Source organism: Bacillus cereus group sp. MG1 (assembly GCF_040460035.1).
In the GTDB taxonomy this organism is placed as follows: Bacteria; Bacillota; Bacilli; order Bacillales; family Bacillaceae_G; genus Bacillus_A; species Bacillus_A cereus.
In genome coordinates this window covers 112,288-227,630 of the sequence record NZ_JARVGY010000003.1, presented here as the reverse complement: position 1 = coordinate 227,630, position 115,343 = coordinate 112,288, and the positions used below count along the sequence as shown (strand labels likewise).

Genomic DNA, 115,343 nt, shown 5'->3' with positions numbered 1-115,343 from the left:
ATTGTTGATGTTTCATGGCCATTATCAATTGCTACAATAACGTACTTATTTTCATCCCACTTTGTAACAACATCGCCCTTCCGAATTGTTTTTACAATGGTACTCTCTAATTTTTGTACTAACACTCCCAACTTTTTTTCTTGCAACGTGTCTTTTAATCCTTCCCATTCTTTTACAGAAAGAATGTACACTGTAATATTACGAGAATCTCTTTCAGATAAAGCAGCTACTTTCCCAAAAAAATCAACAACAAAATCATTGCTTGCCATTCCTCCTACTTCCATACCCATACGCTCGTTCGCTCTTTTATCGTACCAATGTCCAAAATAATAACTTAGTATCATTTGCAATATATAAATAATAAAGACGGTATAAAATGATCGTGAATCCAGTTTTGCAATTACATCCTGAAGTGCAATCCATTCTGTAACTGCCACAGTATTGCCAAGCAATAATCCACTAATTTTCCCTTTATGTTTCATACTTTTCCCCCTTTTATACCAATATATGTTTCTATATCAATAATGTTTTTCTACAAAATAAAAAATGTACATATGCAATGTACATTTCTGCTTAAGCTTGTATACCTTTTCTACTCTATTTCATATATATAATATATAACTTTTATAGAAAGGAGTAATCTATATGCTACAAAAAGAGAATCTATCAGATGCTATGCGTTTACTAGCTGGTTTTCTATTATCATTAAAATTATTATTTACCTCTTTCGGGATACACTTTATTACAAACGATCAAATCGACGCTATTGTTAATGTTGTTTCATTTTTATTTATTCTATACTTTGGCTACAAAAATAACTATGTAGGAAAAAAAGGAATGGAGCAAAAGAAAATACTCAAAAAACACAACCTTCACTAAAAAAGGAACCTTTTGTACAGGTTCCTTTTTATCATTGACGCACAACAACTTCATTTGTTTGCAGTGGGCCATATGATATCTCTTTATCTTGAAATGTATATGTAGCCTGAAAGAATGTTTGTTTAAGAGCTTTATCTTTATTAGCTTTTATTTTACAACGTAGTTCCACCTTCTCATTCGGTAACAAATCATCAATTCGCCATCTAACAAGCTGGAATAAAAACTCACTTATCCCCTTATCAACTTTTAAAGAATTAGGAATATAAGCAAAGTAATCTCGAATCATATGACTTACAACAACTCTCGAAATCATTTCTACCCCTTTATTTTCCACTTCAATTCGCATAATAAGTATGTCGTTTACATCGTAGGTCAATTCATACGAAAACTGTTCTGTATACATACTACCAATTTGTAATGTAACGGCTACTTGAGGAAATTCGTTTTCCTTTTTCGATCCGTCAATCCACAATACTGGTTGTAGCGGTATTGAATACTTTCCTGTATCCGAAATTCGTCCCCATATTTTCATAATATATATTCACCTCATTTCAGATGTAACATACACACAATGAATTCCCCAAATCACTAAAGCTTGCTACAAGCAATGTTTAATATTTCTCTTCCTTTTATCCTATTCGACAATATGAAGAAAAAACCATTTTTCATCTATTAACAGAAGGTGTTCTTTATGAAATTTTTTTACAATTTACTTCATTTCCTTTATAGCAATATTCAGTATGGCTCACTCGTTCTCTACTCATACGAAAGAATATTTTGACGGAAGAAAAAGTTTGCCTTATAGTCAAATTTGACTATAATATTCTTTATGGCATATCAGTGCACTTATGGAAAAGGAATTAAAATCAACTATACATTTAAAATTTTTTATCCACTGCACTCAAAACTTAATATAGTTTACTTATTTCTAAAGGAGGGTTATATTTGGAAACTCAACCATTAAAAAAAGACGCCAACAAAACAAAATTTGTTGTTGCTGGTTTACTGCTTGGTATATTAATGGCCGCAATGGATAATACAATCGTTGCAACCGCAATGGCAACAATCGTTGGAGACCTAGGAGGATTTGATAAGTTTGTTTGGGTCACATCAGCTTATATGGTAGCAACAATGGCAGGGATGCCTATCTTCGGGAAACTTTCTGATATGTACGGACGGAAACGTTTTTATATAGGTGGCCTCATTCTTTTCTTATTCGGTTCTGCGCTCTGCGGAACAGCTTCAAGTATTGAGCAATTAAGTATTTATAGAGCTATTCAAGGTATCGGTGGTGGTGCCCTTATGCCTATCGCCTTCACAATTATGTACGATATCTTCCCACCAGAAAAACGCGGAAAGATGACAGGACTATTCGGTGCTGTTTTCGGGACATCTAGTGTATTCGGTCCTTTATTAGGTGCTTATATTACAGACTATATAAGTTGGCATTGGGTCTTCTATATTAATATTCCATTAGGACTTATCTCCTTTTTCTTCATTACTAAATACTACAGTGAGTCTCTAGAATTTAGAAAACAAAAAATTGATTGGGCTGGTGCTATTACACTTGTCATAAGTATCGTTTGCTTAATGTTCGCATTAGAACTTGGTGGTAAAGAATATGCCTGGAATTCTACTGTAATTATTGGCTTATTTACAACAGTAGTTATTACGCTTATTATTTTCTTCTTTGTAGAACGAAAAGCAACCGAGCCTATTATTTCGTTCCATCTATTTAAAAAACCTTTATTCGCAGCTAGTCAAGGAGTTGCCTTTTTCTATGGTGCCGCTTTTATTATCTGTACAGTTTATATTCCAATCTTCATTCAAGGCGTTCTTGGAGGTTCCGCCTCTAATGCTGGATTAATTTTAACACCAATGATGGTTGGTTCTGTAATTGGAAGTCAAACCGGAGGACAATTAGCGTCTCGAACAAGCTATCGTAACATTATGATGGTATCTGGTTTCTTCTTCGTTCTTGGTATTTATTTATTAAGTACTTTAACAATGGACACACCTCGTTTACTCGTAACACTATTTATGATTCTCGCTGGGCTTGGTGTTGGTTTCTCATTCTCAGTATTAAGTATGTCTTCTATTCACAAGTTGGAAATGCGGGACCGTGGTTCGGCGACATCAACAAACTCATTCTTCCGATCACTCGGTATGACTCTTGGTGTAACGATTTTCGGTACAATTCAAAATCATATTTTTACAGATAAACTAAACTCTGTATTTCCCCCTGAACTAGCAAAATTAGCTCCAAAAGGCGGAGACACAAGTTTCTTATTATCACCAGGCGCTACCGCAAAAATTCCTACTGAAATATTAGCGGGTATTAAAGAAGCTCTCGCTACATCTATTGCGAATACATTCTTCTGGGCACTCATCCCGGCTGTACTAAGTATTATTTGTATTTTACTTATGGGAAATGAACGCCTCTTTACAGGCCCTAAAAAGAAAGAAAAACAAAAGCAAGTTAGTTAATATAAAAAAGAAGCGGCATATTCCTTTATGAAAAAGGATATGCCGTTTATAATATGTATAAAGTGAAACTTTAATCAGTGGGGGGGGTGTTCATCCCCCACTGATTATTAGCCCTCACCAATCGGGCTTTTACGGGCAGTTAATCCCCACCTAACTTCTTTGCTTCCGCTGAATTTTTGGGTGGGGATCTTACTGGATAAAGTTTTTATATACAGGAGTTGAGACAGCATGAGCATGAAATTAGTCATTCTCGGCTTGCTACTCGAAGGAGATAAACATCCATATGAAGTGCAGCATATTATGAAAGAACGACAAATGGATTGTTATATTAAATATGCTAAAGGATCACTTTATTACGCCTTCGAGCAATTAGAAAAGCAAGGCGCAATTCATATTACAAATGTAATTAGAGACACAAATCGACCTGACAAAACGATTTTTCATATAACAGAAGAAGGCAAAAAACTATTCCACACTTTACTATTAAAACAATTCGAAGCCAAAAACCAAATATATAAACCTATTTATTCGGCCTTATCTTTCGCTCACTTTAGCAATGATCACGAATTAGTTCCTATTTTAGAAAAAAAGAAAAACGATACTCTTCAATATTTACATACTATGCAAACGATATATGATTGTAATAAAGGAAAGGTTCCACGTGCACAACTATATATTTTGCAAAGTGTAATTGAGCATATTACAGTTGAATTACAATGGCTAAACACCCTCCTTAAAGATGCTATAGCAGGCCGACTTTCAGAAGTTGCTATAGATGAAAATTGAGCTATGAAAGAAGGCATCCCTACTTCTTTCATAGCTCAATTTCTCTTTTTATACTGTAATATTATTAGTTAATCCAGGATGAAAAGTCATAATAATAAGAAATAAAAACTTTTGAATTTTCTTATTTCAAAACAGTAGACAAAATTCCAAAAATTGTGTTAGAATTTGTTTCAATATCATATCGCTTGTTAAATTCCTTTCAAAAGGAAAATAGGTACACGAAAGTTTCGTTTCGTGTTTAAAAGGGAAGCTTGGTGAAACTCCAACACGGTCCCGCCACTGTAAATGCTGAGATTTCTTTTTGGTGCCACTGTGAAAACGGGAAGGTGAAAGAAATTATATGAAGCATAAGTCAGGAGACCTGCCTGTTTTAACAACACTGATAGATTCACGGATGATGATGAGGTGTTAAAACAAAAAGGAAGGCTTATTTTCTATGTCTTTGTACTTTTTGTTATAGGTATTTCCTAGTAAACGGAAATGCTTACTTTCAATTAGGGAGGAATTTAAAATGGCAATTCAAACAAGTAACTTAGGTTATCCACGTATCGGACTACAACGAGAGTGGAAAAAAACATTGGAAGCTTTTTGGTCCAATAAAATCGATGAAGAACAATTTTTAACAACAATGAAAGAAATTCGCCTTCAACACGTAAAAGTACAGCAAGAAAAAGGGATTGAACTCATTCCAATTGGCGACTTTACATATTATGATCACGTTTTGGATACTGCCTATATGCTAGGATTTATTCCATCACGTTTTTCTGAGTTTACATCTTACCTTGATGTATATTTCGCAATGGCGCGTGGCTCTAAAGATCACGTAGCTTCCGAAATGACAAAATGGTTTAACACAAACTATCACTATATCGTTCCTGAATATGAAGAGGGATTACAAATCTCTTTAAAAGATAATCGCCCACTTCGCTTATACGAAGAGGCAAAACAAGAATTAGGAGTAGATGGAAAGCCTGTTATTTTAGGACCATATACTTTCTTAAAATTAGCTAAAGGCTATACACAAGAACAATTTCCTAACATTTTAAAACAGTTAGTTGCACCTTATGTACAACTGCTTTCAGAACTACATGCAGCTGGGGCACAAGCCATTCAAGTTGATGAACCGATTTTCGCTTCTTTAACTAAAAAAGAAGTTCAACAAGCAAAAGAAATTTATGAAGCTATTCGTAAAGAAGTTCCAAATGCGACTCTTCTTTTACAAACATATTTTGATAGCGTAGAAGAAAACTATGAAGAAATTATTACATTCCCGGTATCCGGTATTGGATTAGATTTCATTCATGGTAAAGAAGGTAATCTAAATGCTATTTCAAAATATGGATTCCCAGCTGATAAAACTTTAGCTGTCGGTTGTATAGATGGCCGTAACATTTGGAGAGCTGACCTTGATGAAGTTCTTGAGTTATTTACAACGTTACAAAAACAAGTCCAAACGAAAGATATCATCGTTCAGCCTTCTTGTAGCTTATTGCATACACCAATCGATAAAACAGAAGAAACTCACTTATCGACTGAGCTGTTTGATGCGTTAGCATTTGCAAATCAAAAATTAGAAGAGTTAGTTCTTATTCATTCCGCTCTCACTCAAGGTACAGAAAGCATTAGTAATGAGCTGGAAACATATCGAAACGTACATCATACAATTCGTTCATCTGCTGCACGTAACCGAGAAGATGTCAAAGCAGCACGAACAGCACTAAAAGAAGAAGATTTTTCACGTTCTCTTCCATTTGAAAAACGATACGAATTACAACAAGTTGCTCTAGAGTTACCGCTATTACCAACAACGACTATTGGTAGCTTCCCGCAAACAACTGAAGTTCGTCAAACGCGAAAAGAATGGCGTAACGGTGTTATTTCAAATGACCAATATGAACAATTTATTGAAAAAGAGACAGAAAAATGGATTCGTTACCAAGAAGAAATTGGGCTTGATGTACTTGTACATGGTGAATTTGAAAGAACTGACATGGTCGAATATTTTGGTGAGCGCCTTGCTGGTTTCTCATTCACTAAAAACGGTTGGGTACAATCATACGGTTCCCGCTGCGTAAAACCACCTGTTATTTATGGTGATGTAGCCTTTATTAACGGCATGACTATTAAGGAAACAGTTTATGCACAAAGCTTAACAGAGAAAGTTGTAAAAGGAATGTTAACCGGACCTGTTACAATTTTAAATTGGTCTTTCGTTCGAAATGATATTCCAAGAAAAGAAGTTTCGTATCAAATTGCACTAGCTCTTCGTCACGAAATTGAACTACTTGAATCTTCTGGAATTAGAGTAATCCAAGTCGATGAGCCCGCACTTCGTGAAGGAATGCCACTAAAAGAAAAAGATTGGGATGCTTATATTACATGGGCAGTACAATCCTTCCTTTTAGCAACTTCTTCTGTAGCAAATGAAACACAAATTCATACTCATATGTGTTACAGTAACTTCGAAGATATTGTTGACGCGATTCGCGCATTAGATGCAGATGTAATTTCTATCGAAACATCAAGAAGTCACGGAGAATTTATTGATACATTAAAACATACAACATATGAAAAAGGCATTGGCCTAGGTGTATATGATATTCATAGCCCACGTGTACCGAGTAAAGATGAAATGTATAAAATCGTAGAACAATCTTTAGAAGTATGTGATCCTAAATATTTCTGGATTAATCCCGATTGTGGTTTAAAAACGAGAAGAACAGAAGAAGTTATTCCAGCTTTAGAACATATGGTGCAAGCAGCGAAAGATGCTCGTTCCCTTTTAAAAACAAACGCATAACAAAAATGGGTTATCCTTTTCTCAGGATAACCCATTTTTTATTCTTTACTTTCAAAAAAGAATTCATATTGTATTTTATATAATTCATCATCCGTTGGCTCTTCAAGAGGAATTGCTTGTAATACAACTGTATACTCACCATTTGGAATAGGTATTTGAAATTTATTAGAAAGAATACTCGTTATAACGATACTTTCATTTTCAACTGTAAAAGGAACCGTAATCGTTCTAACTACTTCTTCTTTTTCAATATGTTTCCCTGGGGTCACTTTCACTTCACAAGTATAATCAGAAAGTGCTTCAAAAATAACAGTTCCATCTGCCTTAGCATAACCTCTTTCAAAATCTTCATCAGTCCAATCTACATAAGGCTGCTCACCGTCATAGTTCATCAACATTAATTGCGAATAAGAAATCGTTAACTCCATAGTTCCCCTTCTCCTTCATTATGAAATATACAACTACTACTTCACTTCAAATTTTACTCGCGTACCATCTGGGTATTTATCTAACTTATTCCCTACCCAAGAGCCTGCTCCACGGTTATCCGCCGGACTTATATATTCAATATGTGCTCCTTTTCCGCCTTCCTTGCACATCGCCATTGGCCATTCATCACGATCATACCCTTTTTTTGATGGATATGGTGCTAACGACAATTTCCTTCTATCTGCAGCACCACCACGATCGATTGTACAAACTTCTGAATGCCCTTCTTTTATAGCATCCGTAATATGTTTTCCTGTCTCTGGATAACGTTCTTTCGGAAATTCTAACACTTGATCATACGTATTCGTTTTCTTTACACTTGTTTCCTCTGGCACAAGTACTTCATAAACTGCTACTAAAATAGACAGAATTGCGATAATTGAAATGATAATACCTTTTAATTGCTTCATGTATACCTCCATGTTTCTACCAGTTTCTTTTCCTCCGTTATTATAACAAACTTCTCCTGTATATGTTTTCAGACATTATTTTAGTTATTCCTTGCCATTCCGCCAAAAATTTTCATTTTTTCACTAATGCTGTAGAAAACTAATAGCCTTCCGACATTCTTTTTCAAAGGAAGTCCTCATAAAAGATTGAAATGATATATACGATACTTTTTGGGGAGGAAATATGATGGAAGCTACCTATAAAACGAAAGATGTCACGAATAAAACAGGCATCCCAAAACATATAGTTCGCAAATATAGTCAACTGTTAGAGGAACATGGTTATATGATTTCCAAAACAGCTGATGCTCGTATTTATAAACTTGATGATTTAAAATTATTGAAATCTATACACGAAAGAGCTGCTACATTACAAGAAGATATTTCAGAAACGATACCGATTATTTTAAAAGAAAAAGAGGCCCCACCTGTACCAGTTATACAAGATAAGCAAGAGATACAAACGAAAGAAAAAGAAGATGGGCGTAACTTTGAGGAGTTCATGTTAAAACTTGAAATGCTAGCTCAATTAAATGAGGCAATTATTCATCAAAATTCTACTCTAATTACACAAAATCGTTTAAAGGATGAGAAACTAGACGAATTGATGCAACAAGTTTATGTAAAAGAAGGCTCTCAAGAAAAAATGCTTCAAGAGTTAGTCGATCACGCCGTTCAAACAGATGCATTGCAAAAAGAAAAGATGGACTTATTAATGAATCATATGTATAAACGAGAATCCAAACAGGAAGAAAAAATGAATAAACTTGTTAGTCAAATTTATAACAAAGACAGTAACCGTGATGCACAGCTTATGCAAGTTATTCGAGAAATTCAAGAAACAAAAAGAATGGTTGCTGCCTCAAAAGAGCAAAGCTTCTTTCAATCATTTAAAAGTTTATTTAGCCGAGAAAAACAAGAAAAAACAAATGAATAAACAATATAAAATAAAAAGTTACCTTCCATCGGTAACTTTTATTCCTTATTTTGTACAGCTGGTAATATAATAATTGCTTCAGTTCCTTTTCCACTTTCACTCTTATATTCCAATGTACCATTATGCGCTTGTAAAATACTAAATGTTACCATAAGTCCTAATCCTGTCCCTTTTTCTTTTAAAGAATAATATGGTTGCCCAAGCCTTGCTAACTGTTCTTTCGTCATACCAACACCACTATCTTTAACTCTTATTATAATTGTTTCATCTTTTTGAATAGCTGTTACTTTTAAATATCCTTTATTTCCTTGAATTGCTTCAATACCATTTTTAACAACATTCATAATAGCTTGCTTCAATTTTGTCTTATCACCAATCGTATAAAGACTTTCTGAAATTTCAACTTGTAAATATACACCTTGCATCGCTGCAAATGACGACATAAGAGTGGTCATTTCTATTAATTGGGCTGATAAACAAATGTGTTCTTTTTTCTCAATTTGCGGCCTTGCTAAATTTAAGTAATCTGAAATAATTTGTTCCGCCCGATCCAATTCAGCTAATACAAGACGCATATAATCCTTATTCTTCACATCTTCCGTACTTTCTAGCAATTGGATAAATCCACGAACAACAGTTAGTGGATTTCGAACTTCATGTGCCACACTTGCTGCTAACTCACTTACAATATTAAGCTTTTCTGATTTTTGCATCTCTGTACGTAGCAATGCATTTTCATTTAAATATTCAGTTAAATACACCTGAAATACCATTGTCATGACCATGATAAGCGAGGCAAATATAAATCCGCTATATATTTGCGAAATATACGGTGTAAATCCTGTTTCCAAAAGAACATTAATCATGCCTAATACTAAAGAAACAAGCACATAAAATGATGAAATCATAAATGCTAAAATTAATTTCTTATCCCTTGAAAAAAGAGACCATTTCTTTGATAAAAATAGCGGAACTATCAATAGAAATATTACTTCTAAAACTGGAAGAAAGCTCATTCCCTTTAGTAACCATTCATATGCAACAAAAATAACCGCTGGGATTAAACCAACAATCCCACCATATAAAAAACCACTGACAATTGGAATGGGGTGAAAGTTATACCCACACACATTGCCAAAACAAATAGAGTATGTCATGGAGAGAACGAGCGTAACGCTAGATAAAAACATAATAAAGTAACGATTTGGCTTCGGAGGCATTTCTTGATAGCGATTTAAACGAATCGCTTCATATAAAAATAGTGGCAAAATTATGATGGCAATTTGAATCAATAAATCACGGATAAGCTCCATAACCTCTCATCCCCTATATGTATTTTGATATGATTATATCATTTTATAGGTGTATTTGTTTTAAAATTTTGATTTTTCTTAACATATTTGTTAATTCTTTGTTAACAACTCATAATAATTGTTACAGATTTTCGAAATGATTGTAAACCCTGTACCAAATTTCCTTCGTGCAGTATACAATGAATACGGATTACAAAGAAAATATAAAAATACTTTTTTAGACGGACAATTATAGCAAAATACAGCATATAATCCATACTATCTATGTTTACAAATAAGTGATCATTACTTTAGTAGGAGGAAGATAAATATGGCGGGTACTACGCTTGTTTTAAAAGAAGAAAATTTGGTTGTTCTAGAAAATGTTGAAAAATCAGTATATGAAGAGTTACAGCATAAAGCGGGAGATGAAAACTGCACATGTGCTGTAAACGAATCAGTCGTTCACCTTGGCAAGGTATCCTCTGTACTCTGGAATGAAGATGAAATAGATTGGGAATACGGATATTAAAAAGTCGCTTATAGCGGCTTTTTTTCTCTTTTCTCTCTCTTTCTAAATAACATATACAAAGCGTAATCATAGAAAATATGATAAAATGAACTTAATTTTCAAACGGAAGAAAGGGAGATACAATGGAACAATTCATTAACCCTAGAGTGAAGGACATCCAAATTTCTGGAATCCGTCAGTTCTCTAACATGATTCAAAACTATGATAATTTGATTTCTTTAACAATTGGACAACCCGATTTCCCTACACCTTCTCTCGTGAAAGAAGCGGCTAAACGGGCTATTACAGAAAACTATACAAGCTATACACATAACGCTGGTTTACTAGAATTACGTAAGGCAGCTTGTAACTTCGTAAAAGATAACTACGATTTACATTATTCACCTGAAAACGAAACCATCGTTACAATCGGTGCTAGCGAAGCAATTGATGTTGCATTCCGAACGATTTTAGAGCCAGGAACAGAAGTAATTTTACCTGCTCCTATTTATCCAGGCTACGAACCTATTATTCGATTATGCGGTGCAACGCCTATTTTTGTAGATGTTCGTGAAACTGGATTTCGTTTAACAGCTGAAGCGCTTAAAAATGCTATTACAGAAAAAACAAGATGTATCGTACTACCGTATCCTTCTAACCCAACCGGTGTAACTTTATCAACAGAAGAGCTAAAAGATATTGTAGATGTTTTAAAAGATAAAAATATTTTCGTCCTTTCAGATGAAATTTATAGCGAGCTTGTATATGAACAAAAGCATACATCTATCGCTCATTTCCCAGAAATGCGTGAAAAAACAATTGTCATTAACGGTTTATCTAAATCACATTCTATGACTGGCTGGCGTGTTGGACTTTTATTTGCACCAAGTTATTTAGCAGGACACATATTAAAAGTTCATCAATACAATGTAACGTGTGCTACTTCAATCGCTCAATACGCTGCAATTGAAGCATTAACAGCAGCTAAAGACGCACCAAAAATGATGCGCCACCAATATAAAAAACGCCGTGATTACGTATATAATAGACTCACTCAAATGGGATTAACAGTTGAAAAGCCAACAGGTGCATTTTACTTATTCCCATATGTTGGTCATTTGACATCTTCATCATTTGATTTTGCACTTGATCTTGTCAAAGAAGCGGGACTAGCTGTAGTTCCTGGAACAGCATTCTCTGAATACGGTGAAGGCTACCTTCGCTTGTCCTATGCGTATAGTATCGAAACTTTAAAAGAAGGCTGCGACCGATTAGAAGCCTTTCTAATGAAAAAAGCTAAGAGTTAAACTCTTAGCTTTTTTATGCATAATGATCACAAGTTTGACGTTTTAGTAATTTATGAGGAATAATGATACACTTTGCAGTGGATTCTGCATTCTCTACTTTATCAACTAAAGCTTTTGCTGCCTCATATCCTAGCTGATAAATATTCACATCAACTGTCGAAAGTGGAGGGCTCGCAATTTCTGATAATAAAGCATTATTAAAGCTTACAATAGAAACATCTTTCGGTACAACGAATCCTTTTTTAGAAAGAGCACTTAACACACCAAGTCCAATTAAGTCATCCGTTGCCATAATTGCCGTTGGCGGTTGCTGCAGTCCCATTAATTCCTCAACAGCTTGTTGACCACTTTCCCTCGAAAAATCAAAATGTAAAATATATTCTTTTGGTAATACAATGTCTGCTAATTTCAAGGCATCACTCATACCAGCTAAACGATCTCTCGTTACAAGTAAATCTGATCCACCACCAATGAACGCGATTTGCTTATGCCCTAATGAAATTAAATATTCTGCCACTTCTCTTGCAGCTGTATAATTGTCATTATCTACATATGTAATTTCATCTTTTCGATCATATGGTTTTCCTATTAAAACAAACGGGAAATTTTGTTCATGTAAATATTGAATAATCCGATCATTCTCCCTTGAATATAAAAGAATAATGCCACCAATTTGGCGTCCCTGTACCATCTTTACGACACCATTAAAAATTTCTTCTTCCGTTTCACCTGTCGACATGTAAAGCGCATAACCTTCTACGTGTGCAAATGAACTAATCCCTCTTATAACTTCTGGGAAAAATGGATTTTGAAAAGCTTTACTTGCAGAACTTGGCATAACAAGACCAAGTGTTTTCGTCGTTTGGTTCGCAAGATTTCTCGCATTTAAATTGGGATGATACCCTAATTCACTCATCACTTTCCTAACACGGCGCTTTGTCTTTTCACTTATACTTGGATTATCAGCAATTACACGAGAAACTGTTGATGGTGCAACATTCGCTTGCTTCGCCACATCTTTAATTGTAACTGTCATAAAAATCCCCCTCCTCTCATTTCTCTGCCATTTTTCATATATTTTATCTCGCACTCATTGCAAGTCATAAACTTTCATTTCTTATATCTTGCAAAACTAATCCTATTCTCCCTCTTCATGTATTGTAAGGGATATAGCTATTTTTTCCTATACTATAATATACTATTTATTTCACTTCTTTTCACATGTGATGTCAAATCTCTTTTCATCTCCCTATAAACTTATTTATAGGGAGATGAAAAGAAAAATGGGACGTAATGTCCCATTTTTCATCCTTTTGTACCTCCAGCTGTTAAACCAGAAATAAAGTATTTTTGTAGTGATAGGAATAAAATTGAAATTGGGATCGCAATTAACACAGAACCCGCTGCAAACGTTGTAAATTCATTACCGAATTTCTTCGCAACCATTTCATATAATCCAACTGCTAAAGTATAATTTTCTGGTGTTCGCAAAATAATACTCGCTAAAATGAAATCTGTAAATGGACCAATGAAAGTAAATAACGCTACAACCGCTACGATTGGCTTTGCAAGTGGCATAATGATTTGCCAAAAAATACGAAAATGTCCTGCTCCATCCATTCGAGCTGATTCATCCAGTTCTTTCGGAATCGTATCAAAATACCCTTTCATAAGCCATGTATTCATCGGAATAGCCCCGCCTACATAAATTAAAATTAATGCAAGGTGTGTATCAATTAATCCTGTTAATTGAGCTAATACGTATAAAGCAATTAACGCTGCAAAGTTTGGAATCATTTGCAGAATTAAAAATGTTAATAAACCATTTTTTCTTCCAACAAAACGATATCTCGAAAATGCATAAGCGGTAAAACTAATTGCTAACACTGAGAAAATCATCGTTAAAACACTTACTTTTAATGTGTTTTTATACCATAGTAAGTAATTACTATTCTCTAGATCTAATAACTTACGATAATGATCTAACGTTGCATTTTGTGGAATAATACTTGATCCAGATAAACTATCACCTGGATTAAACGATGAGCCAATAATCCATAATAACGGATAGAAAATGATGGCACACATTACGAAAATAACTAAATAACTTAATGAGAGACGTAACATCTTCTGTCTTTTAATATTCATTTACATCATATCCTCTTCTTGGAATGATTTTGTTCTCTTAAATTGCCATAACGCAACTGTAATAACAATTAACGATAATATCATTGTAAGAGCTGCTGCTTTTCCGTACTGCGCTGAAGTCATCGTTAACTTATAAATCCATGAAATTAAAATATCCGTTCCACCTGCGTCTTGTCCAGCTACAGCAGGACCTCCACCATTAAATAGATAGATGATACTAAAGTTATTAAAGTTAAACGTATATTGCGTAATTAATATTGGTGCTGTTGCATATAACACAAGTGGCAATGTAATTTTACGAAACTGTTGCCAAGCTGTCGCTCCATCTACTGTAGCCGCTTCATATAATTCTCCCGGAATCGATTGCAGTATACCTGTTGTCATCGCAAAGATAAACGGGAACCCAAGCCACGTTTGAATCATAATTAAAGCAATCTTCGCCCAAAATGGATCTGTCATCCAAGCAATCTTTTCAATTCCGAATAAAGCTAATACTTGATTGTTAATCGCTCCGAATGTTTCATTAAACATACCAGAGAAAACAAGAATAGATACGAATGCTGGAACCGCCCACGGTAAAATGAAGATTGTTCGAATAATCGCCTTTCCTTTAATACCAGGCTGATTTACGATAATCGCTAAGAAAATACCAAGTGCAACTTGTAATGTTGTTGCAACGAATGTCCAAATGATAGTCCAAGAGAATACACTTACAAATGTCTCTCTCCACATCGGTAAAGTGAAAATATCAATAAAGTTTTTAAAGCCCACCCAATCTACTAATTTAGCTGGAGGAGAATGATATAAATCATAGTTTGTAAATCCAATTAAAATTACGAAGATGATTGGAAATACGACAACAAAGATAAGTAGTAGAAAACCTGGTGAAACCATTAAATAAGGAAAACCTTGATCTAACAAATTACGATATTGCTCTTTTACAGAATTTAACGGTGTTCCGCTATCACGTTTCTTTCCATTTTGGTATGCATCATATAAGTTAAATGCATATATGCCTAGCCCAAAAGCGATAACGATAAGGGCCAAGATTCCTTCTACTAATAGAAAGACAGAATGGTCACGTGGAACTTCTGTACCAAGCGTTACAATACCCCATAATCCCATATTTAATAAATCAGCAAAGGCTACAATAAAAGAACCTGTTAATACTAGAAAAATAAGACCTTTTACAAATTGTTTATTATACATTTGGCCCACGCCTGGAATGATTGATAACATGGTTGCCATTTTCCTATGCTTTGAATGGTTTAACCCATTTGCTGGTTCCATAGATGTTTGCATGTTCCTTCCCCCTTTTTTCTTCCTACATGGAAGGGAGAGAATTCGTGCCTCTCATATTAGAGGCACGAATTTCACCTTATTTTTTCTTGTTATGATTTGCCTCAATATTACCTTTAATTTGTTTCACTGCACTATCAAGCGCCGCTTTTGGTGCCTCTTTATCTGTAACAACTAATTGAAGCGCATCTCCAGCTGGTTTCCAAACTTCTTGCATTTCTGGAATGTTTGGCATTGGAATTCCATTTTCAGATTGCGTTGCAACTGCTTTTGCAGCTTCGTTATCTTTAATAATTGGATCTTCCATTACTGATTTTACTGGAGGAATTTCTTTTGTTTTCTCAAATCGAATTTTTGCGTTTTCTTCATTTGTTACCCACTCAGTGAATTTTGTAGCTAAATCATTTTGTTTAGAGAAACTTGTTACATGCCATCCTTTAACCCCAACAAACGTTTTCATTGGTTGACCATTTGGTAATTTCGGCATTGGAGCAACGCCATAATCAATCCCGTTCTTTTCCATTGCTTGGAACGCCCATGGGCCATTCATGATAGAAGCTGCTTTTCCTTCATTGAATAGTCCATCAGCAGCAGGCCCACCTGATTCACCGATAATACCTTTTGGGAATAATTTTTCCTTGTACCATTTTTGAAGATATTCAGCACCTTGTACTGCTCCACTATTATTTAATCCAACATCACTTGCATTTGGTTTTCCATCTTTTTCACCAAATACATAACCGCCCATACCTGCCATGAATGCATTAGCAAAGTAGAAGTTATCTCCTAATGCTAAAAATCCGTACTTGCCATCTTTCGTAAATTCTTTTGAGAAGTTAAACAGCTCGTCCATCGTTTCTGGCGCTTTTGGCATTAGTTTTTTATTGTAAATAAAGACTGGTGTCTCAATTGCTTTTGGTAAACCATATAATTTTCCGTTATATGTCTGTGCTTCTATTGATGAATTAGTAAATTTACTCTTTACAGCATCATCTGCTTTCACTTCAGAAAGTAAACCTTCTGTTACTGCATTTCCGATTTGATCGTGTGGCAATGTTACAACATCTGGTCCAGTCCCCGCTGGCCCATCAAGGCGTAACTTCTTCACTTGATCTGTCATTTGCATTTCAACAACTTTTACTTTTACTTTATATTTTTCCTCAAAGCTTTTCACTGCTGGTTCTAAACCAACACCTTTTTTATCATCTTCCCAAACAAGAAGATCATAGTCTTTTTTCGCTTTACTTTCCTCTTTTTTCCCTGAATCTTTCGGTCCACATGCAGATAACATACCAATAGATAATGCTGAAACCGTTAATAATGATAATGCTTTCTTCATCCCAAAAACCTCCCTAAATTGTCTATGTACCTCAGTAACTGAAAACGTTTGCATTTAATAGTTTAATTGAAGCGCAAACAATATCTCAATCTATGAAAACGTTTGCGCTATTTGTCTATCATTATACATTCTTTTATTCATTTTGCAAATATTAATTTAAAAATTATGTCATTATACTCTTTATACATTGACTTTATATAAAATGAATACTACTCTTATAAGCAATATTAAAGCTACGAGAAAGGCAATCGTTTGCAATACAGGCTTTATTATTACACTTAAGGGAATACTATGTATAGAGATATTGAAGGGGGATTTTCTATATGTTTAAAGAAGCCATTTATCATAGGCCGAAAGATAATTATGCATACGCTTATGATGAACAAACAATTCACATCCGAGTACGTACTAAGAGAGATGATATTCAAAGCGCCGATCTTATTTACGGTGATCCTTACGAATGGAAAGACGGGAAATGGATATCAGCAAGTACACCCATGAAAAAAACGGGTTCTACTGCATTATTTGATTATTGGTCCATTGCAATCGAACCAAAATTTAAGCGCTTACGTTATGGGTTTGAATTAAAATCTGAAACAGACACTCTTATTTATGCAGAGCGAGGATTCTTTTCTAGCATTCCAAATGATGATGTTGGTAACTTTTTCTGCTTTCCATTTATTCATGCAGATGATGTATTCAAAGCACCATCTTGGATTAAAGACACCATTTGGTATCAGATTTTCCCTGAGCGATTCGCTAATGGCGATAGTACGCTGAATCCAGAAAATACCCTTCCTTGGGGAAGTGCGAATCCAACTCCAACTAATTTTTTCGGCGGAGATTTTTCTGGTGTTATTCAAAACCTTGATTACCTTGTTAAGCTTGGCATTTCCGGAATATATTTCACACCTATTTTCAAAGCTCATTCAAACCATAAATATGACACAATTGACTATATGGAAATTGACCCACAATTTGGGACGAAAGAAACTTTTAAAGAGCTCGTTGAAGAATGTCATAAGCACGGTATAAAAGTAATGCTCGATGCTGTGTTTAATCATAGTGGATACTTTTTCGAGAAATTTCAAGACGTACTAGAGAATGGTGAGAAGTCCGCATATAAAGAGTGGTTCCACATTCATGAATTTCCGATTATAACCGAACCACTTCCAAATTATGATACTTTCGCCTTTACACCGTATATGCCTAAATTAAATACAGCTCATCCAGATGTAAAAGAATACTTACTTGAAGTAGGACGTTATTGGGTACGAGAATTCAATATAGATGGCTGGCGCCTTGATGTCGCCAATGAAGTCGATCACAACTTTTGGAGAGAATTCCGAACTGAAATAAAGACACTAAATCCTGAAGTATATATTTTGGGAGAAATTTGGCACGATGCCCTTCCGTGGCTACAAGGCGATCAATTTGATGCTGTCATGAGCTATCCTGTTACAAATGCTCTACTTTCTTACTTTGCTAACGATTCCATTAAAGCAAGTGAATTCATGAAGCAAATTACAGAATCTCTACATTCCTACTCTATGAATGTAAATGAAGCAGCATTTCATTTATTAGACAGCCATGATACTCCAAGAATTTTAACAACATGCAACGGAGATAAAAATAAGTTGAAATTGCTCTATGTATTCCATCTTTCTTTCATCGGCTCTCCTTGTATTTATTACGGGGATGAAATTGGTATGGATGGCGGCATGGACCCTGATTGCCGTAAATGTATGATTTGGGATACTAAAGAACAAGATCATGCATTATTTACCCATATACAAACATTGATTTTATTACGTAAACAACATAAAGCATTTGGAGGACATGGTACTTTTCAATTCATCGAAGCAAATGATGAACATAATTATATTTCTTATACGAAAACATATGAGGATGAAACTATCTTTTTCGTTTTAAACCCTACTAATAGTGAAGTTACAGTTTCACTCCCTCTTCATGTTACTGGTAAGAAAATAATTAACATTTATACAAACGAAGAATTTTCAGCGGAAGCAAGTGTATTACAAGTTACACTTCCTCCATATGGATTCTCCATATTAAAATGGTAATCCAAAAAAGCCTTATGCCAAGTTCGAAATGGCATAAGGCTTTTTCTTATTTCAATTTGAACACTATCGCTTCATACGGACGTAATGGAATGTTATCTATTGATCCGATTTCTACATCGTAATTGTGTATAAATAACTCTGATTCACTATAACTAATATCCTTAGGCATTTCAAATACACTTTCATCCGCAGTAAAGTTTGCAATGACAAGTAGTTTTTCATCTCCATATGTTCTTACATAAGCAAAAATAGAAGGGTCATTATCTAATATTAAATCATATGATCCATACACAACTATTTCATTATTTTTGCGTAGTTCAATTAATTTCTTATAGTAATAAAAAATTGAACCTTCATCTTGGATTGCTTGTTTCACATTAATCTCTTTATAGTTAGGATTTACAGTAATCCAAGGTTCACCTTTTGTAAATCCAGCGTGATTCTGATCATTCCACTGCATCGGAGTTCTAGCATTATCACGACCCTTTATATAAATAGATTCCATTACTTTTTCTATATCTTCACCATGGTCTATCACTTTTTCTTTATACATATTTAACGTTTCAATATCTCGATATTCATCAATTGATTGGAATCGAACGTTCGTCATTCCAATTTCCTCTCCTTGATAAATATATGGCGTTCCTTTCATCATATGAAGAACTGTCGCTAACATTTTTGCTGATTCAATGCGATACATTCCATCATTACCAAAACGAGATACAACGCGAGGCTGATCATGATTATTCCAATAAAGGCTATTCCATCCGGTATGCTCTAATGCTTTTTGCCACTTTGTTAAATTCTCTTTTAAAGTAAGAAGTGAGCATGGTTTTACATCCCACTTTCCACCTTCTCCTGAATCTAAATCCATATGTTCAAATTGGAATACCATTTGCAACTCTTTTCGTTCTTCTCCAGTATACAATTTCGCTTCTTCTGTCGTTACACCAGGCATTTCACCAACCGTCATAATATCATAATGCGATAATACTTCCTCATTCATTTCATGTAAATATTTATGAATGTTTGGACCGTTCATAAAATGCTTATGACCTGAAACATACCCCTCTTCTTCTGTTTCAACAGCTGGTAATCCCTCTTCTTTAGAAATAAAATTAATAACATCCATACGGAAGCCATCAATTCCTTTTTCTAACCAAAACTTCATCATTTCATAAACATCTTGTCTTACCTTTTCATTATCCCAATTTAAATCTGGCTGTTTTTTAGAAAACAGATGTAAATAATATTCATCCGTCATTTCATCATACTGCCATGCAGATCCACTAAAAGCAGCTCCCCAGTTGTTCGGTTCTTTCCCTTCTTTTCCAGGGCGCCATATATAGTAATCTCTATATTTATTATCTTTTGATTTACGTGATTCAATAAACCAATTATGTTCATCCGAAGTATGATTAACAACTAAGTCCATCATAAGTTTCATATTACGTTCATGCATTTCATGTAATAGCTCATCCCAATCTTCCATTGTTCCGAACTCGTTCATAATTTTACAATAATCGCTTATATCATAACCATTATCATCATTTGGAGATTCATAGACTGGTGATAACCAAATCACATCAATCCCTAACTCTTTTAAGTAATCTAGCTTTGAAATAATCCCTTGAAGATCTCCTATACCATCACCATTACTATCCATAAAGCTACGAGGATAAATTTGATATACTACACTTTCTTTCCACCATTGTTTTTCCATTATGCTACCCCATTTCATTCATCATTCATTTTTCTCTTTTTTAAGGCGCAAACGTTTTCATTAATGAATGATAACAGATTCTATCTCAATTTAAAATAGCGCTTACAATTTTTATTGTTCTTTTTCTAAGAAAACATATGAAAACCACTAATAAATCTCCAATAAATGAAAACGTTTTATTTTTTTATTTATTTTTTGAATCTATTCGTTTATAATGAACTCAAAGAAAACGTTTGCATAATTATTTCTAGGGGGAAATACCATGGCAGAACTTAAATTAGAAAACATTTATAAAATATATGATAATAACGTAACAGCTGTAACTGATTTTAATTTACACATTCAAGATAAAGAATTTATTGTATTTGTCGGTCCTTCTGGATGCGGAAAATCTACAACATTACGAATGGTAGCTGGACTTGAAGATATTTCAAAAGGCGAGTTTTCAATTGATGGTAAACTAATGAATGATGTTCCTCCAAAAGATCGAGATATCGCTATGGTATTCCAAAACTACGCTCTTTATCCACATATGAGTGTATATGATAATATGGCATTTGGATTAAAACTTCGAAAAATACCAAAAGATGAAATCGATCGTCGTGTGAAAGATGCAGCAAAAATTTTAGGACTTGAACAATATTTAGATAGAAAACCGAAAGCATTATCAGGTGGACAGCGCCAACGTGTTGCGTTAGGTAGAGCAATCGTTCGAGATGCAAAAGTTTTCTTAATGGATGAACCATTATCAAACTTAGATGCTAAACTCCGTGTTGCAATGCGCTCAGAAATTTCTAAGCTACATCATCGCCTTGGAACAACAACAATTTATGTAACACATGACCAAACAGAAGCAATGACTATGGCTTCGCGTCTTGTCGTTATGAAGGATGGAAAAATCCAACAAATTGGAACTCCAAAAGAAGTATACGAAACGCCAGAAAACATTTTCGTGGGTGGATTTATCGGCTCACCAGCTATGAATTTCTTCCGTGGTAAATTGACTGAAACCGATTTCGTTATAGACAATACTATAAAAATTAAAGTATCTGAAGGAAAAATGAAGATGCTACGTGAACAAGGCTATGTAAATAAGGAAATTGTTTTAGGTATTCGCCCAGAGGACATTCATGATGAACTACTATTTTTAGAAGCTTCGCAATCTACTGCCTTCACAACAAAAATTGAAGTCGCTGAATTATTAGGTGCTGAATCCATTTTATATATGAAACTTGGAAATCAAGATTTTGCAGCACGTGTAGATGCAAGACATACATTTTCACCTGGTGATCAAATTAAATTAGCATTTGATATGAATAAAGCACATTTCTTTGATAACCAAACTGAACAACGTATTCGCTAAAAAATTTATCTTTACTATACACATACAAAAAAACCGTCCACATATATTGAGGGCGGTTTTTATTATTATACTAGGGCTTCTACTGTATGAAATGATTGTCCTTTTGTGCTAATAATACCGAAAATCGGTAAATCACTAAGCACCACTTCTTCTTGCTGTTTCATAAAAGATGACGTTAATTGTTTTATCTCTATCCAAACGTCATTAATACAAAGTACATTGGAATCGTTCTCTTGTTGGCGAGAAAAAATAGAATCTATTTTATATAAACCTGCATTTTGAAAAAGCATATCAATGCGACTGAATGCATTCAAAGTAATGCTAATAACGCGTTGCCAATCTCCTTGCTTTCCCATATCATAGGATACAAAAAGTGCCTCTCCGCCTAGATTCATAATTTCCTCCACTGTTGCTTGTCCACTCTCTTGATCAATGTCCGTCACAATAACTTTTGCGCCTTGTTTAGCCAACAAAAGAGCTGTATTACGTCCAATACCGATGCCACCGCCAGTTACGATAGCAACTTTTCCTGCAAGCTTCATTTTCATTACCCCTTCTATAAGTCTTACCGTCATTCAGTATACTCCTTTATAAGATTAATCTGCAAGCAAGAAAAATTGCTATTTTACTTGTAAACGTTTACTTTTTATCCTTCTTTTTTCTTATTATTACGCTAATCGAAAACTAAACCGATGAAAATTAAAATCCCCCAAAAGATTACACTACCTCCAGTCATTTTAATCTCCCCCTTATTATATAAAGTGAAATTTTAATCAGCCCCAATATGGCGGAATAAAGATATTATTTTTAATCATTATATCATTTTCTTATTTTTCAATCTATTATAAATAGAATTAACACATTTTAGCTTTTCCTTACTGTAAACATTCCCCATATACTTATAAAATCAAAAAGACCCTTTTATATATAAAAAGGTCTTTTTTTCATTATACAAGACTTATTACTTTCGTTTTTGTAATTAAATCCTGAAAACCACAATTATCTTTGCGGAACAACATCATATATATATTACATATTAATGGAATTCCTAATAGCAATACGTTCGGTAATAACACTACAAAAAATCTTATAATTAATGTTTGCAACGTTAGCTTTTCACTCTTCAATGAAATTAATTTTATTCTCGTTACCTTTTTTCCAAGTGTAACACCGTTCCAAATAAAGGGTAACACAATAAAATATATCGCCATTAATATAAAAACTACTGCGAAATCATATCTAAAATCACCTAAGCTTATATTAAAGCGCTTAAACATAGCACTATAGTTTCCGGTCATAATAGCTACTACTACACCATACATAACCGAGATTAAAAACATGTCAATTAGGGAAGCACCTATGCGATTCATTACAAGCGCTGGACGATGCATCTTTAACTTCATTTTATGTCGACTCCTTCATATCCTTCTTTACCCGTCTCATCGTACCACTTCTAAAAAACATTGTAAACTAGCCTTTCTCTTACTTTTCTTGTACAATTTGTTACAATAGCATTATAAAGGAGGTTCCCATATTGAAAAAATGGATAATCCTATTCGTCGCCTTCCTATTAACTGGTTGTGCAGGAAACACAGGTCACTTAACTTATACGGTTAACGATGAATACGAACTCATACGTACTTCTGGAAATGCATTTGAACTTTTCCCCTCGCAAGATGCTGTATATGCCACACAATACATCCCTGCAAAAATTACAGACATTGCTTGGGATGATAAATACATTATTGCAAAACAAACCGAGGAAAAATCAGATCCGAATAACCCTGACGCAGCAATTGCAAATAAAAAAAGTGAACATTATTGGATTATTGACGTAAAGCACAATAAACGTTTCGGTCCCTACAATGAAAAGCAATTTAATGAACAAAAAGATGCGTTTAAAATTAAGGTGCCTTTTCAAAATGTAGATTCATACATAAAAGAAATAAAAAAACAGTCAGCATAATATTTGAATGCTGACTGTTTTGCCTTACATTATTTTAGTGAGATGTTAAACGTTTGTGGCTCTTTTACAACATCTTGTGTTTCTGAATCTCCTGCAAGTAAATCATCAGTTGTAAACTGAATATCCTTTACCTTGTCTTTTCCATCGTCAAGTATTAAACCAATAATACCATCTCTTGTTTCACCAGGCTTATAGTCTTCTCTTGATACATTTTTTGTACCAACTAACGTATCTTCGTCATATAAAAAGTTTTGAGTGGCTACTTTAAAATGTTGCTTACCATTAATCATAACATCATTCATAGAGAAAAATTGCATATTTTTATTTCCGGTATTCTCCACTTTATATGTAATCTCAACGTAACGAATTGTATTACTAATCTCTGTTCCACTTAGCGATGCATATAATTCTGCATCTTCTTGGCTTACTTTATCCCCTAATCTCCGTTTTACTTCTTCAGGGGTTAGTGCCGTGTATACTTTCAATGTTTTTTTTGCCTTTTCACTCATCTGTGATAAAGAAATTACTTTCACATCTTGTACGTGAATTTTCATTGGCGCTACTTCAAATGTTTGATTCACAGAATGCATCTGCTCTAACTTAAAAGTACCCCATCCTGTTTCTTTCACTTTTTGTCCTACTTTTTTCAGCTCACGCCCACCATATTCTTTTGTTTCAGGAATAGATTCTTTCTTCTTCGGTTCAGCTTTCTTTTCTTCTTGATGGAAGCAACCACTTAACATAAGAAGAAAACTACATAAAACAAAAATACTTTTCCATGCTTTCATCATTTCATTTCTCCTAACGCTATCATTCATGAATATAAAATTAGTCCCTGGCTTTGTAAACTATAGAAACAATGACAAGTCCACAAAATGAACTTGTCAGTCCAGATACTATTATACCTCCAATTTGGAAAATATGAAAATAGGGATCTAGGAACGCGTGCACGATAAATATAATAGTTGCTACAACAATTACTGAAACCCAATACTTTCTTTTTTCCGAAGCTAAAATAAGATCTTTACCCATTTCATTTCTATACTTCCATAAAACGTATACTAATAGTAGAACACCAATACATGTACTTCCATGTTGCATATATTTATAAACAGAGATACCGTACCATTCTCTTTGTAATAATGGTATTTTCATAACGAAATAGCCTGTCTTATGAGTGAATGCATCCCAAACAACATGCGTGAGCATACCGAATAATGCAGAACAGCAAAATACAAAAAGATGCTTCCATGTATGAAGCCCCCACCGCTTGTCTACTGCATATGTATAGTAGCCAGCAAACGGTTTAGGTAAATGTGTTATGAAAGGCTTTTTTAAAATGTAATGATATATGTATGCTAACAAGAAGACAAGTGGTAAATTGAAATATAAGAATCCAAGCCACGTATGCCCAATTATACCATACGGTCTAAAGTGTAAAAAATATTCAAAGTCAGGCGCCATACTACCTAATATAAGAGCCGTTACTGAAATATGTTTAGAATGCTTTTTCGCAAAAGGAAGAACTGCTGCTGGATGTGCAAATGTAAACGGCATACTTTAACTCCTTCTCACATTTTCAATAGAATACCATATATCATAACGAGAGAATGGATCTTCATGCAATATTTATTTTCACATTGGAATATGATAGTTTAAATGATATAATCCACATAAAATATTCAGAAAATAAGGAAGGAATTCAGGTGTCATTAACACTTGTATTTGCCGCCTTTTTAGAATCAAAATCCGTTATGAATTGAGGTTTATATATTGATTGACGTACCCTTTTTACAAAATGTTACATTAAAAAAAGAAAATATCCCTAGTTTTTCCGCATATCCTTACTGCTTACCTGCTATCCGAACATTACAATCACTAGTTTTTCATCCAAATGTAACATTCATTATTGGAGAAAATGGAACGGGTAAATCAACATTACTTGAAGGAATTGCAATTGCGTTAGGCTTTAATGCAGAAGGTGGAACGAAGAATTTCCGCTTTAGCACTAACGATTCACATTCATCTTTACATGAATACCTTCGAATTTCCAAAAGTTTCAATACACCAAACGACGGTTTCTTTCTTCGCGCTGAATCATTTTATAACGTTGCTTCTTATATTGATGAAATAGATGCTATAAAATCTTACGGCGGCGTTTCACTACACGAACAATCTCACGGCGAATCATTCTTTTCCTTATTTATGAACCGTTTTTCAGGACAAGGTTTATACATTTTAGATGAGCCTGAGGCAGCTTTATCACCAATGAGACAACTTTCCATGCTTATTCGAATGCATGAGCTAGTGGAACAAGGTTCACAATTTGTTATTGCGACGCATTCTCCTATTTTAATGGCCTACCCTGAATCCACTATATATTCTTTAACACAAGAAGGGATTCACGAATCCACATTAGAAGAAACTGAGCATTACCAAACGACGAAACTTCTCTTTGAAAATCGTGATCGATTATTTCATCATCTATTTGAGTCGTAAAAAAAGAAGCAGCAATAGCTGCTTCTTTTTTATAGTGCTTCTATAAATAAGGCAACCCCGATACCGCCACCGACGCATAAAGAGGCAATTCCTTTTTCTAACCCACGTCTTTTTAATTCGTGAATTAAACTTACTGTAATACGAGCCCCTGTACAACCAATTGGATGCCCAAGTCCTACGCCACTACCGTTTACGTTCACTTTTTCACGGTCTAAGCCTAACTCTTTCTCTACAGCTAAATATTGAGCCGCGAAAGCTTCATTAATTTCAAGTAAATCTGCATCTTCCAATGACCAATCTACTTTTTCTAAACCTTTACGAATTGCTGGTGCTGGTCCAATACCCATAATTTTCGGGTCTACTCCAGCTACTGAATATCCAACAATTCTAGCTAACGGTTGTAAGCCTTTTTCTTTCGCTTTTTCTTCGCTCATTAATACTAGAACTGCACTTCCGTCATTCAGGCCAGATGCATTACCTGCAGTTACAGACCCATCTTTACGGAATGCTGGTTTTAATCCTGCTAATTTTTCCGCTGTAATATCTGCACGTGGATGCTCATCCTTCGAAAATACTACTTCTTTTCTACGTTCTTTTATTGTAATAGGAACAATTTGATCGTCAAAGTGTCCAGACTCGATTGCCTTCAGTGCCAATGTATGACTGCGAAGAGCAACTTCATCTTGTTCCTCTCTTGTAATTTCGTATTGTTCAACTAAATTTTCCGCTGTTTCACCCATCATAATATGGTGAATCGGATCTTCTAACACTTCCCACACCGTATCACGAATTTCTCCGTGCTGTAGACGTTGTCCCCAGCGGTGCTGTTTCAATGCATAAGGGCTCGAACTCATCGCTTCTACTCCACCTGCAACAACAACATCACTTACACCTAATTGGATTTGCATTGCAGCTGACATAATTGCTTGCATACCTGAAGAACATTGACGTTGGATTGTATATCCCGTAACTGTGTCAGGAAATCCTGCCGCTAATGCAGCTGTTCTCGCTGTATTTGCTTCATCAGTTCTTTGAATACAATGACCTAAAATTACTTCATCAACTTCATGTGGTTCTACCCCGCCTCGTTTTACAGCTTCCTGAAGTACAGGAACAGCTAATTCTACTGGCGTTACATTTTTTAGCGCTCCTCCAAAAGTTCCAATTGGCGAACGAACTGCAGCTGTAATAACAACATTATGCATTTTGTACTTGCCCCTCTCTTATGTACCCTAGTAAGTTTTTAGGTGAAATTCCATAAGATGTATATCTATAACTATCATACTATAAACATACTAAAAAATCAAAATATTTAATATAATAAAAATAGAAGGAATTAACCTTCTATTCTGTCAGTGCATATAAAAACTTTTGCAAAATTTTCTCTGTCGTTTCATTCAATTTTGGCAACTTATCTACTGGAAAATATTGAAGTTTCAACCCTTCATGATCGAGCTTTAATTCCCCGCTCACATGATGTGCCTGATACAGATGAATGACATTGAAAATTTCATCGCCATTCGGATAACGGAAATATACTTCTTTTCCTGATAGAACACCAAGAAATTGCATTATTTTTGCAGTTAACCCCGTTTCCTCAAATAACTCTCTACGTGCCGTTTCTTCTGTCGTTTCACCCAGTTCCATCGCCCCGCCAGGTACACCCCAATCATATGTATCTGAACGATATTGAAGCAATACTTCTTGTTTATCATTTAATATAATGATTGCTGATCCTACGAGAATAAGCGGTCTTGTACCAACGACTTTTCGTAACTCTTCAATATACCCCATATGTAAATTCCCCTTTCCCTAACCTCCCTTATCATAACAAAATTTCTCTCTTTTTGTTCATGTAATTTTAAAGAAAAAAAGGAAGCTTTCGCCTCCGTTTTTTCATCTTTATTTCTTAAAACTTTCATATTTTACAGCTTCAAAAGCTTCCTCAATTTCATCATTACGATAATGGACATATGTAAAACGACCCAATTCTACTAATCTTGCTATTTCCTGTAACGCTTTATGCTGCTCATATGTTTCTTTCAGCTTAATATGTACATAAAACTTCATTAAAGGATGTTCATATAAAGGTTCTCCCACCTCTACATATACATCTTCAACCCCTTGTACAACTCTTACATAACTCGCAAATTGATAAAGTGCTTCTCTGTCTGAAACGATTTTTAATGTATACATATATTCTCCCCCTTTCCTTTACTATATCAAAAAGACGACCACACCATGTTATAGAACTATGAAATTTTTTCGACTTGTCATCTATATATTCAATAAAGAAGGCGTTTATCCATACATGACATCTTTTTCCCACATATATTATAGGAAGAACTTTTTTTCATTTGAGGTGTTCCTTATGGATCCATACGTCAATATATGTATTTGCATTACTCCCGGCGCCGATATTTCTGATGACCGCATCGCAAAAGATTTAGCTGTTGCAGAATCAATTTGGCACCCCATTACATTTCAAATTCAAGAAGTAATTGTATTAAATGAACTTTTCCGTTTTTTTGACCGTGAAATCAGTTATAAAAATTCCATTCAAAGTCAAGAAAAGTTGGCATCCTTTTTCCAAACATGTGTAAATGAAGCTCCTGAATGCGACCTTTATATTTGTTATATTGGCAGTGATTATTTCAAAGAAACAGCAGTAATTGCCTGCGCTTATTCTTTAGCAAAACAACAGCAACTTACTGGCTATATCGTTTTAACAAATTCGGCTGCCCCTACGAAAAATATATATACGCTCGCTCACGAAATCGGTCATATTTTATTTACAAGACGTATTCATGGAAAACTTACTCATGCAGATCCTCATTCTCCAACCGGCTCGGAGCACCACCCTTCTCCAACAAATCTTATGTATCCGATAGTCCCTCGTCCAGAAAACGTTCATATTCATTCCTTATTAACAACAGAACAAAAAGCGCTCTCTTTACAAAGCTCTTTACTACAAAGAAAAAAACAGTAACCCTCATGTTACTGTTTAAAACAACTTGTTCCAATCAACAAACAAAATCCCGGCTGCTAGAAATAAAAATAGACAACTAAATGTAAATGTAATCCCTCTAAAAATCCCTATATAATATTTCTTTGGAAATAATTTTTGGTATATCCAGAGCAGCCGCTTTTTATTGAATTTCTAGTTCATACTTTTTCTTTCTTCAATTTTTAAAGACCATTTCATTAATCCATATATACTTCCATACATAAGTAAGACCTTTGCAATTCCCCAAAATACATTACTTTCTTCTAAATCTTTAAATAAGAACATAATCATAAGAGGAACAATTAGTACAAAAACACCCATCCAGCCAAGAGCATATACTTCACCAATAAGAAGTAATAAAAAGATAATTGCTGCTAATATATATGTTTGCATTGTCGACAATTGCAATACAGGTGTCCCATACCATTTATTCATAAACATCAATAACACCAATAATAAAATAGGAACCATTACTATTACATAAATCATTCCAAATTCTACTAATTCACTTTTAAAAGAAGACATTCTAAATGCAACAATCATTCCAATAATCGTAATGATTAAAACGATAGGATAACCAATTAACTGTACATTTGTTAACGTAAATTGTTGATCGGGGCTTCCAAATAAAATATTTGTCAGTAACCAATATCCACCAATACCAATAATCATCCCTAAAATACTTTTTATGCTCCCGCTTTTATCCTTCTCCATCTCTTTCGCTAATTCTTCCGCATACTCTTTTGGTGAGTCACCAAATATGTCACTTACTGTCTTTCCCTTTTTTTCACCTTCTATTAAATGAAGCTCTGCATCTTCTAGAAAAGCGTCCACATCTTCTTCTTTAATCCCTTTTGTTATTAAATATACTTTCGTATCGATTAAAAACTTTTCACCTTCTTTAGAAATCTTCATTATAACTCCTCCCTTATTTAATCATTTCTCTTCTATTCGTCTTCATCATAATTTCAAGGAAGATTAAAATAAACAAACTTCCGTATAAACATATAATTTGAAATAACATTGGCACGAGATCTTCTGATGTAAATGTTTTAAATAGTAACATAATCGAAAGTGGAATAATTAAATATAAATTTTTAAACCATCCATCAAAATACATATTTACCGCTACTGTAATGATAAAAATACCACCAGCCAATAAATAACTTTGCATTTGATTGAATATAAACATTTTTGTAGGATATATCACATCTAGTACCATAATAACTCCCATTAAAAACATTGGCGCTATCATTACTAAAAACCACATAGAAAACCACGTTTTTGAAAAACTTGTTACAAAAGTCATTTTGCGAAGTAGAAAATTAGGACCTATAACAACTAAAATAAATGAAAAACTATAACCGATACACTGAATAAGTGAAATCTGTAACATTCCATGGTTCACTATTAAGATAGAAGCAATAATCCAAAACGATACGATATTCATTACTGTAAAACCAATTTGCTTCCACGTTTCCTGTCTATCCCTTTCCATCACTTTTACAAGTTCATCTGCATATTCTTTCGGTGAGCTTCCGAAAATATCTTCTACACTCTTCCCCTCACTCTCAGCTTCTATTAAATGCAACTCTGCATCTTCTAAAAAGTTTTCAATATCACTTTCTTTTACACTCTTTGCCGTCAAAAATAATCTCATATCTAACAAAAACTTTCGCGCTTCACTTGATAGCATTATTTTTTTCTCCCCTTCCCTTCAAGTAGACGCTCTACACTACTTTGCATCGCTTCCCAGCGATCCATAAATTCACCAAGTGCTTCCTCGCCTTTTTCTGTTAATGTATAATATTTTCTCTTTGGACCAGATGGAGATTCCTTCATTACGCTTGTTATTAGTCCTTCTTTTTGCATTCGTATTAATAACGGATAAATACTTCCCTCACTCGCCATTGTAAAACCATACTTCGCTAGCTTTTCACTCATTTCATAACCGTATATTTCGCCTTCAGAAATAATAGCAAGTAAGCATCCTTCTAAAATCCCTTTCAGCATTTGACTTGTCGACATAATTTAAATCCTCCTAACGATATTTTTTTCCAAATGTTTGCAGGAATTTCATTATAGCTTCTCTAAATAGAGCACTATGAAAACTTTATTATGAAGGGATGTTTTTCATCATGGTTACAAATCGAGTTGTCTTTTTAACAGGTGCTGCAAGTGGTATTGGTTATGAAATGGGAAAGGCTTTTGCAAAAGAAGGTGCAAAAGTTGTGATTACCGATCGACTTGAAGAACGTGCAAAAGAAGCTGCTGAACAATTACAAAATGAAGGTTTTCAAGCTATCGGTTTAAAATGTGACGTTACATCTGAAGAGGAAATTACAGCAGCAATTTCTCAAACAGTTGATCATTTCGGTTCATTACATATATTAATTAACAACGCAGGAATGCAACACGTTTCACCCATTGAAGACTTTCCAACTGAAAAGTTCGAGCTACTAATTCAAATTATGCAAATTGCTCCGTTTATCGCAATTAAGCATGCCTTTCCGATTATGAAACAACAAAAATATGGTCGTATTATTAATGTCGCTTCTATTAACGGCCTTGTCGGATTTGCTGGAAAAGCTGCCTACAATAGTGCAAAACATGGCGTAATTGGATTAACAAAAGTTGCTGCTTTAGAAGGTGCTACGCATGGTATTACTGTTAATGCCCTTTGCCCTGGTTATGTCGATACCCCTCTTGTACGTAATCAACTACAAGACTTAGCTACTACACGAAATGTACCACTTGAAAATGTTTTAGAAGATGTTATTTATCCACTCGTCCCACAAAAGCGCTTATTACAAGTACAAGAAATCGCTGATTATGCGATGTTTTTAGCGAGTGAAAAAGCTAAAGGTATAACGGGACAAGCTGTTGTTGTAGATGGTGGTTATACCGCTCAATAAAAATAAAGTTTGCTCAAGAAGAGCAAACTTTATTTTTATTCCCGAGGATCTTCGTACTTTAGTAATTGCCGCGGGAGCTTCTCAATTGCAACAATTACCCCCTCTAGTTTACTTTCAATACGGTGGAGTAAATATAATGTTACAACAATCGGAAACCCTACATTACCTATCATCTTGATCCACTCTTCCATCCTCTTCCCCTCCTTTCATTATATAAGTAAGAGAAAACACTGCATTTAGGCATAAAAAAACAAGCTATTATGTATTAGCTTGTTTTTCAAATAATGATGCAATTTCTCGTTTATAGTCCCCGCGTATAATACCTTTCTCAGTAATAATTCCTGTAATTAATTCATTCGGCGTTATGTCAAATGCTGGATTATAAACATCCGTTCCAATTGGTGCTACTTGTTTTCCAAAGATTTTCGTAACTTCTGTTTCATCTCTTTCTTCAATAATAATTTCAGCTCCAGTTTCTTTCGTAACATCAAATGTTGACAGTGGAGCAGCAACGTAAAATGGGATATTAAAGTGCTTTGCTAAAATAGCTAAATTCATTGTCCCTATTTTATTTGCCGTATCTCCATTTGCGACAATTCGATCCGCCCCTACAATAATTGCATTTATTTCTTTCGTTTGAATAGCATGAGCTGCAGTATTATCTGTAATAAGGGTCACATCAATATTTGCTTGCTTCAATTCCCAGGTCGTTAAGCGACCACCTTGTAAAACTGGTCTCGTTTCACACGCATATGCATGTAAACGCACACCTTTCTCTTTTCCAATATAAAAGGGAGCTAATGCAGTTCCATATCTGGCAGTTGCGATACTTCCAGCGTTACAGATTGTTAAAATATTATCGCCATCTTTAAAACATGTTAACGCATATTCCCCAATATTTCGGCACACCTCTTCATCTTCCTGCTGAATGCGAAGCGCTTCTTCTTCTAATGTTTTTTGTGCTTCTTTTATTGTAGTAATCTCTCGAATAGATTCTCTCATACGATCAATTGCCCAAAATAAATTTACTGCTGTCGGGCGTGACGTTCCTAAATAATTACAATCTCTATTAAACTTCTTTTGAAATTCTTCAATATGTACAGTGTTATATTTTTTTGATGCAAGCGCCAAGCCAAATGCAGCTACAATTCCAATTGCAGGCGCTCCTCGTACTTCTAACATTACGATGCTTTTCCAAACCTCTTCAATAGTCGTCAATGTTTTGTATTCTGTGCTATGCGGCAATTTCGTTTGATTTAATACCGCAATTGCATCACCTTTCCAGCTTACAGATCTCGGAACAGTAACAATTGTACTCACGCTTTTACGCCCCCTGAAACTGTCTGTTGAAATAATATTCGAAACAGTTGAATATCAGCACTTTTAGATTCATATTTTATTAGTTCTTTACCTAAGGATAGCGCTTGTTTCTTAGCTTGAATTCTTGTTTCTTTATTTTCTATTTCATCTAAATCTGCTACATGAGCTAAACCAATTGTTCTACGAATCAGTTCACATCCGGCAAATCCAACTGCATCAGTAAAGATATTTTGCAAAATAATTGGTAACCATTGTTTTTCTTTCGTATATGCTTCTACACCTTCTCCAATCCATAACTTTGTAAAAGTTTCTACAAAATAACTCCACGTCTTTTCTATATGGAAAAATAGTACACTTCTTTTTTCTTCTTCTCTAGATAAAGCATTTAATAATAGATTTGCAATAAATTGACCTATGTCAAATCCAAATGGGCCATATGTCGCAAATTCTGGATCAATCACTTTCGTTTCAGAAGGTGACGAAAAAATACTACCAGTATGTAAATCACCATGAATAAGAGTTTCTTTTCTTGTTAAGAACTTATATTTATATTGTGCTACTTTTAGTTTTAAAGTTTTATCACTCCAAAGTTCATCAACCACGAGCTGTAAATCTGGCTCATAATCATTTGTATCATAATGTCCAAACGGATCTGTAAACACTAAATCCTCTGTAATTTTACAAAGGTCCGGATTTACAAAGGTACCTTCTAGTACCCTCTTCTCTTCTGACTGTAAACCAAAATCTGAAGTATAAAATAAAACATGTGCTAGAAAACGGCCGATATGCTGGGATAAAAGCGGATATTCTTCTCCGTCTATTAATCCTTTTCTTGTAATTGTTAGTCTTGATAAGTCTTCTATTACCGTTATCGCTAACTCTTCATCATGACTGTACACTACTGGAACATAATCCGGTACATACTGCGCAAAAATTTGTAATGCCTTGCTTTCAATCGTTGCTCTTTTTATAGACAATGGCCAGCTTTCACCAACTACTTTCGCATAAGGCAGTGCTTGTTTTATTATAATTGATTTCTCTCCATCATCTAATTTGAACACGTAATTTAAGTTTCCGTCTCCAATTTCATGACAAACGACATTTGCCTTCGCTTCAAAATAGCCATGATCTTTCGCATATTGTACAGCTGTTATTTCTGTTAATGAATAATATCCCATCGTCTTCTCCCCCTTTTTAAATTCAGAGGTTTTTCTAACATAGAAAAACCTCTTTCCACTAAGAAAGAGGTTTGAAGTTTATCTTCTCCCCTCTTATCTGCCAGAAAGTTTTACTTTCTGCTGGAATTAGCACCGTGCCTTTTGGCGTAATAAACGCCCCATTTCACAATGGTATTACGGTCGGTTGCTGGGCTTCATCGGGCCAAATCCCTCCACCTGCTCTTGATAAGAGTTGTATAATTTTTTGAATTTTTAACTTTATGTTGAAGACTATACCAAGAATAAAAATCACTTGTCAACATTTTATTTGTATAATTCTGGACGGCGATCCGCAAAAACCGGAATTCCTTTACGTACTTCTTTAATTTTCTCGAATTCAAGCTCTCCAAATAAAATTGATTCCTCTTCATTCGCCTCTACTACAACTTCACCCCAAGGGTCCACAATTAAAGAATGACCCGCAAATACATTATTTGGATCCTTTCCTGCTCTATTACACGCAACAACATAACACTGATTTTCAACTGCTCTTGCTTGCAATAGCAAACGCCAATGTGCTAAACGAACTAATGGCCATTCTGCTACAACAAATAATACTTTTGCCCCTTTAGCAGTATGGACACGCATCCACTCTGGAAAACGAATATCATAACAAATTGTTCCAGCGCATTCGACATCATCTAGCTTAAATTCGCCCGTACCATTACCGGCTATTAAATATTTATGTTCATCCATAAGCTGAAATAAATGTACTTTACTATATTCGTTGACTAGCTGTCCTTCATTATTTACAACATACATCGTATTTGTAACGCCTTGCTCTGTTTGCTTTGCTATAGAACCACCAACAATATGTATATCATATTGCTTCGCCCATTCTATTAACTTTTCTTTCGTTTCCACTCCATCCCTATCTGCAATTTCAGAAAGTCTCGTTAAATCATATCCTGTTGTCCATAGTTCTGGTAAGACGATAACATCTGGCCTTTCCTTCATAGCTTCGCTTATTTTATTTTTAGCATTCTCAATATTTTTTTCTACATCTCCAAAAACAATATCCATTTGAATACATGCGACTTTCATTTTTTCAGCCCCATTCTTATTTTTTTCTTTACAAAATACTGGAAAGATTATATCATTTGTCACTAGAATTGTAACAACTTTCAAAAGAGGTGGAAAGTATGAAATTATTTCAACCTTCTGAGATAGTAACATCATTGCCAACACAATTTTTCGCTTCACTTGTTGCAAAAGTTAACAAAGTCGTTGCAGCTGGTCACGATGTTATTAATCTAGGTCAAGGTAATCCAGATCAACCAACACCGCAGCATATCGTAAAAGCTTTACAAGATGCTGCCGAAAAGACCATTCATCATAAATATCCGCCATTTCGCGGACATGAAAGCTTAAAGGAAGCCGTGGCTACATTCTATAAACGTGAATACGGCGTCGAATTAAACCCAAAAACTGAAGTTGCTATTTTGTTTGGCGGGAAGGCTGGACTAGTAGAATTACCGATTTGTTTTACAAATCCTGGTGATACGATTCTCGTTCCGGATCCAGGTTATCCAGATTATTTATCCGGGGTTGCTTTAGCAAAAGCACACTTTGAAACAATGCCGCTTATTGCAGAAAATAACTTTTTACCAGATTATACAAACATTGATGACTCTATTGCAGAGCGTGCAAAATTAATGTTTTTAAACTATCCAAATAATCCTACCGGTGCTACTGCATCAAAAGATTTTTTTGATGCAACCATTCACTTTGCTAATAAACATAATATATTAGTTGTTCACGATTTTGCTTATGGCGCTATCGGATTTGATGGTCAAAAACCTGTTAGTTTCTTGCAAGCAGATGGTGCGAAAGATATAGGAATTGAAATTTACACATTATCAAAAACTTTCAATATGGCTGGCTGGCGCATCGCTTTTGCTGTAGGGAATGAAAGTGTGATTGAAACAATTAACCTATTACAAGATCATATGTATGTTAGTATATTCGGTGCAGTTCAAGATGCTGCTCGAGAAGCGCTATTAAGTTCACAGTCTTGCGTAATAGACCTTGTAAATAGTTACGAATCTCGAAGAAACGCTCTTATTTCAGCCTGTCACTCAATTGGTTGGAATGTAGACATTCCAAAAGGATCATTCTTTGCATGGCTTCCCGTTCCAAAAGGATATACCTCTGAGCAATTTTCTGATATTTTACTAGAAAAAGCACATGTCGCAGTTGCTCCTGGTGTTGGATTTGGTAAGCATGGGGAAGGGTATGTCCGTGTTGGTCTCTTGCATGCAGAAGATAGATTACGGGAAGCCATTAATCGAATTGATAAATTAAATTTTTTCAAAAAGTAATTGACAACACGAAAAATATCTGACAAAATTCAGTTATCTTAAAAATTTAAACATTTCTAAATACTTCTTATCAAGAGCAGGTGGAGGGACGAGCCCGACGAAACCCGGCAACCGATCTACAATTGTAGACACGGTGCTAATTCTCGCAGCATTACGCTGACAGATAAGGAGCTGGTTGTAAAAAAACCTCTCCTTAGCTGAGAGGTTTTTTTATTTAACTAGGAGGTTATAACAATGAGCGGAATTATAGCGACGTATTTAATCCATGATGATTCACATAACTTAGAAAAAAAAGCTGAGCAAATTGCACTCGGTTTAACAATTGGCTCTTGGACTCATTTGCCACACTTATTGCAAGAACAATTAAAGCAGCATAAAGGCAACGTCATTCATGTTGAGGAATTAGCTGAACATGAATATACCAATTCGTATTTACGTAAAAAAGTAAAACGCGGAATTATTAAAATCGAATATCCGCTATTAAACTTCAGTCCAGATTTACCAGCGATTTTAACGACTACATTTGGAAAGCTATCACTTGATGGCGAAGTAAAACTAATTGACTTAACTTTTTCAGACGAGTTAAAAAAACATTTTCCTGGTCCAAAATTCGGGATAGATGGTATTCGAAATCTTTTACAAGTGCATGATCGTCCCCTTTTAATGAGTATTTTTAAAGGAATGATTGGACGAAACATTGGGTATTTAAAAACACAATTACGCGATCAAGCAATTGGTGGTGTAGATATAGTAAAAGATGATGAAATATTATTTGAAAATGCATTAACACCACTTACGAAACGCATTGTATCTGGAAAAGAAGTTTTACAATCTGTCTACGAAACATACGGTCATAAAACGTTATATGCCTTAAATTTAACAGGACGAACTTTTGATTTAAAAGAAAATGCTAAACGTGCAGTGCAAGCTGGAGCTGATATTCTATTATTTAACGTATTTGCTTACGGACTAGATGTACTACAATCACTTGCAGAAGATGATGAAATCCCAGTTCCTATTATGGCACATCCTGCTGTAAGTGGTGCTTATTCAGCATCCAAGTTATATGGAGTTTCATCACCATTATTACTTGGAAAGCTACTACGTTATGCTGGGGCTGACTTTTCATTATTCCCATCTCCATACGGAAGTGTTGCGCTAGAAAAAGAGGAGGCTCTTGCTATCTCAAAATATTTAACTGAAGACGATGCATTTTTCAAGAAGAGCTTTTCTGTTCCGTCTGCTGGTATTCATCCTGGTTTCGTTCCCTTTATTGTACGAGATTTCGGTAAAGATGTTGTTATTAATGCTGGCGGCGGGATACACGGACATCCAAATGGAGCGCAAGGCGGCGGTAAAGCTTTCCGTACTGCAATTGATGCTACTTTGCAAAATAAACCACTCCATGAAGTAGACGACATAAATTTGCATAGTGCACTACAAATATGGGGAAATCCCTCTTATGAGGTGAAATTATGAGTATTCAAGTATTTTGTGATTTCGATGGCACGATTACAAATAATGATAACATTATGTCCATTATGGAAAAATTCGCACCACCAGAAGCCGAAGAAGTAAAGAATAAAATTTTATCACAAGAACTATCCATTCAAGAAGGTGTTTCTCGATTATTTCAATTAATACCTACTAATCTGCACGATGATATTATTCAATTTTTAATAGAAACTGCTGAAATCCGTAGTGGTTTTCATGAGTTTATACAATTCGTAAAGGAAAATAACATTTCTTTTTACGTGATATCAGGTGGAATGGATTTCTTCGTCTATCCACTCTTACAAGGAATCATTCCAAAAGAGCAAATTTATTGTAATGAAACAGACTTTTCAGCAGAGTTTATTACAGTTAAATGGCCTCATTCTTGTGATGATCATTGTCAAAATCATTGCGGATTATGTAAATCATCATTAATCCGTAAATTAAGTGATACAAATGACTTTCATATTGTAATTGGAGATTCTATTACTGATTTACAAGCCGCGAAACAAGCTGATAAAGTATTCGCTCGCGATTTTCTTATTACAAAGTGTGAAGAAAATCATATTGCTTATACACCGTTTGAAACATTTCAAGATGTGCAAGCTGAATTAAAACTTTTGTTGGAGGTGAAGGCATGAAACAACTTTTTCGTCAATGGTATGACTTAAGCGAGTTAAAAAAAAAGTTAACAACACGAAATTGGTTTCCAGCAACAAGTGGTAATATTTCTATAAAGGTTAGCCATGAACCACTTACTTTTCTTATTACAGCAAGCGGTAAAGATAAAACAAAAACCACTCCAGATGATTTTCTATTAGTAGATCATGTAGGAGTTCCCGTTTTAGAGACTGAATTACGCCCTTCAGCAGAAACAATATTGCATACACACATTTATAACAATACGAATGCCGGGTGCGTACTTCATGTTCATACAACTGATAATAATGTCATCACAAATTTATATAGTGATGCAGTCACCCTTCAAAATCAAGAAATTATTAAAGCACTCGATATTTGGGAAGAAGGTGCAACAATTCAAATTCCTATTATTGAAAACCATGCCCATATCCCAACGCTTGGAGAAAACTTCCGAAAGCATATACAAGGAGATTCGGGTGCAGTATTAATCCGTAACCACGGTATTACTGTATGGGGCCGAGATAGCTTTGATGCAAAGAAGAGATTAGAAGCTTATGAGTTTTTATTCCAATTTCATATAAAACTATTATCAATTCAAGGAGGCGTTTCTAATGGCGCAAATTCGTATTCATGAAGTAAATACTCGTATTGAAAATGAAGTGGAAGTATCTAAATTTCTACAAGAGGAAGGCGTTTTATATGAGAAATGGAATATTTCTAAACTTCCTACTCATTTAAATGAAAATTATTCGTTAACAGATGAAAACAAAGCTGAAATATTAGCTGTGTTTTCAAAAGAAATCGCTGATGTTTCAGCACGCCGTGGTTATAAAGCACATGATGTAATTTCACTTTCAAATAGCACCCCTAACCTTGACGAATTATTAATTAATTTCCAAAAGGAACACCATCATACAGATGACGAAGTTCGCTTTATCGTCAGTGGTCATGGCATTTTCGCTATTGAAGGTAAAGATGGGAAATTCTTTGATGTTGAACTTGAGCCAGGCGATTTAATATCTGTTCCTGAAAATGCAAGACATTATTTTACCTTGCAAGATGATCGCCAAGTTGTAGCTATTCGTATTTTTGTGACAACTGAAGGCTGGGTTCCAATCTATTAAGGTAGTTAGTTGAATAAAAGGACTTGGACCCCCTTTTCCAAACTTTTATTCACTCTACATATATACATCCTCCTATGGAACAGGCTTATTTCATTTTGAAATAAGCCTGATTTTTTATTTACTTGAAAGTACTATTTCATCACAAATTTAACATCTTGATTTTTCAAGTGCATTTTTCGAACATTTTTTGAACATTTATTAAATTTTTTCTGAAAATTCTGTTTTATATGTGATATACTACAATTAACTAAGAAGGAAAATAATATCGCAAACAGAGGGGGATAATCATGAGCTTACTTATCGCACTTATACTTGGAGTTACATGTGGAGCATTTCCTGTTATTTTAGGAGCTATTATGGAAGAGTTAGAAATTGGTGTTTTAGGATTTGTCGCATCTTGTGTAAGCGCTTTATTATTTGGTTTATTCGGCGCTATTCCTGTTTCAATTCTGTGTGCTTTTTATATAATACGCCATGCTCGTACAAAACAATTTGGCCCTAATCACATCGCACAAATTATCCCGTTCCCGGTTGAACGATGCCGCCGGGCTTCTAACTTATAATTATAAAAATTAAAGATGACTAAATAAATAAAAGTCCTCATTTGAGGACTTTTATTTATTTTCTTCTAGAAATTGAAACAATTCTTGTAGATGTAGGGCATCTTCACCATAGCTAATAGATACATAAAATATGCCGTCAATCTCAGCTTGCATATAAAGATCCACTCCATCACGATCATATTTCAATGCTAAATAAAACTCCATTTCTTCTAACATCTTTTTTGAGGTTCGAATTACATAATGCCCCTTCTCATCTCTTCCATATTCAAATTCTGGTTCAAAATCATATTTTTGTTTAAAAGCTTCTTTTTGTCTTTCATTAATTTGCATACAAGTAGCTCGCTGTACAGTATCAATCATCTCATCAAACTTTTGAAGGTCCACCTCGTTTACCCCCTTATATATTTTTTATATAATACTTGTGTTCCACTATTTTCTTCGCCATCCTTAATTAACTCTTCATACAATTCTTTCGCCAAACTTAAGCCTGGGACTGTTAATTGTAATTTTTCTGCTTCCTCTAAAGCAATTTTCATATCTTTCATAAAATGCTTTACATAAAATCCTGGCTCAAAGTCTCCTTTTAACATTCGAGGAGCTAAATTACTTAATGACCAGCTACCTGCTGCCCCTGTTGAAATACTCTCTAACACTTTATCTGGATTCAGTCCAGCCTTCTTCGCGTAAGCAACAGCTTCACATACTCCAATCATATTGGAAGCAATGGCAATTTGATTGCACATTTTTGTATGTTGTCCACTCCCAGCTGGTCCTTGTAATTGAATGTTTGTTCCTAACTTTTCAAGTAAAGGTAAGCATCTATCATATATTTCTTTCTCTCCACCTACCATAATTGCGAGTTTTGCTTCTTTCGCGCCAACATCTCCTCCTGAGACAGGTGCATCTAAAGTATATATATTTTTGCTTTTTGCAACTTCATTAATCCGTTTTGCTAAAGTAGGTGTAGATGTCGTAAAGTCAATTGCTATCGTACCTTCTTTTGCATGTTCTATAATTCCTTCTATACCAAAATACACTTCTTCTACATCATGTGGATATCCAACCATTGTCATTACAATATCAACTTGCTTCACTAACTCTTTTGGCGTATTACACCAATTTGCACCATCTTGCACTAAAGAATCTGTTTTTGCTTTCGTTCTATTATATACATATACTTTATGACCATCTTGCATTAAGTGATAAACCATACTTTTTCCCATTACGCCAATACCAATGAAACCTATTGATAAAGTTTTATGTTCCATTTTCTCATCCCCTTTGTTCTAATAAATCATTTACCATCTTTCGGAACTCTTTATTAAAGTCATCATCCATACTATTTTTCACATTTGAAAATAACATAACAAAAGTTCCTTTTTCTTTATTAAAATTATTGAAAGTGTTCCAACCAGATAATACACCATGATTATGAAAATAATCTGGATATATATAAAAACTAAATGCATATTTCCGTTCTGCTGAAGGTGAAAACATTGCTTGTATACTTTGTTCAGAAAGAAGTTTTCCATTTATAATTGCTTCGTCTAATTTCTTCATATCTCCAACTGTCGTATACATCTCACCACAACCATATAGCCAATCCATGCCTAACTTCTGCGCTGGTACAAGCTCTTTATCTTTTTTCACATAACCCTTTGCAAAATTTTTATCTCCAGGTACCATATTTCCCATACCGGATTCATGCATATCTGCTTTTATAAATATGTTTTCTTTTATGTAATCTCCTAAAGGTTTTTTGGAGATATGTTCTATTATATAAGCAAGAACCATATAATTATAATCTGTATATCTCCAACCTGTTCCTGCAGGAAATTCTAAATTTTGACGTCCAATCCAATTAATTAACTGTAAACGGGAAGCAGCATTCACATTTCCTTTCGCATGTTCAGGTAAACCAGAGGTATGCGTTAATAAATGATATAGCGTAATATTTTTATTCTCCGGAAATGAAGGAATATATTTATTTACATTATCTTGAATATTCAATTTACCTTGTTCTTGCAACTGTAAAATAGATGTGGCAACAACTGTTTTCGTAATAGAACCGATACGATATTTTGTTTGGGGCGTATTTTCTATTTTATTTTGAACATCAGCATACCCATATCCTTTATTCAATATAACATGCTCTTTATCTGTTACCAAAACTGTTCCATTAAATTGCTTTCCGACTAAATATTGATCTAATTTTTGAGATATGCTAGCATAATCAATTTGTTGCTCTTCTTTTTCTTCTATATTCCCTTGTACTTCCGATTCAATAGTAGGATTCACTTTAGTTGTTAATACAGTGTTTTCCTTTATATTGGGGCTAACAAGAAAATAGTATACTCCGCCGCCAACTATAGCAGACAGTGAAGCCATCACCATTACTTTTTTTATCATATTGATCCTCCATAATTCCTTCGCTAAAAATTATCCCCCCTATTCTATTATCAAACAATAAAAAAAAATCGCAACAATTTGTTGCGAAAAATTACATTTTTTCTTTTCTATACACACATACTTGATTCTTTCCATTTTTTTTCGCTTCATATAATGCAATGTCCGCTCGTTGCATTAATTCTTCTCTTGTAGTTCCTTGTTCATATAACGCAACTCCAAAGCTAGCTGTTAACTTCGAAATTCCAGTAAATTGCTTTGTTTCAATAAAGAATCGTAATGACTCCGCAACTTGAAATGCTTCCTTTTCTACTGTATTTGTCACTAATATAATGAATTCTTCTCCTCCCCATCTTGCAAATACATGTTGCTGCTCCACTTTAGATTTCATAAGCTCTGCAAGTTGTATTAATGCTAAATCGCCAAAATCATGACCATATGTGTCATTAACTGTTTTAAAATTATCTATATCAAATAAAATGATTGCTATTTTCTCATCACTACGTATTACCTTTTCCCATTCTACCTCTAGTATTTGTTGAAACTTTAAACGATTATAAATCTCTGTCAATGAATCTATCATAGCAAGTCTTTCTTGTTCTTGATAGATTTCATCTAATTCTGTAATTTCCGTGCACTTTACAATAAATCTTGATAAATCTTCTGGCAATGGTGTCGCACGTAATAGAAAAGTAGATACTGCCCCTTCATAATTTAACATCTTAATTCTTCTACCACTAGATAAAGTATCGTCTAGCCATGTTATATCATGCGTCGTCGAGTAGTATCCATTTTCTCTAATAAAATGTTCAGCAAATACCAAATGTTGCTCACGATAGGCAAACAAATTTTCATATCCGAAAAAAGCTAAAAAATTTGTATTACAATCAACTATTTCATCATCTTCTACTATAAATAATAGATCATTTTGAAAATCAAACATCGTTTGAAGCAATTCCTGCTGCAAACTAACTTGCCTTACTAAAGAAAGTTGATACAAACTCTTATTCACTTCCTCTAACACTGCTTGCGGAGTTACAGGAGCTATTACAATATTACGTATTCCTAATGCAAGTACATCTGTAAATTCTTTTGTTATTTGTTGATCCCAAATGACAATGAATGTACTGTGCGGAGTATACATATTCTTTATATATTTTATTTGAGAATAATCTGTTACATACGTAATGATAATGTGTGGTTTCGTTCTTTGAAATAATAGTTCGCCCTCTTCAAAACTATTTGCTATAAACATACATTTTGGATGGATATTTTCTACCGTTTGTTGATGCTTACATCCATTTTCTATATAAAGGACATTTAACTGCAGATCTTGTAACACATTTTGGAAAACCGTATTCTCTAATAAAAAATGTAGTATGTTCATCACTAGTCTTCACTCACTTCATATATCTTGTTCTACTGAATTCCTCACAAACTTTTTTAAAAGACTGGTCTCCAATAAACTTTAATTTGTGAGAGATACATATTAACAAGCTAATTGAGAATGTTATCTTCGCTTTTCACTCTATAAATTCCTTTTTTAGTGTATGATTGTAGGAATTGTATCGTTTGTATGAATGCCCTAGCTAATTTTTAAAACTTGACAATTAAAATAAAGATATTATATTCTTAAATTCGATAACTTACAAAATGTAAGTAGTGTATATTATTTTTTTGAAAATAATTCGATATACAATTTGGAGGATATACAATGACAAACGACAACTTTTTTGATGTTCTATATGAACGCACATCTACACGTGCATTTAACCCAAATAAAGAAATCTCATCTACAGAATTACATGAGATTTTAAAAGCCGCAGCACAAGCACCTTCCGCTTGGAACTTACAACACTGGAAATTCCTTGTTTTTCAAGGTGAAGATGTACAAAAACGATTACACCCAATAGCTTATAACCAACAACAAATTCTTGATGCTTCTGCAGTAGTCGCTATTTTAGGTGATTTAGAAGCTTATAAAAATGTTGAGCCAGTATATGGTCCAATTGTAGAACAAGGATTTATGAAAGAAGAAGCAAAAGAACGCTTAGCTAAAAATATTGAATCTGCATATGCTCGTGAACAATTCCCAAGAGATGCTGCCTTTTCAAATGCATCTTTAGCAGCAATGCAACTTATGCTTGCAGCTAAAGCAACTGGTTGGGATACTTGTGCTATTGGTGGCTTCAACCCACAAGCACTGACAGACGAATTTAACGTTTCATCTCGTTACGTTCCAATTATGCTTATTACAATTGGTGAATCAACTTTAAAAGGCCACCCTGCACCTCGCATGAGCGTAGAGCAAGTGAGCGAGTGGGCAAAATAATAAAAAACGAAGGCAACTACATTGCCTTCGTTTTTTTATTCCCTGTCATACTTTTGTAATATTACTACAAATCATTCGACATTTATACTTATGGAAAAGTATATTCTATTCCCTTATCATAAATAAACGTGACGTTTCGTGTCGAATTTTGTTAAGGCATTGAAATATACCCGTGTATTTTTGTTACAATTGTGATACAATGATAACAAATAGATAACAAGAGAGGGATTTTCATTGAGTTCATACGGAAGCTTTATCGCACTTTTATGTTACATAGTAACTGTACTGCTTCTATATTTTATTGGTGATGCCGCAAACATCTCCATTTTACAATTTCCAAAAGAAGAAGCATTCCAATTAGAATCAGAAAAACACACTGCACGATCCATTGTACCATTACTCCTAGCTCTTCCCGTATATATCATCGTTTTATATAAAAGTAAAAAAGTGTAAAGGCTACCCATTTCATTTATTTCGGTGGTTTTTACATTTTTTGTTATATCTCCCCTATTTTAAACATCATTCCATACTAAACACCCAGCTAGTCATTTAAAATGAGAAAATCCCCTAGAAAAAATTCCACTCTCTGTCCAGTCACTAACTACCGAACTTACATAGATTATAAGTGTGAAGGGGGTGATGAGGATTATGTTTGGATCATTTGGATGCTGTGATAACTTTAGAGACTGTCATCATCGTGAAAGAGAGTGTGACCATCGCGACCATCGTGAGAAAGAGAGAGAAGTAGTTAGACCACAACAACCAGCTGTATGTAACGTACTTGCTAGCATTTCAGTTGGAACAGAGCTTTCTCTTTTAAGCATTAGAGGTAATGGTACTTTCAACAATGTAATTTTTGAAGGTTTCTGTAACGGTGTTGCTCTTTTCTCTGCTTTAGCTCGTAATGGCAAAGATAACAAAGATAACAATAAAGACGATAAGAACAATCAAAATCGAAATACTTTTACTGGTATTTTACGCGTATGCCCAACTGATATCGTTGCAATCGCTATCTAATTCTGTCTCTTATCCTCAATAGTAAGCAAATAAGATTTACTTTTCTCATAGAAAAAACCTGAGACCGATTTCAAATCGGCTCAGGTTTTTTTATTAATTATATGCTTTTAACTAGTTCAACAACTTCTTCAGCAGTTGACATCTTTAATGCTTTTTCTGCTAATGTTTCCATTTCTGCTTTTGACAACTTGCTTAGCTGTGTTCTTGCAGGAAGAATAGATGTTGCACTCATACTGAACTCATCTAAACCTAATCCTAATAATAATGGGATAGCAAGTGAATCGCCCGCCATCTCACCACACATACCAGCCCATTTGCCTTCTTTATGAGCAGCATCGACAACCATTTTTACAAGACGTAAAATAGATGGGTTGTATGGTTGGTATAAGTAAGATACTTGTTCGTTCATACGGTCTGCAGCCATTGTGTATTGGATTAAATCATTTGTTCCGATAGAGAAGAAGTCAACTTCTTTCGCGAATTGGTCTGCTAATACTGCTGAAGCTGGGATTTCAACCATCATACCAACTTCAATAGAATCAGAAACAGTTGTACCCGCTTCTACAAGTTTCGCTTTCTCTTCTAATAAAATCGCTTTCGCTTGACGGAACTCATCAAGAGTTGCAATCATTGGGAACATAATTTTTAAGTTACCGTATACGCTAGCACGAAGTAATGCACGAAGTTGTGTACGGAACACATCTTGTTCATCAAGACATAAGCGAATTGCACGGTATCCTAAGAATGGATTCATTTCTTTTGGTAAATGTAAGTATGGAAGCTCTTTATCTCCACCGATGTCAAGTGTACGAACAACGACTGGTTGACCTTCTTTTACACCTTCAAGAACTGCTTTATACGCTTCGAACTGCTCTTCTTCTGTTGGAAGATTGTCACGGCCCATGTATAAGAATTCTGTACGGTATAAGCCAACGCCTTCTCCGCCATTATCGATAATACCTTGTACATCATTTGGTGTTCCGATATTTGCAACAAGCTCAACGTGATGTCCGTCACTTGTTACAGTAGCTTGGTCTTTTAATTTTGCCCATTCAGCTTTTTGCTCTTCAAATTTCGCTTTCTTTTCTTCAAACGAACGAAGAGTTTCTTCTGATGGGTTTACAATTACTTCTCCATCTAAACCGTCAATGATAACGATATCGCCGTTTTGGATTTTCTCCATAACAACTTTCGTACCAACAACAGCTGGAATTTCCATAGAACGAGCCATAATTGCAGAGTGAGATGTACGTCCACCGATATCAGTAGTGAAACCTTTTGCATACTTACGGTTTAACTGAGCTGTATCAGATGGTGTTAAATCTTCAGCAATGATGATTACCTCTTCAGAAATTGTACCAGGATTTGAGAAGTTAATTCCTAGTAAATGTGCAAGAACGCGTTTTGTTACGTCACGAATGTCCGCAGCACGTTCTTTCATATATTCGTTATCCATGTTTTCAAACATAGAAATAAACATTGATGCAACTTCATCCATTGCAAATTCAGCATTTACTTTTTCGCTATTTACTTTATCTTTTACTGGGTTTACTAGTTCTGGATCATTTAATACTAATAAATGTGCTTCAAAGATCGCAGCTTTGTCAGCACCTAGCTCAGCAAATGCGTGGTCCTTAATAGCTTCTAATTCAGTTTTTGCTTTTTCAAGCGCAGCGTCTAAGCGTGCAATTTCTGCAGCTTCGTTTGTAATTGATTTCTTTTCGATGTTAAATTCAGGATTTTCAAGTCTGAAAGCCTTTGCAATAGCAATCCCACTTGATGCAGCGATCCCTTGAATGTTAAGAGTCATTATTCTCCTAATCCTTCGTTTTTCATAGTTTCTTCGATAGCTGCTAGTGCTTGAGCTGCATCATCACCATTTGCAGTGATTTTAATTTCTGCGTTTTGTTGAATGCCTAAAGACATAACGCCCATGATTGATTTTAAGTTAACGTTCTTTCCGTTATACTCTAAGTTAATGTCAGAACCGAATTTGCTTGCAGTGTTTACAAGTAGAGTTGCTGGACGAGCATGAATTCCTGAGTCGCTAGTTACTTTAAAGATTTTTTCCATGATAATTTATCTCCTTTAAATTACAGTATTTTTTAGTTGTATAGATGTGAGTACTACATCATCTATTGTATATAATAGGCGATGTTCGGTCAACCACATCGCCTATTATAATTATAAACATTTTGCGTCAAATTCCTACTGAATGTCAATAATAGCGGTTTCGCCCTTCTTAACATTTCCATCTTTTTTCAATTCGACTTGTTGCCCTTGTTGTAAGTTTGTAAAGACAATTGGTGTAATGATAGATGGTGCATTTTCTTTTACAAATGCAAGATCTACTTTTAATAATGGTTGGCCTTGTTTCACCTCGTCGCCTTGTGCTACAAGCGCTTCAAAACCTTCACCATTTAATTTTACAGTATCAATACCGAAGTGGATTAAAATTTCTTTTCCGCCTTCAGATTGAATACCAATCGCATGTTTTGTAGGGAATACATTGACAATCTCACCGTTAACTGGAGAAACTACTGTTCCTTCAGTTGGCTCAATTGCAAATCCGTCTCCCATCATTTTTCCTGAGAATACTTGGTCAGGTACTTCTGTAATTGGTAAGATTTTTCCTTCGATTGGTGATACAATTGTTTCATTTTCATCAACTTTTTGAGGAGTTTCTTCCACTTTTACAGGTTCTTCTTTTTCAACATGAGGTGTACGACCTGACATAATATCATGAATTTGTGATTTTAATGTGTCAGATTTCGGCCCGAAAATTGCTTGAATGTTATTTCCAACTTCAAGTACACCAGCTGCTCCAAGTTCTTTTAAGCGGTCTTTGTTTACATTCTTTTGTTCGTTAACTTGAACACGTAAACGAGTAATACAAGCATCTAAAGAAGCAATGTTTTCTTTACCACCAAGTGCTACTAATACTTCACGAGGAAGTTCGCCTGCTTCTGCTTTTCCTGCGCCGTCATTTGCATTTGCCACTTCACGACCAGGTGTTTTTAGATTCCATTTGCGAATTGCAAAGCGGAATCCGAAGTAGTAAATAACTGCTAGTACAAGACCAACAATAATTACCCACCACCATGCTGTACGGCCTGGTAGTACACCGAATAATAGGAAGTCAATTAAACCACCAGAGAATGTCATACCAATTTTAACACCTAAAATTTGCATTGTCATAAATGATAGACCAGCAAATACAGCGTGAATTCCGAATAATACTGGCGCTACGAATAAGAATGAAAATTCAAGTGGCTCTGTAATACCTGTTAAGAAAGATGTTAATGCTGCAGAACCTAAAATACCTGCTGCTAATTTTTTATTTTCTGGACGTGCTTCATGGTACATTGCTAAAGCTGCTGCTGGAAGACCGAACATCATGAACGGATACTTACCAGTTGTAAATGTACCTGCTGTTAATTCTACACCGTCTTTTAACTGTGCCATAAAGATTTTTTGGTCACCACGGATTAATTCGCCAGCTGCATTCGTATACTGACCGAATTCGAACCAGAACGGTGAATAGAAAATGTGATGTAATCCAAATGGAATTAATGAACGTTCAATTAAACCGAATATAAATGCTGCAATTGTTCTATTTGCATCAATCATTTGATGTGAGAACGTGTTTAAGCCACCTTGAATGTATGGCCAAACGAAGCACATGATAATACCTACTATTAAAGAGAATGTTGCAGTTGCGATCGGTACGAAACGCTTACCTGCAAAGAAACCTAAGTATGATGGTAATTCAATGTTGAAGTATTTATTATAGCAATATGCCGCTACTATACCGACGATAATACCACCAAATACCCCTGTTTGTAGCGTTGGAATACCTAATACGTTTGCATACGCTGGATCTGCAAATCCAATTTTTACTGGGTCTGCTCCAGAACTTGTTACTTTCACTAGCTTATCTACTTCTAAGAACACACTCATCGTTTTGTTCATAATTAAGTAGCCGACGAATGCTGCTAAACCAGCTACTCCGTCTCCACCAGCTAAACCAATTGCTACCCCAACTGCGAATAATAATGCAAGGTTAGCGAAAATAATATCACCAGATTGTTCCATAATTTTTGCAACCATTACGAACCAATCTGCTTTTAAAGCAGGAATAATATTTGTTAACTGTGGATTTTGAAATGCATTACCAAATCCAAGTAAAATACCTGCCGCCGGTAAAATCGCTACTGGAAGCATTAACGCTTTTCCGACTTTTTGAAGAACACCAAAGATCTTCTTAAACATGGAAACCCTTCCTCTCTTATCTATATTGATACCTTCCGACAAACGCCAAAAAGACATGAGGAAAAAAAGATAGAACGATAGCTATACAAAGGGTAGTATATCCCTTTCTCTAGCTTACATTCCTTACTTTTCTCCACTCATGCCTGATCGAATCAGTAACACGTGTCAAAAATAGGTTTACGTATAAGTTCACTATAATTAAGGCAAACGTTTTCGTTACTCACCTTAATGTGTTTGTCGAAATTTGTATAACTTTGCAATAGTTATTATACATAACTATTGTAAGCGATTCAATCATTTTTTTTAACGTTTTCATTTTAGACAAAAATATATGACTTTTTACACATGCTCTGCCTTCACTAAGCGTTGCAAGTGCATTGTTAAATAAATACTTTCAGCTTCATATACAGGTAGTTGCAACTCATTTTGCATGACCTTAACTAGCTTCCAAGCCAAGTTATAGCAAACTGGATACTCCGCCTTTAATAAATCAGCAAAACTTTGCGATTCTTCTACTTTTTCTCCTTTTTTCACCCTCTCAATAGCATATTGAAGATGACGAATAAGGCGTAAATAATGAATGCTCTCTTGGTCTAATGTAATTTGTAAGTTTGTCTCAATTAAAGATACAAGTTGTGCAATGAGACGGGAGTTTTGATTAACTGAAGATAAATCAGAATTTGTAAGCGAACTGTAAATGTGAAGTGCAATAAAACCAATTTCTCCTTCTGGCAATGTAATTTGCAAACGAGAATTTAAAAGTTGTACAACACCTTCCGCAATTTCATATTCCTCTGGATAGAGCATTTTTGTTTCAACTAAAAAAGGGTTATCAATTGTAAGTCCTTGTTTTAACCTTTTAATCGCAAATGAAATATGATCCGTTAACGCAATATGAATATGTTCATTTAGTGGAGATTTCGCTTTTTCTTGAATGTACAGCATAATATCGTTCATCAATTCAATTAATTTTTCACTAATATGCGGCACTAATAATTTGTATTGTTCACGATCACGTTCATTTTTTAAGACAAACATTTTTTCGATTTGTTCTTGCTCCAATACATCTTTCGCTTTTTTCCCAAATCCAATTCCTTTGCCAATCACTACTACTTCCTCGTGTTCCGGATGGCTAGCAATGATGACATTATTATTTAAAACTTTTTTAATTTCTAGATAATTACTCATATAACACCACCCTCGTACTTAAATAGCCTACTTTTATGTTACAGAATATTCTTCTTTGTCGTCAATGTAAAACATCTGCCATTTAATAAAAATTCATTTTTTAGACATGTTTATATATGATGCGTATAATGTAAGAGCAACTGTACATAGAAAGGAGATAACAGCATGATTAAAATGTTTGTAAGTGATATCGATGGTACAATGATGCAACACGGAGGTCTTATTGATGAACAAGATGTTGCGGCACTACGCAGCCTTGCCGAACAAAATGTTATTCTTTGCTTCGCTTCCGGAAGACTTGATAATGAAATTGCAGACTTAATGAAAGCTGTAAATACAAATTTTCATCGCATTAGTGTAAATGGTGTTTTTGTATATACACATGAAAATAAACAACTATTATCTGCAACTTTTGATTCCAGCATACTTCCCGATTTGTTAGCTATGACGAATGAAGATCCTTATTTCCGTTATGTAAGTGATGAGCATAATTATTACATTGAAGAGAAAACACCTTTTATTCAAGAACTTGAACAACAAGTAACTATGACTTCTGTTGAAGAACCAAACTTACTACAGAAGATTGATGATACGATTTTCCCAAATAAAATTTCTGTCGGTGGAACAAAGGAGAGCTTACAACTCCTTCAGAAAAAAATTGATGAAAAATTCCACGGGAAAGTTAGTACTTTCATCTCAGCAGAACAATGTTTAGATGTAATGCCACCGAATGTTAGTAAAGGCTCTGCCATTTCTGTTTTATTAAATGAGTTTCAAATAAAACCTGAGGAAATTGCTTGTATAGGGGATTCTTACAATGATATTCCTATGTTTTCTTTAACTCCTCACAGTTTTGCTATGTCACAAGCAGATGATGCAGTAAAAAATCACGCTCACTATGTAGTAAATCACGTCAAAGATGCTGTTAACCACGTAATTGCTCATAATAAAAATACGACTCATTCCTTATAAGGATGAGTCGTATTTTTATTTCTTTACATGTTAACCATTTTCAATTCCACTGTACTTCACAAACTGAAATATACTATTTGTTACGTGCGATATTCGTAATAAATTTATAACGATCTCCACGATAAATACATTTCACGTACTCTAGCGGTACCTCACCTTCTGAATATGACCATTGACGCATTACAAGTACAGGCGCCTTTTTAGGAATATGCAGATGTTCAGCTTCATTTTCCGTCGCAACGGAAGCTTCAATTGACTGAGTAGCGCTAACAAGTTTAAAGCCCAGTTTTTTCTCTAAATGTTCATATAAAGATTGTTGCAATATCTCTTCGTTAATATCTTTTACAAGAGCTGGCGACAAATATGTCGTCTCAAAAGCAATCGGTTCATCATCAGCTAAGCGAATACGCCTCACTTCATAAACCGATTCCCCCTCCTGTATTCTCAACCGGTCTGCTATTTTAGCAGTAGCTGGAACTAGGCGGAAACTAAGTAATTGACTACTTGGGTTCATCCCACGAGAAATCATGTCTTCTGTGAATCCCGTCATTCCTTGCAATTTTTGTTCCACTTTCGGAAGTTGGACAAATGTTCCAATTCCACGCTTCCGATATAAATAGCCTTGTTCCACTAAATTATTAATCGCCTGTCTGATTGTCATTCGACTCACTTCGAACTTATCACAAAGTTCATTCTCAGATGGGATTTTATCTCCCGGCTTCCATTCGCCGTCCTCAATTAGCTGTTTCACCCACTCTTGAATCTGATAATAGATCGGAAATGGTGAATACTTGTCGATGTTCATCAGCAATCGCCTCACTGCATAAAGATAGAGCTTCTTGATCAGCGATTACGGTTACATTCGGATGACGTTGTAAAACTGTAGCCGGACACTCTTCACTATATTCACCTTGCAATAATTCTTTAACAGCTTCTGCCTTTTTAGAACCCATAGCAACTAGTAGAATTTGTTTCGCTTTCATAATGCTTCCAATTCCCATTGTAATCGCATGAGTTGGCACATCTTCTTCTTTCTCGAAGAAGCGAAGGTTTGCTTGGCGTGTAGATTCTGTTAATTCAACAATGTTTGTTGGAGAATTAAACGGTGTTCCTGGCTCATTAAATCCGATGTGACCGTTTTCACCGATTCCAAGAATCTGTAGGTCAACTGGGTTAGCAGCTAGAATGCCCTCGTAACGTTTGCACTCTTTCTCTAAATCACTTGCCATCCCGTTTGGTACATAAGTTTGTTTAAATGGAAGATGATCAAACAACTGTTCTTGCATGAAATAGTGATAGCTGTTTTTATCTTCATGTGGTAAATTTACGTACTCATCTAAGTTTACAGTGGTTACACGGCTTGTATCAAGTTTATTTTTTCGCATTTCTGCATAAATACCTAATGGAGAGCTTCCTGTAGCCATTCCTAATGTTGGATTTTCTTTTGTTTTTACAACTTCTTCAATTAATTTATAACCTGCTTCTGCTAGTTCTTCTGGAGTTTTTACAACAAGAATATTCATTTAATTACTTCCCTTCCTTCATATGAATTCCTAAACGAACCGTATCATATACATGTAAATCTTCATTCATCACAACAAAGTCTGCATCTTTTCCTACCGCTAATGCACCTTTATTATTTAATCCAAACTCTTCTGCTTGGTTAACTGATGTCATCAGTACTGCATCTTCGATTGAACAACCTGTAAATTCAATTACATTTCGGAAAGCTTGATCCATTTTTAAAATACTACCAGCTAACGTTCCATCTTCTAATCGAGCACTACCATCTTTTACATGTACTGGCTGTCCGCCAAGCTCATATAATCCATCTTCAAGACCTTTTGCACGCATTGCGTCAGTAATAACACTTACTTTTTTTGGTCCTTTTAACTTATATGCTAATTTCACCATATCAGGGTGAATATGAATGCCATCTGTAATTACTTCAACCATTACATCTGGATTTAATAACACATGACCAACAACTCCTGGTTCACGGTGATGTAATCCACGCATTTGATTGTATAAATGTGTCGCATGTGTAATCTTTCTATTTTTTAGTTGCGCATCAATTGCATCTGTATGCCCCATTGTGCCAACTACACCAGTTTCAGCAAGATATTGTTCAAACTCTAATGCTCCCTCTTCTTCTGGTGCATATGTTACTAATTTAATTAAATTCCCACTTGCTTCTTGCCATTGTTTAAATTGCTCAATATTTGCAGGAACGATATGTTCAAGTGGTTGTGCACCTGCACGTTTCTTTGAAACATAAGGTCCTTCTAAGTGAATATATTCAAAATGCGCTCCTTTTTCTTTTGCTTCTTTTGCAGCAGTTAACGCTGCTTCAATTGCCTCTGGAGCTTGTGTCATTGTTGTTGGGAAGTAAGTTGTAACCCCTTCTTTTAACATTTCTTTACCTAGAGTTACTAACCCATCGCTATTTGCATCCATCGCATCAATATCGTATCCACCATGAATATGAACATCGATCATACCTGGAATTACAATCTTCCCTGTAGCATCAAAAACAGTTTCATTTTCTTGTGGTACATATTGAGCCATCAAACCAATTTCTTTAATGGTTTCTGCGTAACGAATAAATCCGTTTTCCACTATTTCTTGACCTGTGTAAATTTTGGCATTGATGACAATTTGCGTTTTCATTTTCATCGATCCTTTCCCATGAATTACCTACTTGTTATTATTACCTTATTCGCCTAGTTCCATCTTAATATACACACGAGTAGTTGTCTATACATTCTAATAAAATTTCCTTTTTATTCAACAGAAAAGGAAATTTCTTACGTCTCTTATAATTATAATATATATTATTCATTTTTCCAAAAAGGGACAGTATCGCCCCCTAATATAGAAATCACTTCAATAATGGCATTAACCCGCTAGACTCTAACATAATATGTTCACCATCTGTTTCCATTTCTACTGTACGTTTATTCGTTCTATATACCATTATACCGTGCCTTTTTAAGCGTTTCACTACACTTTGGTGAGGATGTCCATACGGATTACTACTCCCGTACGACAAAATAGCAAACTGCGGTTCCACTTTTTTTATAAACGTTTCACTTGTTGAAGTATATGAGCCGTGATGCCCCACTTTTAACACATCTGCATGGACATCAAATTGTTTTAATATTTCATGTTCTGTTCGTACATCCGCGTCACCCATTAATAAAAAATCCGCTTTTCCATATCGCACCTTTAAAACAATTGAGGATTCATTATTTTCATCTTTTGATTTCCCGTTGTTTAATACTTGTATAGAAACATGTGGATCCAGCGGTATATATTGTCCTTCCTTTACTGAAACGAAAGGTATCCCTCTTTTTTTAATATTATTCCGATACGTATGATAAGTAAGAGAACTATATGTTTTTCCGCTATCTAATATAAGCGATACCGGTATTTGCTCTACAATTGGAATTAACCCTCCTATATGATCCATATCGGGATGCGTACTGACAATTACATCTAGATGATTAATCCCTTTCTCAATTAATTTCTGAATAATAACCTCTCCTGCTTCATAAGGTCCTCCATCAATTAACATTGTTTGTCCATTTGGCATTATAATAAGTGTTGCGTCACCTTGCCCCACTTTTAAAAAGCTCACTTTCATTTTACTAAGATGTTGCCGATGCATATGTAAAGGAGACGTAGTATGAATGGACATCATATACCTTTTAGCTGATGCGCTATTTAAAGAAAAACATAATAAAACAGAAACTAATAATAAAATAATCCGCATACTTCTCATAACTCGTCTCCTTTTTTCATTTAGTATGGCACTGTAAATAATTGATATACAAAAAAAGCTTAGCAAAATGCTAAGCTTTTATTTCGATATCTCTTGTAAGGAACCGAAGAATAAATCCGCTTCATTCATTTGTTCATTCTCTTCAGAAAGCGGTGGTAAATCATCTAATGTTTTCAATCCAAATGTGTCCAAAAATTCTTTTGTTGTTCCGTATAAAATAGGACGCCCTGGTCCTTCTGCTCTTCCCATTTCTTTTATAAGTAAATGTGAAACCAACGTTTGTAACGCCTTATCGGTTTTAACTCCTCTAATCTCTTCCATTTCAGTCCTTGTGATTGGTTGGCGATATGCAACAATCGCTAAAGTTTCGAGGGCAGCTTGTGAGAGTGAAGCAGCTGTTGGTGTATCTATTAATTTTTGATAATATGAAGCATGTTCTTTCTTTGTAGCAAAACGATATACTTTTGCATACTGTACAATTTGCAAACCACGGTTTGCACCTTCACATTCTTGTTGCATTTCTTCTAAAATATTAATTACTTCATTCATTTCAATTTCAAGAACTTTCGCTATTTGTTCTGGATAAATCCCTTCATCACCAGAAACAAATAAAAGGCCTTCAATAATTGACTTTTGTTCTTTCCTATCCATTTCACGAGCTCCTTCCTTCTATTTTCCCATAAAAATACACATCAAAAAACCGAATCACAATTAATGCGTTCGGTTCAATATTTTTTCTCTTGTTCCAAACGATACATTAAAACATAGCATGAGATAAAATGTTTCTATCCCATTTTCACATACTTGCTCTATGCAGATTTATTAGAGCTTGATACGAAAATTTCATCAAAATTATGTTCTTGCTCAATTATGATTTGTTGATTTTTCATAAGTTCCAGAACTGCTAAAAATGTTACAACCATTATTTCACGTTCATCATCAACAAACAAATCGTAAAAACTTTGGCGACCACCCTTTATTTTTAACTGCTTTAAAATATCAGTCATTCGCTGTTCAATTGGTATTTCTTGACGAGTAATACGTGTTGTTACAGGTTTTTTTGCCTTTTTACGGCGCATTAATTTTTGAAATGCTGCTAGCATATCATATAACGTAACATCAAGAGGTAAGCTTGTCTCCTCTTCTTGTTGCAACGATGTAAAGTCAATTGGTGGACGTGTATATAGCTGTGCTCTTTCTTGTTCTCTTTCTTTTAACTCAGTAGCAACTTGCTTATATTTCTTATATTCAATTAACCTCTCCATCAATTCTTGACGAGGATCATCTATAAAATCATCACCGTTATCAAGTACATCTTCTTCATGTTTCGGCAACAACATCTTACTTTTAATTTGTAATAACGTTGCAGCCATTACTAAATACTCACTTGCAACATCTAATTGAAGTTCTTTCATCGTATGCACATAAGATAAATATTGCTCTGTAATATCTGCTACAGGAATATTATATATATCAATTTCATAACGATGTATTAAATGTAACAATAGATCTAACGGCCCTTCAAAAGCCTCTACTTTAAAATTATATTGCACAAAGCATCCCACCACATTTTTTCTATAACAACATAAGTATAGAGCATACTCATGTTCTATCCAACCTTTTTAAGAAATTTAATTAAAAATAGACCGATGCCTATGTCATCATGCCCACCACTTCATATGATAACAGTGTAGTAAGAACAATGTAGGAGGTCAAAAAACTATGGGTCACGTTGATTGTGGTTTTAGCGGTGGGTTCGCATTACTTGTTGTACTGTTTATTTTACTAATTATTGTAGGAGCAGCTTGCTTCTGCTAATATGAACAATAACGGCTAGGGGGAAACCTCCTAGTCGTTTATTGTTCATATTTCTATGATACACTTATATGTATAACCGTTAGATAGGAGCGAGAAAACATGTATCCTACCGAATACATACAATTTTTAATTCATTTCCATGGAGATTATGACTATTTTGAATGCCACGAAATACTAGAAGAGTATTGGAAAACAAAACCAAGAGGTAATCGTGATCATTACTTAGTTGGTCTCATTCAAATCGCAGTTTCTTTATACCACCAAAGACGTGCTAATTGGAATGGTTCCACAAAAATGATGAAAAGCGCAATCACAATTTTAGAAAAAAGCGGTGTGCCTTTACAACGTTTAGGAATTAATCAAGTACAACTTCTTTCCTTGCTCAATGAAAGATTGCAATCTATCCATAAAAAAGAACGTTTTGTACCTTTATTTTTACCCTTATCAGATTCATCGTTAGAGAAGCAGTGCATAGAGTTATGTCAAAAACAAAACCTCTCTTGGAAAGACTTGAATGCTATCCCAGGTGAATATATTATAAACAAGCACACTTTGCGTGATCGCACAGAGGTCATTACTGAACGAAACGAACAATTACAAAAAAGAAAGCAGAGATAATAAACTACTTATCTCTGCTTTCACGAATGTATATTTTGTTCTAGCCCTTTACATTTTTCGCAAAAACTTGCCGTTTGCTCATTTCCGCAAATTGTAAACTCAAGAAATTTACTCTTTAACTCTTGAACCATCTTCGTTCCAATCCCCAAATGACGGTGAGACGGGTTCACACTCAAATGCTGAATTTCTAATACTTGATTCTCTTTTTTTACAATCCCCATTATTCCAACAAAATCTTCATTTTCTTTCCACAAATACAATTGCCAATCATCTTTTGCTTCATATTCTTTCATTGTCAATTGTAATGTTTTCACATCTTTTTCAGTTGGCATAAACGAAAGAAGCCCCATTGCAATTTTTTCATAACTTTTTTTAAAACGAATTAACATAACCCTTATCCCTTCTTACAAAAGTTACAAACTAGTAATCCCCTCAATCACTCTTTTCATATCACATTCATTTTACAATATTTTCAACAGAGTGAGAAGAGTCTAAAACAACTTGATAATCATACAAAGCGAAAAGAAGAAAGTCAAATCTATGTTTCAGCACTATTCCTTTAATAAATAGAGTTAAAAAAAGAAAATTTTATATGGAATGGAAAGAAACATATCATTCAACAGCACTTCATTCATAGTTACCCTAAAGCAGCACAATTCTAGCAAAATTAATATAACAAAAAATATTTATTGAAACATATAATGTAATGTATTCTATGTAATTGGTTAAAGGTTTGTTCTCACAAGCAATATATTTTAGCAACAATACTACTTGTATGATGAGCTGTAGAAGAAGTACTCAATCTCATTAAAAATAAAAAAGAGAGCAAAAGCTCTCTTTTTCCTTACCTTATTCTTCCCAAACTTTAACTTCTTTCATTACATCGCCTTGACGCATTTTTAATACTGTTTCAATACCGCTTGTTGCTTTACCAAATACAGTATGAACACCATCTAAATGCGGCTGTGGCTCATGAACGATAAAGAATTGGCTACCGCCTGTGTTACGGCCAGCGTGAGCCATAGAAAGTGATCCTACAAGGTGTCTATGAGGGTTTCCATCAGTTTCACATGGAATAGAGTAACCTGGGCCACCTGCACCTGTACCTGTTGGGTCTCCACCTTGGCTTACGAAGCCAGGAATAACACGGTGGAATGTCACACCATCATAAAATCCTTGCTCTGCTAATTTTTTAAAGTTTTCTACTGTTTTCGGTGCTTCTTCTGGGAAAAATTCCAAGTCGATTTTTTCACCGTTTTCCATTAATATGTATCCTAAAGTTTTCATGCGTATATGTCTCCTTTCAATTATCTCAGCACTATATTACCACATTCATGACTAGAAACAAAAAGAATCCGACAATCTAGATACTTCTTTTTTGAAATGTGGAAAAAGCTAGGTGACAAATAAGAAATATATACTATAATAACTTTGTTGCCCGAAAATTTTAGAAAGAGAAAGGGAGCGATTTTTCGTGAAAACGAAATTATTAGCTCTGCTATTAGCTGTAACGGTATTTATGATGCCAACAGCTTCATTTGCAGACATCATCGAGGGAGAATCAATTGTTACATTAGGAGAGAACTTATCCGAACAACAAAAACAAGATCTGTTAAAAGAAATGAAAACACCAAAAGATGCTACAATTATCACTGTATCTAATGCGGAAGAACATAAATTTCTAGAAGGCATTGTTCCAAAAGCACAAATTGGTACGAGAGCAATTTCTTCTTCTATGATTACATACACAAAACCAGGATCTGGTCTTATTGTACGATCAAAGAACATTAACTGGGTAACAGATGCAATGTACACTAACGCTTTGATTACAGCAGGTGTAAAAGATGCAGAAATTCAAATTACTGCACCTTTTAAAGTTTCAGGAACTGCAGCTTTAACTGGATTAATGAAAGCATACGAAACTGCGTCCAATAAACAAATTCCTGAAGAAGTTAAAAAAGTAGCGAATGAAGAAATGGTACAAACAGCCCAGCTTGGTGATAAAATTGGTGAAGAAAAAGCAGTTCAACTTGTTGCAAAAATTAAAGAAGAAATTGCAAAAGAACAGCCAAAAACAACAGAAGATTTACGTTCATTAATTAAAAAAATTGCTGACCAACTCGGCATTACATTAACAGATGAACAGTTAGATAACTTAGTATCGTTATTTGATAAAATGAAGAATCTTAATATCGATTGGAATCAAGTTGGTAGTCAATTAAACAAAGCAAAAGAACATGTTTCTGCCTTTTTAGGATCTGAAGAAGGGCAAAGTTTTCTAGATAAAGTGAAAGATTTCTTCTCAAGTATCATTGATTTTGTTAAATCTTTATTCAAGTAAAAAAGAAGCCCGCCAATGACGGGCTTCTTTTTTATACAAGTAACGGTAATTTCATAACAGCCTCTTCAACCGAACGCACTATGTGATTTGCTTTCTCCTTTACATATGGATGGGCATGATGAAGAGTAAATGAATGTGGGGTTACTTCAAACATAGAAATATCATTGAAAGAATCTCCAATACAAGCAACTTCATTTGCTTCAATTTGCAAATGATCCATTAGTCGCTTTAGAGCACTCCCCTTACTCACGCCTCTTGGCATAATATCAACATAGCGTTTACCTGATATAAAAACTTCCGCTTCGCCTTGAAACGTATCTCGTAGCTCTTGATCTAACGTCACAATTTTCTCTTCTTCTCCAAAAACAAACAATTTTGCAGGGTGTACAGTCTTACCAAACTCTTCTTCTAACGCTTCAATTTCAGCGATATGCACGCCCATATATGCTTCAAAATTATGGTGATGTTCATTCTTCCTTTTTGTATATCGCTGCTCATTTGCACAAACAATATCCGCTAGTCCTTTTTTATGTATATACCGATATATTTCCTGAGCAACCGTATTTTCAAAACTCGATTCATGAAATAAATTCCCATCCGGAAGTAACATTGTCGCTCCATTTAAGCCAGTTGTGTAATATGGGAATGAAAACCTTTTTACAACTTCATCAATTCTGTGTGTAAAGCGGCCAGAGGCAAAACAAATATTTGTCCCTTTCTCAGCTAACCAACACAGCGCACGTTCATCTTCTTTTTGCATATGATTCACATCGTAAACGAGCGTGTCATCTAAATCACTTACAAATAATTTAATCATGTCCTCTTCCCCTTCCATACACAATATCTACTCTAAGTGTACACAAAAAATGTTTGATTTTTGTTAAAAAATAATAAATTTTTGCTAAAAAAAATAAACGGGTGTATAATCCCGTTTATTTTTGTCTTTTTACATTTTGAGGTCTTACAATACTTGGTCGTACTTTTAAACTAGACATTGTTGGACGGAGTAAAATTTTTGTTAACGCGCCCCAATCAAATGGTAAAAACGGCCATAAATAAGGTGTTTGTAAACTTTTTATAGACGTTAAAAATAAAATTAATATCGTCATACCAATTACAAATCCCATCTCATGGAAGAGACCTGTTAAAATAATAACAAACAATTTCCCAACCTTATTCCCTAATCCTAATTCATAACTCGGTGTTGCATATGCACCAACCATCGAAACTGCTACATACAAAATTACTTCTGGCACAAACAAACCTACATCAATTGCAATTTGACCAATTAATATAGCGGAAATCAACCCTGCTGCAGACGATAACGGCGTTGGAGTATGAATGGCTGCCATCCTTAAAAACTCAAGTCCGACCTCTGCCATTAACACTTGTAATAAAATTGGTAAATGCGTCATCTTAGTCGGTCCAATAAAAGCCAGATTTGCTGGCAAAAGAGTTGGATCAAATACAAACACTAACCAAAATGGTAATAAAAATAACGAAAATATAACACCTAAAAAGCGCACCCAGCGTAAAAATGTACCGACAGCTGGATTTTGTCTAAACTCTTCCGCATGCTGTAAATGATGAAAATATGTTGTCGGTGTAATCATAGCACTTGGTGATGTGTCGACGAGTACTAACACATGCCCTTCTAGTAGGTGATTTGCTGCTACATCTGGTCTTTCTGTATATCGAATAAGCGGGAATGGGTTATAGCTTTGCTTTACAACAAATTCTTCCACTGTTTTATCCGCCATCGTAATTCCATCTACATCAATGTTATTTAATTCTTGTTTTATAATCTTTACTAAATCCGCATTTGCAACATCTTGTACGTATGTAATACAAATATCCGTTTGCGATCTATCTCCTACTCGAACCATTTCATTTCGAAGGCGTGGATCTCGAATTCTTCTACGAATTAATGCTGTATTTACAACGATATTTTCAACAAATCCATCCCTCGCACCACGTACTACCTTTTCGGTATCTGGTTCTGTCGGTGTTCGCCCTGGATAACTACGAACATCGATCGCGAACGCTTCCGTTTCACCTTCTACAAATATCACAATGAGTCCTGATAATACTTGGAGCATTACCTCATCCATCGTTTTCACTTTGCTTACTTGTTGATGGATTAAGCGATTCTCTAAAAGCTTAACTGTATCTTCTTCTACATCCCTTATCTCATTTGTATCCACGGCTTCTTCTAAAATATGGATAATATAATTTGTATCACAAAGTCCGTTTACAAATAACACACCAATTTCTTTATTCAAAATTTGAAATTTACGAATGCCAACATCGTATGTAACGCCTAGTCCAACTGTCTGTTTTAAATAATTTTCATTGTCACTTATGAAAGTTGATATAGGGATATCCACTTTTTTAGGCTTCGTCATAAAATCCACTCCTTTCTAAAATTAATTGAATTGCTTTCTTTGTAATAGGTGACCCTCTCTCCCATTCATCATTTCCGCACATTTTACCAATATCACCAACTCCAACAATGACAGGAACATTTAAATCGTCTAAACAATATATTGTATCTCCGCTAATCCTGCCAATTTCACCATCTGGAAGTCCAAATTTATCAACACCGTATTCGGTTAAATTCCCGTTCCGATCTACACTTACATCTACACGTGCCCATTCCCAATGATGCGTATTAGACGCTACTGCTAAAATACCGAGCACATCAATTTGTTTATGGGTAGCCACATATTTTAAAGCCTTTTCACCAGATCCTTCTCCAATAAATCCACTGTCATCAAACATGACAAATACAGGGTCATATGGCGTTTGCATAATAAGCTCAACAACTTTTTTCCCTGTCAATTTGGTTGGATTACTTTGTGATGCTGAAATACACCTTCCCCCAAATTCCTTCGTTAAAAGCTCAATTGTCCGCTTTGCATATTCATCTCCATCTGTGACCAAAACAACCCTTCGTCTCATTTGATTTATCCTTTCGGTTTACATATAAGTGCTATAAAAAATGAAAACAATATCGCTGCGGAAATACCCGCAGACGTTAAACTAAACATGCCAATACCAATTCCTAAATATCCATGTTTTTCTGCTGCATGCATTGCTCCGTGCAATAGTGAATGTCCAAAACTTGTAATAGGGACTGTCGCTCCAGCACCTGCAAACTTTATTAGTTTATCGTATAATCCAAATCCATCTAAAATTGCTCCGATGACTACAAAAGTTGCCATTAAATGAGCTGGTGTTAACTTTACGAAATCTAACAATAGTTGCCCAATTAAACAAATAGCTCCACCTACAAGAAATGCATATATAAAATCCACAATTCACTCTCCTTTAACTCTCTCAAATACGACACCATGTGCAATTGTTGGAATCGTTTCCTTCTGTTGCATCATCATTGGGCTTAATAATGCACCAGTCGCAACGACAAAAATTCGTTGTAAATTCCCTTTTTGCATCTCGTGTAATAAATGACCATACGTAACAACTGCTGAACAAGCGCAACCACTACCACCTGCAAACACTTCTTCTTGACTTGCTTCATAAATCATCAATCCACAATCATTGTATATATGCCCAAGATCATAACCTTCCTCAAGTAAAAGTTGTTTCGCAATCGGCGTCCCAACAGCTGATAAATCACCCGTAACAATCAAATCATAATCATCGGCACTTCTTCTTAAATCTTCAAAATGTTGTTGAATTGTATGAGCTGCTGCTGGAGCCATCGCTGCCCCCATATCCAAAGGATTTGTGATTCCTAAATCTTGCACTTTTCCGATTGTAGCTGACGTAATTTTAATTGCACTTTTTTCATCGCTAATTAATATAGATCCTGCACCAGTCACAGTTGAATTTGCTGTCCCTGGTTTTTGTCCACCATACTCTGTTGGATAGCGAAATTGTCTTTCAGCCGTTGCATTATGACTGCTTACTGTAGCTAAGACACGATTTGCAAATCCACCGTCTATAAAAGCTGAGCCAACTGCTAAAGTCTCCATAGACGTCGCACAAGCGCTAAACATTCCTAAAAAAGGAATGCCCCACTTACGCGCAACATAATTTGCTGTCACTGTTTGATTTAATAAATCTCCCGCTAAAAAGAAATCAATTTGCGATGTTTTTATATTCCCTTTTTGCACCGCTTGTTGAATTGAGTCTGACATTAATCTTCGTTCGGCGAGCTCCCAATTTTCTTCTCCACAATGCAAGTCATCATATGAAATATCAAATTTTTTCCCAAGAGGGCCCTCAGCTTCTTTCGGACCGACAGCAGTGCCCGTTGCATTTACATATATATCATTTTGAAATACCCACGTTTGTTTTCCGGTCAACCTCATACTAGCCCCTCCTTTAAGACATAAAAATTTTAAAGGTATACCTTATTAACCCAATGATATATGCACCAACAACCCCAAATACAATCACACTTCCTGCCAGTTTAAACATATTTGTAGCAATCCCTAGAACAACCCCTTCGCTCTTATGTTCTAAGGCAGCGCTCGCCATAGAATTTGCAAATCCTGTTACCGGTACCGCTGATCCTGCTCCAGCAAATTGACCAATTTTATCATATACACCACACCCTGTTAAAATCGCGGATAATAAAACAAGAGTTGCAACAGTTGGGTTTCCTGCCTCTTGTTCACTAAAGTGAAAATAATGTATATAAAATTTCATCAATGCTTCTCCAACTGTGCAAATGAGTCCACCTACAAGAAATGCTTTGATACAATTTAGTAAATAGTTTGGCTTTGGATGATACTCCTTCACTTTATTTATGTAATCATCCTTCAATTTCTGACTTGTCATTTATATACTGCCTCCTACTTTACGAAATAAATCCAGTGAAACAACGATCCTATTACTTTCCCAAGTACAATAGCAACGAGTAAAACAATAATCTTGCCCTCTACCCCTACTCGTTTCGCTAAAATAGGTAGAACATTTAACACCTCTGTTAATGCCGCAGCAAGCATTCCAATGAACGTGCCACAAAATATCCCTAATATAACGAGCCAATATTGCGACGTTTGAAATGTAATGTTTTTCAAACTGCACCAAGCCCCTGTTAAAGTACCTGCAATAACTGCCCACTCAAAATATTGAATATGCTTTCCACTTCTCGTTAATTGGGCTAAACGGGGGATTATACCAAGTACAGCTAAAAATGCGACATATCCGCTACCTACCGCAATCCCTCCAGCTAAACCAATTAAAATAACAAATCCATACTCAATCATCGGTAAGTTGTTTCATATTATCCTTGTTTTCATTAACGATTACATACTGATCAAGTGACTGTTGGTATTGAAACATCTCAACTTCTAGCGGACTTGGCTCTTCATTAATTCGCTTTTGAAATACATGATTAAAGAATAAAACCATCCCTAAACCAAGACCTAAAGAATAAGGAATTTGAAATAAAAGTGGTTGCGCATTAAATTCTCCAGTAATCATGTAATATAACCGTTGATGTACTTGTTGCATACTTACATCTTCATGGAAATAAATGATCGCAAGGGCCGCTCCAATGAAAAGTAATAGCCATACAAGCCCGAAAAAAATTGGGTGTGCCTTCTTTTTTTCGTATATAATTTCAACAAGAGTTTGTCCAGAACCGAGTAAATTAATTTGTAGATGAGATGCTTTCTGTTGAATAATCTCAATTACTTTCATAACATCAATTACAACATGCGTCTTATCATGCGCTGTTATTTTGTAAACTATCTCATTTTGTAACAACTCAACTACGGAAGAATCTCCGGCAAGTTGAGCAACATCGCCCAGCTTTACTTCATAAGTAGGAGAAACTTTTAAACGATTGCGCATTTTAATATAAATCGTTTGTTCCAACTTTCATTCACCCCTTCACTCTTCCTCGTAGTTGTAGTATGGTTATTGAATTTTTTTCTAATACAATTTTTTCATAAAAAAACATCTGCACCATTTCGGTACAGATGTTTTTTACTTATGCCTTTTTCTTAAATAAGTTTGCAATACTTAATGCAAGCCCTCCCCAAATGACTACTATTCCAATAACCATCATCATAATTGCTGATCCACTCATTATGAAACACCTCGATCTTTCCACTCTTTTTCAAGCTTGGCAGAATCCGAATGTATTTGTGCATTCCATTTCTTTAGACTAATAATTAGCGCAACGATAAGGAAGGCTGCTGCTATCGACCAACCATACGTTACAACAAACTCAGTCGGATAATCTCCATAATTCTTTTTAATGTTTTGGATTGTACCATCAATTAGCATATACCCTAACATAAGCGGAGTAATAACGAGTAAACTTACTCTCCAAAACGTTCCTAATTTAATATCAGATACAAAGTTTGCATGATTTTGATAAACTGGTAAACGACGTAAAATGAGCCCTATCGTCACTACTTCCGCAAGTGCAATTGTAATTAATCCGAAATTATTAGCGAAATAGTCGACAACATCTAAGAACATAAGCCCACCACGTGTTGCAAATACAAGAGAAACTAACACGAGAAGGGTTCCCATAATTCCAATGGTTTTTTCCCGACTTAAACTGAATTTTTCAGACACAGCAGCAAAACATACTTCCGCGAGTGAAATAAGTGATGTGATTCCAGCAACCGTTAACGATAAGAAAAATAATACACCAAACAACGGTGACATCGGCAATTCATTAATAATTTGCGGAAATACTACGAACGCAAGCCCAACGCCAGCACTTGCTACTTTATCAACCGGTACTCCCATATTATTCGCCATAAATCCAAGAGCTGCAAAGACCCCAATACCTGCTAATAATTCAAATCCTGAGTTGGCAAATCCAGTAATAAAGGCATTATTTGTTGTATCCGAGTTTTTCGGTAAATAACTAGAATACGTAATCATAATTCCAAATGCTAAAGATAAACTAAAGAATATTTGACCATAAGCAGCAAGCCATACTTTCCCATCAAAAATACGACTCCAATCTGGTTTAAAGAATGCATCTAGTCCTTGCATAGCACCTTCCATCGTCACTGCACGAACGACGATAATAAGGAACATAACAACTAATAAAGGAATAAATATACGGTTAACAACTTCGATTCCTTTTTTAACTCCTTTAAATGCAACGCCAAGCACAATAATCCAAACGAGAACTAATGGAATTAATACTTCCGGTACAAGTCCTCCAAATTGCCCTGGCTTATCTGCAACATGTAAGTACTCTTTAAATAAAAATGATTGCGTGTCTTTTCCCCATGCTCCAGTAATTGCAAAGTATGTATACGATATAGACCAAGCAATAATCACTGCATAATATGTTGAAACGATAAATGTTACGCACATTTGCCATCATCCAATAAATTCGGCACGCGGGCTAATACGGAAAAATGTAAGTGGTGCTGAACCACGATGACGATGACCAAGGGCAAACTCAAACGCTAACAATGAAATACCAGTCGTTAATAATGCAAATAAGTACGGTAAAAAGAATGCTCCTCCTCCATTTTCATACGCTGTATAAGGAAAACGCCATATGTTTCCTAATCCAACGGCAGATCCGACCGCTGCAAAAATAAATCCAGCTCTCGTTCCCCATTGTTGCCTCGTTTCCATGTTTCCTTCCCCCTTTATGACAAGTTCATACTTGGATTATATTTTAAATTGACTAAATTATCAATAAATTCTGTTAATTTTTGCAAAAATTAACATCTCTCTCCTATTAACGGCATAAAAAAATCGAATAGACAATTATTCGTCTATTCGATCTTTCATCTGTTTTAATATTTTCTTTTCAAGTCTTGAAACTTGTACTTGCGAAATGCCTATGCGCTCTGCTACTTCTGACTGTGTTTGATCTTTATAGTAACGCAAGTATACAATTAAGCGCTCTCGTTCATCTAGTTCTCTAATCGCTTCTTTTAAAGCAATTTTATCGAACCATTTCGTTTCAGATTGATCTGCAATTTGATCTAAAATAGTGATTGGATCTCCATCGTTTTCATATACAGTTTCATGTATAGACGAAGGGGCCCGGCTCGCTTCTTGTGCTAGAACAACTTCCTCTGGCGTTAGTTCTAGTGCCTCTGCCACTTCATTAATCGTTGGAGCCCTTCCGAATTCTTTCGAAAGCTCATCTCTCATCTTTCGAATTTTGTTTCCTGTTTCTTTTAAAGACCTACTAACTTTCACTGATCCATCATCACGTAAGAAACGTTGTATTTCACCAATAATCATTGGAACTGCATATGTTGAAAATTTCACGTCGAAAGATAAATCAAATTTATCTACCGATTTCAAGAGCCCAATACATCCAATTTGAAATAGGTCGTCTGGTTCGTATCCTCGATTAAGAAACCGCTGTACAACCGACCAAACGAGGCGCATATTACTTTGAACGATTGCATCTCTCGCTTGTTGATCTCCATCTTGACTTTTTTGAATTAACGCTTTTAGCTCGTGGTCCTTTAACTGAGGTTTCTTCTTCTCATTTTTGACCTCTATGTCCATAGGCTATTCTCCTTAATTGCATAGAGCGTTACTATTTGATAAGTATTTTGTCAAATGGATTGTTGTCCCGAAAGATTCGTTTGAAATAACTTCTACTTCATCCATAAAATTTTCCATGATAGTAAATCCCATTCCGGAACGCTCTAATTCAGGTTTAGTTGTAAAAAGGGGTTGTCTCGCTTCATCTAAGTTAAAGATTCCAATCCCTTCATCTCGAATCGTGAGTTTCACCATTGCTTCTTCCAAAATTACAGAAATATAAACAATACCTTCTGCATTTCCTTCGTATCCATGAATAATTGCATTTGTAACCGCTTCTGACACAACTGTTTTAATCTCCGTTAATTCTTCCATCGTTGGATCTAGTTGTGCAATGAAAGCCGCTACTGTAACGCGAGCGAACGATTCATTTTGACTTAATGCTGAAAATTGAAGGTTCATTTCATTTCTCATCTATGCCACCCCCAACGTCGCGAGCGCGTGCGCTTCACTTTCTTCTAAGCGAACGATTTTGAATAAGCCCGACATTTCAAATAAACGCTTAACAGGCGGTGAAATTGCACAAACAACCATTTCTCCACCTAATCCCTTTACGTGTTTATATCGGCCTAATATAACACCTAGACCAGAACTATCCATAAAAGATAAGTTCTCTAGGCTCAAAACAATATGATGAACACCATGTGTCTCAATCATATCTGTTACTTTCGTTCGCAACTCTTCAGCCGTATGATGATCTAATTCACCCTCTAGTCTCACACATAGGACGTCACGTTTTACTTCTAATTGCATGGAAAGACTCACACGATTTCCTCCTTATGCTCAAACTTTACTTATTCACATACATAAAGATTTTCGTGATACAAAATAAGAATCCTTCCTGCTGACAAAAGAAGAACTATTTCGTCATAAAGTGAAACCTTTCAGCATTATTCACTTACATACGAATAGAAAAGCGGCAAAATATTTGCCGCTATTTTGATGTTGAAAACATCCCAAAACTTCTTTTAAATAACTCCCACCAGCTCGCTGCAGCAACATCTTCTTTTGCTACAATTGTTTGTTTTAATAAAACATCTTTATCTTTTTTAATAACAAGTGTACCAAGCGCGTCACCTTTTTTAATCGGTGCTTTTACTTTCTTTTCAGCAATTACTTCTTGTTTTACCTTGTCCATATTCTCGCCCTTCTTCATAAGAAGAGAAACATTATCTGATGCAACTAAATCTACTTTTTCTTTTTTCCCTTTCCCTACTTGAACTGTCTTAATTTTTTCGCCGCGCGTATACAATTTCTTTGTCATATATTGACCAAATGCGTAGTCAAGAAGCTTCGTCACTTGGTTGTTCCGTTCTTTTGATGTTGGTGCTCCCATGACAACTGAAATGATACGCATGCCATTTTTTTCAGCCGATGCTGTTAAACAATATTTCGCTTCTGTCGTAAAACCTGTTTTTACTCCATCTACGCCAGGATAAAAACGTACTAGCTTATTCGTATTAACGAGCCAAAACTTTTTATCCGTATCTTCACGTAAATAATCTTCGTACTTACCTGTGTATTTACGAATAAGTGGATACTTCATCAATTCTCTCGCCATTATAGCCATATCATTTGCTGTCGAATAATGGTCTTTGGCCGGAAGACCTGTTGGGTTTTGAAAATGTGTATTTTTCAGCCCTAGATCTTTCGCCTTTTTGTTCATCATATTTACAAATCCTTCTTCTGAACCTGCGATATGCTCGGCTACTGCAACAGATGCGTCATTTCCAGATGCAATTGCAATACCCTTTAACATCTCATTTACAGTCATCTCTTCCCCAGGTTCTAAAAAGATTTGCGATCCACCCATTGAAGCTGCATGTTCGCTCGCTCTAACTTTATCGGTCAGTTTTAGTTTTCCTTTTTCAACTTGTTCCATAATTAAAAGCATTGTCATAATCTTTGTCATACTAGCAGGTGGTAATTTTTCATTTGGGTTTTTATCAAATAAAACTTTACCTGTATCTTGCTCAATTACGATTGCTGACGACGCTTGTTCCGCTAACTTCGGTGTTGTTTCTTCTGTTTTCTCCTGCTTCGTTTTCTCAGATTGTGCGAAACTCACTGAAGTTCCAGAAAGCAATAACATGAAACAAACAAGTATTCCAAAAACTCGCTTCATGACTAACCCTCCATTCTATATCAGACCTATTTTTTCCAATTTACCTTTTTTAATACCAAATTTTTCTAACATTTTCAGTTGACAAATACATTCGTCCCCTATATTGTATTAAGTGTATTACTCACAGTAGTACACTTAATACATATGAGGAAGGAGACATTGCTCTTGCATATTCAACTTGACCCAAGAAGCAACACTCCGATATGGGAACAAATTGTTCAAAATATAAAAGAACTCGTATTGAAAAACATGTTGGCTCCAAGTGATAAACTTCCTTCTGTACGCGAACTCGCTTCTTTACTCGTTATAAATCCAAATACAGTGAGTAAAGCGTATCAAGAGTTAGAGCGACAAGGAATTATTGAAACGTTACGAGGAAAAGGAACATTTGTATCCCAATCGATTACCCCAACATTAGACGAAAGGAAAATCGCTATGGTTGAAAAGCAATTTCATCAATTACTATTAGAAGCCTCTTATCTTGGTATTACGAAAGATAAAATTCATGATTGGATAGATTCATACTATAAAGAGATTGGAGGGAATACGGATGTTGAAAGTGACAAACTTGAAGAAAACAATTGATAGTCAAACAATTTTAGACAATGTTTCTTTCACATTGCAAAGAGGGAGTATCATCGGATTACTCGGAAGAAACGGTGCGGGGAAAACAACTTTATTGCGAACGATGGTCGGTATTTTAGACCCAGACGAGGGAACTGTTACATATGAAGATACAAACATTCATCAGTTTCCTGAAATAAAGCAAAAAATTGTATATGTTCCTGATTCTACTAATATACTGAACGGCTATACGATAAAAGAAATCGTAAAGTTTTATAAAGAAGTTTATACCGCATTTGATGAAACACATTTCTATGAACTGTTAGAACGTTTTAACTTACCAAACAAACGAATTCGTAGCTATTCAAAAGGCATGAAAGCACTGCTCGCCATCATTTTAGCTGTTTCTACAAAGGCAGAATATATCATTTTAGATGAACCGACAAATGGACTTGATCCTATCGTGAAAAGGAAAATTTTACAGTTTCTCGTTGGAGAAGTTGCAGAAAAAGAGATTACCATTTTCATCTCCACTCACCATTTAGATGAAGTAGAACAAATTGCAGATACAATTATTATATTAAAAGGCCATACTATCTCGTCTATTACATCACTAGACGATGCAAAATCACGATTTGCAAAAATACAAGTAGCTTACGAACGTTCATTACCTCAAAAGCTAGAAAACTTAAGCAATATTAAAATATTAAACCAAACAGGAAAAGTATATACAATCTTAATTGAGGGAAATGTGGCTACAACACTCGAGAAGTTTTACAAAGAGCAACCTATACTTATTGAAGAATTAACAATGTCACTTGAAGATATTTTTATCACTACATTTGAGGAGGATTCACATGTTTCATAAAGCTTTATGGATGAGGCAATGGAAGCAAGGAAAATATATAATTCTATTATTTTGGTTAACTAGTTTATATCAACTACCTTATAAATATTATCAAGAAGCGCAAATGCAACTAAAACTATCAAAAATGAAGTTTGGTGACTATGCATATTACTACTCCTACTATTTTCAGACATCTGATGGTGCCGTCTTCTTTCAAGGAGCTACTCTAATTGCACTCGCTTGTCTTTTAATTGGATGGGAACGTAATAATCAATCAACTGATTTTCTATTCTCGATGCCTTTTAAACGAAAGGATATTTTTTTAACAAAATGGTGGCTTGGTGTTTTGAATATTATTACAGTACAAATTGTTTGCTGGATTAGCATGTACGGAATAAAGAACATGTCGTTTCACAATGAGTATCAAACCTTTGCTCCGTTCTATAGTTACTTTCTATATGCTACGGTTGTACTTATCGCTATTTATACATTCGCCTTATTTATCGGGACTCTTACTGGACATATATTTTCTCAAAGTATTTTAACTATCATTCTATTATTTTTACCATACGGTTTTGGATTGTTAATTTCCGGATTCATTTATTCACACACACAATGGTCTGTAGATGCAATGGGAGAAATAGAGCACCATACTCATGAGTACTTACAACATATAGGTATCATTTCACCATTAGAATATTTTTCTATTACTTATGATTACCACCCGATAGAAACATTTGATGACTATGGCAATAAACTTTCTAGTGTACCACAGGACAATCCTACGGAGCGTATTTCTGTACCTTCTCCTTGGACACTATTAACACCATTTGCTTACATCATTACCTTTTTATCAATAGCAACCTTTCTATACACACGTACACCAAACGAACAAAGTGGAAAAATACTATTGTTTCCTAACTTGCAAAAATGGTTCATAATTTGCACTGTTCTATGCTTCGGACTACTTGGTGGTAGAATATTAGGCGGACGAGATGCACTTCTGTCTTATTATGTTGGATTTTTCCTATTCGCTACCATAAGTTACTTCATTTTTACACGTCTATTAAAATTGAAGTTTGCTTTTGTAGGGAAATAAATATGCATTAAGGTGGTGGATACATGTTTCCAAAAGCATCATAGATGTGAAACTATAAACACGGAACAATGACATTAAATAGAAGCTGACAAAAAAGGTATATAATGACAAAAGAAATATGTTATGAATTATTTAACTCTTATATGAACCAAATAAAAAAGGCATTGCACAAGAGCAATGCTTTTTTATTATATATCCCGATCTAAATAAAGAGGTTATTTCACATTCTCTCTCCTATCCCCATACACCATCTCTTCTTTCATCCCAAATCCATCACCATTTTGCACAATTTGCTCTGTCGGTGCAACTACACTTTCAGCAATTTTCCATTCCCCACGCTCTTTCACAAATACTTGTAGAAAATAGTTCATGCCATCTAATTGATATGCATTTTCTTTTTTCACATTATAGTGAATCGCAATGTAGTACACTTGAATATTTTCTTTTCCTATTTTTGATACGTATTGCGATAGTCTCGGTATATAGAGTGCTGCTTTCTGAAAAAATAGTTGTTTCGCTTTAACAAGCGATGAACTTGTTACATTACGTAATGTGTCCTGATTACGAATATTATCGCTATGGTGGAATAATACTGCGTTTTGCATAGAACGAACCCATAATTTCGAATATAAGACTGTATTATCGGTTTCAATGTACTTCACTTCTTTTCGTACCACTTGGATAGGCGTATCTGCGTACGTAAATGTTTGAAAATAGAAAAAACCACCAAATAAAATGGTAAGTGCAGCAATATATTTCATAATCTTTCCTCCGATCTTTTAATTAAAGTATCGGAGTTTCAAAATATTTTTATTCAAAAGAAAAAGGATAGGAATGCTTTCGCTTCCTATCCTCATTTATTATAATACGCGGCCAAATAGTTCTAAGACCATTTCTATTTCTTGGTCGCTCCAACCTTTAAATCTCTCTTTATAATATTCTTTACGCACAGCTTCAAGTTTTTCAGTTACTTCTCTTCCGTGCTCTGTAATTTCTAAATACACGATTCGACGATCTGAATTAGAACGTTTTCTTTCTACTAATCCTTTTCGTACGAGACGATCTGTAACAGCTGTAATATGACTGGAGGTTACGTTTACTTCACTCGCAATTTGCGAAGCCATCTGTGGACTCTTTAAAAATAACGCACGTAATACAGAAAATTCATTATATGGCATATGTTCTGCAAAACGTGTATTAATATCATTTTGTAATAAACGTATCATTTTTCGAAATGATGCAGATAAATCTAAAATCAGCGTTTCTCTTTTTTCGTTCAATAGCCTCGTCCCTTTTTTATCATATTTACACATATTATAATCTATAAATACCTATGTTGTACATGCTTTCTTTCCTCAACATTCTCATTTATGTAACTTTTTTCATATAAATTTCTTTTTTGTTCACACATATACATATAAAAAGGATGGTGATGGAAAATGCAGGGTGGAATGAATCCTTATTTACACAACGTACGCACAGCTAATACTGGTAAAGAAGCTACTATTACTGTACAAGGCGAAGGCGTTGTCAAAGCAAAACCGAATGTTGTTATATTAACGCTTGGCATTCGAACAGATGATAAAAATGTAAAACAGGCTCAAGAAGAAAATGCAGTGCAATCCAAACAATTGCTGGATGCACTTAAACAGCTTGGTATTGCCGATAAAGATATAGAAACGATTTCTTATACAATTACTCCTCAATACGAATATGTAAATGATAAAGCATTGCTACAAGGATACCGCGTGGAGCATTTGTATGAAATTACCGTTTTAAATGTACAAAAAGCTGGGGAAGTATATGATATAGCCGTTTCAAATGGCGCAAATGTAGCAAAAGGTTTACGTTTCCGAGTATCTCATCCAAATAAATATTATGAGCAAGCTCTCATTCAAGCTCTGCACCAAGCAGTAGAAAAAGCTCGTGCTATTGCGAGTACATATAATTTAAATATTAATCCTGTTCCCCTCTCATTCGTTGAAGAATCTGCCCAATTACCACGGGAGGTTACGTCTTATGCTACTTTACATGCGCAAGCAGCCCCTCCCATTCAATCGGGTGAATTAGAAATCATTTCATCCATACGGGCTATTTTTACGTATTTATAACGAATTCTCTTTACAAGTAAACGTTATCATTTTACTTGTTGTAAAAACATGATGTTCTGATATAATAAAGAACGGTGAGCTCTTACATAAGAGATATCACGGGTGGGAGAGGGATATGAAAAAGAAGGTTTAACATGAAAGGAATACTTGAAAGAACATTTAAATTAGGTTTACACGAAACATCACCAAAACAAGAAGTATTAGCTGGAGTTACGTCATTTTTCACAATCGTATATATTATGATTGTAAATGCGTCAATCTTATCAGATGCTGGCATTCCTCTTGAAGCTGGAATTTTAGCAACTGTTTTTAGTTCATTTGTCGGATGTCTACTCATGGCATTTTGGGCAAATGCACCTGCTATTCTTGTCCCGGGTATGGGTGTAAATGCATTCTTCACGTACACAGCTGTGCATACGCTTGGACTAACTTGGCAAGAAGCATTGGCTGCTGTCTTTATCTCTGGTATTATTTTTGCAATTGCCGCTTTTACACCAATCGCTCGCGTGCTATCAGTATCAATTCCAAAGTCATTAAAGGAAGCGATTACTGTCGGCATCGGATTATTTTTAGCGTTTATCGGATTGCAAAAAGGTGGTTTAGTCGTTTCGAACCCAAATACTGCTGTGGCAATGGGGAAATTAAGTAATCCTGTCGTTCTTGCGACATTACTTACTCTTATCATTGCACTTGTATTATTTATTCGTAACGTACGTGGAAACTTTTTATGGACGATTGCAATAGGAACTGGTATCGCCTGGCTATTTGGTCTTGTGGATACGAGTCAAGTGGGAAGTAGTTCATTCTCATTCGCTAATTACGGTGATGTGTTTGGAGCTATGTCATTTGGGAAACTTTCTTCCTTACCATTTTGGATTGCAACATTCTCTTTAAGCATGGTGCTTATCTTTGAGAACATGGGACTTCTGCACGGTTTATTAGAAGATGATCGTAAATTCCCACGTGCTTACCAAGCCAATGCAATTTCAGCAATAACATGTGGTCTATTTGGCACAAGTCCTACCGTTTCAACAGTAGAAAGTGCCGCAGGTATTACTGCAGGTGGTAAGACAGGTCTGACGTCTATCGTTACTGGGTTGCTATTCTTTGCATCACTGTTTGCTCTTCCATTTGTCAAATTAATTCCTGATAGTGCCATTGCACCAATCTTAATTATTATTGGCGGTCTGATGATTACAAGCATTCAACAAATTCCTCTGAATGACTTTTCAGAAGGATTTCCAGCATTCTTAATTATCGTTATGATCCCGCTCACATATAGTATCGCTGATGGCATTGCGTTCGGATTTATTGCTTACCCTATCTTAAAAGTTGCTCTTGGAAAGCGTAAAGAAGTCGCACCATCTATGTATATCATTACATGCTTATTTTTAGCTATGTTTGTATTACATGCTATTGGTTAAAAAAAACACCGAGGAAATCCTCGGTGTTTTTTTACTTAAACCATCCTTTTTTATAAAACCAGGCCATCATTCCGCCGCCAATTAGTGCCATAATAAGTAGACAAATAAAATAACTATATTGTCCACCAAGCTCTGGCATATGCGTAAAGTTCATTCCATATACTCCCGCAATAAATGTTAATGGCATGAAAATAGTCGAGAATACAGTTAATGTTTTCATAATGTTATTCATATGATGTGAGTTTAATGAAAAATAACTATCCCGAATATCTGCTGTTAACTCTCGGCTTGCCTCAATCATTTCTGTTAGTTTAAGCAAATGATCATGTATATCTTTAAAGTAAATTTCATGATCGCTTATACCGTAAAAACGAGTCGAATTTAAAATACGATATAATAAATCACGCATCGGAATGATTGTACGCCTTAGCTTTGATAAATCTGTACGTATATCAAATACCTCTTCTAATACACTTCCTGCTGTCTCCCCCGTTAAATTATCATCAATTGCATTTAAATGATCCTCAATGTAATATACAGGCGCAAAATAGTCATCTACAATTTGGTCGATAATTGTATGAGCTACGTGTAAAGGACTATTTTTAATACGCTTCTTTTCTCCAAGTGTTTTCCATACTCTTTCGATTGCATTGTTATGAGAAAAGTGGAAAGAAACAATATAACGATCACTAATAAATAAATCGATTTCGTGCGGTTCTAGTCCATCTTCCCCAAATGCGTGAAGTACTAAAAAGTTATATCCATCATAAAAATCAACTTTTGGCCTCTGTACATATTCTATACAGTCTTCAATTGCAAGGGGATGGAACTTAAAATGGTCTTGCAGAATATATGTATACTCTTCTTTCGTTGGCTTATATAAATCTAGCCAATACCATACAATATGGTCTTTCTTTGTTTCTTCTAGAGAAACATCATATAATACTTCATCTGTTTTTGTTACTGCACAAATTCTAATCATAATTTCACCCATTATTATTATAAACAAAAAATAGTAAAAAAAGCCAAGGAGAAATCTCCTCAGCTTTTTTTTATTACTTCGTTACGATACCGTGTACTAAAGTTGGTGCATCTACGTGTTCTTTAGAGATCTTCATGTTCTCATAAATTTTCGCTTTTACATCTTCAACATTTTCGCGGTTTGCGTAAATTGTAACGAGAGATTCACCTTGCTGCACTCTATCGCCTACTTTTTTGCGCAGCATTAGACCAACTGCTAAATCAATTTCAGACTCTTTCGTTGCACGTCCTGCTCCTAAAAGCATTGCTGCTGTTCCGATTTCGTCTGCAACGATTTCTGATACATATCCGTCTTCTTTCGCTTCCACTTCAATTTTAAATTGTGCTTGTGGCAATTTAGAAGGGTCATCAACAACAGATGCGTCGCCGCCTTGCGCTGATAAGAACGTTTTAAATGATTCTAGCGCTTTTCCGTTGTTCATTACTTCAATTAGCTTTTCACGTGCATCTTCTAAAGATGAAGCTTGTCCAGCAAGGTACACCATTTGACTTCCAAGTGTTAAACATAGCTCTTCTAAATCTTTCGGCCCTTTACCTTGTAATGTATCAATTGCTTCTTGAACTTCTAATGCGTTACCGATAGCTTCACCGAGTGGTTGACTCATATCAGAAATAACTGCCATCGTGTTACGACCAACGTTATTACCGATACGTACCATTGCTTCTGCTAAACGTTTTGCATCTTCATCCGTTTTCATAAATGCACCTGCTCCAGTTTTTACATCAAGAACAATTGCATCTGCACCAGCAGCAATTTTTTTACTCATAATCGAACTTGCAATAAGCGGAATTGAGTTTACTGTTGCTGTCACATCACGAAGTGCATATAGCTTTTTATCAGCAGGTGTTAAGTTACCACTTTGACCGATAACAGCGATTTTGTTTTCATTTACAAGACGCATGAATTCATCGTTTTCAATTTCCACATGGAATCCTGGAACTGCTTCTAATTTATCAATTGTACCACCAGTATGTCCTAAACCGCGTCCAGACATTTTCGCTACTGGTACATCTAAAGCGGCTACTAATGGACCTAATACAAGTGTCGTTGTATCACCAACACCACCTGTTGAATGCTTATCTACTTTTACACCTTCAATAGCTGATAAGTCGATTGTATCACCGCTATTTACCATTGCCATCGTTAAATCGGCACGCTCTTGATCGTTCATATCTTGGAAGAAAATTGCCATTGCAAGTGAACTTACTTGATAATCAGGAATATCACCATTCGTATATCCTTCAACAATAAAGTTAATTTCTTCTGTCGTTAATGCATGTCCGTCACGTTTTTTTGCAATTAGGTCCACCATTCTCATTGTGAAGTCACCCCTTCATTTGTTTTACGATTGCTTTTACTAATGCTAAGAAGTTAGCTTTAACACGTTCTGTCGTTTCAATTACTTCATCGTGGTGAAGTGGTTGATCTAAAATACCAGCTGCCATATTTGAAATACAAGAAATACCTAACACTTTCATACCAGCATGACGCGCTACAATTACTTCAGGTACTGTTGACATACCAACTGCATCTCCGCCAAGTGTACGAAGCATACGAATTTCAGCAGGTGTTTCATATACAGGACCTGTCATTCCTACGTATACACCTTCTTGTACTTTAATATTTAAGTCTGCTGCAACTTGTTTCGCCATTTCGCGAAGTTCTACCGTATATGACGTAGACATATCAGGGAAACGTACGCCCATTTCAGAATCATTTGGTCCGATTAATGGATTCGTACCCATGAAGTTAATGTGGTCTGAAATTAACATAAGATCGCCTGGCTCAAATGATGTATTTACACCACCAGCTGCGTTTGTTACAACAACTGTTTCTACACCTAGTTCTTTCATAACACGAACTGGGAATGTTACTTTTTGCATGTCGTATCCTTCATAGAAGTGGAAACGTCCTTGCATTGCTACTACTGTTACACCTTGAAGTGTACCAAATACTAGTTGACCTGCATGGCCTTCTACAGTTGATACTGGGAATTCAGGGATTTCACTGTAAGGTACTGTTACTGCGTTCTCAATTTCGTCTGCTAATACACCTAGTCCTGATCCAAGGATTAGTCCTACTTGTGGTGTCTCTTGAAATTTCTCTTTTAAGTATGAAGCTGATTTTGTAATAAGTTCACGATTCATTTGTTTATCCCCCTATTTCTTTAGCTCGTTTAAGAAGCTTGTTCCGTATTCTGGCATTTTCACACCGAAGTTTTCTGCTACTGTTGCACCAATATCAGCAAATGTTTGACGAAGTGGTAATTCTTGTCCGCCTTCTTTCATGCTTGGGCTATATGCCAATAATGGTACATATTCACGTGTATGGTCAGTACCAGGGTGAATTGGATCATTACCGTGGTCTGCTGTAATTAATAATAGATCATCTTCTTTTAGTTTTGCGAATACTTCTGGAAGACGTGCATCATATTCTTGCAGAGCTTCTCCGTATCCTTGTGGATCACGGCGATGGCCGAATAATGCATCAAAGTCAACTAAGTTTAAGAAGCTAAGACCTGTAAAGTCCATATTTAATGTATCTACAAGCTTATCCATTCCATCCATGTTAGACTTCGTACGAAGTGATTCAGTTACCCCTTCACCATCATAAATATCAGAGATTTTACCGATAGCAATTACATCGTAGTCACTATCTTTTAATTCATTCATTACTGTACGGCCGAATGGTTTTAATGCATAGTCATGACGGTTTGGTGTACGTGTAAAGTTTCCAGGTTCACCAACGAATGGACGAGCAATAACACGACCTACCATGTATTTCTCATCTAATGTTAATTCACGTGCAATTTTACAGATTTTATATAACTCATCAAGTGGCACTACTTCTTCGTGTGCTGCAATTTGCAATACGCTATCAGCAGAAGTATAAACGATTAAAGAGCCTGTTTCCATTTGCTCTTGACCAAGTTCATCAAGAATCTCAGTTCCAGAAGCTGGCTTATTACCGATAATTTTACGGCCTGTTTTTTCTTCTAATTCATCAAGTAATTCTTTCGGGAATCCTTCCGGGAACACTTGGAATGGTGTATCAATGTAAAGGCCCATGATTTCCCAGTGACCTGTCATTGTATCTTTACCAGTAGATTTCTCTTGCATTTTTGTGTAATATCCAAGTGGTTTCTCTACTTTAGAGATACCTTTCATTTCTCGAATGTTACCAAGACCTAATTTCACCATGTTAGGCATTTGTAACCCATTCATATGTTCAGCAATGTGACCAATTGTGTCAGATCCTAAATCACCAAATTGCTCAGCATCTGGTGCTTCACCGATTCCCACAGAGTCCATTACGACTAGGAATATACGTTTATATTTATTCATAACTGCGCCCTCCTATAAGTTCAGTTCTACTTCTTGTAGTATGTTCAAAACGCTATAAAGTGAAACTGTTATCAAAAAGAATTCTCATTGTCAAACAGTACTTCTTTAAATCATTTTCTAACCTATTTCGTTTACTTGAAACGATTCAAAAACATTTCTAGTTTTTTCTAAGTCAGATGTCAGACATCTGATACTGATATCATAACATGTTTACGCTTTCTTTTTAATACATTTTCGTAGAATTTCTCATTTTCTTCACACTTCTATTGTAATCCATTCTGCAACGAAGTGCTAATTTTTTTATGATTTATTTCTTCATATTAAAAATAAAAAGTAGCTCTAAAGAGCTACTTTTTATTTTACTTCTATTGTTTCTTCTTTATGTTCATGCAATTCGCCTTTTCTTACATGTACTTTCACTTTGTAAGCACCGTTCTCTTTGAAAGTATGTTTCGTTTCATACTCTCCTTTATTCCCTTCTTTCGCTGGAATAAATTCGTGTTTTTCAACACCATCTTTCCAAATCTCTAGTTGTACTTCAGCACCAGTTAATGCTTCTTCTTTTTGCTTTAAATGAACTTTCATTGTAGATTCAGCATTTGCCTTTATGTCTCCAGCCATAAGATGGATCATTGTGTCACTTTTATGATCTCCATGTCCTGCACTGTGGTCACTATTTTCTTTTTTTGCATCTTCTACTTTCGCATTTCCTACAGCAACTTTATGTTCTGGCATAACGTGCATATCACGTGCATTTGTATGAGGAATAATATGATATACTCCGTCAGTTTCAAATGTTTTCTCTACTGCATAAACACCTTTTCCTTTATGCTTACCATCTAACATCTCGTGCTTCTCGTCGCCATCTTTCCAAATTTCAAACTTTACATCATCGGCATCGGTTACTCTTTCTTTTCCTTGTGTAACAAGTGCTTGTACTTCTGTTTTTTCACCAGGTTTAATTTCTTTCGGATTCGTTTGAATTGCTACGTTTACACTTTCAAGTTTCTTTTCTTTTTTCGGTTCTTCTTTGTTTGTATTACAGCCAGCCAACGCTAGCATCGCGATAAATAAAGTTATAATCAGTTTTTTCATCATCATTTCCTCCTTTATACTCTATTTAGTATAGAGGAAATACATTGTAATATTCCAGTCTTCTGCTGAAAACAATATACGAAATGTTTGTGAAGTTTCTGTGAAGCGGTCTTCCCCTCTTAATCTATGAAAAAAAGAGCATAGTAACTATGCTCTCGGATGAAACTGTTTATATACATCTTTTAATCTAGTTTTTGAAACGTGCGTATAGATTTGAGTCGTTGAAATATCTGCATGTCCAAGCATTTCTTGTACAGCACGTAAATCTGCTCCATTTTCTAATAAGTGCGTAGCAAACGAGTGACGCAACGTATGAGGTGTAAGCTCTTTTTCAATATTTGCTTCTTTCGCTAATCGTTTTAATATTTTCCAAAATCCTTGTCTTGATAAACGATTACCATGATGGTTTAAAAAGAGTGCATCTACTACTTTTTTCCCCATTAATTCTCTTCTTCCTTTTTCAATATACTTTTGAATCGCTTCCGTTGCTAAACTTCCTAGTGGAATAATTCTTTCTTTATTCCCTTTCCCTATGCAACGAACAAATCCCATCGTTAAATGTACATCTTCTAAATTGAGTGCAATCAATTCTGAAACACGAAGTCCTGTCGCATACAGTAACTCTAGCATCGCCTTATCACGAATCCCAAAAGCACTTGTCATTTTTGGTGTTTGAAGTAACGCCTCTACTTCATCAACTGATAATACTTTTGGTAATTTCCGTTCCCCTTGTGGCGTTTCAATATGTACGGATGGGTCGTGTTCTACCGCTCGTTCACGAAGTAAAAATTGGTGGAACGAACGAATTGATGCGATATGACGCGCCAATGTTTTCGAAGATTTTCCGTTCTCTTTTAAATACTGCAAAAAATTAACAATGTGTAAACGGGTCACTTCATGAAAAGTTTTCGTCTGTTCCACATTTTGCAAATACTTTACGTAGCTTTTTAAATCCCGTTCATAAGATACTACTGTATTCTTTGCTAATCCTTTTTCGACAACCATATAATGAATAAAATCTTTTAATTGATCTTCCACTCTACACTACTCCCCATTTTCATAGAAAAACATCATTCTATTTACGAAAGCATCCTTTGCCGGTTCTTCATTCCCTGATACTTTTTCTACAGTCTCTTCTTTAGGTTTTTCATAACGATGATAGCTTTCATATTCTTCATTTATCCATAGTATAGCGAAATAAAACAAAATCGTACAACTTGTAAATAATAAAAATACTTTTATTCCATCAAAAGTTAATTTTAAAGCTCGGCGCATTGTAAATTCCTCCAAAATATAAGTTATTACAACATATGCCAAGCTTTCACCAATTTATACCTTATTCAAATAAAAAACCTCTTCCTAGATAAATAGGAAAAGGTTATTTTTCATCCGTTTCATTTTCTTGACAATTTTTACAAATCCCATGGAATGTTAAACGATGATCTTTCACCTTAAAGCTCCAGTCTCGTTCTACTTTCCTTTCCACTTCACCAAGTAAATCTTCTTGTATTTCTTGTACAGCACCACATTGTGTACAAATCAAATGATGGTGGAAACGCTGCGCACCTTCTTGGCGTAAGTCATAGCGTGAAACACCGTCTCCGAAGTTAATCTTATCGACAACTTTTAACTCAGATAATAGTTCTAAAGTTCGATAGACGGTTGCTAATCCGATCTCTGGCGACTTTTCTTTTACAAGGAGGTAAACATCTTCTGCGCTTAAATGATCTTCTTCATTTTCTAGCAGCACACGAACTGTTGCTTCACGTTGCGGTGTTAATTTGTAGCTCGCTGCATGTAATTGCTTCTTAATTCGTTCAATTCTTTCTTCCATTCGGTACTACTCCCTCCTCGCCACTCTTACACCATTATATCAGAAGAAGGGCTTCTGTCAAAAGAAAAAAACAATAAAAACAAATTGATAATTATTCTCAAAAAGTATTTATTTTTTATTAATAGCCTCAACGACTTCTTTCATTAAAACTGGTGATGCGTAAGCCTCCACACTAGAAGCAAGTGCTAACACCACTCCAATTACGAGAAAGAAGCATGTATAACGGATTAATAATGGTAATAGTGGCTCGGTTATTTTTCTAATAAATTGATGCCTAATCATCCGTAAAGAAAAACTTGCAGCAATAGTTGTCATAACGAGAAAGACTGGAATGATAATTAAATTTTGTGGCAAAACGGATACAAATGCTAATAATAATCCATTCCATCCATGCTGACTTACTAAAAAACCAACTGTAAATCCAACGACAACTCCTTTTACAAATAATAAAATAAAAATAAGTGGTAATCCAATAATTGAAATCCCTAAAATCCAAATAAATCCGATGTATTTTAATTGCGAAAAGTAACTTTCTCGAAACATTTCGCCCGCAATGGCAAATTCTCCTTTAGAGACTTGTCCAAAAAAACGTTGTAAATAAAATGATAAATCTTGTTTTTGATTGATTTGTAAACTATTCACCAGAATAGCTCCGAATATTACTCCCATCAATAATAAAACGGCGTTAAATATATATAATGAAGAGTTTTCCTGTATGTGAGACATTACACGGTCTTGCCAATTTTTTCGCCACATTTTCCTTCCCTCCGTTCACACTCTTATTAAAAATGTATGAAAGAAAGAAAAAAGTATGACGAATTAACATTGAAATTCCGCTCTACTTTGCTAAACTAAAAAGTAGAGAATAGGAGGGATTTCTCTTGAAACCATTATTATTAGATTTTCCAACATTATTTCAAACTGAACGCTTGCAAGTTCGTAAACCATTTCCAGGTGATGGTGCAGAAGTATATGAAGCAATCCAAGCTTCTCTAGAAGACTTAGTACCGTGGATACCAATTAACGCTGAAACAGAAGAGAGTGCTGAAGAAATTGTTCGCGAAGCTCACGGACAGTTTTTACTTCGTGAAACACTTGATTTTCACTTATACGATAAAGTATCTGGTACATTCATCGGAGCAATTACACTACAGCCTGAAAACTGGGATATTCCAAAGTTTTCACTTCACTTCTGGCTACATAGTGCCTATACAAAACAAGGCTATATGACCGAAGCTGTTAAAGGTGCAATTCAGTTCGCCTTTGATAAACTAGGCGCTAGAAGAATTGAAATTCGTACTGATGCAACAAATATAAATGCATGTAGCTTAGCAGAACGTCTAGAATTCATTCTAGAAGGTACAATGGAAAATGATTTCCTAGCACCAGATGGTAGCTTACGTGATGCACGTGTATATGCAAAAATCAATTAAAAAACACTCGCCTTTGGCGAGTGTTTATTTTTGTAGTTGTAAATATTGTACTGCAAACATCGTCTTCGCATCATGAATACGAAGATCTTTCATAAGAGTAATCGCTTCTTCTAACGATACTTCCATTAATTCCACAAACTCATCTTCATCTAACTCAGCTTTATTTTCTTTTTTTGTCAAACCTGTCGCTTTATATACATATAAAATTTCATCTGCGAATCCTGGAGATGTATAGAAAGAAGTAATGAGCTCCATATTTTCACATACATATCCTGTTTCCTCTTCTAATTCACGAACTGCTGTTACCTCAGGTTTTTCACCAGGTTCTAACTTACCAGCCGGAATTTCTATAATCGCCTTTTCAAGCGCTTTACGATACTGCTCAACAAGCACAATTTTCCCCTCATCAGTAATAGCAATAATAGCAACTGCACCAGGGTGATTTACAATTTCACGTTTACTCATTGCTCCATTTGGTAATACTACATCATCAACACGAACTTTTATAACTCTACCATCAAAAATCGGCTCAGTTTTTACTGTTCTCTCTGCAAGATTACTCATACTACTTCATCTCCCTGTTCTATTTCCTATTCTTTCCTCATACATTTTACCACATTGAAAGGAGCGTGATAGAAATGAAAGTTTATATTTTACCAAATCGCGTCACTTTAGTCGGAAAAGCATGGCAAATTCGCCATAAGCTAAAGCAATATAGCAAAGAGTATGCAACTGTACAAGAGTGGATTACAGCAAATAAAGTGAAACATTAATCATGCTTTTACGGGCAGTTAATGCGAAACGAAAAGTAAACGTTTGTCAACCTCTTTTCCCTCTCGTACAATAAAGGTAAGGAGGTTGACCTATGAAAAAACGTCAATTAGGAAACTCAGATTTGTTTGTTACAGAAATGGGCCTTGGCTGTATGTCTCTCGGTACATCTGAAACAGAAGCTATGCATATTATCGATGAAGCAATCGATTTAGGAATTAATTTTTTTGATACAGCAGATTTATATGATTACGGATTAAATGAAGAATTTGTTGGAAAAGCCTTGAAGGGAAGAAGAGACCAAATTGTTCTTACAACGAAAGTTGGAAATCGTTGGACAGAAGAAAAAAATGGCTGGTCTTGGGATCCTTCTAAAGCTTACATAAAAACTGAAGTAAAGGAAAGTTTACGTAGACTTCAAACTGATTATATTGATCTTTACCAACTTCATGGGGGAACGATTGAAGATCCAATAGATGAAACAATTGAAGCTTTTGAAGAATTGAAAAAGGAAGGTATTATTCGCCATTATGGTATTTCTTCTATACGCCCAAATGTCGTTCGTGAGTATGCAAAACGCTCAAACATCGTTAGTGTACTAATGGAATATAGCCTTTTAAATCGTCGTCCAGAAGAATGGTTTCCCCTTCTGAATGAACACCAAATTAGCGTCATTGCCCGCGGGCCACTTGCAAAAGGAATTTTAACTGACAACAATGCAATAAAAATAGAAAGAGTAAAGGAAAAGGATTATCTCTCTTATTCTTACGATGAATTACATACAACTCTAGCGAGTGTAAAAGAAACGATTGGAGAACGCTCTTTAACAGGAACAGCTATTCAATATTGCTTACATAATAAGACTGTTGCAGCTGTTATACCTGGTGCAAGCTCGCTTCAACAATTACAGGAAAATATACGAGCTAGCCAACAGTTACCTTTAACGAAAGAAGAATATATACAACTTCAAAAGATTGTTAAATATGACACATATGCTTTGCATCGTTAAAAATATCGAATTACCGATAAACAGAAGACTGTCTCCAGTATTAGGAGACAGTCTTTTTTATAACGTATCATATTTATCAGGATTCGTTCCTACATGTAAATCACGATTCAACGTGTTAATTTGACGTATCTCTTCTTCAGTTAGTGCAAAATCAAAAATAGTAAAGTTTTCTTCAATACGAGATGGTGTAACAGATTTAGGAATTGTAACAATTCCGATTTGAATATCCCACCTTAATATAACTTGTGCAGGTGTTTTTTCATATTTGTTAGCAATAGCCTGAATGATTGGATGCTGGAATACTTCTCCGCCCCTCATTAACGGACTCCATGCTTCCATTTGAATTTGCTCATCTTGACAATAATTGCGCAACTCAAATTGCGTCAACATCGGATGAAATTCCACTTGGTTTACCATCGGCTTCACTTTGCAATTTGGTAATAATAGTTCTAAATGATGTTTATGAAAATTAGAAACACCAATCGCGCGCACTTTACCTTCTTCATACAATTTCTCCAAAGCTCGGTACGTATCAACATACTTCCCTCTTACCGGCCAATGTATTAAATATAAATCTACATAGTCCATTTGTAATTTTTTCAAACTCTTTTCAAACGCCTCGAGTGTCTCCTCATATCCTTGATCGTCGTTCCATACTTTTGTTGTTATAAATATATCTTCTCTTGGAATTCCTGATTCACGTATCGCCTCTCCGACACCGCTTTCATTTTCATATACAGTTGCTGTATCAATCGAACGGTATCCAACTTCTAACGCTGTTTTTACTGCTTGCTTTACTTCGTCTCCTTCTTTCGCTTTATATACGCCTAGACCAATCATCGGCATTTTCACGCCATTATGAAGTGTAGTTGTTGGAATATGCACAGTCGTCTCCCTTTCATTGTTACATTTTTTATAAGCCACAACTTTATTTCAACAAGATTCATCCCAAAAGTCAAAACATACGTACAGTTTACATAACACTTTTATATAGCTAAAAAATAACGTGAACTCATTCATTTAAGTTATTTTCTCTCCATTCTTTCGCTTTTTCATCCACATTGCGCACAAACTCATTTTTCCCTTCCGTATATAACGTGCCATCATATGTATACTTTTCGGCTAATTCTCTCTTTAAGGTTGCATATGCCTCTGCTTCTTCACAATGAGCCATCATATAATCACGAAACGCTAAATGCCTTACAATCTCTGGATTTCCTTTTTCAAACACGTGTAAATGATACGAACGTTTTTCTTCAGTTCCATGAATAAAATATCGGCGTCTTGAAATACCATTTTCCCCTTTTACGATGTAACCAAGCTCTATAAATCGTTCATTCCACCCATCTACTCTTTCGATATTTTCTACTTCCATGATCATATCAATAATAGGTTTAGCTGCCAGTCCGGGCACTGACGTACTTCCAATATGATGAATTTTCACCGTTTCTGGCATCGCTGTTTTTAATCTTTCAGCCTCCATTTGAAATTTTTCACTCCAATGGTTTTCATGTGGAACAACGATAATTTTTCTCATTCTAACTCCCCTTTTCTTACAAGCTCGTCAAAAAATGATCAGTGAAATACCACTGATCATTTTTTATTATTTAAAGTCTTTCCAAGTAAGGTTACTTTCACTTAGCAGTTCTTCAAATGATTTATTCTTTTCACGTTCTTTTTGTTCTTGGCGCTTTCTTTCCAGTTCAGCTGCCTCTTTTTCCTCTTCCCTCACTTGCAACTCTTTCTTCTTACTCTTTAATTGTTGCATGAGTGAATCATTTAATTGATCGCCTAATGTAAGTGTTTCTTTCTTCGGTTGATTCACTTGTGATTGTCTTTGTATTTGTCTTTGTTTCTTTTTCTTCATGCTACTCACCTTTTACTTTTTTCTCCATTATAGTAGATACACGATGAAATCGACAATAAAAAAAGGTCTTCACTCTATTATTCACTTTTTGTAAATATGTTAATTTTTCGAAAAGACTAAATTTTTATGTAGCTATAATCCTATGAATCTATTAAAATTATGTCGTATGATGTCAGATTATAAAAAAAGGAGAATTATATTATGTGGAAAAAAATTATTCCTGCCGTTGCTGTTTTAAGCACCATTACTTTTTCAAGCGTATTTGCCGCTCCCCCATCTCAGAATCCAGCTGAACAAAACCGCTACATAGACGTACAAATGCTTGGTATTAATGATTTCCATGGACAACTAGATACTGTTAAAAAAATCAATAATAAAGAAGCTGGTGGCGCTGATTACTTAGCTACTTATTTAAAAGAACGTAAAAAACAAAACCCTAATACACTTCTCGTACATGCTGGTGATATCGTCGGAGCTAGTCCACCAGTTTCAGCATTATTACAAGATGAACCGACAATTGAATTTTTAAATGACTTAAAATTTGATGTCGGTACAATCGGAAACCATGAATTTGATGAAGGTATTGATGAAATGCAACGCCTCATTTACGGTGGATATCATGAAAAAACAGGGAATTTCAAAGGGGCTAACTTCCCCTATGTAGCTGCTAACTTCTACAACAAATCAACTGGCCGCTTATTTTTACCACCGTTTACTGTAAAAATGGTAGATGGTGTTCCTGTAGGATTCATTGGGGTTGTTACAACTGATACACCAAATGTCGTTATGCCTACGATGCTTAACAATGTACAAATTACTGATGAAGTAGAAGCAATTGTGCGCCCATAAGGGCCTTGTAAACTCTGATTTAGTAAATCAGCGGGTGAAGTGAAACAAGATAACAACCCGACACCGGTAGCCTTATCCGTAATCGAAAGTGAGCGGGGAGTGTAGCATGGCTGCAACGGGATAAGTCACTCTAATGTCATGAGTGCGACTGAATTTCTAGGTGTACCGTGGTAAACAAGGTTGAATGCTAAACTGCGTGAAGGATAAATCAAGGGGTCTTATCGACGACCATATCGAAATAGACATTGAAACGATATGTCTCTAGTTCAGCTCATCTATTTTTTGTGGAGAGAGGTGTGTTTCACACTAGAGAACCAACTAAAGTACATTAGTAAAGATTGAAAGTCCCAACCGACATTACTACAAACTATTTACAAGGTACTAAATGGGGATTACCTAAGTGGAAGCGCCATTTATGGCTATAGAGGATGATTTCAAGGTAAAAACCAAGAAATGTGGCTCTTGAATATTCCATATGGTAACGGAGCCTTCGTAGTAGTCAGAGATAGGGAAAGCCTATCACACTAACGTATGACAAATTACGTTAGGTCATGGTTGTGAAATCAGGATGGCGAAGGAAGGTAGTCAATTAGTTCATGATGATAATAAACAGGAAGGAAGCGAGATGCTGATGAGAAATCCAGTTTATGTATTGAACACCTTGTCGAAGAATACTATTAAAGAAAACTATAAGTTCAAAAGATTATATAGAAATCTTTATAATCCAGAATTCTACTATAAAGGTTATCAAGAAATATATGCCAATCCAGGTAATATGACCAGAGGAACCATAAATAAAACTGTTGATGGCTTCTCAAAAAATAGAGTATCTAAAATCATCAACAACATTAAAAATGGTAACTATAAACCTACTCCTGTTAAGCGAGTATATATTGATAAAAAAGGGAGTAAGAAAAAACGTCCTCTTGGGGTACCGACATTTGACGATAAACTTGTCCAATTAGTAATAAAGTATATCTTAGAAGCAATTTATGAACCAAACTTCTCTGAGAACTCACATGGATTCAGGAAAAATAGGGGTTGTCATACAGCTTTGAAACAAATTAAAAAGAGTGGTAATGGAACTAAATGGTTTATTGAAGGTGATATTCAAGGTTTCTTTGACAATATCGACCACCATATCCTAATTAACCTACTAAGAAAACGTATCAATGACGAAACACTCATCGGATTAATATGGAAGTTCCTAAGAGCTGGGTACATGGAGGATTGGCAATTCCACAAAACATTCAGTGGAACACCACAAGGAGGGATTCTCAGTCCTCTTCTTGCCAACATATATCTAAACGAACTAGATATATACATGGAAAAATACGCTGAAAAGTTCGGAAAAGGTCAACCAAAAGACAGAGAAGTTGATAAAAGATATCAATACTTACACCTCAAAATAAAAAGAGGGCGTAAGAAAGCAGACTTACTAAGAGAACAAGGTAAACACAATGAAGCTCAGGAATTAATCGAGCAAGTCAACGAATGGGTTAAGGAAAGGGGACAACGTCCCTACTACAATCCAATGTCGGATAAATTTAAGTCACTAAAATATGTTAGATATGCTGATGACTTTATTGTAATGATAATCGGCAGTAAAGATGATGCCAAAGCCATTAAATCTGATATAGCTCAATTTCTCAATGAAGAATTAAAATTAACTTTATCAGAAGAAAAAACACTTATCACCCACTCTAGCAAGAAAGCAACATTTCTTGGGTACAACGTCAATATCACTAGAAACGAGTTATTTACCAAATACTCGGTGAAAGGTGCAAAAAGAAGACATCACAATCTAAAAGTAAGACTTGAAATCCCCCATGAAACATGGCGAAATAAATTACTTGCCCTGAATGTTTTAGAAATGAAGTATGTGAATGGGAAAGAAACTTGGAAACCAAAGCATAGACCGGAAATGGCACACCTAGATGATTTGGAAATACTACATAATTATGTATTACAGATCAGAGGGATGTACAACTACTACAAATATGCAGTTAATTCAACGGTACTCCAAAAATTCAGTTACGTTCTAGAATACAGCATGTATAAAACATTCGCCAATAAATATAAAAGCTCAATCGGAAAAATTAAGGGGAAATATTGCAAAAACGGTGTATTCATAGTCAATTACAAAGATAAAAAAGGCAAACAACACTCTCATTCTTTCTACAGGGAAGGATTTAGAACGGTTGATATAACTAAGATGAAAACACAAGAAAATAACATCGACAACTTGTTAGCCTCAAGAGTTCATATGTCAACAACTAGTCTTATGGATAGGTTGTCAGCCAACAAATGTGAACATTGTGGTAAAACCGATTCTAACTTAGTAATGCACCATGTCCGAAAAATGAAAGATGTTGAGAAAGGCAAAGCCAAATGGCAAAAATTAATGATTGCCCGTAGACGCAAAACATTAGCCGTATGTGAGGATTGCCATAATGAAATTCACTATGATATGAGAGTAGAACTTATAGCGAAAAACAGAAAAAAATAACTTTGACAAGCAATTGATGGAGAGCCGTATACTCTGAGAGGAGTACGTACGGTTCGGTGAGGGGTTTTGAGAAACCTATCATAGCAATATGACAAGGCGCTCGCTTCCTACTCTACAATAAATCAACACAACAATTAAAACGTCTCGGCGTTAAATCTATCGTCGTTCTTGCTCATGTCGGTGGAACAACCGATGAGTCTGGGGTAACAAATGGCGATCTTACTCGAATTGCAAATGAAACAGACCCAGAAGTTGATGTTATTTTCGGTGGACATAGTCATACGTATGTAAATGGTACAGTAAATAATAAACTAATTGTCCAAGCAAATTCATACGGAACGGCTTTCTCAGACGTGGATGTAACAATTGATCGTAAAACAAAGGATATTGTAAAGAAAAAAGCTGAAGTTGTTACACCCTATCATGAAGGTGTAGAACCTGATAAACAAGTAAAGAAAAAACTAGATCAATATAAAGAAAAAATTGCACCACTTGTAAATGAAGTAGTCGGAAAATCTACAGCACCTATCGACCGTAAACAAAATGATGCTGGTGAGTCCACTCTTGGAAATTTAGTTGCCGATGCTCAGCGTCAAACGATGCAAACTCAAATCGCCCTCATGAATCCTGGTGGCATTCGTAATGACTTAGATGCTGGTGATATTACGTGGGGTGAGTTATACGGCATTCAACCTTTTGGAAATCAATTAATTAAAGTAGATTTAACAGGTCAAGACATTCGCGATATTTTAAATCAGCAATGGCAAAAAGGAACAACAAGAATGCTTCAAATTTCAGGTATTCAATATACGTGGGATGCAAATAAACCAAACGGTGAAAAAGTTACAAATATACGTTTAACAAACGGAGAAGAATTATCTCCATCTAAAATGTATAGCGTAGTTGCAAATGCCTTCTTAGCTTCTGGCGGTGACGGATTCGTATCATTTAAAAATGGTAAAAATGCAGAAACTGGTCCAAACGACTTTGAAGCGTTAGTCGATTACGTAAAACAATTAAAAGAACCAATTCAGCCAGTTATTGATGGAAGAATTCAAAAAGTAAATTAAGTGTTTCTCTAATAATAAATTTCATTTTTCACGCCATAAAGGATTTATACTGATCCTCTATTTTATACGTAATATACATCATAAAAAGGATACTCGTTCTTCCAATGAACATAGTATCCTTTTCTTTAGTTATCAAAATGTGATGTTTTGTCAACTTCATATTGCTGTAAAAATTGGTGCAACGCCTCTTCTACAAGTTTAGATTTTTGAATTCCTTTCGATTCTGATATAAGGTCCAATTGTGATAATATTTCTGTATTAATAGAAAAGGTTCGTCTCTTCTTCTCTGCACTTTTACTCATAATTGGTACAATTACTTCTTCTCTTTTTCTTAATAATTCATAAATGCTTTGTAATTGCTCATAAATTAACAATTGATAATCTGTTTTCTCATATTGAAGGGCGGTCGCTTCTTGGAGTTGTAAGTGACGTGGTTCTTCTCCATCTCCTACAAAAATACGTTTCTTCTGCTCTCCATCATATTCGTATCCAATCAATCTTAATTTCTTCGATAATGTATACGGGCTTATTTCAAGACGTTTTGCTATAATAGCGATGGGCTCACGTCTATTTAAACCATCTATAATTTCTCCAATCGTCACAATTTCCCTCCTCCCGTGTTGAAATGACACTAGTATGGTATGTTACAATGATTTTCTAACAGTATATGCAAAATGAATAGCCTGTGCGATTCATACGATTTCACAAAAGGAGGTTTTCAATATGCTTTTTCGTAGCTACACCCCTCAGTTCTATAATGAAAACAAACAACTCATTCCTAACAGTATCGCTACGATAGAAAGCGTTATGATTAATAATCGAAAACAAACTCTCCTTATGCGTGGACAAAACGTAGAGCAACCTATTTTATTATGCTGTCACGGCGGACCTGGGATGGCACAAATCGGATTTATTCGCCATTTTCAAAAAGAATTAGAGAAGCAATTTATTGTTATTAATTGGGATCAACGCGGGGCTGGTAAATCCTTTTCAATAAAAGATTTCGGAGCAAATTTCACAATCGAACAATTCGTTTCCGATGCAAAAGAAGTGATTCAATATGTACTTAAAAGGTTCAACAAACAAAAACTATTTCTCGCTGGTCATTCTTGGGGAAGTATCATTGGGCTTAACATAGCACATCAATATCCAAAGTATATTGAGGCTTACATCGGTATTGGGCAAATTGTACATATGAAACAAAATGAAGAATTGCTATATCAACATTTAATTCGTTCTGCAAAAAAACATAATCATAAAAAAGCATTAGCTTCCCTTTTAAAATTAGGAAAGCCACCATTTTTAGATACGAGACGTCTCATTATTCAAAGAAAGTGGCTTGGCACATTCGGAGGCGCAATCCAAAATGGATCTTCCTTTTCTTTCATACGAAAAGGTTTCTTTTCTCCTGAGTACACGCTATTAGATTGGTTCAAGTTTCTCGCAGGAAATTTAAAATCTGGCGTTTTATGGGAAGAAATGCTGACAATCGATTTCTTTTCTTCTATCTCAAGTTTATCTATTCCAGTTTATTTTTGTTCTGGTCGCTATGATTATCAAACCCCTTATGCACTCGTTCAGGAATATTGCGATATTATTGAAGCGCCTATAAAAAAGATGATTTGGTTCCCAAACTCAGCACATTCTCCTGATCTAGAAGAACCAGAATTATTCGCCAATTCTTTGCAATCAATTAAACAAGAGCTAGCTTTTCAGCATTAGTCACAAAAGGCTCTTTTACATTTCATAGAAAACATTTTATAATAATATGTCGCAAGTATGTATAAACATAGCAAAATGTTTCATATGTACTTGTCTTAACAGAATAAAAATTTAGGGAGATTACATTTATTATGAACGCTGTACTCGTCGCAGTAGCAATTATGCTATTGCTTAGTTTGTTACGTGTCCAGGTCATTGTCGCCATCATTGTTGGAGCTTTAACAGGCGGACTTATCGGCGGACTCGGTATTTCAGAAACGATTAACACTTTTACAACTGGTCTTGGAAACAGTGCTCCAATCGCTTTAAGTTATGCAATGCTTGGTGGTTTCGCTATTTCCCTTTCCAAAACAGGACTTCCAGATGCTATGATTCAAACTGCATTAAAATGGATTGGCAATGAACAAGACACGAAAAAACAAGTTTATTCTAAGGTACTTATTTTATTCATTATTTTAATGATGGCTTGTTTCTCACAAAATGTGATTCCTGTTCACATTGCTTTCATCCCCATCTTAATTCCAGCACTTTTAAAAGTATTAACTGAGCTGAAAGTGGATCGCAGACTTGTCACATGTATTATTACATTTGGATTGATTACTCCTTATATGTGGATCCCTGCAGGGTTCGGAAAAATTTATCATGACGTATTGCAAACCAACGCTGCGCAAAGCGGTCTTACATTTGATGTCGCACTTATTCCAAAAGCAATGACTATTCCAGCAATCGGTATGATTATTGGATTATGTGTAGCGGTATTCATTACGTACCGAAAACCTCGTACGTATGAAACAGAACAAATTCATACTACCGAAAATGAAATCGTTCCCTATACAAAACGTAGCATTACTTTCGGGTTATTATCTATCATTGCTACATTAACTGTTCAATTAACAACAGAATCAATGATTTTTGGTGCTTTAGCAGGTATTATCGTCTTATCAGTTAGTGGCAGTCTACCACTTAAAGAAGCAGATGCGATATTAACAAGCGGAATGCGTATGATGTCCTTTATTGGCTTTGTTATGATTGCTGCCGCCGGATTCGGCGCTGTTCTTCGAAAAACAGGACATGTTGAATCTCTAGTGCAAACGAGTGCACATATAATCGGAAATAACAAACCACTCGCTGCATTTCTTATGCTCGTTATTGGACTTCTCGTTACGATGGGAATTGGTTCATCCTTTTCAACCATCCCTATCTTAACAACCATTTTTGTACCTCTTTGCATTCAGCTTGGATTTAGTCCAATGGCCACAATTGCAATTATCGGTACAGCCGGAGCGCTAGGTGACGCAGGATCTCCAGCATCGGATAGTACACTTGGACCAACATCCGGTTTAAATGCTGATGGTCAGCACCATCATATATGGGATACATGTGTACCCACTTTTCTACATTACAATATACCGTTACTTATATTTGGCTTTATTGCCGCAATTACATTATAAAAAGGTGCGTATAAAACGCACCTTTTACTTTTTTATTTTTCCTTTTAATTGTTGAAAAGCTACTTTTCCATTATCTCTGACATAGCTTTCTATTGTCGGTAGTGATGAACCTCTCCATTCACACTCTATGCTCCCATTCGGTCCAACAATTTTTAATTTATCTGGTATATGTATATTTAGAAATCTCGCTGACCGAATTAAATCAATAGCAATCTGATCACTTGAGGCTACAATTCCATCTACATACGGATTGTTTTGCAATAATGTAATAAATTGTTTATTTGTATACCCTTGTACACATTCTTCTCGATAAGAGATTCCTTCATCCCAAACAGCGTCTAAAAACCCTGCTATATGATCTTCCATTTCTTCACTTTCTTCTCCCTCACCGAAATATGCAAGAAAGTGACACCCTTTCTCTTTTAATAAAGAAACAGCTCTCTGTCCACTTTCATAATAATTTCCATGTGATTGTTGCTCATCGATCACAACAAACGGAAATGGAATTTTTCCTACACTTTTAAAAACTGCTCTTGTCAAAATAACACCTGCAATGTTATTTTGCTTCAGCATATGTATGTATCTATCTTTATTCTCTATATTACAAATAATGATTTGATAACCTTCTTTATATGCTATTTCCTCAATACAATGTAGCAAAGTGATGTTTGATTGGTTACATAAATTATCTACAAGTAATGCAATTATCGTTGAATCCTCTTTAAATAGTGGCTTCGCTGCACTGTTTGGCCTATAACGTAATTCTTCAATTGCTTCCTTTACTTGTTTTACTGTGTCCTCATGAACGTATCCTTTTTCATTAATAACTCGTGAAACGGTTGCGACTGAAACACCTGCCAATTTTGCAACATCACGTATAGTTGCCACATCGTCACCCCTTAATATGGTAATAGATTACAATTTTACGGTAACCTAAATTAAACTATCCGTCAAGATTAATAACTCATATTTCTGAAAATTGTTACATCATTTCACTAAACGATACTCCAACTGAATTTCATGTAAAATCGGGATATTATCATATCCAATACGTGGAATTTCTTTCTTTATTTTTCGTGCCTCCTCTACCGCATTCACATATAAATTAGTCATTACAAAATTACGTTTTTGGTAAAATCGTAACGCATTCATATTATCATTAGTTGTAATAAGCCAAACCTGTCTGCACCGTTCTCCTTCTGCAACTTGTAATACACAATCCACAAGTTTCGTCCCTATTCCTTTTCTTTCTTCAAAGCTATCTAGCGATACAATTTCGCACATATTTCTGGTCACTTCATACGTTATAATTCCGATTATTCTGTCATCTGAGAGCGCAACAAATCCTGGCAACTCTTCTAACTGATGTCCCTTACCACGTGAAACCATCAATGAACTTCCCCAGTTCTCACACATGAACATTCGGATTGTTTCTTTCATCGCTGGCGTAATTTTTTGTATATGCAGCATTTCCTATTTCTCCCCTTTTATATCATTGTGATACAATATAAGTGTATCACATGTAACGGTATTTGGAGGATGAGGTAAAGTATGAAACGTTTTTTTGCAGCACTGTTTACTATACTAGGTGCAATAACTGCCCTTGGGATTTTCTTTACAAATAAAGTGATGTACTTAAAGAAAAAAACAGAGGAAGAAGTACTCGAAAGAGAAACGAAAAAACATTTTCGTATAGAGGATTTTGATGCTCTTCATAAAGAAGAAATTCATATCCCTTCACAATTTGGATACGACCTTCACGGATATTACATTCCTGCTGGTCATTCCACCAATAAGTTTATGGTTTTTTGCCACGGTGTAACTGTAAATAAAATAAACTCTGTAAAATATGCAAACTTATTCTTAAAAAGAGGATATAACGTCCTCATTTACGATCATCGTCGTCATGGTAAAACTGGCGGAAAAACAACAAGCTATGGATACTATGAAAAACATGATTTAAAATCCGTAGTTGACTGGCTAAAAAACCGTTTTGGCACCAATATTACACTTGGTATTCATGGTGAATCTATGGGAGCTGCAACACTTCTTCAATACGCAGGACTTGTAGAAGATGGTGCTGATTTCTATATTGCAGATTGTCCTTTCTCTGATTTTCACGGACAATTACAGCACCGTTTAAAGGTTGAATTCCATTTACCAAAATGGCCTTTATTACCTTTAGCAAACGCATTTTTGAAAGTTCGTGACGGTTATACAATTCGTGAAGTTTCACCAATCGACTGTATAAAAAACATTAACAATCCCGTTCTCTTTATTCATAGTAAAGATGACGACTATATTTTAGCTGATATGACAAAAGCGTTATATGAAGCGAAAGAAAATAATAAGCAGCTTTATATTGCAGAACACGGTGCACACGCTTGCTCTTATAACGAAAATAAAGAAGAGTACGAAGCAGCCGTCGATCAATTTTTAAACACATATGTGAAAGAAACAAAAAACAGGCTTGCATAAGCCTGTTTTTTATTGCGCTAAAACGTCTGTAACTTGTTCCATATTTTCAGAAATCCATTGCATTGCATCATCTAACGTTGGGAATTCTGTCGTTTGAAATGTTACTTCATCTTGCAGTAACCAAACATCCTTTGCCTCTTGCCCTACACCTGCAATGGACCAATGTAACAAACTATATGGATGATTATCATTCAAAAATGATGCCCACGTGCGCTCATTTGCAATGTTTCGTAATGTATGTAATTGTTTATCCATCTCTCGTCACCTTACTCTAGTCAGTTATGAAAACTATTATAACACTCTCTTCTTTCTCAAACAAAGTGCTCTTTTTTCTCCGCTATTTGCGGGCAGTAAAACTCCCACCTCAAAATTCGGCTGAAACAAAGAAGTTAGGTAGGAGATTAACTGCCCCTAAAAGCCCGATTGGTTCAACTAATAATTAGTGGGGGATGCCTCCCCCACTAATTAAAGTTTCACTTTATATTGCCAAGCACTTCCCTTGATTATATGATGAAATTAAGCGTTTGGGAAGGAGGGATAACGTTGGCAAAAGTACAAATTAAAGTAAATGATAATGGCTCTTTTCGCGTTACAGGGGACGTGGAATTAGTCGACTCACAAGGGAATGCATTCCCAGCAAAACCGGCATTTTCTTTATGCCGTTGTGGTTTATCAAAAAATATGCCTTATTGCGACGCTTCGCATAAAGGTAAATTCGAGTCTGTTGTTAGAGCACCAGAGGCAGAATAATTTTACATGTGACATGCACATTTTTTTGTGCATGTTTTTTCTTTTTAGCAACTCCGTTATATCCCTTCTCTTTACAACATTTCTAATACTTTTATTTCCATTCCAGCCTGCATATATTTTCACACAATTCTTCACATTCGAATATTTTTTACTAGCCTTTTATTTTTTTTGTGCTATAATTTGAGCAAACAGCATCCTTCGGGGTCGGGTGAAATTCCCAACCGGCGGTGATGAAGTGAAAACTTCTAAGTCCGTGACCCGTTTTCAACTCGAAAACGGTGGATCTAGTGAAACTCTAGGGCCGACAGTATAGTCTGGATGGGAGAAGGATATGTTTCTAGTTTTTTATATAGTGAATACACTTTTATTTCAGTATGCATATTTTTAAAGATTCATTTTGATTCTTTATATATGTTTAATTTTCTATACTTATTTTTTATACTGAAATAAAAAGAGACAACTAGCGTTTAAAAATTCGATATTTTGCTAGGTTTTTTCCTTATGCAGAAATATCAATTATCGTTAGGTTTCTTTCCTATGCTTTCGTATTCAAACTATATTTCTAGAAATCACGTCTCCCAAACCCCAAGGATATTAAATCCTTGGGGTTTTTTGATTTTTTTTGGAGAGGTGAAGAAAATGACAGATCAAGAATATATGAGGATTGCCCTGCAGTTAGCAGAAGGAACATCAGGACAAACAAGTCCAAATCCTATGGTTGGTGCTGTTGTTGTAAAAGATGGAAACATCGTTGGTATGGGCGCTCATTTACGAGCTGGTGAAGAACACGCAGAAGTTCATGCCCTTCAAATGGCTGGTCAGAACGCCAAAGACGCTACCGTTTATGTAACACTGGAACCGTGTAGCCACTTTGGAAAAACACCACCTTGCTGTGAATTGCTCATCGAAAAAGGAGTTAAGCGTGTTGTAATTGCTACTCTCGATTGTAATCCGCTCGTTTCTGGTAACGGAAAAAGAAGATTAGAGGAAGCTAGAATTGAAGTAACTACTGGTGTTCTTGAAGCAGAAGCAGTTTTATTAAATCGCTACTTTTTTCACTACATGAAAACGAAACGCCCTTTTGTAACAATCAAAACAGCGATGAGCTTAGATGGAAAAACAGCAACTGTAACTGGTGAAAGTAAGTGGATTACAGGTGAAGAAGCACGTGCTGATGTTCACCAATATCGCCATACACATGATGCAATTCTTGTTGGAGTGAATACAGTTATAGCTGATAATCCTCATTTAACAACAAGAATTCCAAATGGTGGGAAACATCCTATTCGCGTTGTTTTAGATACCCATTTACGAACGCCACCATCTTCTCATGTTATAACAGATGGTTTAGCACCGACATGGATTATTGTCGGTAAGGATGTAAAGAAAGAGAAGATATCTTCTTATGAATCTAAAAATATAGCTATATTCCAAATGGAAACGAAGCATATAGAAATCGAGGACCTTCTTTCCTTTCTTGGAGAGAAACAAATTCTTTCTCTATTCGTTGAAGGTGGCCAATCGATTCATGCAAGTTTCTTAAAAACAAACAATTTTAATGAAATTGTAACCTATATAAGCCCGAAATTAATTGGTGGGAAAGATGCTCCTACTTTATTTGGAGGAAATGGTTTTTCAAAATTACAAGATGCGCTTTCCTTGAAAATTCAAGAGATGAAACAAATTGGTGATGATATAAAAATCGTTGCGAATGCCCGAAACGAGGTGACGAAATGTTTACAGGAATTGTAGAAGAATTAGGAACGATAGCAAACATGCAACAAAGTGGAGAAGCGATGAAATTAACGATTCATGCAAAGAAAATTTTATCAGATGTTCACTTAGGTGATAGTATCGCGGTTAACGGTATTTGCTTAACTGTAACAAACTTTACAACTACTTCATTTACAGTTGATGCAATGCCCGAAACGATGCAGTCGACATCACTTCGTATACTTAAACCACACTCTAAAGTAAATTTAGAACGAGCAATGGCTGCAAACGGACGATTCGGTGGACATTTCGTTTCAGGACATATTGATGGCATCGGAACGATTTTAAATAAAAAACAACATTACAATGCCGTCTATTACAAAATAGCAATTTCTGATGAACTGCTGCGCTATTGTTTGCAGAAAGGGTCCATTGCTGTTGATGGAACGAGTTTAACGATATTTGCTATAGACGAATCTTCCATAACGATTTCACTCATCCCGCACACAGTAAGCGAATCTGTCATTGGAGAAAAAAATGCCGGAGATATCGTAAACATTGAGTGTGACATGATTGGTAAATATATCGAACGCTTTATTACTAAACCTACAAAACGAGTAGGTTCAATGACTGAAAGCTTTTTACAAGAAAACGGATTTCTATAAGGGGGAAGCACAATGTTTCATCGTATTGAAGAAGCTCTAGAAGATTTAAAACAAGGTAAAGTCGTTATCGTATGTGATGATGAAAACCGAGAAAATGAAGGCGATTTTATTGCTTTAGCAGAGTACATTACACCAGAAACAATTAATTTTATGATTACACATGGCCGTGGTCTCGTTTGTGTACCGATTACAGCAGGGTACGCGGAACGTCTACAATTAGAACCAATGGTATCTCATAATACAGATTCACATCATACTGCGTTTACAGTGAGCATTGACCATGTTTCTACAACAACAGGGATTAGCGCTCACGAACGTGCAACTACGATACAAGAATTGTTAAACCCCGCATCAAAAGGCGCTGATTTCAATCGACCTGGACATATCTTTCCATTAATTGCGAAAGAAGGCGGTGTCCTGCGTCGTGCAGGTCATACAGAAGCTGCTGTTGATTTAGCAAAGCTATGCGGTGCCGAACCAGCTGGAGTTATTTGCGAAATTATAAATGAGGACGGCACGATGGCACGTGTACCTGATTTAATAGAATGTGCAAAACAATTTGATATAAAATTGATTACAATAGAAGATTTAATTGCTTATCGCCGCCATCATGAAACACTTGTGACGAGAGAAGTGGAAATTACATTACCTACAGATTTCGGTACTTTCCACGCAATTGGCTATTCTAACTCATTAGATACGAAAGAACATATCGCACTTGTAAAAGGTGATATTTCAACAGGTGAACCGGTACTTGTACGTGTTCATTCTGAATGCTTAACAGGAGATGTATTCGGTTCACATCGCTGCGATTGCGGACCACAACTCCATGCAGCACTTGCTCAAATTGAGCGTGAAGGAAAAGGTGTTCTTCTTTATATGAGACAAGAAGGAAGAGGCATTGGGCTTCTTAATAAGCTTCGCGCTTATAAATTACAAGAAGAAGGATTCGATACTGTAGAAGCAAATGAAAAACTCGGCTTCCCTGCTGATCTTCGTGATTACGGTATCGGTGCTCAAATATTAAAAGATTTAGGTTTACAAAGCTTACGATTATTAACGAATAACCCAAGAAAAATTGCTGGCTTACAAGGTTACGATTTAGAAGTAGTCGAGCGTGTACCGTTGCAAATGCCGGCAAAAGAAGAGAATAAATCGTATTTACAAACGAAAGTAAATAAATTAGGACACTTACTAAACTTATAATTAAAGGAGAGATTTATTATGGTATTCGAAGGTCATTTAGTTGGTACAGGATTAAAAGTTGGAGTTGTTGTTGGACGTTTTAACGAATTTATTACAAGTAAGTTACTTGGCGGAGCTTTAGACGGATTAAAGCGTCACGGTGTAGAAGAAAGTGATATTGATGTTGCTTGGGTTCCTGGTGCATTTGAAATTCCTTTAATCGCTAAAAAGATGGCTAGTAGCGGAAAGTATGATGCTGTTATTACATTAGGTACTGTAATCCGAGGTGCTACAACTCACTACGATTACGTTTGTAATGAGGTAGCAAAAGGTGTTGCGTCTTTATCACTACAAATGGACATCCCAGTTATTTTCGGCGTATTAACGACAGAAACAATTGAACAAGCGATTGAACGCGCAGGTACGAAAGCTGGTAATAAAGGATATGAATCAGCTGTTGCTGCAATTGAAATGGCTCACTTATCAAAACAATGGGCATAAAAAAAGAGGCTGCGGCCTCTTTTTATTTTTTCACCTTTTTTTGTACATCTTTTATTAATTCATTCATCGTTTTTCCTTCTGTTTTTATATGAAGAGCTTGTGCTGTTCTCCATACATTCTCTCTTTTTTTCGCTTCTTCTATAATAGTAATTTCTTTTCTAACTTCCTTTAAATCTTTTCCTTCCGTTTTCAATCCAAAATGTTCAGCTTTCGTTCGAAAGTGTTGTTCGATTCTTTGTTGCATCTCTTTTTGTTCAGGATTTTCGGTAGCCTTAACTGGATCAGAACTTATTGCTTTTATTAAAATTAAACAAGTCATAATCGCTAATATGTATTTGTACATGTAAAATCCTCCAACCCAATATAAATTACATATTTACTATGTACAACTAGGGCTTGGAAAATTCGTCCACAAAAATTCTTTTTTTCGTTCAAAAACCAATAGTATCAAGCGTTCACGACTATTTATTACATTTTATTTACAAAAAAGCAAACTCTTTTACAAGTTTGCTTTTTCATCTATCTTATAATGCACATTCTTCAATCTCAAATCCTAAATCTGCAATCATACCCCAGTCCGCAGTCGGCTCTTGTCCAGCTGTCGTTAAGTAGTCCCCGACAAAAATAGAATTTGCTGCAAATAAACCGATTGGCTGTACAGAACGTAAATTGATTTCACGTCCTCCTGAAATACGAATTTCTTTTGTTGGGTTTACAAAACGCATCATTGCAAGTACTTTTAAACATTCTACTGGCGTTAACTCTTTTTGCCCTTCAAGAGGTGTCCCCTTTACAGCAACAAGGAAATTACAAGGGATAGAATCTGCATCTATACGTTGTAATTCAAATGCAATTTCAGCACGCTCTTCAATTGTTTCTCCCATGCCAAAAATCGCTCCAGAGCATGGTGAAATACCAGCTTGTTTTGCTTTTTGAACTGTATCAACACGATCATCATACGTATGAGTTGAACAAATGCTATCGTAATTATTTGCATGTGTATTTAAGTTGTGGTTATAACGGTGCACGCCTGCTTCCGCTAAACGTCCTGCTTGATCTTCATTTAAGAAACCTAAACAACAACAAATCTTCAAGTCTGTCGTTTCACGAATTTCCTTAACTGCTCCAATTACGTGATTTACCTCTTTATCCGTCGGACGACGACCAGACGCTACAATACAATATGTACCTGCTTTACGGCGTATTGCTTCATGTGCCCCTTCTACAATCTTCTCCTGCGTTAACCATGCATATTTATCAATCGGTGCTTCTGAAATAATAGACTGTGAGCAATATCCACAATCTTCAGGACATAATCCAGATTTCGTATTAATAATCATATTCAATTTTACTTTCTTACCAAAGTGATGATGGCGAATAATGTAAGCTGCATTCATAATTTCTAAAACTTCTGTATCATCAGCTTCTAATATCGCTATTGCATCTTCTTTCGTAATCATTTTCTCTTCCACTACGTCGTATGCAAGTTTTTTCCAATCCCTTTTTGTTTGTACTTGTTTCATTTCATCTCTTCCCCTCTTTTGTTATATGTATAAATAAAGCATGATACGTTGCCATTATCCCTTCATTTCCCGTGAAGTCTCTTTCGTATATGCGTAGCATCGCACGAAAGAGTGAGGGACTTTGACAATATGATCCTTCATTGCTATTAGTTGCTCCTACTTTTCGAATAGAATGCAGAAACTCCTTAACTTCTGTAAAACTCTCTATGTAACATGTTTCAGAAACATGCACATCCCCTGTTTCTATCTTACATATATGAAGCAACTGATCTTTTGAATAAAAACGTTGACCAATCGATATTTCATTTTTTATATTTCTTTCTTCTTTCGCACGTTGGAACGAAGCATGCAATTCTTGAAATGTTTCATGTCCAAACGTTGAAAAGAGTAATATCCCATCTATAGAAAAATGTTGAAATAAATTTCTTAACACTTGTTGTAAATTATTTAACCATTGAAATGTAGCATTTGAAATAATGACATCATATGATTCTTCTAATCGTAATTGCTCAATATCTTCACAGTGAAACGTTACATTTTTTACATTTTGTCTAGTTTGCGCAATCGCAATCATACTTTCAGCAAAATCAACTGCTGTAATATGTGCTTTCGGAAATAACTTTGATAATTGTTCTGTTACATACCCCGTCCCGCATCCCAGTTCTAAAATACGTATTGATGCCGTTTCACTATATCGTTCCTTTAAGATTGAAAGTAATGAATGTGCCATCTTTTTTTGTACATTTGCATATCGATCGTAAGATACGGCTGCCCCATTAAACCGTTTTTGTAGTAACGTTTTGTTGATCATGTCGTATCCCCTCTACAAATTGAATTATCTCATTTGCGCAATATTCAAAATTCGTTACACATAATGCATGCCCTGCTTCACTTACTACTTTCAGCTCGCTGCTGCTATTCTCCGTCATACTACGTGCCGCAGACAATGGGCATATTACATCCTGTTCTCCGTGGATAAGTAGTATAGGTACTTTAATTTCTTTTAGTTCTTCTCTCATATCTGTTTCTATTAAATAATCCAAACCTAGTTGTAAAGACTGAATAGAATCACCTTTAAAATGGTCTACAATGTCTTCAAAATTTTTGTTCTCTTTTAGCTCATCTTTCGTAAACATATTTTCATAAAACCGCTTGAGCGTATCTTCTTTCCTTCTCACCAAATTCCTTTTCAGCCGTTCTACATGCAAAGCATTCCATCCATTACTATAGTCACTCGTATTTGTAAATTTAGCGGTCCCACCAATTAATACGATGCCTTTTGCCTGAATCTTTTTATAAGCTTCAACTGCTGCTAACGCTCCTAGTGACCATCCAACTAAAATTACGTTGTCGTTATGCGCTACATCTATAATTCGTTCCGCAAATTCACTTCGTTCTTTCACATTATGCCAATCTATGCATTCAACAGGATATCCTTTAAAATACGGAAGTACTAAATCCCAAATATTCTCTTCCATTCCCCATCCGGGGATAAAAATAATCTTTAGCTCGTTCATACGAAAATCTCCTCTTCTTTCGCAATGTGAATAATTCGATCAATAGCCCATTTTAAATCAGCTATTGTATGTTGCGATGTAACTGCAAAGCGAATTCGAGAACTATGAACCGGCACAGTTGGCGGACGAATTGCAATGGCCGCAATCCCTGCCTCTTGCAACCTTTTACTAAATCGTAAAGCATGTTCATTTGAACCGACTACAATCGGTACAATATGAGTTGAACTATTCCCAATATCAAAACCAGCATCCCTTAATTTAGTTCTGAAGTATTCTCCGTTTGCTATAAGGTTCTCTCTTCTTTCGTTATCTTCTTTTACAATTTCAATTGCTTTTTGCACTGCTCCTAACGTACTTGGTGGTAAAGCTGTAGTAAAAATAAAGCTTCTCATCATATTTTGTAAATACTCTATATAAATTTCATCACCTGTCAAATACGCACCATAACACCCTAAAGCCTTGCTAAACGTCCCCATATGTATATCAATTTTTTGAGCAAGATTTTTTTCTATATGAGATAACCCAGCTCCGCCGATTCCATATATTCCACTCGCATGTGCTTCATCGACTATAATGATTGCCCCGTATTTCTCTTTCAGCTGTACTAAATCTCTTAAATACACAGTATCACCATCCATACTAAAAACGGTATCTGTTACGATTAATTTCCTTTTTTCAGGCGAAGCCATTTTCAACAGCTTCTCTAAATGATCCAAATCATTATGACGATACCTTTTATGCTCTGCCCCGCTTAATAGGATTCCATCAACAATACTTGCATGATTTAACTTATCACTAAAAACAATATCGTGCCGAGAGGCCAAAGAAGATATGGCACCTATATTTGCCGTATACCCACTATTTACAATTAAAGCTCTTTCAGTACCTTTCCAGTCACATATGCTTCTCTCAACCTCTTCATATAATGGATGATTTCCTACAACGAGACGAGAGGCAGTCGCTCCAGTTCCATATCTTTTTGTACAGGCAATAGCAGCTTCTTTTAACCTTTCATCTCCAGCTAACCCTAAATAATTATTTGACGCTAAATTTAACATCTTTTTTTTATCTCGAATAAGCCAAGTCTCTTCTGCCTTCTCTGTTACATGCAAATCACGATACTGCCCTTGCTCATGTAATTGTTGTAATTTAGATTGAAGGTGCGCCCGCCACGTTTGATTCATTTTGGATAAACTCCTCTAATTTTGAAATCATAATATGTTCTTTTGCAGATTCTAATACTTCTTCTTTCGTAAACTCACCTTCAAAGAATGGTAATAATCCTAAAACTGGTACCCCGCTCAGCTCTTCAATCATCTCTTTATTTTCTTGCACTCTTTCCATTTCACATTCTTTGCAACCTGACAAAATGACACCCGCTACGGTTAAGCCATGCGCCTTTGCGTAAGCAATCGTTAACACTGTATGATTTACTGTTCCTAATGTAGGACGAGCTACTACAATAAGAGGCAACTGTAATTCTTTTGCAAAATCAATTACTAAAGCATCTTCTGTATATGGGACAGCAAGCCCACCTGCCCCTTCTACAAATAAGCTATTAAACTCTTTTAATAGTTCATTATAGTAATCAGTAATTTCTTTTAACTTTACTACTCTTCCAGCTCTTTTCATGGCAAGTCTCGGAGCAAGTGGTTCTTCAATAGAATAAGGGCAAATTTCATTTTCTTGTGTCGGTACACCTGATAATGCTTTTAACCTTGCCGCATCTCCCTCAGGGTTTGATGCAACATGCCCACTTTGCAACGGTTTATACACCCCTACGTTATACCCAAGTTCTCTAAATACACCTGCTAATGCACCTGTAACTACAGTTTTTCCAACTTCAGTATCTGTTGCTGTTATAAAAAAACCGCTCATTATTCTCCCTCCGTAACATCCGAGATTGCTTTATATAAAATACGTAACATATCGTCAATCTCATCAATTGTAGAAGCAAGAGGAGGCATAAATACAATCGTGTTGCCGAGCGGGCGCAAAATCATACCCAGCTCTCTTGAGCGTTTACATACTTGAACACCGACTCTTTCTGTCCAGTCGAACGCTTCTTTCGTTTCCTTATTCTTCACAAGCTCAATACCAACCATTAATCCGCACTGACGAATATCACCTACATGTTTATACGCAAAGAGCTTTTCTAATTGCGCTGCCACATAATCCGTTTTACGTGCCACTTCTTCTATTAAATTTGTTTTTTCATATAGTTCTAGATTCGCGATTGCTACGGCACACCCTAACGGATTGCCTGTGTAGCTATGTCCATGGAAAAATGTTTTTTGTTCTTCATATTCTCCTAAGAAGGCATTATATATTTCATCCGTCGTTACCGTAACTGCAATTGGTAAATATCCACCTGTTAAACCTTTCCCAGCAGTTAAAATGTCTGGCGTCACATTTTCATGTTCACATGCAAACATTTTCCCAGTACGCCCAAATCCAGTCGCTACCTCATCTGTAATAAATAATACATTGTACTTAGTACATAAATCGCGCAGTCCTTTTAAATATCCTTTTGGCATTGTAATCATCCCGCCAGCACCTTGCATTAATGGCTCTACAATGATGGCAGCTACTTCTTCATGCTTTTCTTTCAACAATTCTTCCATTTCTTCTAAATGGCTTTTTACAATTTCCTCCTTATTATTTCCGTAAGGAGAACGATATGTATATGGATACGGCATTTTAATCGCATCAAATAAGAGCGAACTATACACTTGGTGAAACAAGTCTATTGCTCCTACCGAAACAGCTCCAATTGTATCACCGTGATATGCTTCTTTTAATGTAACGAATCTTTGTTTCTTTGGTTTCCCTTTATGCTGCCAATATTGGAAAGCCATCTTAATTGCAATTTCAACAGCGGTAGAACCTGAATCAGAATAGAATACCTTCTTCAATCCATCTGGTACAACCTCAATAATTTTTTCTGCTAATAAAATAGATGGAACATTAGCAAGTCCTAACATAGTAGAATGAGCAATTTTATTTAATTGCTCACGAATTGCTTCATCTAATTCCGGTACTTGATGTCCGTGAACATTTAACCATATAGATGAAACACCATCCCAATATTCATTACCATTTACATCGTATAGCTTTCTTCCCTCTCCACGTTCAATAATGACAGGATCTTCTTCTAAATAATCTTTCATTTGTGTAAATGGGTGCCATACGTAAGCTTTATTTTTCTCTGCTAATTCTTCATATGTATAAGATGATTTTTCAATCGTTTTACTATTTATTGTCACAATTGTCACCCCTAATGTTAACTTGTTTATAAATATAGTTAACATTAAATCTGAATGACTGTCAATTATTTTAAAATCAAATAGTCCTTAAAAAAGAACAACTTATCATATGATAAGTTGTTCTACTTTCCATGCTGTATCTTTCCAATTTCTAAAATAATTTCTTCATCTTTTTTCCCCTCTGTATCAATTCCAAGTTGTTTAGCGTGTTCAATTAATAAATCATGACGCTTATCAAACCTAGCGGTATTTACTTCTTTCGTAACCTCTTCTTTTGTTTTCCCCTCAGTAGAAACTCCTAGTTTCTCTGCTGCTTTTTCCATTGATTTCTTCTCTTCAGCTTCTTTCGCTTTCTTCACTTCTGACTGTTGTATTTGCTTTTGTTTCAACTGCTCTGATTCAGCCGCAAAAGCTGTGTAAATTCCAGCACTTCCTCCAATAACTAATAAAGTGGTAAAAAGAATTATTTTTTTCTTCACTCTTTCCTCCCCCTTTCAAATTCATTATAACGTACATTTTTACAGCGTTAAAAACAATTATCCTTTATTTCCCTAAAAAAACATTTAATATTTTTATTGACATGTAAGATGAAAATATGATAAAAATTTAACTAACATCATATGAATCGGCGTTGATAGGATTTAGTAGTATTTCGATTTCTGATTTCAGAGAGCTGGTGGTCGGTGCGAACCAGTACAGAGCGAATTATGAATTACCCCCTGGAGCTTCTTTTACGAAACGTGAGGAGTAGTGAAGGACGGTTATAGACCGTTATGTCTAAAGAGTGGTGAAACGACACTGTTTCACAATTTAGGGTGGTACCGCGAATTTTTCGTCCCTGCATATATTGCAGGGGCGTTTTTTATTTTATAAGCGCATATCATATGACCCTTTATTTTGTGATACATTCATTTCACAAGCTAGGGTGGTACCGCGATTTCTTCGTCCCTGCATAATTATATGCAGGGACGTTTTTTTATCCAATCATTTCCGCATCATATAGAAGAACTAACAATTACCGGTAATTTGTCACAAAATTCTAAATTTTAGAAGGAAATATACAATATTGGCGAATTTTATATAAAAAAGAGCTATTTCACATTACTTAGGAGGGGAAAACAATGGTTTCAAAAATTGAGTCTGTTCTTTTAACAATTTTTATCTTTTTCTGCATTGGCTTTAGTGTTATCAAATTAGAAGTTTCACCACACATCCCGATTTTATTTGGCATCGTTCTTTTATTAGCGTTTGGATTTATGAAAAAAATTGATTGGTCTACTATGGAAAAAGGAATGATAAGTAGTATTTCAGCTGGTATTCCATCTATATTTATTTTCTTACTTGTAGGCGTATTAATTAGCATTTGGATCGCAGCTGGAACTATTCCAACTTTAATGGTATACGGCTTCCAACTTGTATCTCCAAAAATTTTCGTTCCAACTGTTTTTGTTGTTTGTGCAATTGTTGGAACGAGTATCGGTAGTGCATTTACAACTGCTGCAACTGTAGGACTTGCCTTTATGGGAATGGGTACTGCCCTTGGATACGATCCAGCTCTTATTGCTGGGGCAATTATTTCTGGGGCATTCTTCGGAGATAAAATGTCTCCTTTATCTGATACAACAAACTTAGCGCCTGCTGTAACGGGTGTAGATTTATTTGAACATATTCGTAACATGCTTTGGACAACAGTGCCAGCTTTCATTATTGCTTTTATCGCATTTTTCATTTTAGGAAGCGGATCTGGTGGAAACGTTGATTTCTCAGCATTTATTAACACATTAGAAAAAAATGCAACGATTTCTATCGTTACACTGATTCCTATTTTATTACTGTTCCTATTCGCATTTAAAAAGGTACCCGCAGTTCCAACATTACTTGCAGGAATTGTGGTAGGGATTATTATTCTCTTTATTTTTAAACCTAGCACTTCTTTAGCTGATTTAATAAAAATTATGCAAGACGGTTACGTTTCTAAAACTGGTATCAAAGATATTGATAGCTTATTATCTCGCGGTGGCCTGCAAAGTATGATGATGTCAATTGCTCTTATTTTCCTAGCTCTTTGTATGGGAGGATTATTACAAGGAATGGGTATTATAGCGCAGCTGATGAATATTATCTCTAGCTTCGTAAAAACTAGTACACGCTTAATTATTTCTACTGCTTCAACTGCAATTGGTGTAAACTTCTTACTCGGTGAGCAGTACTTATCCATCGTTTTAACAGGACAAGCATTTGCTAATAAATACGATGAAGTCGGTTTAGAACGTCGTAATTTATCACGAGTATTAGAAGATGCTGGTACAGTAATTAATCCACTCGTACCATGGGGTGTAAGTGGCGTATTCTTAACAAACGTTCTTAGCGTTCCAACATTCGATTACCTGCCATACGCAATCTTCTGTTTAGCATGTCCAGTCGTAACCATTATCGTCGGCTTTACTGGATTCGGTCTTTCATGGAAAAAAGAAAAAGCAGTACCAGTTTCATAATATAATAAAAAGGATTACCAAATCGGTAATCCTTTTTATATTTCTCGACTATCTATTCGCTTTCTTTCTTCTAAATAACATAAGTAATCCCGCTCCAACAAACGCAAGACCCGCTCCAATTGTAGAAGCAATACTTGCACCTGTTTTCGGTAAATCACGTTCATCTTTTTCAGCTTCTTTATTTTCACTTACAGTTGTTGTTATTTCTTTTGTATTTTGATCATCTGTTGTAGTTTGTCCAGATCCAGTATTGTTTCCATCTTGTTTTGGTTCATTACCATTATTACCTTCTTCTGTTGGTGGTGTTGGGTTTTCTCCATTACCTGTTGGCGGTGTTGTTGGATTTTCTCCCCCACCTGTTGGCGGTGTCGTTGGATTTCCTTCACCAGTTTCTTTATCATCATTTTTCTTCGTTATATCAATTGCATATTTAGCAAATTCATTTTCAGATGGTCCAACATATGATATGTTCCCATCTTTCTTTATATACTTTTGTGCATTTGGTGAAGAATCAAATGTTGTATTTAATTTATCTGCAACAATCGGTTTAAACGTCCAATTTTGATCAGCTGCTGGATCAATATTTTTTATTTTTTGCATATACTTCACAATGATTTGACGTGTTTCATCTTGTGATTGGTATACAACCTCCCCTTTACTTACACCTGGGAACGTTTGACTACTTCCACGATAGTTATTTGTAGCGACGATGAACTTTTGATCATCAGCTACTGGCTTACCTTCATATGTCATATTTACAATACGATTCGTATTTGCATTTACAACTTTTCCATCTTTATCGTATTTCGCTGGTTGTGTTACATCAATTTCGTATTTTAAGCCATCTAA

General features: G+C 35.4%; 125 protein-coding genes, 4 pseudogenes, 4 riboswitches and 1 other annotated feature (2 of these 134 only partly in view). Of the genes and pseudogenes, 46 read left to right on the top strand and 83 right to left on the bottom strand.

Going from position 1 to position 115,343, the window contains the following annotated elements:
* Window positions 1-482: the 5' portion of a diguanylate cyclase domain-containing protein gene (locus tag QCI79_RS31100; protein WP_021727655.1), read on the bottom strand. Its footprint begins 172 nt before the window's first position; 482 of the gene's 654 nt are visible here — the first part of the coding sequence; its start codon is at window positions 480-482; its stop codon lies off the left edge, out of view.
* 163 nt (window positions 483-645) lie between these two features.
* Here QCI79_RS31100 and QCI79_RS31095 point away from each other — a divergent pair, with 163 nt between their 5' ends.
* Entirely contained in the window at window positions 646-879 is a 234-nt protein-coding gene (locus QCI79_RS31095) for an SPP1 phage holin family protein (RefSeq protein ID WP_000939448.1), read from the top strand.
* A 31-nt stretch (window positions 880-910) separates the two neighbouring features.
* Here QCI79_RS31095 and QCI79_RS31090 read toward each other — a convergent pair whose 3' ends face one another.
* Window positions 911-1,411 carry a hypothetical protein gene (locus tag QCI79_RS31090; protein WP_000708120.1) on the bottom strand — a complete coding sequence of 167 codons (501 nt, stop codon included), beginning with the start codon at window positions 1,409-1,411 and terminating at the stop codon, window positions 911-913.
* Between the two features lie 413 nt (window positions 1,412-1,824).
* Between QCI79_RS31090 and QCI79_RS31085 the strand changes: the two genes are divergently transcribed.
* The 3 genes from QCI79_RS31085 to metE all read left to right on the top strand — a co-directional run bounded on the left by QCI79_RS31085 (window position 1,825) and on the right by metE (window position 6,952).
* On the top strand, window positions 1,825-3,366 hold the full coding sequence (locus tag QCI79_RS31085; protein WP_021727654.1) for an MDR family MFS transporter: 1,542 nt from the start codon (window positions 1,825-1,827) through the stop codon (window positions 3,364-3,366).
* A 228-nt stretch (window positions 3,367-3,594) separates the two neighbouring features.
* The gene (locus QCI79_RS31080) at window positions 3,595-4,152 is read left to right on the top strand and encodes a PadR family transcriptional regulator (protein ID WP_000062063.1); all 558 of its coding nucleotides are present in this window, start codon (window positions 3,595-3,597) and stop codon (window positions 4,150-4,152) included.
* A 195-nt stretch (window positions 4,153-4,347) separates the two neighbouring features.
* A riboswitch (cobalamin riboswitch) is annotated at window positions 4,348-4,535 on the top strand.
* 128 nt (window positions 4,536-4,663) lie between these two features.
* Window positions 4,664-6,952 carry a 5-methyltetrahydropteroyltriglutamate--homocysteine S-methyltransferase gene (gene metE / locus QCI79_RS31075; protein WP_001007605.1) on the top strand — a complete coding sequence of 763 codons (2,289 nt, stop codon included), beginning with the start codon at window positions 4,664-4,666 and terminating at the stop codon, window positions 6,950-6,952.
* A 38-nt stretch (window positions 6,953-6,990) separates the two neighbouring features.
* Here the strand turns inward: metE and comJ are convergent, their stop codons facing one another.
* Both comJ and nucA read right to left on the bottom strand, forming a co-directional pair.
* Window positions 6,991-7,380, bottom strand: coding sequence for a competence protein ComJ (comJ, locus tag QCI79_RS31070; protein ID WP_000424030.1), 390 nt, complete (start codon window positions 7,378-7,380; stop codon window positions 6,991-6,993).
* A 36-nt stretch (window positions 7,381-7,416) separates the two neighbouring features.
* On the bottom strand, window positions 7,417-7,851 hold the full coding sequence (gene nucA, locus QCI79_RS31065) for a DNA-entry nuclease (RefSeq protein WP_000811494.1): 435 nt from the start codon (window positions 7,849-7,851) through the stop codon (window positions 7,417-7,419).
* A gap of 226 nt (window positions 7,852-8,077) precedes the next feature.
* Between nucA and QCI79_RS31060 the strand changes: the two genes are divergently transcribed.
* Complete coding sequence (locus QCI79_RS31060) at window positions 8,078-8,827, top strand: DUF3967 domain-containing protein (protein ID WP_000388472.1); 750 nt, start codon at window positions 8,078-8,080, stop codon at window positions 8,825-8,827.
* A 38-nt stretch (window positions 8,828-8,865) separates the two neighbouring features.
* Here the strand turns inward: QCI79_RS31060 and kinB are convergent, their stop codons facing one another.
* A complete protein-coding gene (kinB, locus tag QCI79_RS31055) occupies window positions 8,866-10,140 on the bottom strand; it encodes a sporulation sensor histidine kinase KinB (protein WP_000420369.1) in 1,275 nt (424 codons plus the stop codon).
* A gap of 310 nt (window positions 10,141-10,450) precedes the next feature.
* On the opposite strand from kinB, the gene QCI79_RS31050 reads away from it, so the two are divergent.
* Both QCI79_RS31050 and QCI79_RS31045 read left to right on the top strand, forming a co-directional pair.
* Window positions 10,451-10,651, top strand: a complete 201-nt coding sequence (locus QCI79_RS31050; RefSeq protein WP_000929277.1) for a hypothetical protein — start codon at window positions 10,451-10,453, stop codon at window positions 10,649-10,651.
* A 122-nt stretch (window positions 10,652-10,773) separates the two neighbouring features.
* Window positions 10,774-11,937, top strand: a complete 1,164-nt coding sequence (locus QCI79_RS31045; RefSeq protein ID WP_000434578.1) for an aminotransferase A — start codon at window positions 10,774-10,776, stop codon at window positions 11,935-11,937.
* A 13-nt stretch (window positions 11,938-11,950) separates the two neighbouring features.
* Here the strand turns inward: QCI79_RS31045 and malR are convergent, their stop codons facing one another.
* The 4 genes from malR to QCI79_RS31025 all read right to left on the bottom strand — a co-directional run bounded on the left by malR (window position 11,951) and on the right by QCI79_RS31025 (window position 16,723).
* Window positions 11,951-12,973: a maltose operon transcriptional repressor MalR gene (gene malR / locus QCI79_RS31040; RefSeq protein ID WP_000219053.1), complete on the bottom strand. Its 1,023-nt coding sequence runs from the start codon at window positions 12,971-12,973 to the stop codon at window positions 11,951-11,953.
* 269 nt (window positions 12,974-13,242) lie between these two features.
* Window positions 13,243-14,085: a maltosaccharide ABC transporter permease MalD gene (malD, locus tag QCI79_RS31035; protein WP_001022608.1), complete on the bottom strand. Its 843-nt coding sequence runs from the start codon at window positions 14,083-14,085 to the stop codon at window positions 13,243-13,245.
* Window positions 14,086-15,387, bottom strand: a complete 1,302-nt coding sequence (gene malC, locus QCI79_RS31030) for a maltosaccharide ABC transporter permease MalC (RefSeq protein WP_001194995.1) — start codon at window positions 15,385-15,387, stop codon at window positions 14,086-14,088.
* A 76-nt stretch (window positions 15,388-15,463) separates the two neighbouring features.
* Window positions 15,464-16,723, bottom strand: coding sequence for an extracellular solute-binding protein (locus QCI79_RS31025; protein ID WP_000709923.1), 1,260 nt, complete (start codon window positions 16,721-16,723; stop codon window positions 15,464-15,466).
* A 323-nt stretch (window positions 16,724-17,046) separates the two neighbouring features.
* Here QCI79_RS31025 and QCI79_RS31020 point away from each other — a divergent pair, with 323 nt between their 5' ends.
* The gene (locus QCI79_RS31020) at window positions 17,047-18,807 is read left to right on the top strand and encodes an alpha-glycosidase (RefSeq protein ID WP_000471776.1); all 1,761 of its coding nucleotides are present in this window, start codon (window positions 17,047-17,049) and stop codon (window positions 18,805-18,807) included.
* Between the two features lie 46 nt (window positions 18,808-18,853).
* Here QCI79_RS31020 and malL read toward each other — a convergent pair whose 3' ends face one another.
* On the bottom strand, window positions 18,854-20,530 hold the full coding sequence (gene malL / locus QCI79_RS31015) for an oligo-1,6-glucosidase (RefSeq protein ID WP_000415178.1): 1,677 nt from the start codon (window positions 20,528-20,530) through the stop codon (window positions 18,854-18,856).
* 262 nt (window positions 20,531-20,792) lie between these two features.
* Here malL and QCI79_RS31010 point away from each other — a divergent pair, with 262 nt between their 5' ends.
* Window positions 20,793-21,893, top strand: coding sequence for an ABC transporter ATP-binding protein (locus QCI79_RS31010; RefSeq protein WP_000818931.1), 1,101 nt, complete (start codon window positions 20,793-20,795; stop codon window positions 21,891-21,893).
* 65 nt (window positions 21,894-21,958) lie between these two features.
* Here QCI79_RS31010 and QCI79_RS31005 read toward each other — a convergent pair whose 3' ends face one another.
* Both QCI79_RS31005 and QCI79_RS31000 read right to left on the bottom strand, forming a co-directional pair.
* Window positions 21,959-22,468 (bottom strand): SDR family NAD(P)-dependent oxidoreductase, encoded by a 510-nt coding sequence (locus QCI79_RS31005; protein ID WP_000218410.1) that lies wholly within the window; start codon window positions 22,466-22,468, stop codon window positions 21,959-21,961.
* Window positions 22,469-22,840: 372 nt separating this feature from the next.
* Window positions 22,841-23,296, bottom strand: a complete 456-nt coding sequence (locus QCI79_RS31000; RefSeq protein WP_000769098.1) for an RDD family protein — start codon at window positions 23,294-23,296, stop codon at window positions 22,841-22,843.
* Window positions 23,297-23,427: 131 nt separating this feature from the next.
* On the opposite strand from QCI79_RS31000, the gene QCI79_RS30995 reads away from it, so the two are divergent.
* Window positions 23,428-23,859 carry a DUF3997 domain-containing protein gene (locus tag QCI79_RS30995; RefSeq protein WP_000758785.1) on the top strand — a complete coding sequence of 144 codons (432 nt, stop codon included), beginning with the start codon at window positions 23,428-23,430 and terminating at the stop codon, window positions 23,857-23,859.
* 29 nt (window positions 23,860-23,888) lie between these two features.
* On the opposite strand, the gene QCI79_RS30990 is transcribed toward QCI79_RS30995, so the two are convergent.
* Both QCI79_RS30990 and QCI79_RS30985 read right to left on the bottom strand, forming a co-directional pair.
* Entirely contained in the window at window positions 23,889-24,650 is a 762-nt protein-coding gene (locus QCI79_RS30990; protein ID WP_000973895.1) for a hypothetical protein, read from the bottom strand.
* Window positions 24,651-24,687: 37 nt separating this feature from the next.
* Complete coding sequence (locus QCI79_RS30985) at window positions 24,688-25,416, bottom strand: DUF4184 family protein (RefSeq protein ID WP_001116844.1); 729 nt, start codon at window positions 25,414-25,416, stop codon at window positions 24,688-24,690.
* A 216-nt stretch (window positions 25,417-25,632) separates the two neighbouring features.
* Between QCI79_RS30985 and QCI79_RS30980 the strand changes: the two genes are divergently transcribed.
* Window positions 25,633-26,358, top strand: a complete 726-nt coding sequence (locus QCI79_RS30980) for an AAA family ATPase (protein ID WP_000568011.1) — start codon at window positions 25,633-25,635, stop codon at window positions 26,356-26,358.
* A gap of 29 nt (window positions 26,359-26,387) precedes the next feature.
* Here the strand turns inward: QCI79_RS30980 and QCI79_RS30975 are convergent, their stop codons facing one another.
* From QCI79_RS30975 to QCI79_RS30965, 3 genes are all read right to left on the bottom strand, one after another.
* Entirely contained in the window at window positions 26,388-27,563 is a 1,176-nt protein-coding gene (locus QCI79_RS30975; protein WP_000552075.1) for an acetyl-CoA C-acetyltransferase, read from the bottom strand.
* A gap of 139 nt (window positions 27,564-27,702) precedes the next feature.
* On the bottom strand, window positions 27,703-28,152 hold the full coding sequence (locus QCI79_RS30970) for an NUDIX hydrolase (protein WP_002005651.1): 450 nt from the start codon (window positions 28,150-28,152) through the stop codon (window positions 27,703-27,705).
* A gap of 108 nt (window positions 28,153-28,260) precedes the next feature.
* Window positions 28,261-28,554, bottom strand: a complete 294-nt coding sequence (locus QCI79_RS30965; protein ID WP_000288330.1) for a DUF3928 family protein — start codon at window positions 28,552-28,554, stop codon at window positions 28,261-28,263.
* Between the two features lie 175 nt (window positions 28,555-28,729).
* On the opposite strand from QCI79_RS30965, the gene QCI79_RS30960 reads away from it, so the two are divergent.
* Window positions 28,730-29,347 (top strand): ImmA/IrrE family metallo-endopeptidase, encoded by a 618-nt coding sequence (locus QCI79_RS30960; RefSeq protein ID WP_000371609.1) that lies wholly within the window; start codon window positions 28,730-28,732, stop codon window positions 29,345-29,347.
* Window positions 29,348-29,362: 15 nt separating this feature from the next.
* On the opposite strand, the pseudogene QCI79_RS30955 reads toward QCI79_RS30960, so the two are convergent.
* The 4 genes and pseudogenes from QCI79_RS30955 to QCI79_RS30940 form a co-directional block, all read right to left on the bottom strand.
* Window positions 29,363-29,506 (bottom strand): annotated as a pseudogene (locus QCI79_RS30955) (DNA-binding protein); the annotation flags it as partial.
* A 12-nt stretch (window positions 29,507-29,518) separates the two neighbouring features.
* Entirely contained in the window at window positions 29,519-30,280 is a 762-nt protein-coding gene (locus tag QCI79_RS30950; RefSeq protein WP_021727653.1) for a DUF1129 domain-containing protein, read from the bottom strand.
* Window positions 30,281-30,293: 13 nt separating this feature from the next.
* Window positions 30,294-31,061: a DUF1129 domain-containing protein gene (locus QCI79_RS30945; RefSeq protein WP_000952891.1), complete on the bottom strand. Its 768-nt coding sequence runs from the start codon at window positions 31,059-31,061 to the stop codon at window positions 30,294-30,296.
* Window positions 31,061-31,393: a PadR family transcriptional regulator gene (locus tag QCI79_RS30940; protein ID WP_000107984.1), complete on the bottom strand. Its 333-nt coding sequence runs from the start codon at window positions 31,391-31,393 to the stop codon at window positions 31,061-31,063. Before QCI79_RS30940 ends, QCI79_RS30945 begins: the two co-directional genes overlap by 1 nt.
* 110 nt (window positions 31,394-31,503) lie before the next feature.
* On the opposite strand from QCI79_RS30940, the gene QCI79_RS30935 reads away from it, so the two are divergent.
* A complete protein-coding gene (locus tag QCI79_RS30935; RefSeq protein WP_000258429.1) occupies window positions 31,504-32,280 on the top strand; it encodes a 3-hydroxybutyrate dehydrogenase in 777 nt (258 codons plus the stop codon).
* Window positions 32,281-32,315: 35 nt separating this feature from the next.
* Here QCI79_RS30935 and QCI79_RS30930 read toward each other — a convergent pair whose 3' ends face one another.
* The 4 genes from QCI79_RS30930 to QCI79_RS30915 all read right to left on the bottom strand — a co-directional run bounded on the left by QCI79_RS30930 (window position 32,316) and on the right by QCI79_RS30915 (window position 35,945).
* Entirely contained in the window at window positions 32,316-32,471 is a 156-nt protein-coding gene (locus QCI79_RS30930) for a YvrJ family protein (protein ID WP_000393337.1), read from the bottom strand.
* Window positions 32,472-32,538: 67 nt separating this feature from the next.
* Window positions 32,539-33,600 carry an S-methyl-5-thioribose-1-phosphate isomerase gene (gene mtnA, locus QCI79_RS30925; protein WP_000104612.1) on the bottom strand — a complete coding sequence of 354 codons (1,062 nt, stop codon included), beginning with the start codon at window positions 33,598-33,600 and terminating at the stop codon, window positions 32,539-32,541.
* The gene (mtnK, locus tag QCI79_RS30920; protein WP_000542673.1) at window positions 33,597-34,778 is read right to left on the bottom strand and encodes an S-methyl-5-thioribose kinase; all 1,182 of its coding nucleotides are present in this window, start codon (window positions 34,776-34,778) and stop codon (window positions 33,597-33,599) included. The genes mtnA and mtnK overlap by 4 nt, the downstream gene beginning before the upstream one ends.
* A gap of 90 nt (window positions 34,779-34,868) precedes the next feature.
* Window positions 34,869-35,010, bottom strand: a riboswitch (SAM riboswitch).
* A 71-nt stretch (window positions 35,011-35,081) separates the two neighbouring features.
* Complete coding sequence (locus QCI79_RS30915; RefSeq protein WP_000869881.1) at window positions 35,082-35,945, bottom strand: carbon-nitrogen family hydrolase; 864 nt, start codon at window positions 35,943-35,945, stop codon at window positions 35,082-35,084.
* A 14-nt stretch (window positions 35,946-35,959) separates the two neighbouring features.
* Here QCI79_RS30915 and QCI79_RS30910 point away from each other — a divergent pair, with 14 nt between their 5' ends.
* From QCI79_RS30910 to QCI79_RS30885, 6 genes are all read left to right on the top strand, one after another.
* Window positions 35,960-37,138 (top strand): pyridoxal phosphate-dependent aminotransferase, encoded by a 1,179-nt coding sequence (locus QCI79_RS30910; RefSeq protein WP_000765513.1) that lies wholly within the window; start codon window positions 35,960-35,962, stop codon window positions 37,136-37,138.
* Between the two features lie 64 nt (window positions 37,139-37,202).
* Window positions 37,203-37,308: riboswitch (SAM riboswitch) on the top strand.
* A 64-nt stretch (window positions 37,309-37,372) separates the two neighbouring features.
* Complete coding sequence (gene mtnW / locus QCI79_RS30905; RefSeq protein ID WP_000014192.1) at window positions 37,373-38,617, top strand: 2,3-diketo-5-methylthiopentyl-1-phosphate enolase; 1,245 nt, start codon at window positions 37,373-37,375, stop codon at window positions 38,615-38,617.
* Window positions 38,614-39,273, top strand: coding sequence for a 2-hydroxy-3-keto-5-methylthiopentenyl-1-phosphate phosphatase (locus tag QCI79_RS30900; RefSeq protein ID WP_000027467.1), 660 nt, complete (start codon window positions 38,614-38,616; stop codon window positions 39,271-39,273). Before mtnW ends, QCI79_RS30900 begins: the two co-directional genes overlap by 4 nt.
* On the top strand, window positions 39,270-39,908 hold the full coding sequence (locus QCI79_RS30895) for a methylthioribulose 1-phosphate dehydratase (RefSeq protein WP_021727652.1): 639 nt from the start codon (window positions 39,270-39,272) through the stop codon (window positions 39,906-39,908). Before QCI79_RS30900 ends, QCI79_RS30895 begins: the two co-directional genes overlap by 4 nt.
* Window positions 39,886-40,398 carry a 1,2-dihydroxy-3-keto-5-methylthiopentene dioxygenase gene (locus tag QCI79_RS30890; RefSeq protein WP_000057317.1) on the top strand — a complete coding sequence of 171 codons (513 nt, stop codon included), beginning with the start codon at window positions 39,886-39,888 and terminating at the stop codon, window positions 40,396-40,398. The genes QCI79_RS30895 and QCI79_RS30890 overlap by 23 nt, the downstream gene beginning before the upstream one ends.
* Before the next feature lie 287 nt (window positions 40,399-40,685).
* Complete coding sequence (locus QCI79_RS30885) at window positions 40,686-40,961, top strand: hypothetical protein (RefSeq protein ID WP_000054659.1); 276 nt, start codon at window positions 40,686-40,688, stop codon at window positions 40,959-40,961.
* A gap of 51 nt (window positions 40,962-41,012) precedes the next feature.
* Here the strand turns inward: QCI79_RS30885 and QCI79_RS30880 are convergent, their stop codons facing one another.
* From QCI79_RS30880 to QCI79_RS30865, 4 genes are all read right to left on the bottom strand, one after another.
* Window positions 41,013-41,345, bottom strand: a complete 333-nt coding sequence (locus QCI79_RS30880) for a DUF3909 family protein (protein WP_000365624.1) — start codon at window positions 41,343-41,345, stop codon at window positions 41,013-41,015.
* A gap of 5 nt (window positions 41,346-41,350) precedes the next feature.
* On the bottom strand, window positions 41,351-42,229 hold the full coding sequence (locus QCI79_RS30875) for an NAD(P)-dependent oxidoreductase (RefSeq protein WP_000400432.1): 879 nt from the start codon (window positions 42,227-42,229) through the stop codon (window positions 41,351-41,353).
* Window positions 42,230-42,233: 4 nt separating this feature from the next.
* The gene (locus QCI79_RS30870; protein ID WP_000592899.1) at window positions 42,234-43,370 is read right to left on the bottom strand and encodes a serine hydrolase; all 1,137 of its coding nucleotides are present in this window, start codon (window positions 43,368-43,370) and stop codon (window positions 42,234-42,236) included.
* A gap of 91 nt (window positions 43,371-43,461) precedes the next feature.
* Window positions 43,462-44,754, bottom strand: coding sequence for a GGDEF domain-containing protein (locus QCI79_RS30865; RefSeq protein ID WP_001023189.1), 1,293 nt, complete (start codon window positions 44,752-44,754; stop codon window positions 43,462-43,464).
* Between the two features lie 327 nt (window positions 44,755-45,081).
* Between QCI79_RS30865 and QCI79_RS30860 the strand changes: the two genes are divergently transcribed.
* The 3 genes from QCI79_RS30860 to QCI79_RS30850 all read left to right on the top strand — a co-directional run bounded on the left by QCI79_RS30860 (window position 45,082) and on the right by QCI79_RS30850 (window position 46,716).
* Window positions 45,082-45,699: a nitroreductase family protein gene (locus tag QCI79_RS30860; protein ID WP_000180372.1), complete on the top strand. Its 618-nt coding sequence runs from the start codon at window positions 45,082-45,084 to the stop codon at window positions 45,697-45,699.
* Between the two features lie 234 nt (window positions 45,700-45,933).
* A complete protein-coding gene (locus tag QCI79_RS30855) occupies window positions 45,934-46,152 on the top strand; it encodes a hypothetical protein (protein ID WP_000100485.1) in 219 nt (72 codons plus the stop codon).
* A gap of 195 nt (window positions 46,153-46,347) precedes the next feature.
* On the top strand, window positions 46,348-46,716 hold the full coding sequence (locus tag QCI79_RS30850) for a DUF3915 domain-containing protein (RefSeq protein ID WP_000468035.1): 369 nt from the start codon (window positions 46,348-46,350) through the stop codon (window positions 46,714-46,716).
* 97 nt (window positions 46,717-46,813) lie between these two features.
* On the opposite strand, the gene ptsP is transcribed toward QCI79_RS30850, so the two are convergent.
* From ptsP to glcT, 4 genes are all read right to left on the bottom strand, one after another.
* Window positions 46,814-48,526: a phosphoenolpyruvate--protein phosphotransferase gene (gene ptsP, locus QCI79_RS30845; RefSeq protein ID WP_021727651.1), complete on the bottom strand. Its 1,713-nt coding sequence runs from the start codon at window positions 48,524-48,526 to the stop codon at window positions 46,814-46,816.
* Window positions 48,526-48,789 (bottom strand): phosphocarrier protein HPr, encoded by a 264-nt coding sequence (gene ptsH / locus QCI79_RS30840; RefSeq protein ID WP_000411080.1) that lies wholly within the window; start codon window positions 48,787-48,789, stop codon window positions 48,526-48,528. Before ptsH ends, ptsP begins: the two co-directional genes overlap by 1 nt.
* Before the next feature lie 135 nt (window positions 48,790-48,924).
* Window positions 48,925-50,988 (bottom strand): PTS glucose transporter subunit IIABC, encoded by a 2,064-nt coding sequence (gene ptsG, locus QCI79_RS30835; RefSeq protein WP_021727650.1) that lies wholly within the window; start codon window positions 50,986-50,988, stop codon window positions 48,925-48,927.
* A 339-nt stretch (window positions 50,989-51,327) separates the two neighbouring features.
* Window positions 51,328-52,176, bottom strand: coding sequence for a glucose PTS transporter transcription antiterminator GlcT (gene glcT, locus QCI79_RS30830; RefSeq protein WP_000073855.1), 849 nt, complete (start codon window positions 52,174-52,176; stop codon window positions 51,328-51,330).
* Between the two features lie 165 nt (window positions 52,177-52,341).
* On the opposite strand from glcT, the gene QCI79_RS30825 reads away from it, so the two are divergent.
* Window positions 52,342-53,148, top strand: coding sequence for a Cof-type HAD-IIB family hydrolase (locus tag QCI79_RS30825; protein ID WP_000594244.1), 807 nt, complete (start codon window positions 52,342-52,344; stop codon window positions 53,146-53,148).
* 73 nt (window positions 53,149-53,221) lie between these two features.
* On the opposite strand, the gene phnF is transcribed toward QCI79_RS30825, so the two are convergent.
* From phnF to scpA, 6 genes are all read right to left on the bottom strand, one after another.
* Window positions 53,222-53,953 carry a phosphonate metabolism transcriptional regulator PhnF gene (gene phnF / locus QCI79_RS30820; RefSeq protein WP_021727649.1) on the bottom strand — a complete coding sequence of 244 codons (732 nt, stop codon included), beginning with the start codon at window positions 53,951-53,953 and terminating at the stop codon, window positions 53,222-53,224.
* Entirely contained in the window at window positions 53,883-54,671 is a 789-nt protein-coding gene (nagB, locus tag QCI79_RS30815; protein WP_001024212.1) for a glucosamine-6-phosphate deaminase, read from the bottom strand. The genes phnF and nagB overlap by 71 nt, the downstream gene beginning before the upstream one ends.
* Before the next feature lie 4 nt (window positions 54,672-54,675).
* Window positions 54,676-55,818, bottom strand: coding sequence for an N-acetylglucosamine-6-phosphate deacetylase (gene nagA, locus QCI79_RS30810; RefSeq protein ID WP_001987227.1), 1,143 nt, complete (start codon window positions 55,816-55,818; stop codon window positions 54,676-54,678).
* A gap of 211 nt (window positions 55,819-56,029) precedes the next feature.
* Entirely contained in the window at window positions 56,030-56,932 is a 903-nt protein-coding gene (locus QCI79_RS30805; RefSeq protein ID WP_001257288.1) for a ComEC/Rec2 family competence protein, read from the bottom strand.
* A gap of 78 nt (window positions 56,933-57,010) precedes the next feature.
* The gene (gene scpB / locus QCI79_RS30800) at window positions 57,011-57,583 is read right to left on the bottom strand and encodes a segregation/condensation protein ScpB (protein WP_000375171.1); all 573 of its coding nucleotides are present in this window, start codon (window positions 57,581-57,583) and stop codon (window positions 57,011-57,013) included.
* Between the two features lie 158 nt (window positions 57,584-57,741).
* Window positions 57,742-58,485 (bottom strand): segregation/condensation protein A, encoded by a 744-nt coding sequence (gene scpA, locus QCI79_RS30795; RefSeq protein ID WP_001199753.1) that lies wholly within the window; start codon window positions 58,483-58,485, stop codon window positions 57,742-57,744.
* Between the two features lie 169 nt (window positions 58,486-58,654).
* Between scpA and QCI79_RS30790 the strand changes: the two genes are divergently transcribed.
* Together QCI79_RS30790 and QCI79_RS30785 are read left to right on the top strand one after the other, a co-directional pair.
* On the top strand, window positions 58,655-58,750 hold the full coding sequence (locus QCI79_RS30790) for a YjcZ family sporulation protein (protein WP_000510194.1): 96 nt from the start codon (window positions 58,655-58,657) through the stop codon (window positions 58,748-58,750).
* A 99-nt stretch (window positions 58,751-58,849) separates the two neighbouring features.
* Entirely contained in the window at window positions 58,850-59,368 is a 519-nt protein-coding gene (locus QCI79_RS30785) for a DUF309 domain-containing protein (RefSeq protein ID WP_000283597.1), read from the top strand.
* Between the two features lie 20 nt (window positions 59,369-59,388).
* Here QCI79_RS30785 and ribT read toward each other — a convergent pair whose 3' ends face one another.
* Window positions 59,389-59,757: a GNAT family N-acetyltransferase RibT gene (gene ribT / locus QCI79_RS30780; protein WP_021727648.1), complete on the bottom strand. Its 369-nt coding sequence runs from the start codon at window positions 59,755-59,757 to the stop codon at window positions 59,389-59,391.
* 460 nt (window positions 59,758-60,217) lie between these two features.
* On the bottom strand, window positions 60,218-60,655 hold the full coding sequence (locus QCI79_RS30775) for a peptidylprolyl isomerase (protein ID WP_000853782.1): 438 nt from the start codon (window positions 60,653-60,655) through the stop codon (window positions 60,218-60,220).
* Between the two features lie 187 nt (window positions 60,656-60,842).
* Between QCI79_RS30775 and QCI79_RS30770 the strand changes: the two genes are divergently transcribed.
* Window positions 60,843-61,709, top strand: coding sequence for a DUF1002 domain-containing protein (locus QCI79_RS30770; RefSeq protein ID WP_000850518.1), 867 nt, complete (start codon window positions 60,843-60,845; stop codon window positions 61,707-61,709).
* A 31-nt stretch (window positions 61,710-61,740) separates the two neighbouring features.
* Here QCI79_RS30770 and QCI79_RS30765 read toward each other — a convergent pair whose 3' ends face one another.
* The 14 genes and pseudogenes from QCI79_RS30765 to dacF form a co-directional block, all read right to left on the bottom strand.
* Window positions 61,741-62,544 (bottom strand): Cof-type HAD-IIB family hydrolase, encoded by an 804-nt coding sequence (locus QCI79_RS30765; RefSeq protein ID WP_002101284.1) that lies wholly within the window; start codon window positions 62,542-62,544, stop codon window positions 61,741-61,743.
* A gap of 97 nt (window positions 62,545-62,641) precedes the next feature.
* Window positions 62,642-64,114, bottom strand: coding sequence for a spore germination protein SpoVAF (gene spoVAF, locus QCI79_RS30760; protein WP_000165592.1), 1,473 nt, complete (start codon window positions 64,112-64,114; stop codon window positions 62,642-62,644).
* On the bottom strand, window positions 64,101-64,670 hold the full coding sequence (spoVAEA, locus tag QCI79_RS30755) for a stage V sporulation protein SpoVABEA (RefSeq protein WP_001254415.1): 570 nt from the start codon (window positions 64,668-64,670) through the stop codon (window positions 64,101-64,103). The genes spoVAF and spoVAEA overlap by 14 nt, the downstream gene beginning before the upstream one ends.
* A 5-nt stretch (window positions 64,671-64,675) precedes the next feature.
* The gene (gene spoVAE / locus QCI79_RS30750) at window positions 64,676-65,026 is read right to left on the bottom strand and encodes a stage V sporulation protein AE (RefSeq protein WP_000345904.1); all 351 of its coding nucleotides are present in this window, start codon (window positions 65,024-65,026) and stop codon (window positions 64,676-64,678) included.
* A 3-nt stretch (window positions 65,027-65,029) separates the two neighbouring features.
* Window positions 65,030-66,046, bottom strand: coding sequence for a stage V sporulation protein AD (spoVAD, locus tag QCI79_RS30745; protein WP_001241158.1), 1,017 nt, complete (start codon window positions 66,044-66,046; stop codon window positions 65,030-65,032).
* A gap of 13 nt (window positions 66,047-66,059) precedes the next feature.
* Window positions 66,060-66,518 carry a stage V sporulation protein AC gene (spoVAC, locus tag QCI79_RS30740; protein ID WP_000203807.1) on the bottom strand — a complete coding sequence of 153 codons (459 nt, stop codon included), beginning with the start codon at window positions 66,516-66,518 and terminating at the stop codon, window positions 66,060-66,062.
* A 14-nt stretch (window positions 66,519-66,532) separates the two neighbouring features.
* Window positions 66,533-66,949 (bottom strand): stage V sporulation protein SpoVAB, encoded by a 417-nt coding sequence (gene spoVAB / locus QCI79_RS30735; protein WP_000575190.1) that lies wholly within the window; start codon window positions 66,947-66,949, stop codon window positions 66,533-66,535.
* A complete protein-coding gene (locus QCI79_RS30730; RefSeq protein ID WP_000438365.1) occupies window positions 66,942-67,562 on the bottom strand; it encodes a stage V sporulation protein AA in 621 nt (206 codons plus the stop codon). Before QCI79_RS30730 ends, spoVAB begins: the two co-directional genes overlap by 8 nt.
* Window positions 67,563-67,677: 115 nt before the next feature.
* Complete coding sequence (locus tag QCI79_RS30725) at window positions 67,678-67,776, bottom strand: methionine/alanine import family NSS transporter small subunit (RefSeq protein WP_000016826.1); 99 nt, start codon at window positions 67,774-67,776, stop codon at window positions 67,678-67,680.
* A pseudogene (locus QCI79_RS30720) lies at window positions 67,776-69,302 on the bottom strand (sodium-dependent transporter). Before QCI79_RS30720 ends, QCI79_RS30725 begins: the two are co-directional and overlap by 1 nt.
* A gap of 135 nt (window positions 69,303-69,437) precedes the next feature.
* A complete protein-coding gene (sigF, locus tag QCI79_RS30715) occupies window positions 69,438-70,196 on the bottom strand; it encodes an RNA polymerase sporulation sigma factor SigF (RefSeq protein WP_021727647.1) in 759 nt (252 codons plus the stop codon).
* 12 nt (window positions 70,197-70,208) lie between these two features.
* The gene (spoIIAB, locus tag QCI79_RS30710) at window positions 70,209-70,649 is read right to left on the bottom strand and encodes an anti-sigma F factor (RefSeq protein ID WP_001243398.1); all 441 of its coding nucleotides are present in this window, start codon (window positions 70,647-70,649) and stop codon (window positions 70,209-70,211) included.
* A complete protein-coding gene (gene spoIIAA / locus QCI79_RS30705; protein ID WP_000059135.1) occupies window positions 70,650-71,000 on the bottom strand; it encodes an anti-sigma F factor antagonist in 351 nt (116 codons plus the stop codon).
* 169 nt (window positions 71,001-71,169) lie between these two features.
* Window positions 71,170-72,360 (bottom strand): serine-type D-Ala-D-Ala carboxypeptidase DacF, encoded by a 1,191-nt coding sequence (gene dacF, locus QCI79_RS30700; protein WP_000831995.1) that lies wholly within the window; start codon window positions 72,358-72,360, stop codon window positions 71,170-71,172.
* 165 nt (window positions 72,361-72,525) lie between these two features.
* On the opposite strand from dacF, the gene QCI79_RS30695 reads away from it, so the two are divergent.
* Genes QCI79_RS30695 through QCI79_RS30685 form a run of 3 tightly spaced genes read left to right on the top strand, consistent with a single transcriptional unit; the run spans window position 72,526 to window position 74,870 of the window.
* On the top strand, window positions 72,526-72,945 hold the full coding sequence (locus QCI79_RS30695) for a GntR family transcriptional regulator (protein ID WP_000548027.1): 420 nt from the start codon (window positions 72,526-72,528) through the stop codon (window positions 72,943-72,945).
* A complete protein-coding gene (locus QCI79_RS30690) occupies window positions 72,911-73,792 on the top strand; it encodes an ABC transporter ATP-binding protein (RefSeq protein ID WP_000922115.1) in 882 nt (293 codons plus the stop codon). The genes QCI79_RS30695 and QCI79_RS30690 overlap by 35 nt, the downstream gene beginning before the upstream one ends.
* Entirely contained in the window at window positions 73,782-74,870 is a 1,089-nt protein-coding gene (locus tag QCI79_RS30685; RefSeq protein WP_000468509.1) for an ABC-2 transporter permease, read from the top strand. The genes QCI79_RS30690 and QCI79_RS30685 overlap by 11 nt, the downstream gene beginning before the upstream one ends.
* Before the next feature lie 215 nt (window positions 74,871-75,085).
* Here the strand turns inward: QCI79_RS30685 and QCI79_RS30680 are convergent, their stop codons facing one another.
* Together QCI79_RS30680 and QCI79_RS30675 are read right to left on the bottom strand one after the other, a co-directional pair.
* Window positions 75,086-75,631: a hypothetical protein gene (locus tag QCI79_RS30680; RefSeq protein ID WP_000873782.1), complete on the bottom strand. Its 546-nt coding sequence runs from the start codon at window positions 75,629-75,631 to the stop codon at window positions 75,086-75,088.
* Window positions 75,632-75,730: 99 nt separating this feature from the next.
* Window positions 75,731-76,150: a MarR family winged helix-turn-helix transcriptional regulator gene (locus QCI79_RS30675; RefSeq protein ID WP_001003305.1), complete on the bottom strand. Its 420-nt coding sequence runs from the start codon at window positions 76,148-76,150 to the stop codon at window positions 75,731-75,733.
* Window positions 76,151-76,309: 159 nt separating this feature from the next.
* Between QCI79_RS30675 and QCI79_RS30670 the strand changes: the two genes are divergently transcribed.
* Both QCI79_RS30670 and QCI79_RS30665 read left to right on the top strand, forming a co-directional pair.
* On the top strand, window positions 76,310-76,981 hold the full coding sequence (locus QCI79_RS30670) for an SIMPL domain-containing protein (RefSeq protein ID WP_001161448.1): 672 nt from the start codon (window positions 76,310-76,312) through the stop codon (window positions 76,979-76,981).
* Window positions 76,982-77,115: 134 nt separating this feature from the next.
* On the top strand, window positions 77,116-78,405 hold the full coding sequence (locus QCI79_RS30665; RefSeq protein WP_000676241.1) for an NCS2 family permease: 1,290 nt from the start codon (window positions 77,116-77,118) through the stop codon (window positions 78,403-78,405).
* Window positions 78,406-78,436: 31 nt separating this feature from the next.
* On the opposite strand, the gene corA is transcribed toward QCI79_RS30665, so the two are convergent.
* The 9 genes from corA to spoIIM all read right to left on the bottom strand — a co-directional run bounded on the left by corA (window position 78,437) and on the right by spoIIM (window position 86,446).
* Window positions 78,437-79,399: a magnesium/cobalt transporter CorA gene (gene corA / locus QCI79_RS30660; RefSeq protein WP_002005674.1), complete on the bottom strand. Its 963-nt coding sequence runs from the start codon at window positions 79,397-79,399 to the stop codon at window positions 78,437-78,439.
* A 61-nt stretch (window positions 79,400-79,460) separates the two neighbouring features.
* Entirely contained in the window at window positions 79,461-80,765 is a 1,305-nt protein-coding gene (locus QCI79_RS30655; RefSeq protein ID WP_001243066.1) for a pyrimidine-nucleoside phosphorylase, read from the bottom strand.
* Between the two features lie 7 nt (window positions 80,766-80,772).
* Window positions 80,773-81,594 (bottom strand): purine-nucleoside phosphorylase, encoded by an 822-nt coding sequence (locus QCI79_RS30650; RefSeq protein ID WP_001078446.1) that lies wholly within the window; start codon window positions 81,592-81,594, stop codon window positions 80,773-80,775.
* A 12-nt stretch (window positions 81,595-81,606) separates the two neighbouring features.
* Complete coding sequence (gene deoB, locus QCI79_RS30645) at window positions 81,607-82,791, bottom strand: phosphopentomutase (protein WP_001046079.1); 1,185 nt, start codon at window positions 82,789-82,791, stop codon at window positions 81,607-81,609.
* Between the two features lie 354 nt (window positions 82,792-83,145).
* Entirely contained in the window at window positions 83,146-83,889 is a 744-nt protein-coding gene (locus QCI79_RS30640) for a FixH family protein (RefSeq protein ID WP_002101286.1), read from the bottom strand.
* A 144-nt stretch (window positions 83,890-84,033) separates the two neighbouring features.
* A complete protein-coding gene (gene xerD / locus QCI79_RS30635) occupies window positions 84,034-84,924 on the bottom strand; it encodes a site-specific tyrosine recombinase XerD (RefSeq protein WP_000390088.1) in 891 nt (296 codons plus the stop codon).
* 6 nt (window positions 84,925-84,930) lie between these two features.
* Entirely contained in the window at window positions 84,931-85,161 is a 231-nt protein-coding gene (locus QCI79_RS30630) for a YqzK family protein (protein WP_001250432.1), read from the bottom strand.
* Window positions 85,162-85,264: 103 nt separating this feature from the next.
* Window positions 85,265-85,720 carry a ferric iron uptake transcriptional regulator gene (fur, locus tag QCI79_RS30625; RefSeq protein WP_000392657.1) on the bottom strand — a complete coding sequence of 152 codons (456 nt, stop codon included), beginning with the start codon at window positions 85,718-85,720 and terminating at the stop codon, window positions 85,265-85,267.
* Window positions 85,721-85,828: 108 nt separating this feature from the next.
* Entirely contained in the window at window positions 85,829-86,446 is a 618-nt protein-coding gene (gene spoIIM / locus QCI79_RS30620) for a stage II sporulation protein M (RefSeq protein ID WP_013142149.1), read from the bottom strand.
* A 155-nt stretch (window positions 86,447-86,601) separates the two neighbouring features.
* Here spoIIM and QCI79_RS30615 point away from each other — a divergent pair, with 155 nt between their 5' ends.
* The gene (locus tag QCI79_RS30615; protein ID WP_000803483.1) at window positions 86,602-87,153 is read left to right on the top strand and encodes a GNAT family N-acetyltransferase; all 552 of its coding nucleotides are present in this window, start codon (window positions 86,602-86,604) and stop codon (window positions 87,151-87,153) included.
* 24 nt (window positions 87,154-87,177) lie between these two features.
* On the opposite strand, the gene QCI79_RS30610 is transcribed toward QCI79_RS30615, so the two are convergent.
* Complete coding sequence (locus tag QCI79_RS30610) at window positions 87,178-87,717, bottom strand: NUDIX hydrolase (RefSeq protein ID WP_000067041.1); 540 nt, start codon at window positions 87,715-87,717, stop codon at window positions 87,178-87,180.
* A gap of 74 nt (window positions 87,718-87,791) precedes the next feature.
* On the opposite strand from QCI79_RS30610, the gene mciZ reads away from it, so the two are divergent.
* Together mciZ and QCI79_RS30600 are read left to right on the top strand one after the other, a co-directional pair.
* Window positions 87,792-87,926, top strand: a complete 135-nt coding sequence (gene mciZ, locus QCI79_RS30605) for a Z-ring formation inhibitor MciZ (RefSeq protein ID WP_000870301.1) — start codon at window positions 87,792-87,794, stop codon at window positions 87,924-87,926.
* A 92-nt stretch (window positions 87,927-88,018) separates the two neighbouring features.
* A complete protein-coding gene (locus tag QCI79_RS30600; protein ID WP_000747211.1) occupies window positions 88,019-88,933 on the top strand; it encodes an aldo/keto reductase in 915 nt (304 codons plus the stop codon).
* Between the two features lie 57 nt (window positions 88,934-88,990).
* Here QCI79_RS30600 and QCI79_RS30595 read toward each other — a convergent pair whose 3' ends face one another.
* The 3 genes from QCI79_RS30595 to QCI79_RS30585 all read right to left on the bottom strand — a co-directional run bounded on the left by QCI79_RS30595 (window position 88,991) and on the right by QCI79_RS30585 (window position 90,800).
* Window positions 88,991-89,818, bottom strand: coding sequence for an aldo/keto reductase (locus QCI79_RS30595; RefSeq protein WP_021727646.1), 828 nt, complete (start codon window positions 89,816-89,818; stop codon window positions 88,991-88,993).
* A 127-nt stretch (window positions 89,819-89,945) separates the two neighbouring features.
* A complete protein-coding gene (locus tag QCI79_RS30590; protein WP_001226445.1) occupies window positions 89,946-90,470 on the bottom strand; it encodes a GrpB family protein in 525 nt (174 codons plus the stop codon).
* A 66-nt stretch (window positions 90,471-90,536) separates the two neighbouring features.
* Window positions 90,537-90,800: a YqkE family protein gene (locus QCI79_RS30585; protein WP_000727548.1), complete on the bottom strand. Its 264-nt coding sequence runs from the start codon at window positions 90,798-90,800 to the stop codon at window positions 90,537-90,539.
* Window positions 90,801-91,001: 201 nt separating this feature from the next.
* Here QCI79_RS30585 and QCI79_RS30580 point away from each other — a divergent pair.
* The 3 genes and pseudogenes from QCI79_RS30580 to QCI79_RS30570 form a co-directional block, all read left to right on the top strand.
* Window positions 91,002-91,637, top strand: a pseudogene (locus tag QCI79_RS30580) (metallophosphoesterase); the annotation flags it as partial.
* Window positions 91,638-92,280: 643 nt separating this feature from the next.
* Complete coding sequence (locus tag QCI79_RS30575) at window positions 92,281-94,158, top strand: reverse transcriptase domain-containing protein (RefSeq protein ID WP_031310562.1); 1,878 nt, start codon at window positions 92,281-92,283, stop codon at window positions 94,156-94,158.
* Between the two features lie 116 nt (window positions 94,159-94,274).
* Window positions 94,275-95,228, top strand: a pseudogene (locus tag QCI79_RS30570) (bifunctional metallophosphatase/5'-nucleotidase); the annotation flags it as partial.
* 125 nt (window positions 95,229-95,353) lie between these two features.
* Here the strand turns inward: QCI79_RS30570 and QCI79_RS30565 are convergent.
* A complete protein-coding gene (locus QCI79_RS30565; protein ID WP_000151925.1) occupies window positions 95,354-95,830 on the bottom strand; it encodes a ribbon-helix-helix domain-containing protein in 477 nt (158 codons plus the stop codon).
* A 121-nt stretch (window positions 95,831-95,951) separates the two neighbouring features.
* Between QCI79_RS30565 and QCI79_RS30560 the strand changes: the two genes are divergently transcribed.
* Window positions 95,952-96,950, top strand: coding sequence for an alpha/beta fold hydrolase (locus QCI79_RS30560; RefSeq protein ID WP_000898965.1), 999 nt, complete (start codon window positions 95,952-95,954; stop codon window positions 96,948-96,950).
* Window positions 96,951-97,081: 131 nt separating this feature from the next.
* Window positions 97,082-98,401 (top strand): Na+/H+ antiporter family protein, encoded by a 1,320-nt coding sequence (locus tag QCI79_RS30555; protein WP_000994819.1) that lies wholly within the window; start codon window positions 97,082-97,084, stop codon window positions 98,399-98,401.
* Window positions 98,402-98,425: 24 nt separating this feature from the next.
* Here QCI79_RS30555 and QCI79_RS30550 read toward each other — a convergent pair whose 3' ends face one another.
* Together QCI79_RS30550 and QCI79_RS30545 are read right to left on the bottom strand one after the other, a co-directional pair.
* Complete coding sequence (locus QCI79_RS30550) at window positions 98,426-99,289, bottom strand: LacI family DNA-binding transcriptional regulator (protein ID WP_000201340.1); 864 nt, start codon at window positions 99,287-99,289, stop codon at window positions 98,426-98,428.
* A gap of 99 nt (window positions 99,290-99,388) precedes the next feature.
* Window positions 99,389-99,871 (bottom strand): GNAT family N-acetyltransferase, encoded by a 483-nt coding sequence (locus QCI79_RS30545; RefSeq protein WP_000902439.1) that lies wholly within the window; start codon window positions 99,869-99,871, stop codon window positions 99,389-99,391.
* A gap of 81 nt (window positions 99,872-99,952) precedes the next feature.
* On the opposite strand from QCI79_RS30545, the gene QCI79_RS30540 reads away from it, so the two are divergent.
* Complete coding sequence (locus QCI79_RS30540) at window positions 99,953-100,879, top strand: alpha/beta hydrolase (protein WP_000819234.1); 927 nt, start codon at window positions 99,953-99,955, stop codon at window positions 100,877-100,879.
* Window positions 100,880-100,888: 9 nt separating this feature from the next.
* On the opposite strand, the gene QCI79_RS30535 is transcribed toward QCI79_RS30540, so the two are convergent.
* Entirely contained in the window at window positions 100,889-101,134 is a 246-nt protein-coding gene (locus QCI79_RS30535; protein ID WP_000360793.1) for a DUF2552 family protein, read from the bottom strand.
* Window positions 101,135-101,422: 288 nt separating this feature from the next.
* Here QCI79_RS30535 and QCI79_RS30530 point away from each other — a divergent pair, with 288 nt between their 5' ends.
* The 5 genes from QCI79_RS30530 (at window position 101,423) to ribH (ending at window position 105,693) form a co-directional block, all read left to right on the top strand.
* Window positions 101,423-101,629, top strand: coding sequence for a CDGSH iron-sulfur domain-containing protein (locus QCI79_RS30530; RefSeq protein WP_001151579.1), 207 nt, complete (start codon window positions 101,423-101,425; stop codon window positions 101,627-101,629).
* 190 nt (window positions 101,630-101,819) lie between these two features.
* Window positions 101,820-101,963: riboswitch (FMN riboswitch) on the top strand.
* Window positions 101,964-102,268: 305 nt separating this feature from the next.
* Window positions 102,269-103,381, top strand: coding sequence for a bifunctional diaminohydroxyphosphoribosylaminopyrimidine deaminase/5-amino-6-(5-phosphoribosylamino)uracil reductase RibD (gene ribD / locus QCI79_RS30525; protein ID WP_000131988.1), 1,113 nt, complete (start codon window positions 102,269-102,271; stop codon window positions 103,379-103,381).
* Complete coding sequence (gene ribE, locus QCI79_RS30520; RefSeq protein ID WP_000493898.1) at window positions 103,363-104,007, top strand: riboflavin synthase subunit alpha; 645 nt, start codon at window positions 103,363-103,365, stop codon at window positions 104,005-104,007. Before ribD ends, ribE begins: the two co-directional genes overlap by 19 nt.
* 12 nt (window positions 104,008-104,019) lie before the next feature.
* The gene (gene ribBA, locus QCI79_RS30515; protein ID WP_000468979.1) at window positions 104,020-105,213 is read left to right on the top strand and encodes a bifunctional 3,4-dihydroxy-2-butanone 4-phosphate synthase/GTP cyclohydrolase II; all 1,194 of its coding nucleotides are present in this window, start codon (window positions 104,020-104,022) and stop codon (window positions 105,211-105,213) included.
* Between the two features lie 18 nt (window positions 105,214-105,231).
* Entirely contained in the window at window positions 105,232-105,693 is a 462-nt protein-coding gene (gene ribH / locus QCI79_RS30510) for a 6,7-dimethyl-8-ribityllumazine synthase (protein ID WP_000230899.1), read from the top strand.
* Window positions 105,694-105,715: 22 nt separating this feature from the next.
* On the opposite strand, the gene QCI79_RS30505 is transcribed toward ribH, so the two are convergent.
* The 8 genes from QCI79_RS30505 to QCI79_RS30470 form a co-directional block, all read right to left on the bottom strand.
* Complete coding sequence (locus QCI79_RS30505; RefSeq protein WP_000280033.1) at window positions 105,716-106,036, bottom strand: hypothetical protein; 321 nt, start codon at window positions 106,034-106,036, stop codon at window positions 105,716-105,718.
* Window positions 106,037-106,217: 181 nt separating this feature from the next.
* Entirely contained in the window at window positions 106,218-107,216 is a 999-nt protein-coding gene (bioB, locus tag QCI79_RS30500) for a biotin synthase (protein WP_000815856.1), read from the bottom strand.
* A gap of 1 nt (window position 107,217) precedes the next feature.
* A complete protein-coding gene (gene bioC / locus QCI79_RS30495) occupies window positions 107,218-108,027 on the bottom strand; it encodes a malonyl-ACP O-methyltransferase BioC (protein WP_000608905.1) in 810 nt (269 codons plus the stop codon).
* Window positions 107,993-108,733 carry an alpha/beta fold hydrolase gene (locus QCI79_RS30490; protein ID WP_001004161.1) on the bottom strand — a complete coding sequence of 247 codons (741 nt, stop codon included), beginning with the start codon at window positions 108,731-108,733 and terminating at the stop codon, window positions 107,993-107,995. Before QCI79_RS30490 ends, bioC begins: the two co-directional genes overlap by 35 nt.
* The gene (gene bioF, locus QCI79_RS30485; protein WP_001077292.1) at window positions 108,730-109,917 is read right to left on the bottom strand and encodes an 8-amino-7-oxononanoate synthase; all 1,188 of its coding nucleotides are present in this window, start codon (window positions 109,915-109,917) and stop codon (window positions 108,730-108,732) included. Before bioF ends, QCI79_RS30490 begins: the two co-directional genes overlap by 4 nt.
* The gene (gene bioD / locus QCI79_RS30480; RefSeq protein WP_000012513.1) at window positions 109,883-110,611 is read right to left on the bottom strand and encodes a dethiobiotin synthase; all 729 of its coding nucleotides are present in this window, start codon (window positions 110,609-110,611) and stop codon (window positions 109,883-109,885) included. The genes bioF and bioD overlap by 35 nt, the downstream gene beginning before the upstream one ends.
* The gene (gene bioA, locus QCI79_RS30475; protein WP_002132693.1) at window positions 110,611-112,044 is read right to left on the bottom strand and encodes an adenosylmethionine--8-amino-7-oxononanoate transaminase; all 1,434 of its coding nucleotides are present in this window, start codon (window positions 112,042-112,044) and stop codon (window positions 110,611-110,613) included. The genes bioD and bioA overlap by 1 nt, the downstream gene beginning before the upstream one ends.
* Window positions 112,045-112,121: 77 nt before the next feature.
* Window positions 112,122-112,478 carry a hypothetical protein gene (locus tag QCI79_RS30470; protein ID WP_000726899.1) on the bottom strand — a complete coding sequence of 119 codons (357 nt, stop codon included), beginning with the start codon at window positions 112,476-112,478 and terminating at the stop codon, window positions 112,122-112,124.
* 143 nt (window positions 112,479-112,621) lie between these two features.
* Window positions 112,622-112,842, top strand: a binding site (T-box leader).
* A 278-nt stretch (window positions 112,843-113,120) separates the two neighbouring features.
* Here QCI79_RS30470 and nhaC point away from each other — a divergent pair.
* Complete coding sequence (gene nhaC, locus QCI79_RS30465) at window positions 113,121-114,494, top strand: Na+/H+ antiporter NhaC (protein ID WP_000253716.1); 1,374 nt, start codon at window positions 113,121-113,123, stop codon at window positions 114,492-114,494.
* Window positions 114,495-114,542: 48 nt separating this feature from the next.
* On the opposite strand, the gene cpdB is transcribed toward nhaC, so the two are convergent.
* Window positions 114,543-115,343: the final stretch of a bifunctional 2',3'-cyclic-nucleotide 2'-phosphodiesterase/3'-nucleotidase gene (gene cpdB / locus QCI79_RS30460; RefSeq protein WP_021728428.1), read on the bottom strand. 1,524 nt of this gene lie beyond the right edge of the window; only the last 801 of its 2,325 coding nucleotides appear in the window; the start codon falls outside the window, past its right edge; its stop codon occupies window positions 114,543-114,545.

Coding starts and splice junctions, on each gene's coding strand:
- deoB (WP_001046079.1), bottom strand. CDS start 82,791: ATGAATAAATATAAACGTATATTCCTAGTCGTAATGGACTCTGTGGGA.
- QCI79_RS31090 (WP_000708120.1), bottom strand. CDS start 1,411: ATGAAAATATGGGGACGAATTTCGGATACAGGAAAGTATTCAATACCG.
- ribE (WP_000493898.1), top strand. CDS start 103,363: ATGTTTACAGGAATTGTAGAAGAATTAGGAACGATAGCAAACATGCAA.
- QCI79_RS30690 (WP_000922115.1), top strand. CDS start 72,911: ATGTTGAAAGTGACAAACTTGAAGAAAACAATTGATAGTCAAACAATT.
- QCI79_RS31045 (WP_000434578.1), top strand. CDS start 10,774: ATGGAACAATTCATTAACCCTAGAGTGAAGGACATCCAAATTTCTGGA.
- QCI79_RS30560 (WP_000898965.1), top strand. CDS start 95,952: ATGCTTTTTCGTAGCTACACCCCTCAGTTCTATAATGAAAACAAACAA.
- QCI79_RS30610 (WP_000067041.1), bottom strand. CDS start 87,717: ATGAGTAATCTTGCAGAGAGAACAGTAAAAACTGAGCCGATTTTTGAT.
- ptsP (WP_021727651.1), bottom strand. CDS start 48,526: ATGACTCTTAACATTCAAGGGATCGCTGCATCAAGTGGGATTGCTATT.
- spoIIM (WP_013142149.1), bottom strand. CDS start 86,446: ATGTCTCACATACAGGAAAACTCTTCATTATATATATTTAACGCCGTT.
- sigF (WP_021727647.1), bottom strand. CDS start 70,196: ATGGACATAGAGGTCAAAAATGAGAAGAAGAAACCTCAGTTAAAGGAC.
- mtnK (WP_000542673.1), bottom strand. CDS start 34,778: ATGGGATATTATTCATTAACAGAAATAACAGCTGTACAATATGCGAAA.
- QCI79_RS30575 (WP_031310562.1), top strand. CDS start 92,281: ATGAGAAATCCAGTTTATGTATTGAACACCTTGTCGAAGAATACTATT.
- QCI79_RS30985 (WP_001116844.1), bottom strand. CDS start 25,416: ATGCCGTTTACATTTGCACATCCAGCAGCAGTTCTTCCTTTTGCGAAA.
- corA (WP_002005674.1), bottom strand. CDS start 79,399: ATGGGTGAAATTATGATTAGAATTTGTGCAGTAACAAAAACAGATGAA.
- QCI79_RS30965 (WP_000288330.1), bottom strand. CDS start 28,554: ATGTATACATTAAAAATCGTTTCAGACAGAGAAGCACTTTATCAATTT.
- QCI79_RS30665 (WP_000676241.1), top strand. CDS start 77,116: ATGAAAGGAATACTTGAAAGAACATTTAAATTAGGTTTACACGAAACA.
- QCI79_RS30900 (WP_000027467.1), top strand. CDS start 38,614: ATGAGTATTCAAGTATTTTGTGATTTCGATGGCACGATTACAAATAAT.
- QCI79_RS30875 (WP_000400432.1), bottom strand. CDS start 42,229: ATGGAACATAAAACTTTATCAATAGGTTTCATTGGTATTGGCGTAATG.
- QCI79_RS31000 (WP_000769098.1), bottom strand. CDS start 23,296: ATGAAGTTAAAGATGCATCGTCCAGCGCTTGTAATGAATCGCATAGGT.
- bioD (WP_000012513.1), bottom strand. CDS start 110,611: ATGAGCGGTTTTTTTATAACAGCAACAGATACTGAAGTTGGAAAAACT.
- QCI79_RS30650 (WP_001078446.1), bottom strand. CDS start 81,594: ATGAATCGTGAACTTATTACAAAATCAGCTTCATACTTAAAAGAGAAA.
- mtnW (WP_000014192.1), top strand. CDS start 37,373: ATGAGCGGAATTATAGCGACGTATTTAATCCATGATGATTCACATAAC.
- ptsH (WP_000411080.1), bottom strand. CDS start 48,789: ATGGAAAAAATCTTTAAAGTAACTAGCGACTCAGGAATTCATGCTCGT.
- QCI79_RS30670 (WP_001161448.1), top strand. CDS start 76,310: ATGCAGGGTGGAATGAATCCTTATTTACACAACGTACGCACAGCTAAT.
- QCI79_RS30945 (WP_000952891.1), bottom strand. CDS start 31,061: ATGCTATCAAGTGAAGCGCGAAAGTTTTTGTTAGATATGAGATTATTT.
- bioB (WP_000815856.1), bottom strand. CDS start 107,216: ATGAAACAAGTACAAACAAAAAGGGATTGGAAAAAACTTGCATACGAC.
- ribBA (WP_000468979.1), top strand. CDS start 104,020: ATGTTTCATCGTATTGAAGAAGCTCTAGAAGATTTAAAACAAGGTAAA.
- QCI79_RS30860 (WP_000180372.1), top strand. CDS start 45,082: ATGACAAACGACAACTTTTTTGATGTTCTATATGAACGCACATCTACA.
- bioF (WP_001077292.1), bottom strand. CDS start 109,917: ATGAATCAAACGTGGCGGGCGCACCTTCAATCTAAATTACAACAATTA.
- malC (WP_001194995.1), bottom strand. CDS start 15,387: ATGCAAACATCTATGGAACCAGCAAATGGGTTAAACCATTCAAAGCAT.
- QCI79_RS30545 (WP_000902439.1), bottom strand. CDS start 99,871: ATGCTGCATATACAAAAAATTACGCCAGCGATGAAAGAAACAATCCGA.
- QCI79_RS30680 (WP_000873782.1), bottom strand. CDS start 75,631: ATGAAATATATTGCTGCACTTACCATTTTATTTGGTGGTTTTTTCTAT.
- QCI79_RS31020 (WP_000471776.1), top strand. CDS start 17,047: ATGTTTAAAGAAGCCATTTATCATAGGCCGAAAGATAATTATGCATAC.
- malL (WP_000415178.1), bottom strand. CDS start 20,530: ATGGAAAAACAATGGTGGAAAGAAAGTGTAGTATATCAAATTTATCCT.
- QCI79_RS30540 (WP_000819234.1), top strand. CDS start 99,953: ATGAAACGTTTTTTTGCAGCACTGTTTACTATACTAGGTGCAATAACT.
- QCI79_RS30940 (WP_000107984.1), bottom strand. CDS start 31,393: ATGTCGACAAGTCAAATGCTGAAAGGGATTTTAGAAGGATGCTTACTT.
- QCI79_RS30970 (WP_002005651.1), bottom strand. CDS start 28,152: ATGGGGTATATTGAAGAGTTACGAAAAGTCGTTGGTACAAGACCGCTT.
- QCI79_RS30975 (WP_000552075.1), bottom strand. CDS start 27,563: ATGCATAATGTTGTTATTACAGCTGCAGTTCGTTCGCCAATTGGAACT.
- glcT (WP_000073855.1), bottom strand. CDS start 52,176: ATGAGTAATTATCTAGAAATTAAAAAAGTTTTAAATAATAATGTCATC.
- QCI79_RS30590 (WP_001226445.1), bottom strand. CDS start 90,470: ATGAGAAAAATTATCGTTGTTCCACATGAAAACCATTGGAGTGAAAAA.
- QCI79_RS30555 (WP_000994819.1), top strand. CDS start 97,082: ATGAACGCTGTACTCGTCGCAGTAGCAATTATGCTATTGCTTAGTTTG.
- spoVAB (WP_000575190.1), bottom strand. CDS start 66,949: ATGATTGAGTATGGATTTGTTATTTTAATTGGTTTAGCTGGAGGGATT.
- QCI79_RS31095 (WP_000939448.1), top strand. CDS start 646: ATGCTACAAAAAGAGAATCTATCAGATGCTATGCGTTTACTAGCTGGT.
- QCI79_RS30640 (WP_002101286.1), bottom strand. CDS start 83,889: ATGATGAAAAAACTGATTATAACTTTATTTATCGCGATGCTAGCGTTG.
- QCI79_RS30630 (WP_001250432.1), bottom strand. CDS start 85,161: ATGCGCCGAGCTTTAAAATTAACTTTTGATGGAATAAAAGTATTTTTA.
- QCI79_RS31050 (WP_000929277.1), top strand. CDS start 10,451: ATGGCGGGTACTACGCTTGTTTTAAAAGAAGAAAATTTGGTTGTTCTA.
- QCI79_RS30865 (WP_001023189.1), bottom strand. CDS start 44,754: ATGAACATACTACATTTTTTATTAGAGAATACGGTTTTCCAAAATGTG.
- spoVAD (WP_001241158.1), bottom strand. CDS start 66,046: ATGAGGTTGACCGGAAAACAAACGTGGGTATTTCAAAATGATATATAT.
- QCI79_RS30655 (WP_001243066.1), bottom strand. CDS start 80,765: ATGAGAATGGTGGACCTAATTGCAAAAAAACGTGACGGACATGCATTA.
- QCI79_RS30805 (WP_001257288.1), bottom strand. CDS start 56,932: ATGAGAAGTATGCGGATTATTTTATTATTAGTTTCTGTTTTATTATGT.
- fur (WP_000392657.1), bottom strand. CDS start 85,720: ATGGAAGAAAGAATTGAACGAATTAAGAAGCAATTACATGCAGCGAGC.
- kinB (WP_000420369.1), bottom strand. CDS start 10,140: ATGGAGCTTATCCGTGATTTATTGATTCAAATTGCCATCATAATTTTG.
- QCI79_RS30930 (WP_000393337.1), bottom strand. CDS start 32,471: ATGGAAGAGTGGATCAAGATGATAGGTAATGTAGGGTTTCCGATTGTT.
- metE (WP_001007605.1), top strand. CDS start 4,664: ATGGCAATTCAAACAAGTAACTTAGGTTATCCACGTATCGGACTACAA.
- nagB (WP_001024212.1), bottom strand. CDS start 54,671: ATGAATATTCTTGTTGTAAAAACTCCAGAAGAACTAGCAGAAGCAGGT.
- QCI79_RS30785 (WP_000283597.1), top strand. CDS start 58,850: ATGTATCCTACCGAATACATACAATTTTTAATTCATTTCCATGGAGAT.
- QCI79_RS31010 (WP_000818931.1), top strand. CDS start 20,793: ATGGCAGAACTTAAATTAGAAAACATTTATAAAATATATGATAATAAC.
- ribH (WP_000230899.1), top strand. CDS start 105,232: ATGGTATTCGAAGGTCATTTAGTTGGTACAGGATTAAAAGTTGGAGTT.
- QCI79_RS30950 (WP_021727653.1), bottom strand. CDS start 30,280: ATGAAGATTTCTAAAGAAGGTGAAAAGTTTTTAATCGATACGAAAGTA.
- QCI79_RS30935 (WP_000258429.1), top strand. CDS start 31,504: ATGGTTACAAATCGAGTTGTCTTTTTAACAGGTGCTGCAAGTGGTATT.
- QCI79_RS30725 (WP_000016826.1), bottom strand. CDS start 67,776: ATGAGTGGATCAGCAATTATGATGATGGTTATTGGAATAGTAGTCATT.
- QCI79_RS31025 (WP_000709923.1), bottom strand. CDS start 16,723: ATGAAGAAAGCATTATCATTATTAACGGTTTCAGCATTATCTATTGGT.
- QCI79_RS30825 (WP_000594244.1), top strand. CDS start 52,342: ATGATTAAAATGTTTGTAAGTGATATCGATGGTACAATGATGCAACAC.
- comJ (WP_000424030.1), bottom strand. CDS start 7,380: ATGGAGTTAACGATTTCTTATTCGCAATTAATGTTGATGAACTATGAC.
- bioC (WP_000608905.1), bottom strand. CDS start 108,027: ATGATCAACAAAACGTTACTACAAAAACGGTTTAATGGGGCAGCCGTA.
- ribD (WP_000131988.1), top strand. CDS start 102,269: ATGACAGATCAAGAATATATGAGGATTGCCCTGCAGTTAGCAGAAGGA.
- QCI79_RS30585 (WP_000727548.1), bottom strand. CDS start 90,800: ATGAAGAAAAAGAAACAAAGACAAATACAAAGACAATCACAAGTGAAT.
- QCI79_RS30990 (WP_000973895.1), bottom strand. CDS start 24,650: ATGATGAAAGCATGGAAAAGTATTTTTGTTTTATGTAGTTTTCTTCTT.
- QCI79_RS30960 (WP_000371609.1), top strand. CDS start 28,730: ATGGATCCATACGTCAATATATGTATTTGCATTACTCCCGGCGCCGAT.
- QCI79_RS30535 (WP_000360793.1), bottom strand. CDS start 101,134: ATGGATAAACAATTACATACATTACGAAACATTGCAAATGAGCGCACG.
- QCI79_RS30600 (WP_000747211.1), top strand. CDS start 88,019: ATGAAAAAACGTCAATTAGGAAACTCAGATTTGTTTGTTACAGAAATG.
- scpB (WP_000375171.1), bottom strand. CDS start 57,583: ATGGATAGGAAAGAACAAAAGTCAATTATTGAAGGCCTTTTATTTGTT.
- QCI79_RS31080 (WP_000062063.1), top strand. CDS start 3,595: ATGAGCATGAAATTAGTCATTCTCGGCTTGCTACTCGAAGGAGATAAA.
- spoVAC (WP_000203807.1), bottom strand. CDS start 66,518: ATGACAAGTCAGAAATTGAAGGATGATTACATAAATAAAGTGAAGGAG.
- QCI79_RS30790 (WP_000510194.1), top strand. CDS start 58,655: ATGGGTCACGTTGATTGTGGTTTTAGCGGTGGGTTCGCATTACTTGTT.
- QCI79_RS30885 (WP_000054659.1), top strand. CDS start 40,686: ATGAGCTTACTTATCGCACTTATACTTGGAGTTACATGTGGAGCATTT.
- QCI79_RS30765 (WP_002101284.1), bottom strand. CDS start 62,544: ATGGAAGGGGAAGAGGACATGATTAAATTATTTGTAAGTGATTTAGAT.
- QCI79_RS30490 (WP_001004161.1), bottom strand. CDS start 108,733: ATGAACGAGCTAAAGATTATTTTTATCCCCGGATGGGGAATGGAAGAG.
- spoIIAB (WP_001243398.1), bottom strand. CDS start 70,649: ATGAGAAATGAAATGAACCTTCAATTTTCAGCATTAAGTCAAAATGAA.
- QCI79_RS30910 (WP_000765513.1), top strand. CDS start 35,960: ATGAAATTATTTCAACCTTCTGAGATAGTAACATCATTGCCAACACAA.
- bioA (WP_002132693.1), bottom strand. CDS start 112,044: ATGTTAACTATATTTATAAACAAGTTAACATTAGGGGTGACAATTGTG.
- malD (WP_001022608.1), bottom strand. CDS start 14,085: ATGAATATTAAAAGACAGAAGATGTTACGTCTCTCATTAAGTTATTTA.
- phnF (WP_021727649.1), bottom strand. CDS start 53,953: ATGAACATCGACAAGTATTCACCATTTCCGATCTATTATCAGATTCAA.
- ribT (WP_021727648.1), bottom strand. CDS start 59,757: ATGTTAATTCGTTTTAAAAAAAGTTATGAAAAAATTGCAATGGGGCTT.
- nhaC (WP_000253716.1), top strand. CDS start 113,121: ATGGTTTCAAAAATTGAGTCTGTTCTTTTAACAATTTTTATCTTTTTC.
- QCI79_RS31005 (WP_000218410.1), bottom strand. CDS start 22,468: ATGACGGTAAGACTTATAGAAGGGGTAATGAAAATGAAGCTTGCAGGA.
- mciZ (WP_000870301.1), top strand. CDS start 87,792: ATGAAAGTTTATATTTTACCAAATCGCGTCACTTTAGTCGGAAAAGCA.
- QCI79_RS30870 (WP_000592899.1), bottom strand. CDS start 43,370: ATGATAAAAAAAGTAATGGTGATGGCTTCACTGTCTGCTATAGTTGGC.
- malR (WP_000219053.1), bottom strand. CDS start 12,973: ATGACAGTTACAATTAAAGATGTGGCGAAGCAAGCGAATGTTGCACCA.
- spoVAEA (WP_001254415.1), bottom strand. CDS start 64,670: ATGAGACGAAGGGTTGTTTTGGTCACAGATGGAGATGAATATGCAAAG.
- QCI79_RS30890 (WP_000057317.1), top strand. CDS start 39,886: ATGGCGCAAATTCGTATTCATGAAGTAAATACTCGTATTGAAAATGAA.
- spoVAF (WP_000165592.1), bottom strand. CDS start 64,114: ATGACGAAGCCTAAAAAAGTGGATATCCCTATATCAACTTTCATAAGT.
- QCI79_RS30850 (WP_000468035.1), top strand. CDS start 46,348: ATGTTTGGATCATTTGGATGCTGTGATAACTTTAGAGACTGTCATCAT.
- QCI79_RS31060 (WP_000388472.1), top strand. CDS start 8,078: ATGGAAGCTACCTATAAAACGAAAGATGTCACGAATAAAACAGGCATC.
- nagA (WP_001987227.1), bottom strand. CDS start 55,818: ATGAAAACGCAAATTGTCATCAATGCCAAAATTTACACAGGTCAAGAA.
- QCI79_RS30505 (WP_000280033.1), bottom strand. CDS start 106,036: ATGTACAAATACATATTAGCGATTATGACTTGTTTAATTTTAATAAAA.
- QCI79_RS30895 (WP_021727652.1), top strand. CDS start 39,270: ATGAAACAACTTTTTCGTCAATGGTATGACTTAAGCGAGTTAAAAAAA.
- nucA (WP_000811494.1), bottom strand. CDS start 7,851: ATGAAGCAATTAAAAGGTATTATCATTTCAATTATCGCAATTCTGTCT.
- dacF (WP_000831995.1), bottom strand. CDS start 72,360: ATGAAGCGAGTTTTTGGAATACTTGTTTGTTTCATGTTATTGCTTTCT.
- ptsG (WP_021727650.1), bottom strand. CDS start 50,988: ATGTTTAAGAAGATCTTTGGTGTTCTTCAAAAAGTCGGAAAAGCGTTA.
- QCI79_RS30775 (WP_000853782.1), bottom strand. CDS start 60,655: ATGAAAACTTTAGGATACATATTAATGGAAAACGGTGAAAAAATCGAC.
- QCI79_RS30685 (WP_000468509.1), top strand. CDS start 73,782: ATGTTTCATAAAGCTTTATGGATGAGGCAATGGAAGCAAGGAAAATAT.